The sequence below is a fragment of the Bartonella sp. AA97HXZ genome (assembly GCF_042196985.1).
Classification (GTDB): Bacteria; Pseudomonadota; Alphaproteobacteria; order Rhizobiales; family Rhizobiaceae; genus Bartonella.
This window is the reverse complement of sequence record NZ_JBHIRC010000004.1, coordinates 1-115343: the sequence shown is the minus strand read 5'-3', so window position 1 is coordinate 115343 and position 115343 is coordinate 1. Positions and strand designations below refer to the sequence as shown.

Below are 115343 nucleotides of genomic sequence, written 5' to 3'. Positions count from 1 at the left end.
ATTGATAAGTAAAGTAATAAAGTGTCCATAGCTAATGGTTGCTCCAGCTGCTTTGGCGGCACTCAATGTTGCTTGTTTTTCGCCAGCAAGTTGAATAAACATATTAGAAAAATCAATCCCACCTGTAATCAGCCCAATGATTGGCATAAAAATATCATTGACAATTGAGTTGACCAAGCTACCAAAAGCACCCCCTATAATCACACCGATAGCAAGATCAATCATATTACCTTTTAGGGCAAATTCTTTGAATTCTTTAAGCATTGCGTTTTCCCCTTTATATAAGCGATATACGGTAATTTACTTACCGCTTTTGATGAAAAAGGAAAGGGCAGATTTTATTTTTAGGATTATATTACGATATTAATATTATTTTCAAAGAACTTTATAAGGTTTAATAAAGAGCTTTAGGGCTCTATTTGAATGTACATAGAATATTTCCTAGAAAAAAGCTTTTTTGATAAAAACTATATCTGCTTTTTCAACAGAAAGTAGAAAACTGTAGCTTAATTTATATAATTTCCTCAAGATCTTTATGATAACATTAAAAAGAGAGATTTTTACACAATACTACAAAATGAGTAGTGTTGAAAGTTGAGCTATCAGAAAGCTTTTCAAATGAAGTGCATATATTAGCATAACATTTTGTCATAAAAAGAGAATTTAGGAATAAAAAATATATTTCAGCACTGATAGAAGAAATAGATAGATGAGACAGGAGTAAAACTTATAATTTAATTCCTCTTAATTTAGTAAGCGATAATAGCAATTAGGAGGGCATTATGGCTTATCTAAAAGCTATTTGTATTGGGTTACATGAGCTAAAATGGCGATAATTCGGATGGAAGAAACACATTTCATCTGCTGGAAGATTGTATCAGTTTATAAATAGCAGAGCTCTAGGGTTTGCAAGATCATTTTGGTTTGGAAGTCGTTGGTATAATGTTTGAGTTCAATAATCAACTGTCATTACTTAAAATATATGTTAGGCAGAGCACTTAATAGATGCAAAATTGTATTTAATACATCAGAAATGGTAAAGAAAACAACGCAGATTATCAATAGAGTACAAATTGATTGAACAATCTGTTGCTCATAAATAGTGCAACAATAGTATGAATTTAGATGATTTTATGAACCATGTATCCTATAAATGCTAGGAAAAAATAGCTTTATAGAACAAGCTTTGTTTCTATTGAAAACAATATTACACAAAGGAACTTTGGGAATAGAGATAATTTGCCTGCATTTTTAAGAAAATTATGAGCGTGCCTGCATAAGACGTCATAAAACCATGACTATGGTAAGGGCCATTGATGTTTCAATTCATGCTGAATTTTATAAGATTAGGATTCATATTTTAATCTTTAAAAAATGTCGAAAAAGAGAAACATTTTTTAAGAATAAAAAGTTCTTTACATAATATAACCAATATAAACATGTATAACTATTATGTGATGAGTTTTCTTCTAGAAGGGGAATATTATTTGGATAATATGCTTGCTTTGATTGGAAATCTTTTGTGTTAAAAGGTAGAGGTGAGGTGCGATGGATCATTTTTATGTTGTGGAGAAGAATTGATGAGTTTTTTTCGTTGTATTGGCCGTTCTGCCTTATTTATGTTGGATCCAGAGCAAGCACACGGTTTAGCGATTCTTGGGCTGAAAAGTGGATTAAATGGTTGTCAAAAGGTTATCGACAAACGTTTGTGTGTAACTGTTGCTGGTCTTGAGTTTGAAAATTTTATTGGTCTTGCAGCGGGGTTTGATAAAAATGCAGAGGTTGTAGATGGTATTTTTCGGTTAGGATTTGGTTTTACTGAAATTGGGACAGTGACACCAAAGCCTCAGATTGGAAATCCTAAACCACGGCTTTTTCGTTTAAAAGAAGATGAAGCGATTATTAATAGAATGGGCTTTAATAATGACGGACATCAAGTTGTTTACAATAGATTGCATGCGTGTAAAAAAACTGGTGTTATAGGAGTCAACATTGGAGCCAATAAGGATACGGTCGATAAGATTGATGATTATACAGTTGGTATTGCTCATTTTTATGATGTTGCTGATTATTTTACGGTTAATATTTCTTCTCCTAATACACCAGGTTTACGTGATTTACAGGCCCGTGACAGTTTGCATCTTTTGTTGAGTGCAATTTCGCAAGAGCGAAATGAGCAAGAGAACAAGCACGGATTCTCCATTCCCATTTTTTTAAAAATTGCTCCCGATTTATCAGAGAAAGAATTAGATGATGTTGCTGAAGAAATAAAACTTTCTGATTTTAATGGGCTGATTGTTTCTAACACAACTCTTTCACGCCAAGGTCTTAGTAATAGTCACTTCCGTAATGAAGAGGGTGGGCTTTCTGGACGTCCACTCTTTGAGCGTTCTACTATTATGCTTGCAAAAATGCGTCAAAAATTAGGGAAGGAGATTGCAATCATTGGCGTTGGCGGTGTAAAGGATGCACAGACTGCTTTGGAAAAAGTAAAAGCTGGTGCAGATTTGATTCAATTATACAGTGGGATGGTTTATGAAGGTCCAGATCTTGTCATAACTATTCTGCAAGAGATTTTGCAGATGATGCAACAAGATGGCGTTGATAACATAAAAGGCTATCGTGATCATAGTCTTGAGCATTGGGCAAAATTTCCTTTGTAAAAAACGCTTTTTTCTTCACAAAAAATTGCGAGATTTTTTTAAAGGGGCTTGCAAACTTTGTTGATTTTCCTTATGTCACATAAGCATAAGAATAAATGTTTACGAAATCGTGAACAGTTATGATACATTTTCTTTTTATGCGGTTGTAGCTCAGTTGGTTAGAGCGCTGGTTTGTGGCACCAGAGGTCGTAGGTTCAAATCCCACCAACCGTACCAAAAAATTTTATTGAAAATACTGAAAATGGATATACAAGACGAACAAACGGCTCACTGAGGATCTTTTATCAATGACTGTAGTTGCTTGGGGGCATAATATTGTACAAAAAAAACGCATGGCATAAAGTACAGAAAACCAATAAAGGCGCATTGCACTTCTCTTTTAAGAACTGGGCATCTCCTCTTACCTTAATGCGTTCTCATTATGCATCCTTTACACAAGACTTGCGATGGAAAGACTTTACGGAAAAAATCAATGTGTTTTGTTTAAAAGATCCGAGCTTAATATGCCCTTCAATATGGAAGGGTATTTCACAATGTTTGTTGTGATGAAGCAATTGCTCTCTCTTGGCATGCCTCTGGCTGTTGGGTTTATCTCTCAGATGATGATTTCCTTCACAGATGCAGCGCTTGTAGCGCATTTAGGCGTGCAAGCCTTGAGTGGTACAATGTTAGCTCTGAGTATATTTAGTTTTGTTATGTTGTTTGGGCTAGGTATTATTACCGCGGTTGCACCAAAACTTGCGGAAAGTTTTCGTAGACAAGATAGATATGCATTGAAGGCATGGTTTGATCAAGGAATATGGCTTTCCCTTTTGATTGGAATGATGAGTGCGATCATTTTACTCAACACGAGGAATATTTTGTGTTTTCTCGGCCAAGATGGGACAATTGCCAATATAGCGCAGGAATATAATAGTGGTGCTGCTATAGGGGTGGTGTTTTTTTATCTTTATGTGAATAGCCGGGGATTACTGTCAGCAATTGGTAATCCAAAGCCGTTAACCTGGGTTATGCTTGCGGCTATCCTTGTGAATTTTCTTATCTCTTGGCCGCTTATTTTTGGTATAGGTTCTATAAGCGGATTAGGTGTCTTTGGTGCAGGAATTGCGAGCAGTTTGATCCGTATTTTAATTGTTATTGCAGCAGCAATAATTTTGTCCCGCAATTCTGCTTTTCATTCTTTTCGCTTTAATTATTTGAGACAAAAGTTAGAGATTTCACGAATAATAAAATTGCTGCGAGTAGGGCTACCCATTGGTATACGTATTCTTATTGCGGAGGGCTTTCCTTCGTTCATTGCATTCATGATTACGGCTTATGGGGTCGAATCTTTGGCCGCACATACGATAGGGATGCGTCTCGATATGCTTATTTCTGTGGTGGCTTTGGGGATTTCCAGCGCAGCCGCAACAATAGCAGCGTGGTATAGAGCAGATAGGAATAATATGGCTCTAAAACAATTGCGTATGAATGTCACTGTTTTTGCTGTAACTTATGTCTTGTTTTTATCAGGGATTGTTTATCTCTCTTATGGATTCATCCTTACAACCATCTTTAATATTTCTTCAGAACGCGTTGTTGTTTTCTCTTGGAAATTGCTTCCGTTCATTTTATTGTCTTTTGCTTTTGGCACTTTAGGTGCTATGCTCAATGGCATACTTGTGGGCTTGCTTGATACGTTTTGGTCAACAATTGTTGTAGCAATAAGTTATTGGGGGTTAGGCCTATTTGGGGGAGCGCTAATGGCGCATTTTTTTGAATATGGCTTTATTGGCTATTGGTTTGGCATGATTGGTGCAAGCTTAATCGTTTCTATCTTTAATTATATGCGCGTGGGTTATTTAATAAAATGCAATCCTATGTTTGGGGCAGAGTGAGTGTTATAAAAGCGCTTGTAAAGCACTAGCTGTGAAGGCTTAGCTACTCATCGTCCATAGAGGCTGTTTTACTTCTATGGAGATAACAATATAGGTTACAAAACTTGCTTAATATTGAAAAGAAGTGTCTTTGATTGTAGTCTCAATATTATTTATTGAGTTTTTAAAATAATATAGGTTTATTAAAATCATTCGGCTACAATTTAAGAGTAAGTTCGGTAGATTGGAAGAGTTTAATACCTTAAAAAATGACGAGAAAAACGTGCTTATATTCATACGCCGTTGAGGAGTCATTTAAAAAAGTTATTGTTTTTATAAGTTATTACCATTGCGATGCTAAAGTGTATACATTTGTCAAAACAATCGCAGACGCTGACGATGTTATTCTTGCAAGCCCTGTTTATCACAGGTCTTATTCAGAGACTTTGAAGAACGCTTTTGATAATTTAGATTGTGATGCTTTTTGGGATAAAGTTGTTGGTCTTCTCTCTCATGGCAGTACAGCAAAAAATGCGCTACTGTCATGTAAATATTTGGTACCAGTTGTGCATACGCTTTATAGACAAGCTCTGCAATATCAAGTTGCTTCGGCTAAAGATGATTTTGTGTCTGAGAATGCAGTCCGTACATGGAGATTGAACAGTGAAGATGTACGGGCTCGCTGCGCACATCTTGTTGATGAAATGTATAAATTTTAAAATAATAAGGGTGGAGGATATGATCAAAAATGATAAGAAATACCGTTAGTTAGTCGTTGGTAGTACAGGAATATTGGCGCCCTTTTGCCGGTCATGAGGGCTGAACAACGTGATTATCGCAGCGCGTTTTTATTCTCATCAATCCAAAATTGAGCTATTTCAGACAAGGGCTAAATGTATATTTTGGAGATTATTATAAGCCATAGACACAATTTTTAAAAAGGGTACCACTATGGACGGGCTTGAAATATTGCATATTATGGAGGGCATTCGCCTGCACATGTATTTTTGTGTAGATTGAGATTGAGCGGTTGGCCTTCTTACCGAAGCCTCTGCGTATTGTTCATGTTTTTGGTTCTAATGCAGAGGATAAAATAATCTCTGGATGTGCGCATCATAATAAGATGGATTCTACATCTGTAAAATTAGGTCGGAAAAGGCGATCATAGAGCTGACGGTGGTCAATAAGAAAAGTGTTTATGATCATGAGATTTGTGAGAGCCGTATTGAGAAAGAGTTTGCGCAAAATCTCGATAATGACTCTGATGTAAGATTGTTTTTTTAACTGCCAAGAAGTTTTAAAATAGCCACTCCCATTGGTTCTTATACGCCTGATTGGATGTTTTTTTAGAGTGAGATGGCGCACAAAAGCTTTATTTTGTACTGGAAACAAAAGGAACGAATAGCGAGTTTGATTTGCGCCTTAAAGAAATGCTGAAGATTAAATGCGGCAAGGCGCATTTTACCGCTCTTGAGACTGGTGTGGTGTTTAACGAGGCACCGGTGATGAGTTGGCGCGATTCTAAGCGGGGATGGTGGTAGAGAGAGTGGGGCTGTGGTAAGAGTGGGCGGCACGAATGACGCTGTCTTTAGTTGCGTACCGCCAAGCTAATTTTGTGCTTTGCGAAATTCGCTAAGGCTTTTGGACGTACTGCGTTTACCGCGTAATAAAATCTTATGAATATCATGCAGAAGGCGCGCGCAGAAGGGGGTGATTACGTGACTAGCTTCCCAATGCCGTAATTAAGTACAGCCACATAATGAGATAGCTCTTCAATATCATTAGTCACACTGATACTTTTTCTTTATTTTCAAACAATAATAGGTCAGATGGTAACGGTTATGTCCTTTCTATCTGAGAAAAGAGTAGCACCGCTTGCGTATATGCACGAGTAAAAGTCAATCAACATTGGTCTGAGGTAAAACCGCCAATTATTTCTAATACACCTAAGGATTTCATAGCTTGCTCTAACGGTTTATATAAAGCCGCCCTTTTAAAAGGTGGATTGGGTGGAAAATTTATTGGGATATAGGCTTTATGAATCTCTCGAACTAAGCTTTCTACTATGCAGGCCCTAAGGCGTGATTGCATATATGGTCGCATCTGTTGCTGCGTTGTGTAGGCAAAGATCCTAAACTAGGAAAGGAGGGCTGCTCTTTTGATTACAAAGGAAGAATACGGCGCGTAAGTGCAGCAAAATGTATTTTGAGGAGCAGTAAAGGGGTGAGGCATTTGATGTCCAGCGGGTAACGGATTAACTGGAGTATAAGTGGGTATTGCTAGGGCGGAGTTTTTGGTTAAGAATTGCACTTCGTACGCTATAAGCTCTCTGCATCTTTCATATAGGCGTTGGATCATCGCCCAATGCAACGTAAAGGGGCTGTTTTGTCTTTAGCGCTTGTTTGGCTGCTTCTATAGTGCCGCTGGCTCTATCAGCCACTATGGTGATAATTTTCTCGTCCAAAGAACAGATCAATCGATTGCGTAATAGGGTATGTGTGCCTTTTTTGACCGTGTCTTTTTTAAAAAGCAGCTGTTACCTCGTGGCAGGATTGGGTGTGTTTATATGATCAGCCTGCCAAAGAAAAGGAAGCGTTATCGCGATAGCCACCAATAGGAGCCCAGCGATAAAGGTGGCAGCAAACTGCAATGATATAAAAGAACCAAGGACGCCGACCAAAAAGCTTCCGACCGGCGTTCCAGCATAGCCTATCACTCGAAAAGCAGAATTAGCTCGCCCGAGAAGTTGCTTTGGTGTGAGGCGCTGCCTGAAGGCGGTAACACCAATAAACCATAAGCTTGCTCCAACGCCAGCGATAAAGGTGACGCCCCATACGACGACAGCACTTTTTGAAAAGGCTGGAACCAGCAGTAAGACAACCGTTCCTAAACCGTCAGTGAGAACAGCTAGGCGCACCGGTGCATAACGTATACGCGGTGCAAATAGGGCACCTGCCATTGTTCCAAGCGCGTAGGCTGCAAACATCACGCCATATTGGCTGCTATGTAGGCCCAGATACCGACCGTCGGTAACGAAGAAGATGAACGAGGTTAGGAATGCTCCAAATACCACCGATAGAAAGAATGTGAGTAATGTAAGGGAGGTAAGATGCCGATTTGAAAAAATGAAATGAAAGCCGGCAATGATATAACGGAAAGTGATGTTTTCTTTATCAGGTGTTGGCGATGTCGGAACAGCATGGCGAGCGGTAAAAATCAATGCGATAAAAAGCACGATTAACAGGCCGAGAAATAGCAGTGTGCTATGCGCTAAAATGCTGCTTGTTATGACAGGGGCAAGAAAATAGGAGACCCCGAAATCTAAAAACAAGACAATTGAGTAGAAGGTCATCAATCGCTCTCCCTCCATGATAAGTGGTGGAATCGTCATTATATAAGCTTCGGCAGAAACGACGATGAATCCAGCAATGGTTGCATAGAAGAAAATTTGTTCGGCTGGAGTAATCTGTATCATGAGCAGTATGAACAGGACAATATGCAGTAGCATGAAGATGAAGAGAGCTGAGGTGGCAAGTTTTATTTTGTCGCAGCGATCAAGTAAAACGCCTGCAAGGATGCCGAAAATTGGCCACGCTAATGAGAAGAGACCTTGCGCCCAACTTACTCCAACTACGCCATATCCAGATTGTCTTGCTAATAGCGGGATGGCAGTGCGCAAAGCACCGCTGAGTAAGGCGAGCAGACTAACGGTGAGGCAAAAATAGCGTATGTTCTTGTTGGCAAAAAGCGTGAACATTCTGTTCTCCTTAAGATGCCACACAGATTTCCGCTGGTCCATCAAGTACGGCGGTTGTATTCAGCATGTTTGCGACATAGTCGTCCAAGATATTCCTGTCTTCCTGAGGGAGAAGAAAATACATAAGGTTGGAATACCATTGCCAACCACGCTGAGTCAGCTGGAGATCGTTATCACTTTCTGCGATGAGACCTGCACCTATAAGTTGCTGTAGGTTATTGTATACGAAAGAGGGGAGTGCGGTCCAGTCAATTCTTTCTTTTTTGGCGTAGCCGTTATAAGGTAGCCGCATACACAAAGCCTTGGAGGCTTGTTGCTCCGCTGATACCCAATTGTAGTACACTTTTGATTTGCCTTTAAGTTGTATGTCGGTAATATATTCGCTTCGACTGGGATTGGCGCGTGTGACGAGTGAGCCAAGAATCGACTGTGCTGACACCCCAAAGCCAACCACATAATCATCATGATAACCATGCAAATATTTGTGATAGCGGAAATAATTAGCTGAACTCGTTTTAGCGAGCGTTAGAGGAGTGTTATTGGAAATTTTGATATAGGAATGCCCATTACACGGCGCATAGCCGCAGCTGCGCATAACGATGTCGCTAAATAATCGAAGCATCTGTCGATGTTGTAGGCTGGACGGTTTCAGCCCTTTTTGTGCGTAAGACTTATGCAGTTGCGACGTGATAGCCAGATTGTTAATTGCATAGAGGTTGATGGTTTCAGGGTGAAGCTCGCTGGCTTGCTTCAAATCGTATAATAGTTCTTCGGCTTGCTGGCTGTGTATGCCATATAGTAGGTCGAAACCGACATGTCCAATTATCTCTTGTGACCAAGCCACGGTATTGTTGATTTGTTCACGTGTTGAGGTGAGGTTAAACAATGATCGGAAACGCTCAATGAAACTCTGTATACCGAAGCTGATCCGGTTAACGCCGATCTCACGGGCAGCATAAAGTTTATCACGTGTGACGCTCTTCGGTTCGCTTTCCAGTGTAAATTCGGCTAAGGAAGAGAGCTCAAATTCGGCATGCAATACTTTTCCGATGTGTCGGATATTATCTGCGGACAAAAGCGACGGTGTGCCACCCCCTATATAGATGCTGCGGATGGGACCTCTAAGCGAGCGAATGAAATTTCCTTTGTTTCTGATCTCTGTGGTAAGCGCTGAAATATAAGATTCGATTTGTTTAACGTGCTTGTAGGCCCCTTTCTGAAAGGGACAGAAGGAACAGATGGTTTCGCAAAAGGGAATATGCAAATAAAGAGAAATGGTACGCGCTTGTGGAATCTGCTTACTGTGCGCTAGTTTATTAAAGTCTAGGTAATCGTAAAATTCATTTGAAATAGTGCGAAATAACGGATATGTGAAGTTGTAAATCGGCTTGAGTTGATCGAACTTCACAAAAGGATGATCCACGAGTTGCATAGCTTACCTCCCCCAATTTCTTAACTCGCACTATATTATTGACGGGCGACTGGTGACCCAATCACCCGAGTGTATTACCAAAGATTTTCACGGAACATAATGAATCCTCCTTTTGTAGAAGTTATATGTATTATACATATAACTTCTTATATGAACAGGCCAGCTTGTTTAAGAGGCAATGTAAAGATAAAAATATAAAAAAACTTTCTCTTTCAGCCTTATGGTCTGATATTGTAATTGGTATCCTGTTTTACGTGGTCCGGCTATGAATGCCTAGAGCGAGAAAAAGCAGGGTATTTTAATGGATGTGCGGGGCATCATTGTTATGTTGTTAGGACTTGGAATTTGCGTCTGGTTATGAAATATCATTAGCGCAAAAAGATGGTTTTAAAGGTAGAGATACATTTTTTATATCCCTGTAAAACTTCGAGAAGAGATAGAATTATCCTATTAGAAAACATATAAATATCCAGTGTGATAATATTATCGAATTACATGACATCATCACTCTTGCACGCCATTTTGATATATTACCTAAAATCTCATTGAGATTGTGCCATGTACTGGCAAACGGGGATAGATCGTGTTTTGGTATGACTGCGGCGAAGTTACGTGCCGCATTATCTTTGCTAGAATCCAATAGGATTAGGCTTAATGGGGTGCCTTTGCATGTGGGCTCTAATTTGAATTCGACTGAGTTAATAGTATCCACCTTAACTAAGGCTGGAAAGGATATTTACGCATTGAAGGATCAAAAAAGTTTTATCAGTCTAGGCGGAGGATATCCGACTTCCACAGCGTTTTGCGATGCCGTGACGGTCAATGACGAATACCCTCGTAAAATTTATGAGGCATTATCACAATTGGGTTGTGATTTACATAAGCTTACGGTAATTATTGAACCTAGGCGTATTATATCTAAAGATTATGGTTATTTATTTTCAAATATTAGCTCTATAAAAGAGCAGAATGGTACGAACTTAATTATAATCTGGGCTCTGGGGATGTGTACTTAGTCTGCCCAGTATCACGAGATCATAAGTCAAAGTATGTGAAAGCAACTGATACAAAATAGATTTTACGATGGTGGAAGATCGACGATAAAGGACGTTAGTTAAAAGGAAATTGATATTATTGTGTTCTCATATCCTGATTTTTTGGCTTTTTAGATATAAATAACACACCTCCTAGTGGGCTGGAGACTATCAAATGTTGGATCACGCATGGCGCAATTAGCAAAAAATCCTATCTATTGGATTTGGTATGCTCTACTGGATTCTCAGCTCTAAATATTGTGTGCGAAGTGCAATGTCAAGCGGTGGGAATTGATATAAGTGCAGAGTCTGTACCATCCACTCAGAACAAGGTTGATAGCTCTGTTATGCAGACGATGGTTAAGTTTCATGTCGGAAATGCTGGGCGTATGACTTATCCTGAAAATACATTTACGCATATTATGGCGGGGTGAGTGTTTGTAAGCACTAGCTGTAAAGGTTACTCACCATCCTAGGGTGTTTACTTCTATGTGGATAACAATAGAGTTACAAAACTTGCTTCATATTAAAAGAAAAGTTTCTTTTCTTTTAATATGAAGCATTGCTACAACCAAAAGGAAATTAAATATCTCGCCTTTATTATTCTCGTCAATGTTTGCTTATATATGATTATTTGAATCGGAATTAGGTTACGTACAATATGGTATTTCTCGCTGTTTTATATAAGGAGAAGGTTCGCATCGATGTATCGGGTGCAATATCAATTTTTTCACTATGGTGATAGGATAGCTTTTTGAGCGTAAAGTTCTTTTACCTTGATAGATCTTATAGTATTCTTCAAAAATATCAGTTGATAAATTTTTTTCGTGTCGTTTATGCATGGGCTGATACAATAAGAATAGGACTTGATTGTTTTTAAAGTTGGTATGTTATGGCTGTAAAAAATGGTAAACAAACGAAAAGTAAGAATTTTAAACCTGTCTCTCGTTTTCTCAAAAGTTTACGTGGTGTGCGCAATTGGGAACAAGTTTCACAATGGCTTGCTTTTCGTAAGGTAGAGGATATTGAATGTATTACGCCTGATCAAGCAGGGGTACCACGGGGCAAGATGATGCTTTCTAAAAAATTTACATCGGAAACATCATTGGCATTGCCTTCAGCAGTTTTTATGGCAACAATTTCAGGGGATTATCCTGAAGATGGTCATGGTTTTGAATATCCTAAAGCAGATGGTGATTTACGCCTTGAGCCTGATCTTTCTACGTTAAGCATTGTGCCATGGGAAGATGCTCCTACGGCACAGGTGATTTGTGATCTTGTGTATCAAAATGGTCAGGTTGTGGATTATACACCACGCAATGTTTTACGAACGGTGGTTCATTTTTACACAAAAATGGGTTTAAGCCCTGTTGTGGCACCAGAAATTGAGTTTTATTTGGTACAAAAAAATCCCGATCCTGATTATCCGTTAGTTCCACCGGTTGGTCGTTCTGGGCGTTCAATTGGTGGTGGACAGGGGTATTCCATTGCTGGTGTTAATGAATTCGATGATTTGATTGATGATATTTATCAATTTTCAGAGGCACAAGGATTGGAAATTGATACCCTCATTCATGAAGAAGGAGCAGGACAGTTTGAAATCAATTTACGTCATGGTGATCCTATTGAATTAGCGGATCAAGTTTTTATGTTTAAACGAACAATTCGTGAAGCAGCACTAAAACATAATATGTATGCAACTTTTATGGCAAAACCCATTCAAGGGCAGCCGGGTTCTGCTATGCATATTCACCAATCGGTTGTTGATAAGAAAACCGGTATGAATATTTTTACACAGGAAAATGGTGAAGAAAGTATCTGTTTTCGCCATTTTATTGGTGGATTGCAAAAACATATGCCAGGCGTACTTGTGATGCTTGCGCCTTATGTGAATTCTTATCGACGTCTTGTCCCTGATAATTCGGCTCCTGTTAATTTGCGGTGGGGATATGATAATCGTACTACAGCTTTTCGAGTTCCCCGTTCTGCTCCTCAAGCGCGACGTGTTGAGAATAGGCTTCCTTCATCAGATGCGAATCCTTATTTAGCCCTTGCGGCTTCTTTAGCGTGTGGTCTTATTGGTTTGCAACAAAAAATTGAGCCGGATGAGCCAGCGATAAATAATGTAAACGCTGATAATATTGAGTTACCGCGTGGGCTCATTGAGGCAGTCAATTTGTTTGAACAAGATACAGTGATACGTGCTATTTTAGGGGATGTGTTTGTCAGTACTTATGCTGCAATCAAACGACAAGAGTTTGAAACTTTTATGGAAGTAATCAGTCCGTGGGAGCGTGAATATCTCCTGCTGAATGTTTAAATTTTATGACGATGATTGATTATAATTCAATTTCTCCAGGAATTTCTTGGTATGAAGATGCTTTAAGAGAACGTCCCTCTTATCCTTCTTTTTGTGAAAACAGACAGTGTGATGTGGTCATTATTGGAGGCGGATTTACGGGTCTTTCGGCTGCTTATCATTTAGCCAAGGCTGGAGTAGATGTTGTTTTATTTGAAGCATCACGTTTTGGTAATGGTGCTTCAGGGCGCAATGGTGGACAGCTGGGAACAGGGCAACGGCAATGGGTAGAAACATTAGAAAAAAAGTATGGTTTTGAGCGAAGTAAGGCTCTATTTGATTTAGCAGAAGAAGCTAAAAGAGATATTTTAGCTTTATGCGCAATGCCTAATTGTCCTTGTGATTTGATAGGAGGACAGCTTTCTGTAACTCATAAAAGGCGTGAGCTTCTCTCTTATCAACAGCATATTGAGGCGATGCAGCGTTATGGCTATCACGCGCTTACTTTTATGGATAAGGCTGAAACATTTGAGCGACTTGGATCAACTTTTTATTGTGGTGGTATTTATGATGCGGATACCGGTCATATAAATCCCTTAAAATTGATTATTGGGTTGGCAAAAAGAGCACAAGATGCTGGTGCTAAGCTTTATGAGAAGTCACAAGTAACGACCGTAAGGCGCAAGGGAGCACATTGGAAAGTAATAACAGAAAAAGGTAGTGTAACAGCAGAGCATGTTTTACTTGCAACAAATGGGTATAAACTTGGTCTGGAGCGTTTTATTGAAAAAAATATTGTTTCTATTCGCTCTTATATTGGAGCAACGGACCCATTACCAAAGCATAGTTCAATTCTTATAGGGGGGGAATCGGTTGATGATTCCCGTTTTATGGTTCGCTATTTTCGCAAAAGCATTGATAATCGTCTCTTATTTGGTGGTGTAGAAAGTTATGATAATAAGCATCCTCTAAATTTAGATGAACGTATAAAACGGCAAATTGTTGAAATTTATCCTCAATTACATTCTATCAATTTAAGCCATCGGTGGGGAGCAACGGTTGCCATCACAGTTGAACGCATGCCCTATGTTCGCCAAATTTTTTCAAGGATGACTTATTGTGGTGGTTATTCAGGGCATGGCGTTATGCTGGCTCCTTTCGTGGGAAAATTATACGCAGAATGGTTAACTGGAAAATATGAACGTTTTTCCTATTTCCAAGACTTAAAGATTTCATCTTTTCCGGGAGGAAGAGTTTTGCGTTATCCGCTTATATTTTTAGCAATGCGTTGGTTTTCTTTATTGGATCGCCTTTAATGGAAACATTGCTTGAAATGAAGAAAATTAATGGCTTATTTAGTATCTGTCTGCTTTAATGATGAAAGCTTTTATAAGTGATATGGGATTTCATAATCGAATAGAAAAATAAACAAGTTCATGGTGCGTAAAATTATTCCAGTTTCTTCCTTTGATTGTTTTGTTTTTGGTGGCAATGGTGATCTGGCGTTGCGCAAGCTTTTGCCGGCTTTGTATCATTGTCAGTGTGCTGGGCAATTCAGTGAGCCAACACGTATTATTGGGGTTTCGCGCACTTCTTTAAGTCGTGAAGAATATCAAAATTTTGTCCGCATTTCTTTAGAAAAACATATCCATCCAAAAGATCTCAATTCAACAGAACTCAATCGTTTTCTTGCACGTTTAACTTACGTTTCTGTTGATGTTACCTCAAATCGAGGGTGGGAGGATTTAGCCCTCCTTCTGTCACAAGATTCAGCGGATATTCGAGCTTTTTATTTGGCTGTTGGTTCGTCACTTTTTGCTGATATTGCGATGAAGTTGGAAAAAAATGATTTGGTGACACCACAAACACGGATTATCATTGAAAAACCAATTGGTTGCGATGTAAAAACAGCGGTTTCACTTAATGATGTATTTGCAAGTGCCTTTAATGAAGAGCAGATCTTTCGTATTGATCATTATCTTGGGAAGGAAACTGTTCAAAATTTAATGGCATTGCGGTTTGTTAATACACTTTATGAACCGCTATGGAACTCCAATTATATTGATCATGTTCAAATAACCGTTGCTGAATCTTTAGGGTTAGAGGGCCGTACAGAATATTATGAAAGCACTGGTGCTCTACGCGATATGGTTCAAAACCATATGCTACAATTACTTTGTTTGGTTGCGATGGAAATACCATTTACCAACAGTGCTAATGCTGTGCGCGATGAAAAACTTAAAGTTTTACATTCTTTAACACCGCTTGATGTCCATAATGTAGGGCAGCATACTGTACGTGGGCAGTATCTTTCTGGTCTATCAAATGGTATATCGGTAGAGTCTTATTTTGATGATCTGGGAAGAGTGAGTAAGAGTGAAACATTTGTAGCACTTAAGGTTAAGATTGATAACTGGCGTTGGGCTAATACGCCTTTTTATTTACGAACAGGTAAGCGCATGTTCACGCGAATGTCTGAAATTGTTGTGGTTTTTAAACCTATTCCTCATAATATTTTTAATGTGGATTTAGATGAAATTTTTTCTAATCGGCTTGTAATTCGTCTCCAACCTGATGAAGGTGTAAAACAATGGTTGATGATTAAGGATCCAAGTTATGGCGGTATGCGGTTTCGTCACATTCCATTAGACATGAGTTTTTCTTCCGCATTTTCTGAACGTAATCCTGATGCTTATGAACGTTTATTAATGGATGTTATTCGTGGAGATCAAACACTGTTTATGCGTCGTGATGAAGTTGAGGCTGCTTGGCGTTGGATTGATCCAATCATTGAGGGATGGGAAGAAATAAAACAGCCTGTTCACAGTTATAACGCTGGTTCATGGGGGCCGTCTGCTTCGATGAGCCTCATGGAACGTGATGGGCGTATATGGAACAATTTAGTTTAGAGCAATAAGTATGTATAGAATGAATATTGACCGTTTAGATTTTGAAACCCCTCAGACTTTAGCCTTGGCATTAGCAGATCGAGTAGCAGCAGAACTTAGTGTATCTGTTCTTGAGCGCAAGAGAGCTGTTTTAGCGGTGTCTGGTGGTAAAACACCAGAATTGTTTTTTCATTATTTGTCAAAAGCGGATATTGATTGGCAAAAGATTATTATCACGTTGGTCGATGAACGTTTTGTCCCTACACACGATGAACGTTCAAATGAACATATGGTACGGTGTCATTTGTTACAAAATTTTGCCGAAAAAGCACGTTTTGTAGGGCTTTATCATAAAGCAATTACTGCTGAACTTGCTGCTTTTTCAGCGGCGAGTCGTGTTAATACTTTGCCTAAACCCTTTGATGTTGTTGTTTTAGGAATGGGGGAGGATGGACATACGGCTTCTTTTTTTCCTGATGCTGATCGTTTAAAGCAAGCGCTTGATTTACGAACACAAGCACTTGTTTTACCCCTTCATGCTAAGAGTGCTGTTGAGCCAAGACTCTCACTAACTTTGCCAGTTATTATGCAATCTCGTTGTATTATTCTCCATTTTGAAGGTTTTCAGAAACGCGATTGTTTTGAAGAGGCTTGTCAAGACGGGTCTGAAATAGAAATGCCTATTCGGGCAATTTTGCGTAATTCCCCTCATCTCGTTCAGGTTTATTGGTCGCCTGCAGAAAATGAAATAAGTGAATCAAAATATGCGACACAAGGTGAATAAAAACGTAATCTCTCTCAATGAATGAGGGGCAGCAACAATGAAAGGGGGAGAGAAATATGGCACTTTCCAAGACAATTGCCACAGTTACACGAAGGATTTATGAACGGTCTCAATCAACACGAGAAATTTACTTAGATCGTATTGCAAAAGCACAAGTTCATCGCCCCAAACGGAGTTTTTTAGGATGTGCCAATCAGGCTCATGGCTTTGCTGCTTGTGGTGCAATAGATAAAGAGCGTTTGAAGGGAAATATCGTTGGGAATATTGGCATTATCACGGCATATAACGATATACTTTCAGCACATCAACCTTTTGAAAAATTTCCTCACTTAATTAAAGAGTCGGCCCGTATGGTTGGTGGTGTTGCACAGGTTGCAGGTGGTGTTCCCGCGATGTGCGATGGTGTTACGCAGGGAAATGCGGGGATGGAGCTTTCCCTTTTTTCGCGTGAAGTAATTGCAATGGCAACAGCTATAAGCTTATCACACGATGTCTTTGATGCAGCATTGTATCTTGGGGTGTGTGATAAAATTGTGCCAGGTTTATTGATTGGTGCCCTAACATTTGGTCATTTACCAGGAATTTTTATAGCAGCTGGTCCCATGACAAGTGGTCAAGGTAATGATGAAAAAGCGAAGATACGTCAACTTTACGCGGAAAATAAAATAGATCGCCAAACACTTTTAGCATCAGAAGCACGTTCTTATCATGGGCCAGGAACATGTACATTTTATGGAACAGCTAACTCTAATCAGGTGATACTGGAGATGATGGGGCTTCATATGCCTGGAGCTTCTTTTATTAATGCGAATACACCGTTGCGTGATGCTTTAACAAAAGAAGCTACGAAACGTGTACTTGAAATGACAGATCTTGGTGATCATTATAGTCCACTTGGTATGATCATTGATGAGCGTTCTTTTGTGAATGCCATTGTAGGATTAAATGCAACAGGAGGTTCTACCAATCATGCGATTCATTTGATTGCTATGGCTGCTGTTTGCGGTATTAAATTGACATGGCATGATATTGCAGAAATTTCATCCGTTGTGCCTCTTTTAGCGCGCATTTATCCTAACGGTTTAGCAGATATTAATCATTTTTACGCTGCGGGGGGAATGGGATTTATTATTCGCGAGCTTATCGAGGCAGGCTTGGTCCATGAAGATGTTTCTACGGTTTTTGGTAAAGATCTCAATGCTTATGCAATTGAAGCAAAGCTTTCTGCTGATGGTCATGTGGTGCGTGAAGCGGCTCTTAAGGAAAGTGGTGATCATAAGGTGTTAGCGGGGTGGAGAAAGCCATTTCAGCTTGATGGTGGTCTTCGTGTTTTATCAGGAGATTTGGGAACAGCTATTATAAAAGTTTCCTCTGTTAAACCAGAGTATTGGCAGATTAAAGCACCAGTCTTTGTTTTTAATGATCAAGAGGAACTACAAAAATCTTTTAAATCTGGAGTGTTGCATAATAAAGACTTTATCGCTGTCATTCGCTATCAAGGACCAAAAGCCAATGGTATGCCAGAGCTTCATAAATTAACGACCATTTTAGGCGTTTTACAAGATCGCGGTCAAAAGGTAGCATTGATAACCGATGGGCGTATGTCAGGAGCGTCAGGAAAAATTCCTGCTGCTCTCCATGTGACACCAGAAGCAGTGGATAATGGCCCCATTGCACGTTTGCAGGATGGTGATATTGTTTTTCTTGATGCTCATGAGGGTAAATTAACCCTTTTGGAGGATTTAGCAAAATTTAACGCGCGAAAAATCATATCTCCGGATCTTTCAAAAAACGAACATGGTGTTGGACGCGAACTTTTTCATGTTTTTCGTCAATCCGTTAATCGTGCAGATCAAGGGGCATCTGTTTTTATGACATGAAAAATGCAAAAATAAATAAGCTGAATCATATACAATTAAACCATATACAAGGAATTGTTACAATTTTTAGAATTTTGGTATAGGCAGATTGTATGATCGTGCGGCCGCTTTGAGTGTATTAACCATAAGCATGGCAATTGTCATTGGTCCAACGCCTCCTGGAACAGGGGTGATCGCAGCAGCTTTTTCTTTTACGTTTTCAAAATCGACATCACCAACAAGACGTGTTTTCCCTATACCTTTTTCTGGTGCAGCAACGCGGTTAATACCGACATCAATAACAATTGCACCATCTTTTATCCAGTCTTTTTTAATCATTTGTGGGCGGCCTACAGCTGCTACTAGAATATCAGCGCTTCGACACACATCATCAAGGTCACGGGTACGACTATGGGCAATTGTCACAGTGGCATTGGCTGCTGTTAAAAGGGCAGCCATAGGTTTTCCAACAATATTAGAGCGTCCAACAACGACAGCATCAAGTCCAGATAAATCTCGTCCACAGTGTTGTTCAATCATCATCATGGCACCAGCTGGAGTGCAGGGAATCATCGCATCTTCAAGTGCGTTTGCCGCGAGTTTTCCTACATTAATATAATGAAAACCATCAACATCTTTTTGGAAAGCAACGGCTTGTGTTATGCGATTTGTATTCATATGAGCAGGGAGAGGCAGCTGTACCAAAATACCATGAATTTTGGGATCAGAATTTAATGTTGTAATAAGTTGAAGGAGATCTTTTTCTTGCGTTTCTTTGGAAACGACATGTTTGATTGAAAGAAACCCACATTCTTCGGCTTTTTTATTTTTTGAGGTGACATATACTTGACTTGCAGGATCATCTCCAACGATAATAACAGCGATACTAGGTTGTATATTATAGTGATGGCGGAGCTTTGCTGTTTCGGCCTTAACTTTCACAATAATCTCTTCAGCAAGTTTTTTTCCGTCGATAATATTATTCATTCAGAGATCCTTTCGGTAAGGCTGTTTGTTTTTTTTGTAAAGCATTTTCTAATAATACGATAGAGTTTTATAGCAATATTCATATGAGAACAGTAAGAATGGTTTTATAATGTTGTGGATTTATAGTTTTGAAGACTTTTAAATAATTGCTTTATAAAGAAGCAGCAACATTGCTGTTTGAATAAATTTTGGATAAAGAACAAAAATAATGAAGATACAAAGTGGATATAGTGAATTATAGGATTATAAAAACTTTTTATGATCATTTAAGTTTGTTTTTAATCTGTTATAGGGGGATAAGTATAGAGGGATAATGTGCGCATCAGAATAATAAAATTTTTGAGCGGAGTTTTTATTACAATTATCTTTTTATTTGGAGTGGGGATTCTCGTTTTACCTTATCTTATTTCTACAGATGCGATTCGTATTCGTTTAGCGCAGGATTTAAGTGCATGGACGGGTTACAATGTGCAATTGCGTGATCCACCGCGGTTACATCTTTTTCCTTATCCTAAAGCATTTCTTTCTGGCGTTACTTTAACATCAAAAATGGATGATGTTGCGCCATTAATGGAAGCTGAATCAATAGAAGTTGATCTTTCTGTCGTCGATCTTCTTTGGGGACATATTTCTTTTTCAGAGACGCGGATTATGCGTCCTCAATTTGTTATGGAAAAGCCTGTTAAAACAATAGCAGATTTTTTTGATCGGTTTTCTCGCTCACAAGGTGCATTAGGGGTGGCTATACGTAATACGCGTGAAATATTAAAACATAATCCTGAGCATCCAGAGATAGAGCACCTTTTAAAACAACCTTTTGGACGGATTGTCATTAAAAATGGTGTTCTTGTGTATCACGATAGTTTTTCAGGAGTAGCAGAAAAAATAACAGGATTAAATGCAACTTTAGATTGGCCGGAATCAACTCAGGAAGTACGGTTACGTGCAGATGCGCGTTGGCGCGGAGAATTTACAAAATTATCACTTGATGCTTCTCAAGCATTGCTGCTTCTTGCAGGAGGCAAAAGTCATATTAGGGCAAGTCTCAATTCTGTACGTGGGGGAATAACTTTTACAGGAAAGGCTCGATTATCTGAATATTATATTTTTGACGGAAAAGTGTCGATGCGTTCTCCTGGATGGAATCAGACATTGTCTTGGGTTGGTGGAAATCAGTTTTGGGGACATAAATTAAAAATACCCATTGTATGGGAATCTCATTTTTTAGCGCAGCCAATGCATATCCAAATGAACAATGTTACATTTACGATGGGGAAAGCCAATGCGCGAGGAGCTTTAAAACTCGATTTTCAAGATTATGTACCAAATCTCATGGGCTCTTTAGCTTTTGATAACCTAGACCTTAGCCTCTTGGGTTCAATGTTTTTTTCAGGTAAAAAGAAAAATGCCTGCTTTGACATGAGAATTTTTGATCGTATTGGCGTGGATATACGACTTTCTGCGCCACAAGCTAAAATAGGAAATATTTCACTCACAAATTTAGCTGCTGCAATACAAATAAGAGATGGGCATGGTATTTTTGATCTTGGACATGCGAATATTTTTGGTGGATCCGTGCAAAGTAATATTGAAGTTACGTCAGCTGGACAGAAAGTGCGTATTGGAGGAAATATTTCAGGCGCTTCTATTGATATGCAGGAGACTTTAGAAATTTGGGGATTTATTCCATTTATACAAAGCAAAACGAATTTTACTGCAACGGTACGAACACTTGCTGATTCTTGGCCAGAAATTTTTACGAAAATGCAGGGTGAGTTAACACTGAAGATGTCTTCTGGTCGGCTATTAGGGTATGATCTGAATGAATTACAAACAAGACTTTCAAATAAACAACAATTTCTTTTAATGAATAATGATACTTTTTTAACAACATTTGATTACTGGGATATTCAGACAAGCTTTTCAGAAGGTATGATGAAGGTAACAGAGTCATTAATGCGTACAGCAGACTTGAGCTTATCCATTCAAGGAACCATTGCAACTGCTATTGCGCAAGGGAAGGAAAATGAACTGATATTACAGGCACAACTACGCAAAAACTATAGATCAGAAACTTTATGTAAAGATGTCCAATGTCTTGCTAATAGCCTTGCATGGCCTTTTACTTTTTCTCTAAGCTCTAAAGGACAAAATCATGGTGATTTTTGGGTTACAAAAGATATTGACGCAGATTGAGTATCGTTTTTCATCTGTATAATATTCTATCCTGTAATGGTAATTCGTCTTTTTGCAACTTAAAATTGTCTTTTAAATTTAAATCAGAGCTCCCATTATCGGAAGATTCTCTCATTTTAAATCCGTTCGTCGTGAAGCAGTAAAAACCATCCTCACCGTCATAATAAGTGAGGTTGGTATAGATAAATGACTGAAGAGAGGAATAAAAAACCTTCTTATGGAATCTTTCAAATACAAGAGATTCATAATATTGGTGCTAATCTTATAAAAATTGCTAAAAAACATTAAAATTTTAAGGAGGATGTTGGCCAGTGCTTATTGAATCGCAGAAGAAATACCATAGCCATCTTTGGTAATTGTATGCTTCCCGTCGGCTCCAACAGAACCAATTCCCACTGTAATCAAAATAAAGGCTAAGAGGGTTGTAATCGTAATAATTGTAGCTTTTTTAGCAGACATATTTTTCCTCCACGGATGCATCAATGACTGAATGCAAAGATGAATGGTGCATTATTTAAACTTTTATGAAAGCAGAATCACTTAAGGATCTATAAGTTCCTATTATTATCTCATAAAGCTAAAAAAACTCTATAATTCTTTAATATATTATAGTTCTATAGATATAATTTTTTCTTTTTGCTATATATTTTTCTTCATTTTCTTGATGACGATAGTGAGCATTGGCAAAATTTTTATGCGCATAAATTATAAACTTAAAAGATTATTTATCCGACAGACATTGGCTTTGAATGAAGAAATAAAGATAGAGGGGGCACAAGCTTCTTATCTTATGCATGTTTTGCGTATGAAAGAAGGAGCAGAAATTTTACTTTTTAATGGACAGGATGGTGAGTGGCTTGCTAAACTTATCACTGTTAAGAAAAAATTTGTTGTGGTTCAGCTTATCCATCAAGAAAGATTACAGACGACGCATTCCAATCTTATTTATTGCTTTGCTCCACTCAAAAATGCGCGGTTGGATTATATGGTGCAGAAAGCTGTTGAAATGGGGGTATCGATTTTGCAGCCTGTTATAACGCATCATACGCAGGTTACGCGTATCAATATGGCGCGTATGGAAGCCAATGTTATTGAAGCTTCTGAACAGTGTGGAATTTTATCTCTTCCTGAATGCGTATCGGCTCTATCATTAGCAGAACTTTTAGCACAGTGGGATGAGACACAGCCTTTATTCTTTTGTGATGAAGAGCATAAATCGCATAATCCATTACCTTTTTTTAAAAAGCGTGACGTTACAACACCTGGTATTCTTATTGGACCGGAAGGTGGCTTTAGTGAAGAAGAGCGGAGCTTTTTAAAAAAACATCCTTTTGTGGTTCCAATATCACTAGGTCCGCGTATTTTACGCGCTGATACTGCCGCTGTTGCTGCTTTGGCTCTTCTTAATGCTACCGTGGGGGATTGGGCAATGGATTGAGAAATCTGTAAAATCATTCTAAACAATTTATTTAAGATGATGATACCAATTATAGGATACGGTAAGTTATGGCGCTTGATATAACTGATGAAAGTGAAATTTATAACTTAGATTCTTTGGTTAGCTATTTCCAAGGGGGGTATAAAGCAGAAGATGATTGGCGCATTGGTACAGAACATGAAAAATTTCCGTTTTATAGAGATGGTTTTCACCCTGTTCCTTATGAAGGAGAGAGGGGAATCCGAGCGCTTTTAGAGAGGATGCAAAGCGCCTTAGGATGGAAACCTATTTTAGATGAAGAGAATATTATTGGGCTCGTAGGATCAGTTGATCAGGGAGCCATTTCTTTGGAACCTGGGGGACAATTTGAATTATCTGGTGCACCATTAAAATCAGTAAGCCATACATATTACGAGTTGATGGAGCATTTAACTCTTCTCAAAAAAATTGCAGAACCATTAGGTATAGGTTTTCTAGGTCTTGGAGCTAGTCCAAAGTGGACTTTAGCTGAAACGCCGCGAATGCCTAAATCACGTTATCAGATTATGACTGATTATATGCCTAAAGTGGGGTATAATGGTCTTAATATGATGTATCGCACATCAACAGTTCAGGTTAATCTTGATTTTTCATCTGAAAGTGATATGCGGCGAAAAATGCAAGTATCCATGAAGTTACAGTCCATTGCAACGGCATTATTTGCAAGTTCGCCTTTTACAGAAGGGCGCCCAAATGGCTTTTTATCGTGGCGTTCTGAAATTTGGCGTAATACGGATAATCAGAGGACAGGCGTTCTGCCCTTTGTATTTTCTGAGCGTTTTGGTTTTGCTGATTATGTTGAATGGGCCCTTGATGTTCCAATGTATTTTGTTGTGCGTGATGGTCGTTATTATGATTGTACACACATAACGTTTCGTCAGTTTATGAATGGAGCATTAAAAGGACAAGTTGCAAATTCAATTCCAAACATGGGAGATTGGATTAATCACTTATCAACGTTATTTCCTGAAGTCCGATTAAAAAGATTTTTAGAAATGAGGGGAGCTGATTGTGGTTCTTGGAAGCGCATTTGTGCGTTGTCAGCTTTTTGGGTTGGGCTTCTTTATGATAGGGAAGCACTTAATGAGGCAGAGGCTTTGACAAAAGATTGGTGTTTTGAAGAAGTTTTAGAGTTGCGCCAACGTGTTCCTAAAGAAGGGTTAAGAACTCCTTTTCGTCAAACTATTCTTTTAGAGTTAGCACGTCAAGCTCTTACTATTGCTCGCAAAGGCTTAAAAAATCGCAAACAGTATGATACGAATGGTTTTGATGAAACAAATTTTCTTAATCCTTTAGAAGAGGTTGTTGCAATGGGACAAACAGATGCTGAAAAATATTTGTCCCATTACTATTCTATTTGGAATGAGTCTGTAGAACCTTTATTTTTAGAATGTGCCTATTAAATTTGAAGCAAAGATACTTCCTATTTTTTTAAAAATACATATCACCGTGGTGGTTCATTCACTCATTTGCTCTAGAGAGCATACCCTATCTTGCTTTTAACATTTCTCATAACGGAAAGGATACAATACAAAAATTTCTTGGGGAGTGTGATTTTTATACCTAATAATATCACGATATTTCCGTAATCATAATGTTGTCCCTTTGTACAAAAGATAGTTCATAAGAGATAAAGCTTATTATCAAACATTTTTTATTCACTTGGCTAAGCCTACTTATGAATAGGTCTGAAAATAATATTTTTTACTTTTAAAAGGGATAAAAAAATATAATTTGCCGTTAATAGTCAATTATTATAATTCAATATACGATGCTTATATGAAAGAGTATTTTATTATACAAAAATTACGATATCAATCTTTCAGTGCGCTAAAAAGAAAGTAGAAAAAATACCGATAGATCGATGTATGTATAACTCAATTTTATTTTTATAAAAAAAGAAATATATTATGTAAATAGATAGAAATAAAGATTATTATATATATATAATGAATGTGTTAATTACATCATTAAATATTGATAAATAAAAAATATTATCTTCATAGAGTTATATGAAATTATAAGCTATTCATAGATAAGAAATAACTATTTGTATGCAAAGGGGTATTATATTAAAATACTATTATTCTTGATAAAGAGGCACGAGATAAAGAGATTGAATTTGCAACGAATGAGTGTTTGAATACGCACAAAAAGTCAAAAAAGCACAACATTTCTATAGCAGAATAATCTTTATCAGTATGAGCGCAACTTATTATAGGCAATTAATTATCCCCATACATTGTAAATCTACTGTAAGACTGCTTTTAATGCTTTAAACTGTATTATTCATAAAATTTATAATATTTTTAGGTTTAAAGCCTCCCATTTTAATCATATATCCTCAGTCTTTTCCATTGTTTTCATTATCTAGAAATTTGTAATCGTCTTTGTTATGCTCTCACTAGGATAAGCAGCTTTAAAATGTGCTCGTCCTTCATCCCTAATGGCATCACGCCTCTGTAAACCAGATGTTTTTCTTTCCTTTATTGAATTTGCAAACAAATGGGATTGTTTTTCATCATGAACAGTTACAGAGATTCAACGTTTTTATAAAGATACCGTGGAAAGCATTGACCTGTATCTATTGCATCTAGATTAGGCAAATTCTTAGCTATCAATACAGAAAAAACGCTTCGTGCTCCTATGCCTGTAATTTGTATCATCCTATTTTCAACTTTTTGTCCTATCAGGACTATACGAGGCATTTGGTAAATTCCATCGTTGAGATTCCGATTACAATAAAACCACTGTTGCGTAAAAGGATGATATGAACTCTGAGTGAGGCATGCCTCTTCAAATTCAAAAACCTTTCCTCTTATTAGTTCTTGCGTAAGATTATAACTCCAACTTATCTTTTTTATATCTAAAGTGGCAAAATTATCTATAGCATGTGCACGTGTTGTTCGATCAGCATATGAATAGGTATCGTTAAAACGTTTTACTGCGCTATTATAAAAAGCAATCATATTATTTATATTTGCTGCTCAAGCTCCGCCCTCCAATGTTGCGACAGCTCTTGCATTAAGATGTTTCATAAAAGGTCTTTTTACTCCTTTCTTATACATTTTTACCCATACGCCAGCCCTGCTTGTGACGTGCAAGCAAATGATTTTGATTGATTCAAGATAAACAGGTTTGAAATGAGAGAATCTTACGTTATTCGGGACTCTCATTTAATATGCAAATTTAATATGCAAAACAGTAAATTATGATTATAAATCAACATGTTGTATTTCAAAGCCTTTTTATGACTATAAAAAGAGTTTTGAAAAATAAAAAAGCTTTCATTGAGAGCAAAGAAAGAATGTATAAAAAGTATTTTCAATAAAATAATTATATTTGAAGTGCTGATCAAAGCTATTGAGAGTGCAGTCCATAAAATGAGCAGAAGTAGCTTGTTGGTGTATTTTCTAGAAAAATCATGAATGTTCAATTGTTAATTCATCCTTGCTTGGAAAGCCCGCTTCAGTTCAAATAGAAAAAGAGAGAGGTAAGGAGATTTATAGGATAAGATATGCTGTAATTATTCAGTATTAAGATGCAATGAATGTTGCTTATATTTCTCTTTTTTAAATATTTTATGAGAGTGAAAATTTAAAGAATAAGAAAATAATTTTATTTATTTTCTTTAAACAGTTATTAGTAGATAAAAAATTCTCTTTTAATCTATAAATTAAAAAAATAATGATTTTGTAAAAGCCTTGTAAGCTTTATAGGTTAATTTTAAATATCATGCATTGATTTTGAATTATGCAGATTATTTATGTCAACCATAATAATAGTGAGTATAGACAATGACATTTAATTTTTTCGTCAATTTATTTCTATTTGTTATTTTTTTATTATTGGTTTCTCAAAGTAAGAAAATGCAATGGAGTCTTTCACTACGTGTTATGCTATGGCTTATCCTTGGCTTGATTTTTGGAAGTGTTTTGCAGTTTATTTATGGAGAGGGTGAAAGCACTTTATTGAAATCCGTTGAATGGTTTAACATTGTCGGTGAGGGCTATATTTTATTGTTGCAAATGATTGTTATGCCATTGGTTTTTATCTCTATCGTTTCAGCAGTTGCTCATTTACATTCTGTTTATGCTGTTGGAAAGATGAGTATAATAACAATTTCAATATTGCTTTTTACAACGGCTCTTTCAGCATTGGTTGGTGTGCTTGTGGTTAATTTTTTTGGATTAACAACCGATGGTTTGGTGCATGAAGGGCAAAATGTTTCTGCTCTTCTTGAAGGTCATATTTCTAAACTTGGAGATATGAATATACCAAAGATGATTTTGTCTATGATTCCTAAAAATCCATTTGCTGAGTTGAGTGGAGCTAAACGTACGTCAATTATCAGTGTTGTTATTTTTGCGTCATTTTTAGGTGCATCGGTTCTTCTTTTAAAGAAAGATGAGCCAGAAAAAGGAGAAAAAGCGCTTTTATTTATTCAAGTGGCACAAGCTTGGATTATGCGGTTAGTCCGTATTGTGATTGCTTTGACGCCTTATGGTATTTTTGCACTTATGACGAAAGTAGGAGCAATATCGCGTATTACAGATATTTTAAATTTACTGGTTTTTATCATTGCCTCTTATGTCGGTATTATTTTAATTTTTGGAATTCATGGTGTATTGCTTGGTATTTCTGGGATTAATCCCTTTCGTTTTTTCAAAAAGGTTTTACCAGTTTTAACATTTGCTTTTAGCAGTCGTTCAAGTGCTGCAAGTATTCCTTTGAATATTGAAGCGCAAACACAGTGGATAGGTGTACCACAATCCATTGCGAGTTTTGCAGCTTCTTTTGGGGCAACAATTGGACAAAATGGTTGTGCTGGTCTTTATCCAGCAATGCTTGCGACCATGATTGCACCCTCTATGGGTATTAATCCTCTTGATCCCACTTGGATTGCTACGCTTGTTGGTGTTGTAACGTTGAGTTCTATTGGTGTTGCTGGTGTGGGGGGAGGTGCTATTTTCGCTGCATTGATTGTGTTACCAATTATGGGGCTTCCTGTTACTTTGGTTGCTGTACTTATCTCTATTGAACCGCTAATTGATATGGGACGTACTGCTCTAAACGTGAGCGATTCAATGATAGCTGGAACGGTCACTAGTCAAATATTACGGACAACAGATAAAAGTATTTTAAAAAAATAATTTTAGGTTATATTTTTTGGGGCTGTAAAACATCTGTAAGAGATATTTGCGCTGAACCAGGTTGTAGGGGTTTTTGTTGGTTGGGATGAGGAGCCCAACCAGAGAGCCAGATGAAAGAAAAATGTGCACGAATACGTCCATCAGGATCACTAAATTGTTGTGCATAGATTTCAGCTGCGCGGAGAAAAAAACGTTTGGATACAGGGCGTCGTGAACGATTGATGAGTGCATTTTGCATTCCCATAGCTTTAAGATCGTGCATAAGGTCAAACATTGTATTATAACGTATTGTGATATCTTCAACGTCTGCTACAGGCAGGGCAAAGCCAACACGCTGTAAAAGAGCGCCTGCATCACGAATGTTGGCAAAAGGGTAGATTCTAGGGCTTGCTCCACCATAAATTTCACTTTCAGCTTGCAGCAGGCTTTCCCGCAATTCTCTTAATGTACCAGCTCCTGCCATAACAGCAAGAAATAAGCCATCTGGTTTAAGAGTATTTTTTATCTGGCTTAGAACACCAGGGGTATCATTGGTCAATTGTAATGAAAGAAGTGAAACAATAAGGTCACAGTAACTTTGAGGTAAATCAAGAAATTCTCGATGACGTAAATGAAATTTTTTATCATGGCTTTGATAAAGCGTATCGGTCTCAATGCGTTCTATGGAACAAACTTTTCCAGATTTCATTAAAGCTTGCGCAGCAAGGTCTGTATGGCTGTGTAAATCGAGAGCTAATGTAAAGAGGCGATCAACAGTGCTAAGGCGTTTATAGAGATCTTCTGCCATGTGAGAGAGTAAAAAGTCACATCCTTTTTTTGCTTTTTGAAAGGCACGTTTTCGGAATTGTTCAATGCGGTTATGATCAAAAATTAAAGGATGCGACATATTGTAGAACACTTTCGATCTATGAAAGAATATATTTTAAAAAGGTTCATTATTTGTGCAAGCTCTGTCAAGTTTATAATATGAAAGAAAATAAATTTATAGAAGGTAAGAGTTTTTAAAGGAATTAAAATTATAAATTGAGGAAATACAAAGGAACTTTTGTTCTGAGGGAAACTTGTAAAAGCCTAAATTTATAATGTTGTATTTTCGAGAAGCGGCGTTAAATAGTGGGGATATACTAAGTAAGTTCGTTGAACGCTTGAAAACGATGCTTTATCCACCAATTTGTCCTGGATGTAAGCAAAATGTTTTTACTTATGGTACGATTTGCTCCGAATGTTGGAAAGATCTTCAATTTATCACAAAACCTTATTGTCCTGTTATGGGGACTCCTTTTGTTTGTGATATGGGGGATGGTTTTCTTAGTGGTGAAGCACTCCGTAATTCCCATCCTTTTTCACGTGTTCGCTCAGTCATTGTTCATAAAGGGCTTGCACGAACTTTAGTAACGCGCTTAAAATATGGTGATCATATAGAATTGGCATCATTTATGGCCAATTGGATGATGTTTGCTGGACGCGAGGTTATTGATGATTGTGATGTTATTATTCCCATTCCATTGCATTTTCGTCGTTTTTGGGAGAGGCGTTATAATCAATCTGCTGAGCTTGCACGTTACATTGCAGCATCACAAAAAAAGCTTTTAAAACCGAGTTGGCTTGTTCGTTGTCGGCATACCCGTCCGCAGGTTAGTCTTTCTTCGAGAGAGAGAAAACTTAACGTAAAAAATGCTTTTAAGGTTTCGCATAAAGTTAAAAAATATCTCAAAGGATGTTCTGTTTTGCTGATTGATGATGTATTTACAACGGGTGCAACAGTTACAGCAGCAGCTGCTGCATTAAAAGATGCAGGTGCACGACAGGTTGATGTGCTAACATTTTCGCGTGTTCTCAAAGAAGATTCTATTTTTCCCTCTTCTTAAGAGGAATTTAAAATGAATATTATTAAAAAATATTGGAGGATAATACTATGAAAGAGGTAATAATTTATACACGCCCTAACTGTCCTTATTGTACAAAAGCACGTGATTTGCTTAATAAAAAAGGCGTAAAGTATACAGATATTGATGCTTCCACATCCCTTCGCCAAGAAATGGTACAGCGTGCAAATGGACGTAATACATTTCCACAAATTTTCATAGGTGATTATCACGTTGGCGGTTGTGATGATCTTTATGCTTTAGAGGCTGAGGGAAAGCTCAATTCTTTATTACAAGGCATATAATATTTGTAAATTACATATTCTTAAGACCGTTTTGCAAGAAGGAGATAGTTAACGCCCATGTCTTTTGAGCGATTCCAGCTGTCGTTTAATGGGTTATAAGTAATACCTATCTCATCAACGACAGTCAGAGCGTTTTTTGATAAGAAATTTTTAAGTTCTAGAGGTTTTAGGAATTTTTTATAATCATGGGTTCCTTTAGGAAGCCAACGTAGAATATATTCAGCGCCTACAATAGCAAGCCCCCATGCTTTCCATGTGCGGTTGAGTGTTGAGACAAACATCACCCCTTGTGGTTTCAGCATTTTTGCTGTAGCTTCTATGAAGAGATTAACGTCAGCGACATGTTCAACAACTTCCATATTAAGGATGATATCAAATTTTTCTCCTTCATTGGCAAGTACTTCTGCTGTCGTCGTGCGGTAATCAATGGAAAGATCATTTTGGGCTGCATGGGTTTTTGCGACTTCAATATTTGTTTGTGCAGCATCAACGCCTACAACTATAGCACCAAGACGTGCCATTGGTTCAGATAACAAGCCTCCTCCACAGCCAATATCAAGAATTTTCAAATTGTGAAAGGGCGTAAGTGAAGAAGGGTCACGATTAAACTCTAAACAGATTTTTTCTCTGATGTAAGCAAGGCGCGTTGGGTTAAATTGGTGAAGAGGTCGAAATTTTCCTTGTGGATTCCACCATTCTGTAGCAATACGTGAAAAATGATCAATTTCACTTTGATCAATAGTTGTTTGTGTTTCATCGATCATGTTGCCTTCCTTTATTTTTAATGATCAGGTCAAGTAGATTTTATACAAAGTCAAGAGAAATTAATATAATCATAATGAAACTTGCACAAATGATAGATATTCGCTATGTCGAGAAAATGGTTAGTTGATACAGCATCTAATTCTCATTACTGTTTGAGATAAGAGATGTAAAGGTAAGAGTGTTATTAATGGCGCGCATTGTCATGAAATTTGGTGGAACGTCTGTAGCAAACATTGAATGTATTCATAATGTTGCAAGGCATGTCAAAAGAGAGGTTGATGCAGGCAATGAGGTTGCCGTTGTCGTATCTGCGATGGCTGGTAAAACAAATGAACTTGTTCAGTGGACAAGTGATGCTTCCTCTATGCATAGAGATGCTCGTGAATATGATGTTGTGGTTGCTTCTGGTGAACAGGTTACGTCAGGTTTGTTGGCTTTGACACTTCAAGAAATGGGGGTGAATGCACGTTCATGGCTTGGTTGGCAAATTCCTATTCATACAGACAATGCGCATGGCCGTGCACGTATTACTAATATTGATGGATCTTTTTTAATCGAGTGTTTTCAGGAAGGTCAGGTTGCCGTTATTGCTGGTTTTCAGGGGTTATCTCCGGATAACCGGATTTCTACCTTAGGGCGTGGGGGATCAGATACAAGTGCTGTTGCTATAGCCGCTGCTGTACAAGCTGATCGCTGTGATATTTATACGGATGTGGATGGTGTTTATACAACGGATCCACGTATAGAGCCGAAAGCGCGTCGTTTACCAAAAGTAGCTTTTGAAGAAATGCTAGAAATGGCTTCTCTTGGTGCAAAGGTTTTACAGGTTCGTTCTGTTGAATTGGCAATGGTTCATAAGGTTCGTACCTTTGTGCGTTCAAGTTTTGAGGATCCTGATGCGTTAGGCATGGAGGATCCAATGAGTTCTTCTGGAACACTTATTTGCGATGAGGATGAAATTGTGGAACAACAAAATGTTACTGGTATTGCTTTTGCTAAGGATGAAGCACAAATTTCCCTTCGTCGGCTTGCCGATCGTCCAGGGATTTCGGCAGCAATTTTTGGTCCCTTGGCTGAAGAAAGCATTAATGTTGATATGATTGTGCAAAATATTTCTGAAGATGGCTCAAAAACTGATATGACTTTTACTGTACCATCATCAGATGTAGAAAAAGCCGTTACACTTCTTGAAAAGAATCGCAAAGAAATTGGATTTGATGTTCTCCAGTTTGAAAGCGATCTCGCCAAGGTATCTGTGATTGGTATTGGAATGCGTAGCCATGCAGGTGTTGCCGCTACAGCATTTAAGGCTTTGGCTGAAAAGGGTATTAACATTCAAGCAATTACGACCTCAGAAATTAAAATTTCTATTTTGATTGATAGTGCTTACACTGAACTTGCGGTTAGAACATTACATGCTGTTTATGCACTTGATAAGGGATAAGTATTTTTTAGTTTCAACAGAGTTTCAATAACGTAAAGCTTTAATATATATTAATAATTTTTGTTAAGGATATTTATATTTTAACTTAAATGGAATATTTAATACAGCAGGACTCTCTCATTTTAAACTTGTTCATGATGAATTTAAAATGGTCACTTATACATTACAAGAGAAAGATGTTTGGGTAAAAAACGGTTTAAGAAGGGATATAAAATATGCCGTCTATAAACGTTTTAGAGCCTATAGAGTGAGATGGAGAAGACTTTACGATAAGCCTTAATAGAACTAAGGAACAATGCACTGCGTTTATTCAAAGAATGCATGTTACATGAGGGACAGCCTCGTGAATACAGATTTAATATTATAAATCTTAGAGAAATGGGAGCTCATTGGATTAGTGACGGAATTACCAAAATAGAATTGATGATGTATTTTCTAGAGATGTTTAGTTTGTCATCAAATGATTGTTTATGACTTTATGTATATCTTGAAAATTTAATTTTTTCCGTATTACGAGGCAATAAAAAATATATCTCTATAGATAATATTTATGTTGCACTATAAGTTATAAAATTACCATGTCTTATGCGTTTATAGCTTCTTCAGAAGTACTTTTCATAAAATCATGTAAATATAGATCAAAATTAATGATAATGTTACAGTGTGTTGCTTTTATGATTTTATTACTTAAATTTTTTTCATGTCTATTTCTCTTTTTTGAATTATGATTAAGATTTACAAAGTTTTTGATACCTCCATATGTTCTTTAGGTTAACTTTCTTCCCTTAACTACTCTATTATAAGTATTTTCTGTGTCATACTGCCAATCACACATGAAATACATTCTTTCGTTTTTGCAGTATATTGTGCTAGTTTCTTATCATGTTTACATATTTTGCAAATGGTGGTCTTTGTAAGTAAAGCTCTTCTTGTGAGAAATATAGCCATATTATTTTACTCTTCTTGTATTTTATGTGGCGTTGTATAAATTCGAAAGTCTCGGAAACATTGCTTTTTAAATTATCTATGAAGAGTATTTTATGGTATCAAGAAATATAGAGCGACCTCTTTAAACAAAAAGAAAATAAATATCAAATAAGAGCGGAAAAAGGGGAGAACAACGATATATATGCTCTATTTTTCCATCAATCATATGTTTTAGAATAGTCTAAATGACTAGGGGTTTCTTTTTTCCCGCGAGTTAATTACGTAAACTAGAGTGCTCCCTATGGAAGCATGCTTCAAGTTTAATTCTTTCATGGAGTGAGACAAGCGATGTGTCGATGATAAAAAACGGGAATATTTTTCCACTCCATTGTCAATTTAATAGTGATGTTATGACGTTGTTATTCCAAATAAATCTTTTGTTTTTTGTTACCTGTATCAATATCTAATGTCAGAGCAGATGCATATTTGATGGTATATTGAGACGGATAAGGGGCCTACGAGCAACTCCTGTTTTTGTATGCCAGATAGGAATAAGGATGTTGCGTATACCTGGTGGGGTAATTTCTGAAATGGAGATAAAACCTAATTGGGTGAGAATATGAAGCCATAAAAGTGAAAACCAACTTCCTTTTAATTCTGCTTTACAATTTTCAAAGGTATTGACAGCAATATCTTTTAAATAATGGATATTACACATTGGTTCACGTTTTTGTTTATTGCGTTATTTAAATCGTATATACCTTTCACGTAAAACAAAACGCTATTATAGTGCCAATTTACGCGCTTGTTTTGAAAAAATATCTCTCAAGCCCCCCAAGTCCATTTCACGGCACCGACCATGAATGGTATAACGGTAAAGCCATTGTGCGCCCCATCTCCTTCTTAGATCAAAGGTGTCAGTTGGCCGTCATCATTTAATTTTTAGTTTTCGTGTTGAACAACTCTTGTATGGATATGGTGAAGCAGTCTTCTTTCTTCAAATAATCCATATTTCTCCTCGGCTTGTGACGTGTAAGAGAATAGTCTTGATTGATTTATCATGTACAGATTTGAAATGAAGAAATCATACGATATTTGAACTCCATTCAAGATTTATAATGATAAATTAAATATTTTTTATCCAAAAATAATGTGCTTTTAAGCAGATAAAAATTAAAGTTATTTAGAATACCGCAATAAAATCAGTAACGAGGAGGGTGGTTTATTGGAAAAAAATAAACCATGGAATTACTTAACTGATTATTGAATTTTGCTTATTCTTATCTGTTTCGTATGATTAAACATAAGATATTGATTCATAATAATTAATTTTTTTATAGTGAATAATAGTCCTGACGAAAGGCAGCTTTTCTGAAACCACGAAGCCTTTTATATTGAAACAATTAAAATCATTTCTGTGCATATCATGAGTGGAGCTGGTGCATGAGTAAAAGAATATTGAAGAAAGAAATAAAAATATCTCTTATAAGTCTTCTTAAGAGTCAAAGGTGTTGTAACATTAGAGGCTCGTAAATAGTATGATGATGTTAGTTTTCTCCTTCATAAGTGTAAAGATGAGGCGAGACAACAGCTTTTACATTAAATATCGTCCGAACCCAACAAATGAGCGAAATCGTTTTTTAAAAGTTCTGCATAAAAATGTATTTTCAGTTAGTTTGTTAGGAACTATGAGAAATTCCTTTATTGCGCTTAATATAAATAAATCCATATCCCAGACCGATAAGGGCAGATAAACCTGAGCCACAAAGGACCCCAATTTTTGCCGCATCAAGCAGAATAATATCTTTAAAAGCGAGCATTGAAACAAAAATAGACATTGTAAAGCCAATTCCTGCTAAAAAACCAATGAGTAAAACGCCTGTCCAGGTCATATGAGGGGGTAGGCGGCATAGCCCTGATTTTACAGCTATATAACTGGCAGTGATAATACCAAGAGGCTTACCGATGAAAAGACCAATGACAACACCCAGAACAATCAAGAATGATTTGTCAGAAGAAAGATCAAAGTTTGCAAAACTTACTCCTGCATTTGCGAAGGCAAAAACTGGCATGATACCGTATGCAACCCATGGATGCAATGCTTTTTGAACACGTGTTACTGGGGCAATCATGGCCCGTTGTCCTTTGCGCATCTTTTTCAATGCTGTTGAAATATGATGCAGATCTGTTTTTGTATTTTTTTCTTGAAGAATTTGCATAGCGTTACTGAGCATGGTGAGTGGCGCTACAAGAGTACGGGTAGGAAGAACGGGAGTCATCATCCCTAAGATTACGCCAGCAAGCGATGGGTGAACACCTGTTACCATTAAACCCCACCAAATGATTGCACCAGGTAAAATGTAAAGCCATGCTGATGCAAGCCCGATCCACTGAAAAAATAGTACCAAAGCAATACCCGCTCCTGCAATCATTAAACCGCTAGGATCAATGTTTGTTGAGTAGAAAAAAGCAATAATAAGAACAGCGATAATATCGTCAATAATTGCTAATGATAGAAGAATAATATGAAGATTAGAAGGAATTTTTTTTCCTAGAAGAGCAAGAATACCTAGAGCAAAGGCAATATCTGTTGCTGTTGGCACAGCCCAACCGCGGATATGTCCCTCGTTAAAATTAAAGATAAAGTAAATAATTGCAGGAACACAAACGCCCCCTATTGCAGCAACAATTGGTAAGATTGCTTGTTTAAAATCGGCAAGAGCACCTTCATGAATTTCGCGTCGAATTTCCATTCCTGCGACGAGAAAGAAAATAGTCATAAGGGCATCATTAACCCAGAAATGTAAATCCCATGAAAGAGTGAAATGACCCAAATTAAAGCCAAGAGGTGTATGCCAAAAAGATTCATAGAAAGCAGCATATTTAGAATTGGCAAAAATAAGTGCAGCAGCAGCAGCTAATAAAAGAACAACACCACTAAGAGCTTCAATATGGAGAAAACGCTCGATAGCAGAAAGCGCTTGATTGGTGACACGAGAAGCGCGATTAGGCAGGCGATTTGAAGATAAATCAGACATGAACAACTCCAAGAATCGACAATTTTAGATTCTATATTCTCTGTATAAATGACTCTGTGTGATACCTTCTGTATCATATAAAAGAAAAAAGAGGAATAAAGTTCTTAATTTATAGGTAAGATCATCATGTTTAAAGCACAAAATGTTTAAGGTGATGTTTCATTTTTAATAGTGAGATGTACTTTGCTTAAAGCCTTGGATAGATCATTTTGTAGAGCAGATTCGAGATCAACTATTGCGAGACCTTTATTATCGTTTGCTTTAATTTTAACGATCAATGTTTGTGAATTTTTAGCAAATTCTCCTAAGGATTTTGAAATTTTTTCTGCTTCGTCATGATTTTTTATAAGAATTTTTGGGGTCTGCGTCATCATTAGATAGAAATCGTCATAAAGTTCCTTTTTTAGATCATGTTGGCTGTCATTAAGGTTTTGCGCAAGATAAGAAAAAAGCTTATCAATGAAACCTGCATCCGTATATTGTATATTAATTTCATTGATGCCAAGGTCTTGAGACGCAGCAATCATTATATTTTTCTGACCAGAAAAAAGCTTTTCATCAACATCAATAACCTTAGCAGATATGTTCCCAGATCCAACGTTTTTCATATTGAAAGACATTGTATCAAGAAAGAGCATACGTTTTTTTTCATCGTAAGAAATATCAATTTTTCCTGAAACATTAAAGCGCTCAAGATTGATTTTTTTAAGCAAATTTAAGTCTTTTTCATTCATTTTTTTAGGTAAAACGGAAAGGTTATTGAGAGAAAGAAAAAGCTTTTTAGGGATAGGCTGTTTCCACAAACTTGGTTTGAATTGGAATGATTCGAGCGTTGCTTTCAACTGCGGTATATCAACGGTGATATTATCAACTTTGGCATCCGCTGAGGTAATGGCGAGCAGTATGTTTAGAAGAAGACCATTTTGTGCTACTTTTTCAGCGATTTTATTATTCTCTTTTCTTGCATTAAGATAAGCTTTGATTAATTTTTCAGGAGTTTGTTCAAGCGGTTTCATCTTTAAACCAGATGTTTTAAACTGTCCAAGGAAGAAAGAGCTGTTTTTTTCTGCCTCTTCAAAAATATCGACACTTATATTATTCAAAGAAATGGGGCCAGTAACGGTTTTACCTTGATTGAGAGCATTGTTTTTTCCAAAAATGATAGAGTAGGCATAGTTGATATCGATATCATGGGCTTTTATTGTATCACTTTTAGCCATAAGTTGCATCTGTTTGGCACCATTTGCTACGACCGTTTTAAGATCCATATTTTTGATACTAACTGAATGGATATGGTTATTTCTAAAATCAGAAAGCTGGAAATTCTTGATTTCAACCGTTTCTGTTCGGTTATTTTTATTTTCTATAGAAAGTTGTATATTGGGAGCAATAATTGAGGAAAGCTCAATACGCATCATTGATTGTAAAAGACGTGATGTTATCGTTCTATCCTTTTCTTTTAAGGATACATTCCGAAGAGAAATTTGGGGAATTTGCACGTGAATATTATTATGCTTTAAATCAACATTATAAAATGTAAAAGTTCCGGGAATAAAGGAAAGAGGAGGACGGGCAGAAATGGCACCAATTTTAAGTGATGTACCAGCTGGAACAGGTAATGTCACATTCTTCAAATTGATTTTACCTAGAATGCTTACTTCAGATGTTTCGGCTTTTATGGAATGACGGGCTATTTCTTTTCTTACAAAACTGTCAAGATAGGGTTTTGCAATATAAAATCCACCAACAATTATAATTGCTAAGATAGCAACAAATCCAATAATGCAAGTGAGCCAATATCTGAGGTTACTTTGATACCCACTATTAAGATTGACCATTCTTTCTTCTTTCATTTTTACCACTCTTTGAATTGAGAGTGAAGATAAATTCTTTTAAGCAACGACAAAGGTTTAAATATAGCGTGTACCAGTTTCAACAATTATCTACTCTCTATATTAGAGTTATTCTCATCTTTTTTACAATATAGCTTTATCAACTTTTATCAATTTTCTTTGGGTTCAGCACTTTATAGAAAAGCACGCATAATAAGGAGAGGCAAGTTTATGCGCATCATAATTTTTTATCACTTTAAAATTATCCTAAAATATTTCGATGTCTGCTTTTATCTTGCTGCTGTTTATAGGAATATTTAAAACATAAAAAATATGTTCTTGTTCATTATAATTTAATGGGGAGAGGTAAGTGTTATGACAGAAAATCAAATAATGGCTTTTTCGATCATTGGTCTCATGATGGTTGTTTTTATTTGGGATCGATTTCGTTATGATCTTGTTGCTATTTGTACTTTATTAATAGCTTGTGCCCTTGGTCTTGTCAGTCCGAAGGAAGCTTTTAGCGGTTTTAGTAATGATATCGTTATTATCGTGGGGAGTGTGTTTGTTGTCAGTACTGCTGTATCTCGCTCTGGTATAATGGAATTTATTATCCAACGGATATGGCCAGACGTGAAATCGGTGCGTCTTCAATTAGCTTTTTTGGTTCTTTCTGTTGTCGTATTATCAATGTTTGTTAAAAACATTGGTGCTTTGGCGATTATGCTTCCGATAGCTTTTCAGTTTGCACGTCGTTCTCAGGTTTCTCCTTCTGTCTTTTTGATGCCCATGGCCTTTGGTTCTTTGTTGGGGGGGCTTATGACACAGATAGGAACATCTCCCAATGTTGTTATTTCAGCGATGCAAGAACGTTTAGCAGGAACACCTTTTACTATGTTTGATTTTACACCAGTTGGTGCGGTTGTTGCGACGGCTGGTGTTGTATATTTGGTTCTTTTTTATTGGCTTTTGCCTGTGCGTGTGCGTTCGGGTGTATCGTTTGATGATGCCATTGATATTCGTAATTATGTTGCAGAAGTACATATTCCAATAAATTCACCGATTGTGGGAAAAAATATTGTTGATTTGGTTAAGCCATCAAGTGGTGATGTTATGGTGATTCAAATCATCAGAAACAAAGTATCTATTTCACCATTACCAGATTTTGTTTTGTCTGAAAATGATATTATTTTGCTGGAAGGATCACATACAGGGTTAGATAGCGTGATGAACTCTGCTCGTTTAGAGTTTTCTAAGGGGCGAACTATTGTTGCAGGTGATAAGGACAGTGATATTGATATTATTGAAGCAGTCATTACCCATAATTCACCTCTTATCGGTATTAGTGCGAAAGAGTTTTCTTTATTTGATCGCTATAATGTAAATTTGCTTGCGTTAAGTCGTCAACATGAAAGGGTGCGGGGAAGACTTGATGATATTATTTTCCATCTTGGAGATGTGATTGTTTTGCAAGGACAGGATGCAGTTATTCCAAATTTATTAAGAGAATTGAAATGCTTGCCCCTAGCAAAACGAAATATTGTGTTTGGAAATTTACGACATGGTTTCATCTCTTTAGCTGTTTTATTTATAGCAATTATTTTTACAGCTTTTCATATTGTTCCAGTTGCTTTTTCTTTCTTTTCTGCTGCTGCTGCAATGGTGATCTTTCGTGTTTTGCCCGCGCGTGATCTGTATCAGGCATTAGATGGCCCAATATTAGTGCTATTAGCGGCTCTTATTCCAGTGAGTGAAGCGTTAGAGAAAACAGGATGTACTGATCTCATTGGTCAATGGCTGAGCCAATTGGCAATATTTTTCCCGCCATCCGGTGCTTTAGCGCTTATGTTGGTGACAGCTATGTTGGTCACGCCATTTTTGAATAATGCAGCAACAGTGATGATGGTAGCACCAATTGCGTCAAGTTTTGCTCATTCCCTTCATTATAAGCCTGAAGCTTTTTTGATGGCTGTTGCAATTGGTGCGGGCTGTGAGTTTCTTACACCTATTGGACATCAAAGTAATATGCTCGTGATGGCGCCAGGAGGATATCGTTTTAGTGATTATCCACGTTTGGGTGCTCCATTGGCGGTGTTGATCGTTATTATTGCTGTTCCAATGCTTATGTGGGTTTGGCCCTTACAATAGGATATTTTTAGAAACTTTAAGGATCAATTATAAAAGGTTGTTAATCGTATGAAGATAAGTTGAAGGGATATACTTTATATAAAGAGCTTTAACTGAAGATTTGGAATTATACCACACTGTAATCATGGCGCTTCGGTATTTTGGATACAGATAAAAATTTATCTATTTGGTTTTAGTAGATATTCATGGAAATTTACTGTTTATTCAAGTTTTTTCAAGAATTGGTTTTTCTATTATAAATTGTATAATCCAATACAACCAACGATTGCGGTTGAAGACTTTAAAAGATTATCCCTCTATATAATGGAGAGAAAGTTCGCTTGAGATGATAGGCAATCATGATAAATATTAAGGCAGTGAATTTTTCATAATATGTAAAAGCTGTAATGTGAACAAACAGGGTGCTTACATCATTTTCGATTAAGACTGTTGCAAAAATCTGATTGAATTGGCTACATGTTGATTTAAAATAAATAAACGAGTAATTTAAAGATTTTTAGTTAATTAGGGCTACCATCTTTATCCATTTATGCGTAAAAGCACAGGTGAAGTAACTTTTTTCAAGGTATGATATATGTCGTATGATAGTTTTATTGCTGAAGTGAATGCAGAATTTCGTCAGGAAAAGGCGCTTGCTTTTTGGAGACGGTATGGTTTTTCAATTATTGGAGCAGCTATTCTTTTTATATTCATGATAGTTGCTTATCAAGTTTATCATCATACACAAATAAAGAAAGCTAGTTATATTGGTGATGCATTTGTAAAGAGTCTTGATCTTGTGGATACACGTGATTTTGATAAAGCGATAAAGCAATTAGAAACTGTTAAAACCTCTCATTTTGGGGGATATCCTTTTCTTGCTCGTTTACGTGAGGCTTCTTTACTCATGGAGAAAGGTGATATTATTAAGTCAGTGGAGATCTTTGATTCTGTTGCAGCGGATGAGAAAGCACCGCAGATTTTGCAGAAAGTTGCAAAAATTCGGGCGGCTTATATTCTGGTTGATACAGGGACATTAGCTGATGTTGAAAAGCGCATTAAAGATATGGCAAGTGATACCGATCCTATGCGTATGTCTGCAAGAGAAGCTTTAGGCTTAGCTGCTTATAAGGCGGATAAAATGGATGAGGCGGTTTATTATTTTAAGAAAATTTCTGAAGAAGGTTCTTTGGGTTTAAAAATAACAGATCGGGCTCGAATGATGCTTGAGCTTATACAAGCTGAGGGCAAGACAAATAAGGAATAAATCGATGAGCCTTACCATTGCTATCGTTGGTCGTCCCAATGTTGGGAAGTCAACGCTATTTAATCGTTTGGTTGGGCAAAAATTGGCTTTGGTTGATGATAAGCCTGGTGTAACACGTGATCGGCGTATTCATGCGGCAAAACTTCAAGATCTACGTTTTGATGTGATTGATACGGCTGGGCTGGAAGAAGCAGGTGATCATACACTTGAGGGGCGTATGCGTTCTCATACAAAAGTTGCAATTGATGAAGCGGATCTTATTTTATTTGTATTTGATGCAAAGAGCGGAATAACACCAAGTGATTTAAATTTTTCTTCATTGGTTCGCAAATCAGGAAAGCCAATTGTGCTTGTTGCCAATAAGTCTGAGTCAAGAGCGGCAACAGGAGGAGAGTATGAGGCGTGGTCATTAGGTTTGGGGGAGCCATGCCCAATATCGGCTGAACATGGTTTGGGACTTAGTGATCTGCGTGATGCAATTATAGATGCTGTTGGGTCAGAGCATGTTTTTGGCAACAACAAAGAAGAAGATAGAATGATACAACCTACATCTGTTGGTGATGATGTAAAGGATTTGGACGAAGAGGAGCTTATTTACGATGAAAGTAAGCCCATTAGGATTGCAATTGCGGGGCGTCCCAATACAGGAAAATCCACTCTTATCAATAGTATGTTGAAACAAGAGCGATTGTTAACAGGACCAGAAGCAGGACTCACGCGTGATTCTATTTCTGTAGATTGGGAATGGCGTGGTCGTCATATTAAACTTTTTGATACTGCAGGTTTACGTCGAAAGTCGAGAATTCAAGAAAAATTAGAAAAACTATCTGTTGCAGATACTTTGCGTGCTATTCGTTTTGCAGAAGTGGTGGTCATTGTTTTTGATGCAACGATACCTTTTGAAAAGCAGGATTTACAAATTGCTGATCTTGTGATTCGTGAAGGGCGTGTTCCAGTTATTGCTTTCAATAAGTGGGACCTTATTGAAAGCAGTCAGACCACATTGATTGATTTGCATGAAAAATGTGCGCGATTTCTTCCTCAAGTTCGTGGTTTGAGAGCTGTTCCTTTATCAGGACAATATGGTCAAGGGATTGATAAACTGATGGAAAATATCATGATGATGCACCGTGTATGGAATCGTCGCATTTCGACGGCTAAATTGAACCAATGGCTTGGAACTGTTGTGGCACATCATCCACCTCCTGCGGTTTCTGGACGTCGACTTAAGGTTAAATACATCACACAGGTTAAGACACGTCCTCCTGGATTTATGATTTCTTGCTCGCGCCCCAAAAGTATGCCTCAGTCGTATTTGCGTTACCTTATCAATGGGTTACGTGAAACATTTGATATGTCTGGTATACCCATTCGCATATCATTACGAGCCTCTGATAATCCTTTTGCGACACGTTCTAAGAAGAAATGATAACTCTTTAATTTTTTAAGTGAATGAAATCTATACTTAAGAATCTTAAAAATAAGTTTTTTCAATGATCTTTCTTTTCATAAAATTAAAATTTTATTTGCTAAAGTTTTAATTTTATTGATAATCATTTATTTGCATGGCATGAGAAGAGTGTGATAGGGAGTATTTAAGAAAGAGTACATAATCCTCTTAATGGGTTATTTAAGTGCAAGAATAGATGCAATATGAGGGTAGGGGAATATAATTATGATGCTTGTTTGAAAACAGCATGAGATTATCGTTTCATAAAAATAAAGCTTATGAATAAGCGCTTTTGCTTACGATAGTTTGTCTGAATAAAAAGCAAAAATATTTGCTGAATCTACGGATATTCAATTGTAAAGAACGAAATTCATAAAAGTGGATTAAAATTTTATAAAGTAGTATGGTAATCGTGTTTAAATTTTATTGTGTTTTATTGGCTTAATCTATTTGAAATTTTGGATTTATTAATATTTTGTATTTAAAGGACCTTCTCTTAATACCCTCAAGCTCATTTCGTGATGTGGTCTGTAATGGCGGATGTAAAATACTTTGCGAATAGGATCATATAGAAACCATTGATTATTATCATTTCCATAAACTAAAAAGTGCAAGTTTATTCGAATGAAAGGGGAAAATTAACGCTCTCATACTGTTTTTAGCTTTCTATGTTCTCTTTCAAAACTAGGGCTGATATAACATTGGGAGTCGGAAAATAAGATGGTATTAGTTTACACCTTTTGTTAAGCGTAAAAATGGTTGTTCTATGAGTTTTATATTATTCACGTGAACTTTTCGTTATACATTCACGGGTGCTGTCGTGAAATCGGTTTAGGTGCTTGGAATATCTTTTTAAGAAAGCATGTAAATTGAAAAATACGTTATTTCTGCAATAAAATTTATACGATAACTTGTGATAGATTTCTTTTAGTATCTTGACGAATAAATTCGGGAACAATATGATGCACACGGTTTTATGAAATGTATTCTTATGTTGCTTTTTAATTAAGGAGCCAATGATGGCGATGGGCGAGAAACCCGTTATGAGCCGTAAGGAGGCTGAAGAGGAAAAGCAAGGAGAGTGTCTTCATTCAGAGGATTTGGAATGTCGTAGTAGGAACTTAAGCGTAGCTTTAGTGCGCAAGCAAGCATTAAAGAAGCGGGAGCATAGGAATAAGCGGGAAAAATCACAAGGAAGGATGGCAGGTGCAATTAAGCTTTCCAGTGAGTTTCTGGCAAGTATTATAGTTGGTATTGTTTTGGGGGTGGGGTTTGATAAGTTAGCAGGTTCATGGCCTTGGGGATTGGTATTTTTTCTCTTCTTTGGATTTGCTGCTGGTGTATTGAGTATTCTTCGGTCTGTGGGGTATGTTTCCTCCAGTCAATTAGGAAAAAAAGGCGTATTGCGCCAAGATAAACAAAATAAAGGGGCCAATGAGAGGTCCGATAAATGAGGTTGAAGTGACAGCGCACGCTCCAGATCCTATTCATCAGTTTGAGGTTTTAAGGCTGATTAAGATTTCCATAGGAAATATGGATTTATCGTTTACAAATGTATCATTGTTTACAGTCCTCACGGTTGTTGTAACTTCTATTTTTCTCTTTATTTCATCATCGAGTCGTGGATTGGTTCCAACACGGATGCAGTCTCTTTCGGAAATGGCATATGAATTTGTAGCATCGACTCTGCGGGAATCATCTGGTGTGCAGGGAATGCAGTTTTTTCCTTTAGTTTTTTCTCTGTTTACTTTTATTTTGGTTGCTAACTTTATTGGTCTCTTTCCTTATTTTTATACGGTTACGTCTCAAATCATGATCACGTTTTCGTTAGCAATGGTGGTAATTTTGACGGTGATTGGTTATGGCTTTTATAAGCATGGGGTCAGTTTTTTGAAATTGTTCGTTCCCAGTGGAGTTCCTGTTGTGGTTTTACCTCTGGTGACAATGATTGAGGTTATTTCTTTTCTCTCCCGTCCAATTAGTCTTTCTCTTCGTCTTTTTGCGAATATGCTTGCTGGTCATATTACGCTTAAAGTGTTTTCTGGATTTGTTGTTTCAATGATTGGGGTAGGACTCGTAGGTGTGGGTGGTTCGATTTTACCGCTTATTATGACTGTAGCAATTACTGCTCTTGAGTTTTTGGTCGCATTTCTTCAGGCTTACGTCTTTACGGTTTTAACTTGTATGTATCTTAATGATGCAATTCATCCAGGACATTAATAGAACTGGCGGTTTTCCGTCGAATAATGCAATTTCGCTTTAAAGGAGAATAACATGGAAATGGTGCTTGCAGCAAAATATATTGGCGCTGGTCTTGCTTGCTTTGGTATGGCTGGAACAGCTTTAGGACTTGGTAATATTTTTGGTAGCTATCTTTCTGGTGCATTACGAAATCCATCAGCAGCAGATAGTCAGTTTGGACGTCTCGTCTTTGGTTTTGCTGTAACAGAAGCTTTGGGAATTTTTTCATTGCTCATTGCTTTATTACTTCTTTTTGGGGTTTAATCATCATCAAAAGGGTATGTCTGTTCTTTCATGAGGAAAGATTTACCCTTTTAGCTCTTAACAAGAGAGATGCCAGAAAGGTGTTTGTCAGTTATCATCGGTTATAGAGTGCTTTAATAAGCTATTTAAAGGATGAAAGAAGATGTTTGTTTCAAGCGCTTATGCACAGAACACTGAAACGTCGATAGAACATATTAAAAAGGTGGCAGAGCATGCAAATCGTGTGTTTCCGCCTTTTGATTTTGTGCATTTTGGTTCGCATTTTTTCTGGTTGGCAATTTCTTTCGGACTTTTTTATCTTTTTATCTCCCGTGTAATTGTACCACGTATTGGCGGTGTTATTGAAACACGGCGAGATCGAATCGCATCTGATTTAGATCAGGCAATGCGCATGAAGCAAGAAGCAGACATTGTTGTTGGAACTTATGAGCGGAAATTAGCAGAAGCGCGTTTGAACGCGCAGGCTATAGCGCAGGTAGCTAGTGAAGAATTAAAAGAAAAGGCAGAGCTTAAACGGAAAGAAATTGAAGAGAGTCTAGAGAAAAAACTCGCAGATGCTGAAAAACAGATAACAAAAATTCGGGATAAAGCGATGCAAAATGTTGGTTCTATCGCTGAAGAAGTAGCTCTTGAAATTGTGAAAAAATTGATTGACGTTGATATCAGCAAAGAGGCTGTTCGTTCAGTTGTTAAAACTGCGGATTATTGAGGAAGACAAAGATGACTGATACTTTTTGGGCATTTGTTGGGTTAGTTCTTTTTTTGGCTCTTTTAGTCTATTTCCAAATTCCACAGAGGGCTATACGCCATCTTGATGCGCGTGCGAAACGTATCAAAGATGAACTGGATGAGGCTCTGCGTTTTCGTGAAGAGGCACAGGAAATATTGGCTGAATATCAACGCAAACATGCAGAAGCAGAAAAAGATGCGCAAGAAATTATTGCAGCAGCAAAGCATGAAGTTGAATCTGTTATTGCTGAGGCCCGTGCAAAAGCAGAAGAATATGTAAAAAACCGCAATAAATTGGCAGAACAAAAAATTGCCCAAGCAGAAGCGGATGCAATACGCATGGTTTCTTCATCAGCGATTGATTTGGCAATTTCTACAGCACGTACCCTTATTGCAAGGGAAATAGATTCTAATAAGGCAGATGAACTTATCAAAGAGTCTCTTGAGAAAGAATCATTTATCAAAATGAAAACATATCTTAATTAATGATATTTGAGAGATAAAGAACAGTCTCTTTGGTTGCATAATTTTCTCAATATTAATTAATAAAAGTCATAAAAAAGAAAAAACTATCTTCATTATTTTTATCAGTTAATAGGGTATTTTGATTTTAAATGACAAGTTTTGAGAAGTCTGCAACCGATTGTGTAACAATGTGAGTGCGTTTGAGAAGAGCAAGACGGTTAGCACGAACATCAGGTTTTTTATCATTCACCAATACTTTTTCAAAAAATATATCAATCAATTTTCCAAGTGGCGCTAGCACACTGAGTGCAAATGATAAATTTGTTGCATTGATGGGAGCAAGAACCTTTCTTTCTACTTCACAGATTGCATGATAGAGCTGCTTTTCTTCTTTCTCGACAAAGAGCTCAGGATTAATTACATTCGCTATTGTTGTGCTTTTTTGAAATTCATTTTCAAGAATATTGGCAGTACGTTTTACAGAGGCTACAAAGTTCATTCCATCATGGGTGTTGATAAAAGCGATAAGGGATTCGACACGACGTGCAACCAATAAAAAATCATCAGAATCTTTATTTAAAACGGCTTCAAGGGCATCGTAACGAGCGCCTTCCTCTTTTAGATAGATTTTCAGACGGTCATGAAAAAAGAATAACAGATCTGATAAAATATATTCTGTTTTTTCTGGAATCAGATTCTGCAATTGTGAATTTTCTCTTTGAGAGATTTCATATTTATTTTTTTGTTGTAAGAAAAGATTCGTTGCTAACTGGAACAGCGGCATAAGATTGATTTTCCAATCTCGCGAAAGTACAAGCCTAATAATTCCCAATGCTGCTCGTCTTAACGCATAGGGATCTTTTGAGCCCGTTGGTTTTTCATTAATGAGCCAAAAGCCAACGAGCATGTCAATTTTGTCGGAGAGCATAACGGTTATAGCAAGTGGTTCTTGTGGAAGACGATCTGTTGGTCCTTGAGGTCTATAATGGTCTTCGATTGCTACAGCTACGCGAGGATCTTCCCCTTGAAGAAGGGCGTATTTTTGCCCCATAACACCTTGTAGTTCAGGAAATTCTCCGACAATTTCTGTTTGCAAATCAGCTTTTGCAAGGATGGCTGCACGTTTTGCTAAAAGAGGATCTGTTTGTATCAAAGGGGCAATTTCTTGTGCGAGTGCAGCAATGCGTTCTACCCTTGCTCCTTGTGTACCTAATTTAGCATGAAAAGTTACATTCAAATGATCAAGTCGCGCCATTCTTTGATCGAGAGGTTTTTTTATATCAAGTTGAAATTTTTTTATAGAAGATTCCAATTGTTGAAGATCAGGCAAATCACGCTGATCGGTTTGCCAAAAATGAAGTGCATCAGAAAGACGGGCACGGACAACCTTACTATTTCCTTTCGAAATTTCTTTGCCTTCATCATTTGCAAGAATATTAGAAACGAGAATAAAATGATGAGAAAGTTTTACTTTTTCTCCTTGTTTACGGGTGACAAAACATTTTTGATTGGCTCTAATGGTCAAACGAATAATTTCTGGAGGAATATCAAGGAATGATTTGTCAAAATCACCCATCAGGATAACAGGCCATTCAACAAGACCAGCAACTTCTTCTAGGAGGGGATTATCTTGAACCAATTCTAAACCGTTTGCAAAGCAGAGATTTTGGGCATCAGCTAAAATAATATTCTTTCGTCTTTCGGCATCCAGAATGACTTTATGGGTTTCAAGTTGAGTAACATAGTCATCAAAGCGGCGCACTTGAAATGGCTCTCCATCACTTAAGAAACGATGACCATAAGTTAAATTATTGCTTTTAAGAGAACCAATTGTAAACGGAATAACATGTGTTTCACCAATTTCTGGTCCGAAGATGCAAAGAATGTTTTGTAAAGGTCTAATCCACTTCAAAGTACCACTTTGTGCTGAATCTTTTCCCCAACGCATAGATTTCGGCCATGGAAAGTTGCGGATAATATCCGGTAAAATATCGGCAATAATTTCTTCTGCAGCTCGACCTTTTTTAACAATTTTAGCAATATAAAAATGACCTTTTTTATCATCATGTCCAATATGCGCTTCAGAAACATCATTTAATCCTGTTGCACGTAGAAAACCATCAATTACATGCTGTGGTGATTTTATACTGGGACCTTTGCGTTCTTCATGGACATCTTTGGAGCGTGTGGAAAGTCCGCGTATGTCCAATGTTAGCCGACGAGGTGTCCAATATTCACGAGCAGCTTCATAGATCAATCCAGCATTCACAAGTTGATCTGTAACAGATTTCTTAAGATCAGCAGCAGCTTTTCGTTGCATACGTGCGGGGATTTCTTCACTGAAAAGTTCAAGAAGAAGATCAGACATTAGGCTTCTCCAGTATATATTTGTCCAGCTTCTGTGAGTAAGAAGGCTTCCCCACAACGGCGCGCAAGATTACGAACGCGAAGAATGTAATTTTGTCGTTCGGTTACAGAAATAACGCCACGTGCTTGCAAAAGATTAAAGATATGGCTCGCTTTAATACATTGATCATAGGCAGGAAAAACACAGCGATGGAATACATTTTCTTTATTTGGTTTTCCAGCATCAAGAAGTGCGCTGCATTCGCGTTCTGCATCGATAAAGTGCTGATGGAGCAGTTTTGTATCAGCAAATTCGAAGTTATAATATGAGTATTCCTGTTCTGCTTGTAAAAAAATATCTCTATAACTTATTTTGTTTTCTCCCTCCAAACCATTAAAGTTAAGGTCATAGACGTTATCAACCCCTTGGATATACATCGCTAGACGCTCAAGACCGTATGTGAGTTCCCCTGAAACAGGAGTGCATTCAATGCCGCACACTTGTTGAAAATAAGTAAATTGAGAGACTTCCATTCCATCGCACCAACATTCCCATCCAAGCCCCCAAGCACCAAGAGTGGGACTTTCCCAATCATCTTCAACAAAGCGAATATCATGCAGTTTTGTATCAAGCCCGATAGCTTGTAGCGACTTTATATAAAGTTCTTGTAGATTGAGCGGAGAGGGTTTGAGAAGCACTTGGAATTGATAATAGTGTTGTAAACGATTTGGATTCTTACCATATCGGCCATCTGTTGGACGTCGAGAGGGTTGGACATAAGCAACTTTCCAAGGGCGTGGTCCTAGAGAGCGTAATGTTGTTGCTGGATGAAAAGTCCCAGCTCCGACTTCCATATCGTAAGGTTGCAAAATTGCACACCCATAGTGTGCCCAATAATTTTGCAAAGTTAAGATTAGTCCCTGAAAAGAACGTTTGGGGTTAAGATGTTCAGGCAGTTTCACGCTTTATACTCTTTATATTGAACTAAACAAAAAACAAAGTAATTTTAGTTTCTCTATTTATTATTTCATGTGGTTTATGGTTAAGCATCGTTTATTGCAAACCAAATTTCAACTTTTCTTGAATTTGTTCAGAGTTTTCTGGTTTTCCGTCAATTGCGTGGTTCCATTGAAAGATTGCTTCACGTTTACGCCCAACTTTCCAATAGGCATCCCCTAAATGATCATTTAGTGTTGGGTCCTCAGGTTGTAATCTGACAGCATTTTCTAATATTTGCACTGCTTTATTATATTCTTTTAGTTTATAATAAGCCCACCCTAAAGAATCGAGAATATGACTGTTGTGAGCTTGTAAAGCAGAGGCTTTTTGTAGCATACGGAGCGATTCTTCAAGCTTCTCACCACGTTCCACAAGGGAATAGGCTAAATAATTAAGAACCTGCGGTTGATTTGGGAAAAATTCAAGTGATTTTCGCAAGTCAAGTTCTGCTTTTGGCCATTGCTTTAAACGTTCAAAAGCAATACCACGCTGATAAAAGAGTTTCCAATCGTCCTGCTGAAAGTTTTTTATCTTTGTAATAGCGTAGTCTAGAGTTTTAATGGCCTCAAGAAATTTATTATCCTGCATATAAAAAGCAACGAGCGTTATCAAAATATTACGATCATTGGGAAATTTTTTATTTAACAATGTGAGTAATTTTATTGCTTCTTTGTAATTGTTGTTATTGGCAAGAAGGAATGCAAGATGAAGTTGTCCATCTTTATAATAAGGAGATTTAGGGGATAAAGCGCGATAAAGTTTAATTGCTTGATGTGGATCGTTCAATTTAGCAGAAATGTGTGCGAGCTGAAACAGTGTTGCGTCATTTTGAGGGTATAATGCGAAAGATAATTGCTTAAAAATACGTGCAATTCGCCCTGAGTTTTTGTAGTTGAGGGCTGTTCCAAAATTATATAATACCTCGGCTGCTCCTTGTTGAGGTGTTTTAATAACTCTCTCTAAGAAAGAATTTTTTTCAATTTTTTCTTGAAAGTTTTTAAGGACTTCTCGACCTGACAACATTTGTTCGCCATGCTGGATTGTTTGAAGAGCTTGGTTGCGCATATTATGGCGCAATTGGAATGAGGCATAGGCTATGATAATACGCTCATAAGTATTAGGAGCGATAAGAGTTCCCTGTTTGTTACTCAGTGCTTTAATGAAATATTTTTTTGCATCCTTTGGCCGTTCTGCAAGGTCGCTCATAAGTGCTAGATGATAAGATATAAAAAGATCATACCAGACAGGACCTTTGAGTTTCTTAAGATCATCGATTGCCTGAGATTTTTGTCCAGATCCAAATGTAATCCAAGCGCCGATGAGTTCAGGTATTGGATTATTGGACGTAGGAAGTTCCTTTAATTTCAGAAGAGCCTTGGCAGTCTTATAATCTTTTTTGATGAGACTTTCTACTGACAAAGTTAAGGAAACAAAGGGAGTTATAACATCGTTCTCTTTGAGTTTTTGGGCTTGTTGGACAGCTTCTTTAAAGTTTCCGACCGAGAGCATAGCTTCAAGGAGCTCTTTTTGTGTTTCAATGTTATCAGGTTGATAAACCAGTGCTTGTTTAAAATAATTGATAGCAAGTTCTGTTTTATTTTCATGATTTGCAACCCTTCCAGCTAAATAAGCACCTGTAAATGAGCTTGTATGAGTTGCTGCACTTATTTTACTGTAGGTGAGGGATGGCATCAGCATGATACCCACGATAAAGAGGGCAAAAAGTCGAGATACCGTTGCAGAGCACATGGAGCTAATCCTTTTCAAGATAATCAATTGATGGTGTTGTTTATAGATCATATCTCATTACTGTGTTGAGAAATACTGCGATTCTTGCAAAGAATTCAGTTTACGCGCGCAATACAAAATTCAACAGTCTCAACGAGAGCATTATAAGCAAGATTTTCATTCATGGGAACAAGAGCATCAATTGCATATTTTCCATAGATGCGTGCTTGTTCTATTGTATCTGTGATACTATCATACTTTTCCATTAAGTGTTGCGCGTGTGCGAAGGATTCATCATTATTATTGCCATCTTCAAGCGCTTTTTTCCAGAAATCTTTTTCTACCATATTCCCACGCTCATATGCGAGAATAACAGGCATTGTGATTTTTCCTTCTCTAAAATCATCCCCTATATTTTTTCCTAAGTTTTGAGCACTACCGCTATAGTCAAGTGCATCATCAATTAATTGGAAAGCTAAACCTAAGGATGTTCCATATTCACGTAATGAAGAACGCTCTTTATTTCCATAGCCAGCAATAATGGGTCCTACTTCAGCGGCTGCTGAAAAAAGTGCTGCTGTTTTTGCATTGATGATTTTGAGATATTCTGAAGGGCTGGTTTTTATATTTTTTGCGGCAGAAAGTTGCATAACTTCTCCTTCAGCAATAATTGCAGCAGCGTTGGCTAGGACAGAGAGCGCTTCTATGGAACCGACATCGACCATCATTTTAAAGGCCTGGCCCAATAGGAAATCACCAACAAGTACACTTGCTTGATTCCCCCAAATCATCCGTGCTGTAGATTTTCCACGTCGTAAATTACTTTCATCAATCACATCATCGTGTAGTAATGTTGCTGTATGCATAAATTCAACAGCTGTTGCGAGTTTTATATGCCCGTCACTTTGATAACCGAACATATGAGCAGAAGCGAGCGTAATCATTGGGCGTAATCGCTTTCCACCTGATGAAATAAGATGGTTAGAAATTTCAGGAATCATCTCAACCTCTGATTTTGCCATAGAGAGAATAAATTGATTTACGCAATCCATATCTTTTTGAGTAAGATTGACAAGAGATTGAAGAGAAATTTGATTATTTCTTATTTGTTTTGGTTTGATAGCTGCACTCAATGTGTTTACTCCTAGAGTATTGCAATGGACATATATAAAATTTACTTTATTCATTAGCATAAAGGGGGTTTGGTTTTGACTCAAGCTTTTGATGTCGTTTAAAAGTGTTAGCTTGGAATGTTATTGGCAAGAAATGTTCTTTAGCGAGTGTAATCTTATTGTTATGAAATAATAAAAAATTTAAAATAGCAGCTGAATGGCAAAAATGCAGTTTATAAAGGTGAGCATTAGGCTTTTAAATGGATAAAGCAGCGAATCAGAGTGGTGAAACAATTGACAGTTTTCACCGCGGGAAATTTTATTTGGTTCAACCCCATAAATATGGTCATCGTTCTGGAATGGATGCGATGTTATTAGCTAGTTTGGTTCCAAGTGATTTAAAGGGCAAGGTTGTTGATTTAGGTGCAGGTGCTGGAGCTGCGGGTTTGGCTGTTGCTTCGCGTTGTCTGAAAGTTCATGTTACCTTAGTTGAACGTTCAGCTTTTATGGTATCTTACGCTCAAAAAACGCTTATGCTAAAACAAAATAAACAATTTGCTAGCCGAATTTGTTTGCTAGAAGCAGATGTTACCTTCAAAGGGAATGCCCGTATAAAAGCAGGTTTGATAGATAATAGCTTTGATTTTGCGATTATGAATCCACCTTTTAATAATCCCACCGATCGTAAGACACCTGATAAACAAAAATCTGAAGCACATGTTATGTCTGAAGCAATGTTTGATAACTGGTTGCGGAGTGCAGCAGCTATTGTTAAGCCAGGTGGATACTTAGGGCTCATTGCGCGTCCACAATCGCTGTCAGATATCTTGCGTGCTTTAGAAGGGCGTTTTGGTGGTATTTGTATAATTCCTGTGCATGCTCGTGCGAAAACAGCAGCAATTCGTCTTTTATTTTACGCAAAACGAGGAAGCCGAGCAGCTTTATCTATTTTACCGGCATTGGTTATACATGAAGGTAATGACCATACTTTTTCACCCCGAGTTGATGCAATTAATAATGGATATATAAGCTTGTGGGAACTTTTCTAATAGTATCTTGTGTTTTTTAGTTTATTATTTAAAGTCTACACTTTGTTGTTAGGGAGGTTTGACTTTGGGTGAAATTATATTTCTGCTTGTAATGTGGGGATTGATTGGCGCTTTTGGATGTTATCGCGTTCTTCCTTTTTGTTGTCCTTGCCTATTTAATTGTTCTTAATTTATAAGGAGATTTTGTTTTGATGGATTTTATTAAAAGTTTTATTCCACGCCGTTTTTCTTCCGATAAACTTGAAATTCCTGTGGTGCGCCTTCAAGGAGCAATTATGGATTCATCAGCATCTATATCTCGTACCCTTTCCCTCAGTAGGTGTGCAAATCTTTTAGAGAAGGCTTTCGCACACAAAAAGTCACCGGTTGTTGCACTTATTATTAATTCTCCTGGTGGTTCACCTGTACAATCGCGTTTTATCTTCAAGCGCATTCGTGACTTGGCAGAAGAAAAAAATAAAAAGGTTCTTGTGTTTATTGAAGATATTGCAGCATCTGGTGGTTATATGATTGCTTGTGCAGGGGATGAAATTTTTGCAGATCCTTCTTCAATTGTTGGTTCCATTGGAGTGGTTTCAGCTTCCTTTGGTTTTCCGGAACTTTTGAAGAAAATTGGTATCGAACGGCGTGTCTACACAGCAGGAAAGAACAAAGTTACATTAGATCCATTTCAGCCAGAAAAAAAGGCGGATATTGAGCATTTGAAATCTCTCCAACTTGAAGTGCATCAAACTTTTATCGATTTGGTTAAAGAACGGCGTGCTGAAAAATTATCAGATGATTCGAATCTCTTTACAGGAATGTTTTGGAGTGGAAAACAAAGCGTTGGGCTTGGTCTGGTTGATGGATTGAATGATGTACGTTCTGTTATTAAGGAGCGCTTTGGTAATGATGCAAAACTTCGACTTATTATGCCTCCAAAAAGTTTTTTAGGACCTAAAACGCCTTCAGGAGTGACGGCACATACGGTTTATACAGTCGTTGATAGTGCATTGATGGCAGCAGAAGAGCGAGCTCTTTGGCAGCGTTATGGTTTGTGATGGAAAGGATCATTCAAGCCAGAGAGATTTTATCTAAAAACAGATGCTAGAAGGAAAAAGGCTTGCAATGATACGAATGAGAACATGTCATTTATTTTGTATGAGAACTCTTTATATTTATTGTTTTTTTAGAAAACGATTAAGAATATTCCAAGCTGTTTATAGGGCTCGTGCTAAAAGTATGGGTAAAAGGGGGGAATTTTTAAAAGAACCCTATGTAAGTGAATATTAGGTCATATGATATCAAATGTACAAACTTCGTTCCAAAGACATTCCTATTTATTTACACCTATTAAATTGAATTTAGCTTTACATGTTGTGGGGCAACGTGCTGATGGGTATCATTTAATAGAAAGTTTGGTTTATTTTAGTCTTAGTGGTGATTGTCTACACTATGCACCTTGTGAAAATAATCAGTTTGTTTTGACGGGGTGGTTTGCAAAAGGACTTGTTTCCCATTTAGACAATTTGGTTATTCGCGCACGGGACTTTATGCATAAGACTTTTCCGGAATGTGCTCAACCTGCTTTTTTTCGGCTTGTAAAAACATTACCTGTTGCTTCAGGCATTGGTGGCGGCTCAGGTGATGCAGCTGGGGTTATCAGCATGTTGCGTCAACAGTGGAATCTTGATTGTCCTTACGAAGAATTAGCAAAAAAGAGCTTAGTTCTTGGTGCTGATGTTCCCATGTGCCTTTGTGCATTAGAATATCAGCAGCCGCTTTTGGTTAAAGGAATTGGTCAAGAGATGATACGACTAAAAGAAGCTTGTTCATTAGCAATGGTATTGGTTAATCATGGACAAGAGATTTCAACACAAGCTGTTTTTAAAGCGTTAGAGAAGCGTCATAATCCTTCTTTAAAAATTAATACAGAGGCTTTAAAAAATGTTGATTCATTGGTTGAAGCTTTACAAGAAACGCGTAATGATCTTTTTTCTCCTGCATTAAAAATAGCACCTCAGTTAGCTGAAGTGTTATCTATATTAGATGAATGTGGGGCTCTTTTTTCCCGTATGTCTGGAACGGGAGCAACTTGCTTTGGCATTTTTAAAAATAAACAAACGGCGCAACAAGCAGCTCTTTTTATCAAATCAATGCACCCAAATTGGTTTGTAAAACCTATCATGACTTTAGGAAATATTTGATAAATAAATATAAAAGCTTTTATTTCATCATGATTTTATTATACATAATGAAAGAGGGTAACCAAAGAAATGTGTTTTTTATTTTTTGTGCAAGAATTCGTGGAATGTTTGAAGAGCCATTTAAAACTGTAATGCTTGCAAAAAATGATCAGGCTACAGAAATAGATGTATGTTTGTTGTATTTGTGATGTATCAAAGATGTTTAATTTGCCGCTTCAACCAAATTTTTCGTGCGAATTGGATTTGCAAAAACAGGGTTTTTGTCATATAGCAGGTGTTGATGAAGTAGGACGGGGGCCTCTCGCTGGACCTGTGGTAACAGCAGCGGTTATCTTGGATAAAGATCGTATTCCTAATGGGTTAAATGATTCAAAAAAACTTTCTTTTCTCCAACGAAATAGACTTTATCATGAAATTTTGCAAAGTGCATTAGCGGTTTCAGTCGCCAGTCTTTGTGCTCGTACAATTGATCAATCCAATATTAGAAAAGCAACTTTAGAAGCAATGCGTCGCTGTATTATAGGATTAGTCATTCCAGTCCACTATGTCCTTGTTGATGGGCGTGATATTCCTTCTGAGTTGTCCTGTCCTGCAATGGCGTTGATTAAGGGCGATCAGCGTTCGGTTTCAATTGCAGCCGCATCCATTATTGCGAAAGTAACGCGTGACCGGATGATGGAATGTGCAGGACAAGTTTATAAAGGGTATGGTTTAGAGAAGCATGTAGGTTATGCAACGCTAGCGCATCGTACAGCTCTTGATAAATATGGACCAGTTATAGGATTACATCGTTATAGTTTTGCACCACTAAAAGAGTGTAAAAAAGGCAATTAAAATCAATAATTTATTACAAGAGTAAGGGATTTTATAATCATTGATTCTGTTATGTTTTTTTGGGTGTCTATCCCTAACCTTTTTGAAGCTTTTTTATCACTTATTCCCATCCATTTTTTCCAGATATAGAATTAGATATTTCTAACATGGGCTTGACTCTTATTGTTATTAACCGTATAGCAACGATATACGATAAGGGGCGGTAATGGCAATTGTTAGTTTTAAATATAAGGGCTTAAAATTATTTTATACAACAGGTTCCACAAAGGCTATTTGATCAGATCACTTAAAAAATTACGCGTTATCTTAACGGCTTTAACAAGTGCTACTACGCCTGAAATGTTGAGAGCGCCTGCCTTTAAAATCCACCCTCTTAAAGGTGCTCTTACAGGGTACTATTATATATGGATGAATGGAAATTGGCGTGTTACTTTTCGCTTTATAGGAACAGATGTGGAGCTTGTTGATTATCAAGATTACCATTGATGAGAGGAATGAAAAAAATGACGCATAACCCCGCACATCCCGGTGAAGTTCTGAAAGTAGCTTTCTTAGAAGAAATGGGGATAACAATACAAAAATTAGCTGATCATCTCCATATGACAAGAGCTTCTTTATCAAGAGTGATTAACGGACATGCTTCTATAAGTACCGAACTTGCAGTGAAATTAGAATTAGCTGGTTTTAGTAAAGCAAAATTTTGGTTGGATATGCAAACAAACTATAATTTATGGCAAACAAAGCAACAGGCACAACCACCTATTTCTCTTCTTGTTTCTGATACACCTCAAACGCCGCTTTGACTTCGTTAATAATTTTGATGGTGCTTTGGTTTGTTTTTTAGCTGCCGCTCATTGCTCTAGCTTTTTTGTAGCTTTTTGATTGCTTCTATTGCAAGTCGTTTTCTATCGGCTGTTTTGGTACAAAGGGATGCCATTTTATCTTCGGTCCAGCCAAAAAGCGCTTTCATTTGCGAAACTGTCGCACCAGCATTGGCTGCACGTGTTGCTGCTAATTTTCGCAATCCGTGCGCTGATTTTTTAATACCCGCCGCATTACATGCTTCACGAAAGAGGTTGCCAAAACTTTCTTTGACAAGCTTATTTCCACCTTTACCACAAATGAATGTTTCATCACCTATGGGACCAATTTTAAGGGTTTCCTCTAGTTTTGGTAAAATAGGAAGAAAAACATCTGTTTTAAATTGGCTCTTTTCTGTTTTGAGATAAATGATATTATCTTTGACGTCTTTCCAGCTGATACGAACGGTGTCATCACGGCGCGCGCACGCAAGCCTGTGAAAGAAGAACATCAATCCAGACGCGTTCATGTGTACCGTGTGACCAATGGTGATAATATTTGTCTATGTCCTCTTCTAGCTATGGCAGCAATCCCCCACTGTTTAAAGATTTTGGTGCTTTTATATTAAAGGCAGGATTTCTATTTAAAAGGGCATTATCAACCGTCCAATTAAAGAGATTGTTTAAAGAGGTCAAAAAATATTTTGCCGCTGCGAGAGTAGCTCGCCTTCTGTCTACGGCGTCAAGGATGTGGTGTTTTTCTATGCTTTTATGTGCACGATCAGCAATATTTTTAGAAACATTGTTCAGAATTCTATACTTAATTTTTTAGTAGTTTCTAATTGATTATGCCATTGCATGCTTTGTAAATACTGATGCAATAACCAATCGAAAGAGCCTTTTGTAAGTCTGTTTATTTTCTTGGAGATGCCATTTTGCGCTTGTTTAATAGCCAGCGTATATTTGCTCTGATGGAAATCAATGGACTGTCATAAATTTTAGCTTTTCCACTAATAAATGTACCACCGAAAACTTGTGCATCCCCAAAAACTTTGGCATAACCATAGACTTTTGCATCATCACTTATCCAGCAATTGCTATCGACTTAGATTGTCTTCTTTTTGTATAAAAGCGCCAAGATCACCTGCCTTTACATCTCCAAAGTCTCTCAAAGCACGGATGCAGTAAAGTGTAATGTATCCACCAACCTCAATTGTTTCATCAGTCAGTTCATATTTCTTTTCCTTGATTTGCGCAGAATTCACCCGTAGCGTGAATCATGCATCACTTAAAAGTTATTAGGAATGGGTAGGGGGCTGGGAGGCATATGGGCACTCCCATTTTTTAAAAATATGCAAATTTATTTTTTTAGATGTGCTTAATTTCATATTTCCAATCAGGCAATGGAATGAGAGCTAATGCGAGTTGTCCTCTATGACACATGCATACATTAGCTTCAAAACAGGTGATTGCAACGCGCTTTTTGTTTAAAAAAATTTGATATAATTTGTTTATTGCACAAGAATTATCCTTGAGAGTTGTATTTTGATAATCTTCAAAAAGGCGATCATAATCTTTTGTGTTTTCAAATTTCTTCGTTTTTCAGAGGCAATTCCAAGTTCAGGCATATGCCATATATTCAATATCAATGTTGTTTACAACTTTCTCTAATTGTCTTTTTGAAAATCCGTATTTTCTGCTTATTGGATTTTTACGAATATCATACAAAAGTTTAATATTATTTTTGATAAGTTGATTGAAATAGTCCTCAAAGGATTTTCTTTCATAGCCAATGGTAAAAAACAAAGCTCTCATCTTTAGCAGGCTGTATGATGATATGTTTGATGTTACACACGTTTAATTTCCTTAGTAAATAGGTGGGAGCTCTATGAGCGCCTCTTTCCAAAAGGGATAAATCCTCTAGCGATTATCATAGTGTTGTGGAGCAATCGGGCATCAAAGCGGGTGATGGCGGCTTTAATATCATTGTTAAAGACAAAACAACGCTGACCGGAGGCATCATTGCCAGCACCGCGCCGGCAGATAAAAACAGCCTGACCACTGGAAGCATTAGCACCAGTGATATCAGCAACGGTGCCCATGCTAAAGCCAGCAGCCATGGGTTTAGCCTTTCTGGGAATGACACGATAAAAAACATTGCCAAGAATGTTTTAAATCACGGCAAAGCCAAGGATGGAGCAGAAGGGGAAACCAAATCTGCTATCAGTGATGGGACTATCATTCTTACTGATACAACTGGACAGAGGGCGATGGGGCAAGATGCTGGACAAATCATTGGCTCTCTCAACCGCAACACCGCAGCAGCACACCAAGCAGTAGTGACAGTTAGATGTCGCACCGCTTGAGGGGGTAGTGCATAATCGCGTAGATATGATCAATAATTTATCGGATGAAGGATTGGGATACTGGGACAAAATACGCGATTCGCATATCTCAAAGAGCATCCTGAGGGTGAGGTTTTGCATGATGAAAATGGCAATGTCCTCTATGCAACAGATGAAAATGGAAAACCTATCAAAGACAGTCATGGAAGAAAAATACCTCTGTATCGTTATTTAACGCCTGAAGAAGAAAAACATTTACAAAAAGGTTCTGATGGCAAGGTTCATATGTTTTACAATGGTATTTTTACCTCACCAGATGATGCTGCGCGTTATACTGTCCAGTTTGCTGACAATGATCATGGTCCCCTTTATTTTACATACTTCCCAGAAGCTGAAGACTGGGAAGTGGAAGTAGGGATAGCGATTTTTCAGAAGTTTCTGGAAGGTAGATTTTTTTTTGGATTGACCAATTCAACCAAGAAATTCCAGGATACAATGTATCTTTATGGCAATACAGGATTGCATGATGATGCCCATAGTCGTGGTACCATAACAGCAGGAAATGGATCACATGATTTAGTAAAGCATGGTGTTCACGGTATAGCAAAGGAAACAACGGTTAATTTTTTTGGTCCAGCTTATAATACTCAAGACATGGCAGATACGTTATATATCTTAAAGGATGGCAAGCAAACCACTGTCGGCTTGGAAAACCATGCAGATGATTTTGTTGGTGTAGTATTTGGTGGAAATTCCGCTACTTTTTACCAAAGACCCTTTGGTAGTAACGCAGTTAAAGGGGCAAAGAAAGTACTATTTAGTTATCCCAGCCCTCATGTTTGTTATGCAAATGTGGATCGAGCATGTAGACATGATTATGGTTCATCTCACCGTATACAAATTGATTCAATTAATTCATGGAGCAAAAAATGAAACAAACCTTAAAATTATTAAGTGTGATAACTCTATTGAGTATAGCTGGGTGCCAGTTTAATAAAACTCCCACATCTTCTATAGGGGCATGGGAAAAACCAGGAGCAGATTTTACAGAGGTAGCAAAAGCATTATTAGAATGCGGTATGCCAACTCCTTATGATAAGGATCCAGAAAGCAGAAAGCTCAACTACAATGCAAATGCAACCATTGATGCTTGCATGCTCCAAGCGGGATTTCGCTATAAATATGATGTGGGGGGAGGCTGGTGTGGAAATCATAAAGCCGAAAACCTTCCCATTTGTCGTCCAGGTGCTGTTATACCACAGCGCAGTGTCAAGAAGCGTTTGAACAGCCCTTTTTGTAAAAAATATAAAAATAGTCGCAAATGCCAGCCTTAAGTTTTGCTGTTTGTGATGATTAACAATCCGCCATCCTTGCATTTGCTTGGAATGGCGGGATTGTTCCCTCAACCAATCATCTCAATATTGGTCACCGTTGTTTTAAGCAGCGATGACAGAAAATATCAACAAGCTTCCGAGCTTTTTTATTGTAAATAAATCCATTGAAAGAGGGGAAGAATGAAGAAAATCTTAAAACTGTTGAGTTGTATAGCTCTGTTAAGTATCACTGGATGTGTTAACTCAATTCCCTCACTTTCTCCAGCATTATGGAGAAATAAAATACTTTTAGAATGTGGAGTACCGGACCTTAATAAGGTTGTGGCGCTAGATTTGAATCAATTTGCCAGTATTGAAATGTGTATGGCGCAATCAGGTTTTCGCCCTAGCTTTACAATACAAGATTGGTGTGAGAACCATAAATCAGACAACCTTCCCATATGTCGTCCTGGTGCTGTCATGCCTCAGCGAAGTGTTGAGAGACGCTTAAATAGCCCTTATTGTAAAAAGCATTCAGAACAACTTGAATGCAAACCTTAGGTCTTGCTTCAGCAGAGAAAGCCTTGTCCGTCCTTACGAAAATTTCGCTTGTAACGTGCAAGCAAGTGATTTTAATTAATACAACATGGAACAGATTTTAAATGATAGAATCCTACAGAATTAGTTTTTTCATTCAACATGAAAACAATAAGTTATCTTTATAAATCAATGTGATGTAGCAGGATGAAGATGTTTGTGCAAAGAATCTAAAAGTTTTTTTGCGAGTGTTTGAATAATTTCTTTGTTTTTCTGAATTTTAGATACAAAATACTATTGCTAAAGTACTAAAAGTAGATCATGCTGGTAAATAGATGAAACTTTGATGGCGCTTGGTTTTAAAAAAGGCAATATTTGATTTCACTGTTTGCGCTGGTATTGATTTTGCAATAACAGATAATAGTTTATTGTATGCAGAATACTGTTATTTAGATTTTGGTAAAAGAAATTTATAAAGAATATTATTATTAACAGTTATGCGAAACTTTAATGAAAATGAATCCAACTTTAATACACATAATTTTAGTGTGATTTAGTTTACAAATTCTTATTGAATGCAAAATTAAAAGTTTAAGAAGCCTTATTTGCAAAAATTCTTTATTTTTTTGTGAGTGTGTCATTTTTGCTACAGATATTTCAGAAAAGATGCTCTATATGAATTTCATTTTGGATATTTGGAGAGATTTTATGAATACAAAACGTTTAATAACAGCGTCTATTTTTTCTTTAATTTCAGCGTCTACAGCACTAGCTGCTGATGTTATGATTCCTCATCAGCCAGCATCATCGACTGCTTCTACCATTGTTGCACCTACTTTTTCATGGACAGGTCTTTATTTAGGTGTCCAGGCTGGTGGTTTTTCGAGCAAAGCTGATATGGCTCTTGTTGGTCAAGAAAAGAGTTTACCACTAGATAAAGAGTTCTCTCCTAAACTTTCAGGTTTTGTAGGTGGTTTTTATGCAGGTTCTAATATTGATCTCGGTGATAACTTTATTTTTGGCATCGATACGGATTTAATGGTATCTGGAAAAAAACACACAAAGACCATTACCATAGGAGCGGCTGATAACACTACAGTAGAAAATGCAGTCGTAAGATCCCGCAGATCCGCAAAACCACAAACATCTCCAATCTCACAAGCAACAGCAGGAGTACAAACGCAAAAAGACACCTCAAGAGCACCTGCAGGTACAGGAACTACAACAGGAGGGACTCCAACAGCAGGATCCACGTCAGAACAATCTGTTGCAGCGCAATCCAGTCAAGCACTAACTAGATCAGTAAATACAGTTCAACAACCACAAACAGGAGCAACACAATCAAATAAAGCAGCAATAACTAGAAGTTCTGGCAATGTCAATTCAACAGCAGAAAAAACAGTGGTAGTGGGAAGGGGAAATTCAGGAGTTTCAACACCACCATTAAAAACGCCATCTGCATCGCCAATACCACAATCAGCATCCTCTAGACAGACGGTGAGTTCAGTGCAATCGCCATCGTCCTCATTGGAAAGATCAGGTACAGGACCGACATCGGTAAGCAGGGTAAATGGATTAAAATCACCTGCACCTAAATCAACATCCTCTACCACAGGAGCAAGCTCACCAGAGCAGTCAACGCTCCTATTGGCAAGATCAGACATAGGAGATCAACCATCAGTAGGAGGAACAAATGGAGTAACTGGGTCTGCAAAATCTGCAGAAACATCATCTGTATCAGCAGGGGCTGTACAAGTGCAAGCTACTCCAATAAAATCGGTTGCTGTAAAACCCGCGCCCTTTATCTCATCAACGGGAACAGAATCAAGTCAGCCAGCAGCAAAAGCACCTGCATCGGAACAATCATCATTAAAAGAAAGAACAGTACCGAGCGGAGGGACATTTGTCCTCGCGAGATCAGGATCATCTTCTGAAACAGCAAAAGCTTCCAATGGAACAAGCGGAGCCCAATACGGAGGTCATCATGGCACCCATGGTAGCGGAAATGCTAATCCACATGCTTCTCGTTCTCATGGTGGACAGAATATGGCTGGACACGGTGCACAAAGTACACAAGCGGTGGATAAGAACGCTTCCAGTGTATATGGTATAGAACAAATAAAAAAGATGGCTTCTGAACTTGGTCTTGATCAAGAGGATGCAGTTGAAACTTTAAGTCATACTTTCAAGCAAAATTGGGGTGGTGCTACACGGGTACGTATTGGTTTTGCTGCTGATCGCTTTATGCCTTATCTTGCTGGTGGTATTGCTTATGGGCAATTCCAAGACACTGTATCAATATCTGTTAAGGATGAGGATGGAAGAGTCGTTTCTTCTAAGAACTTAGCTGATGAAACAAAAACCATGATTGGTTACACACTTGGTGGTGGCGTTGATTTCTCGCTTTTGGATAATGTGATTGTACGTGCAGAATATCGTTACTCTGATTTTGGTAAAAAGAAATTTGCAAAGGAAAAACTTGAAGTTAACTACAAAACCAATGATTTCCGTGTTGGTGTAGCTTATAAATTCTAATTTTTAAAAGAGTAAATTTCTAAAAGGCTCCACTATTAGTGGAGCCTTTATTTTTTAAAAGATCAATTTTTGATTTCTTTTCTTGTGAATTTCATGATAAAGCCCATAGATTGTGATGATATATTTTCCTGATCGCTGCTTAATACGAATGATAAGCTCGGCTTTCCCTATAGATAAAAACCAGAGTTGCAGGGTTCAGGGAAGTTATGCAAAAATGAAATCGTAAAAGTGGACAGGAATATTTCACAATGACTGTGAAAAATGAAACAATAGATTATTCAAAAACTCTTTATCTCCCACAGACAAATTTTCCTATGCGTGCAGGGCTTCCGCAAAAAGAGCTTGAATTGATGGCGCGTTGGGAAGATATGGGGCTTTATGCGCAATTGCGCCAACAAGCAAAAGATCGTCCATTTTATATTCTTCATGATGGTCCGCCTTATGCAAATGGTCATATTCATATTGGGCATGCCTTAAACAAAGTTCTAAAGGATGTGGTTGTCCGTTCATTCCAAATGCGCGGTTTTAATGCAAATTATGTACCTGGTTGGGATTGCCATGGGCTTCCAATTGAATGGAAAATTGAAGAAAAATATCGAGCACAAGGAAAAAATAAGGATGAGGTACCTCTTAACGAGTTTCGTCAAGAATGCCGTGAATTTGCACAGCATTGGGTAACTATTCAAAGTGAAGAATTTAAACGCCTTGGTGTCGTGGGAGATTTTAACACGCCTTATACTACAATGGCTTTTCATGCAGAAGCACGCATTGCCAGTGAATTGATAAAATTTGCTATGTCAGATCAGATTTATCGTGGTTCCAAGCCAGTGATGTGGTCTGTTGTGGAACGTACGGCTTTGGCAGAGGCTGAGATTGAATATCATGATCATGAATCAGAGGTGCTTTGGGTTAAGTTTCCTGTTTTTGAAGCAAATTCTGATGATTTATATGGTGCTCATGTCGTCATTTGGACAACAACACCGTGGACAATTCCAAGCAATCGTGCAGTGAGTTATTCTTCGCAAATTTCTTATAGTATTTACGAAGTTGAAAGTGCTGAAAATGATTTTGGTCCTCAAGTGGGAGAAAAGCTTCTCTTTGCAGACCCTTTAGCGATGAGTTGTGGAGAAAAAGCCAAACTTGTTTTGAAGCGTTTGCGTGTTATTTCTTCTGAAGAGTTGAAAGCTCTTGTTCTTTCTCATCCACTCAAAGGTTTGGCTGGGGGGTATAACTTTAAAATTCCATTGCTTGATGGTTCGCACGTAACAGAGAGTGCTGGTACAGGTTTTGTCCATACAGCACCAAGCCATGGGCGTGAGGACTTTGAAATTTGGAATGATTATAAGTCCTTACTGGAACAAGCGGGGATTGATTCATCTATACCGTTTCCTGTTGATGATGCAGGGTTCTATACGAAAGATGTTCCAGGTTTAGGACCAGATCGTGAAGGAGGACCTGCACGTGTTATTGATGATAATGGAAAAATGGGTGATGCCAATAAAGAGGTCATTAACGCTTTAATTAAAGCAGATCGATTGTTTGCACGGGGGCGTTTAAAGCATTCCTATCCCCATAGTTGGCGTTCAAAAAAACCCGTTATTTTTCGCAATACACCACAATGGTTTATTTCAATGGATAAAGATTTTGGGGATGGTTCAACTTTACGTAGTCGGGCTTTGGAAGCTGTTTCAAAAACGCGTTTTGTGCCGCCTTCTGGACAAAACCGCCTAGCTTCTATGATAGAAGATCGTCCTGATTGGGTTCTTTCTCGTCAGCGTTCTTGGGGTGTTCCTATTTGTATTTTTGCGAATGAGGATGGTGTTATTCTAAAAGATGAAGGTGTGAACGAGCGTATTTTACGGGCTTTTGAAGCAGAAGGGGCAGATGCATGGTTTGCTGAAGGAGCACGTGAACGTTTTTTAGGTGAGCGTGCACATGAGCCTTGGGTACAGGTTTATGATATTTTGGATGTTTGGTTTGATTCTGGAGCAAGCCATAGCTTTGTGTTAGAAGATCGGGCTGATTTGAAATGGCCTGCTGATGTTTATTTTGAAGGTTCAGATCAACATCGCGGATGGTTCCAATCTTCTCTTTTGGAAAGCTGTGGTACGCGTGCTTGTTCTCCCTATAAGTCCGTGATCACACACGGTTTTACTTTGGATGAGAATGGTAAGAAAATGTCTAAATCTTTAGGCAATACGGTTGTTCCGCAAGAAATCATTAAAACATCTGGAGCTGATATTTTTCGTCTCTGGGTTATGACAACCGATTATTGGGAAGATCAGCGTTTAGGCAAAAAAATACTTCAAACAAATGTGGATTCATATCGTAAACTACGCAATGCAATTCGTTGGATGCTAGGAACTTTAGCACATGATGATGGAGAAGAAGTATCTTATGGTGCACTGCCGGATCTTGAAAAATTTATATTGCATAGACTTTTTGAACTTGATCAGTTGATTAATCGCGCTTACGATGAATTTGATTTTAAAAAGATTATGCGTGCATTATTGGATTTTTCAATCATTGAGTTATCGGCATTTTATTTTGATATCCGCAAGGATTCTCTTTATTGTGATGCACCTTCATCAAAAAAACGCAAGGCTTCCTTGCAGGTTGTCCGTGAGATTTTTGAGCGTATGGTAACATGGCTTGCTCCAATGTTACCTTTTACGATGGAGGAAGCTTGGTTAGAGCGTTATCCAGAAAGCCAATCAGTGCATTTCGAACAATTTCGCTCTGTACCAGCAGAATGGCAAAACCAATCTTTGGCTGAGCGTTGGAAAAAGATTCGGCAGGTCCGTAAAGTTGTAACAGGTGCTTTAGAGCTTGAACGTGCTAATAAGCGTATTGGATCCTCTTTGGAAGCTGCGCCTATTGTTTTTATTTCCAATCTGGTTTTACGAGAGGCATTAGAAAATGTGGATATGGCGGAGATCTGTATTACCAGTGCACTCACAATTACGCAGGACACGATACCTTCCGATGCTTTTACTTTGAATGATGTTGAAGGTGTTGGTGTATATCCAAAGAGGGCATTAGGAAAAAAATGTGCTCGATCATGGCGTTATACACAAGATGTTGGGAGTGATTTAGCTTATCCGGATGTATCTGCTCGTGATGCAGCTGCTTTGCGGGAACTACAGATTCTTGGTAAGATTTAAAATTTTAAATCAAAGGAAAGAAATGCAAGTATATTTCTCATATTGATGAATATAGTTTTTTGTGGTACAAAGTAAATTCCGTTATTTTGTCTGCAGGGGGGAAATTTGTGTATGGACCGTTCTCTCATAAATAACGGGAATATTAATCAGCCATATACTTAGGAAATGGAATAGGCAGTGAGAAAACGTGAAATAAAAATATTTCCAATAGGAATTTTAGGGATGTGCTTTGTTTTAACGGGATGCGATTTATCCGCTCCTACCTATGGTACCAATAAACCGGTTTCGATACAGTTTTTTGAAGATGTTGCTAATATTACTTCATTAACACCAAAAAATAATAGCAGCCAAATTGTTATGAAACCTCATCCAAAACTTGTAATACCAAGCCCTAGTTCACGCAGATTTTTGCCGGTACCACAACAAGATAGATCTGTCAATGAAATGGCAGCATCGAAGAATCACCAAGGAAATACTCCTTTTCCTCACAAAGGATCGTCAGTTAATGGCGCTGGTTCAGAAAATCCTTCACAGTTGAATGCGAAGCAACGACAGGAATATTTACGTCGTCAGAGAGCACAAGTTGGAAGTTCAAAATACCGTCGCTATCTCACTGAACCACCTTTAAGTTATCGCCAACCGGCAAAAACCGCACCTATTGGTCGATAGGGGAAAGACAAAATATTTAAAGTAAAGAATTTTTCTAATTACTTATGATACCAAGCTCTCCTTCGCGCGCAGTTATAATGCTGCTGTAGGAGGGGTGTTATTCTCATGAAATAGCAATATGACAACAGCATCGAGAGAGTCCTTATGCGTTTCCTAACACGAAACATTTCTCAAGCTCATTTTACAACATCGCTCATGTGGATAGTATAACGTAAAATCTATTGTGCTCCAATATCTTTATGCTTAGGAAGGAGGAAACTGATACTATCATTTTATTTTTCAAACTCCAATGTTGCGATAATTCTTGCATTTGAGAGCTTTCATAAGAGACATTTTTAGTCTTTTCTAAAATGTTCTTTATCCAGACGATAATTCCGCTTATGATGTGCAAGAAAGTGATTTTTACTGTTTCAATGTAATTTGAAATGAGAGTATGTCTACGATATTTTGGACTTTATATTTTATATACAAAATAATGAATTATTCTTTTGAATGAATGTATCATCTAATAGAAACAATATGCAGAATTAAAAGAGAGAAAAAATGCTTCGAAATAGCTTTTGCTATATATATGGCAAAAGAATTAACAGTCTTTTTTGAGAAGTAGGATAGTTTTAAAGAGTGAAAGTTATGGAAGAAGAATTGTTTTTAGTATCGCTTTTGTACAAAAAAATCTTTAAGTAATTGAGCAGCTTCTTTTTCTTTAAAACCAGAATAAATCTCAGGTTTGTGATGACAGGTTGGTTGCTGATAAAAACGTGGACCATTCTCTATAGCACCTCCTTTGGGATCATTTGTTGCGTAATAGAGACGTCGTATGCGTGCAAATGAAATGGCAGCGGCACACATAGCACAAGGCTCAAGTGTTACATAAAGATCGCAATCAGGAAGCCTTTCGCTTTGCAATGTTTTGCAAGCCATACGGATTGCGCGTATTTCTGCGTGTCCTGTAGGATCATATGCAGATTTTATAAAGTTACCAGCGCGTGCAATGATAGCTTTTCCACGTGTAATGACAGCACCTACGGGAACTTCATCTGTTTTTGCAGCCTCTTGTGCTTCTAAAAGGGCTATTTCCATGGGCGTCAAAGTCATAATATTCTTTCTACTGAAGGTATAGAAAATCTAAAGGTTATCTCGATAAGGAATGCTATGGAATGAATAATTTATTATGCTTTTATAATGAAAAGAAGACCTCTATTTTTTTAAGAGTTTAAAACAAACTTGCAAGTCGGCAGATATATTATTGTCGTTAAAGTATAGAAAATGATAAATGATTATGCTACTTCATTTTTCAGGATAAGCGGTATGGTGCATGTGAATAATTTTCTGAACATACTTGCAAAGATTGGTTTGAAACGCAAATGAATGAAAATAATGAGAGTGAACGAATTGCTAAAAGGTTAGCGCGTGCTGGTATTGCTTCGCGTCGAGATGCAGAAATGATGATTGTTGCAGGTCGTATTTCTGTGAATGGTAAAGTCGTGACAACGCCTGCTTTTAATGTTAGCCGCTCTGATGTTATTAAAGTTGATGGCAAACCTTTACCTCCTATAGAACGAACGCGTTTATGGCTTTACCATAAGCCAGCAGGTCTTGTCACCACGAACCGTGATCCTGAAGGCAGACCTACAGTATTTAGTAATTTACCAAAAGGAATGCCGCGTGTTCTTTCTGTTGGAAGGCTTGACATTAACACGGAAGGGCTTTTGCTTTTAACCAATGATGGTGGCTTAGCGCGTGTATTAGAGCTTCCTGTAACGGGGTGGGTCCGCAAATATCGTGTACGTGCTCATGGAAGAGTAAGGCAGAGCGCGTTGGATAACCTTAAAAATGGTATTGCGATTAATGGTATTTTTTATGGTTCGATTGAAGCATCAATTGAACGCGAACAAGGGTCGAATGTATGGCTTTCTGTCGCTTTGCGAGAAGGAAAAAATCGTGAAATAAAGAATGTTTTAGGGGCATTGGGATTATCAGTTAATCGATTAATACGTGTATCTTATGGTCCATTTCATCTCTCTGATTTAGAAGAAGGAGCCGTGCAAGAGTTAAAAGGGCGGATGTTACGAGATCAGTTGGGGGAGCGTTTGATTATGCAAGCCAATGCAGATTTTGATGCTCCTATTCTTAAGCCATTTTCAAATTCTGCAGTTGTTGCAGAAAAGCAAAGCCAGAAAGATCTTTCTATTGCAAATGATGGTTGGGTTTTCTCAAGTGAAAGGGCAATACGACGCCGACCAAGAGATGGTTCTGTTGAACATAGTCGCGCACGATTAAGTACAAAGTCTCATGAGAATGTAAAGAAGGAGAAAAGTGAAGAAGGAAAAGTAGAGCGTTTTCTACCGCGTTCTCGCCGTGCTAATGTTTGGATGGCTCCTGGTGCACGTCCGCAAAGTGCACGTAGAAAGCCTTCCTATAGTGAGGAGAAATCGCATGGTTATAAGAGCGATTTGGATGGTAGAAAGTCCTTTCATCGAGGCAAGGAAAAACTAAAAGAAAGTTCGTCACACAAAGAGAAGAGGGAAAGTTTTGTTCAAAAACGTGGCAAAATATCTTATGACGAGACGCATCCCTTTGGTAAGAAAGATCGCTTTTTAAAGGATAAAGAGAAAATGATAAAAGGTGGTCATGATGAGCATTCTTTTGAGAGAAAGAAAAAGGTAAAACCGTTTGGTGGTGCTATGAAAAAATCTAAACCACATAGGGACGGTGCAAAAACTTCGAAGCGATTTGGAGGTCCACGTGCGGATCATAGGCGGTAAATTTGCTGGGCGTATTTTGTTTTCGCCTATTAATCAGTCGATTCGCCCAACGAGTGATCGTACACGTGAAAGCCTTTTTAATATTCTTTCTAGCCGTGAAGAACAATTTTGGACCAATAAACGCATTCTTGATCTTTTTGCTGGGACTGGTGCTTTAGGCATTGAAGCACTTTCACGTGGAGCAAAGGCTGCTGTTTTTGTTGAAAACTCGGTTGAGGGGCGTGGGGTAATTCAAAAAAATATAGAAGCCTTTGAATTACAGTCGATAGGACGGATTTTGCGTCGTGATGCAACCAAACTTGGCAATATTGGAACAATGCTTCCATTTGATGTTATCTGCGCTGATCCTCCCTATAGCCGTTGTTTAGGTGAACGTGCTTTTGTAGAAGCTTTGCGAGGAGGGTGGGCAAAAGCTGATACACTCTTCATACTTGAAGAAAAGAAAGATACAATGATTTATTTACCTAACGTCTTTTATCTAGACGATGAGCGTTTTTATGGTGAGACAGCAATACGTCTCTATAAATTACGATCGCTTACATCTTGAGAAAGTTTTTGTTTTTATCCGATAGGATAAAAAAATGTTTTTTCACAGTTTTCTTCATTTTATATGGTTTTTAAAAGGTCAAGCAGAAAGTAAATAAAAGATTCTAATGTTAAAGGAATTGATGAATTTTTATTAGCTTTACTACAGAAGGATGTTTTTTCTCCAATAGGATATATATATCCTCGATAATAGTTATGATCTTTTTTGTCTAATTTCTTTCTGCTATACCTTAATCATTACATTTCATCAGCAGTTGAAAGCTTTAAGCTGTGCAGTTTGCATTTATATCTTATATGATGCGTAACTTCTATTTTTGTTATTGTATAAATTTAAAAAAGATATTTTGTTTAGTATTGAAAATATTGTTCATTTATCCTGAGTATTTGTCTGTTTAGTTTAGTAGTATCCCTTGTTGATTTAATCATTACATATTAAGTAAATCTGAGAGTATTAAGTATTTTATCGTTGTGCAGCTTTAAGGGTACTTTTTTATAATACTCTTTATCACTAAAGATAAGTAATTTGTAAAAAAGGGGAGATTATCGTGTTTAATTGGATATATAGTGAAGAGATTAGTACAGAAGCAAGTGCTGAGCAAATTTGGGCTATATGGGAAGATGTGGCATCATGGCCTTGCTGGGATAGTGAACTTGAGTGGGTAGAACTTTCTGGTCCTTTCAAAGAAGGCGCTATAGGACGCATGAAACCTAAAAAGGGACCTACAGTAACTTTTACGCTTGATAAAGTTATAAAAAATGTTTGTTTTTCTGATTATGCTAAACTTCCTTTTACACGTATGAGTTTTAATCATGAATATATTTGTTCAACAAAAACTGGTTCTTCAAATAACAAAATTCGTCATACTGTAATCATGTCTGGTTTACTTGCTCCTTTATTTGGAATGATTATTGGATCAAAAATTAAGTTACATCTTCGGGATGCAATGATTGAAATGAGTAGACGTGCTCTTACTGAAAACAAAAGCATTTTGTAAGGGGGTACATTTATAAAGAAGTTAATACCTTTAAAAGGTGCAGAACTCTTAGCCTTGTTAGAATGAAATCAGTTATGAGTATATAGCAAATTGATGAGCTATGATTTGGTTTTAGTTAGCTGTTGAAATCGTGTCAAAGCATCTTACGGGATTAATTTTGCGCTAAAAATCTTATGAAATTCATTGAATTTTTTATATATAAAAGCTTATAAGATGCTCTCTTCGTTGAAAATGAGAAAGTTTCAGAAGCTCATTGCTTCTCTTATGATGTAGGTCCATATTGTCATGATATTTGCTGGTTTCTAATGTTGCGATAGCTTTTGCATTTAAAACCTTCATAAGAGATATTTTGATTTCTTCTTAAATGGTTTTCATTCATACGCTCCTTACTTATGATTTGCTCGCAAATAGTTGTGATTGACTCAACATGAATAGGTTCGAAACAGAGAGAATTTTATGATATTAGGCTTTTTTATACAAATTACAAAACAATAAATTATAAGTATAAATCAAACTGTTAATTTTATTGAAAGATTACAAGATAATTTCTTGATTACTTTTAAATATAAAAATGAGTTCTTTATGATATTACGTCCATTAGGGTAAAGAAGTTTATGACTGCTCATTTTGTTGAAACCATAATGGAAGGAAATATTTTTTACTCTGTTTAAGTTTTGTTTCATTTACAAGAGTGCCGTCTCATTATGAGAGAGTTTATAGAAGCAAAGAAGTGTATACAAATATAAGGCATTTTCTTGATTCTTGCTTGGAAATAAAAGAATGCTATAGGAAAGATATGAGGTAAGTTTTTTACTACCCAGAGGAAGGAAGACCTGTGATTTAGATCATTTTATGCTTTTCGAATTTTTGAGGATTTTGGCTTAAATTCAAGTGTTATAGCTAAGACTTTTGTTAATTGCCAATTGTTCTGTTGATTTGATTGTCAGTGGAGATTTGGCTCCTAAAATGATAAGGGCCCATGAGAAATCTTGAAACTAAAGAGATTTTACGGCATATTACGTTTTTTCATAAAGAAGCTAAAAGGGAAATGATTTAATGCATTAAAAAAAAAGAATGCATGAATGTGCATAATCTTATGAATCAATACACAAGAGTTATATTCTGATTTATATAAATTTGTCAGAATGCTTATCAATGTAAATAATAAAATATTTTAGGGAGTCTATAATGACTGACAAAAACCAGATTGAGAAAGCTGTTTTGCTGGTTGAAGCAGCAAAGCGTTCTGGGGCAGATGCTGCTGATGCTGTTATTGTTCATGCTCATTCTACCAGTGTATCAGTTCGTTTTGGGAAAGTCGAATCGACAGAAGCAGCAGAGAGCAATGATTTTACTCTAAGGGTTTTTGTTGGAAAAAAAGTAGCAAGTGTTTCTGCTAATTTAGGATCTTATCCGCAAGAACTTGCGGAACGTGCTGTTGCGATGGCTAAAGCTTCTCCCGATAGTTTATTTGAAGGTTTGGCAGATAAAGAGTGTTTGGTTAAGTATCCTAAAGATCTTGATCTTTTTGATGATTTTGTACCCAGCAGTCATTTTTTAACAGAAGATGCTTTAAAAACGGAGGCAGCAGCTCTTGATGTTAAAGGTGTAAGCAATTCTGGTGGCGCTGCAACAGCTTATGGCCGTAGTGGGTTTATTCTTGTGACCAGCGATGGTTTTTGTGGAGCCTATCGCTCAAGTTGTTTTTCACGTTCTTGTAGTGCTCTTGCAGGTGAAGGAACACAGATGGAGCGGGATTATGATTATACAACAGCCTTACATTTTTCTGATTTAGAGGCAGCAGAAACTGTGGGAAAGAATGCAGGGCTTGGTGCTGTTCGACGTTTGGGTGCAGTTCGTGCGGCGACTGGGAGCGTTGATGTTATTTTTAATCCGCGTACGGCTCGTGGAATTGCAGGGCATATCGCATCTATGGTCAATGGAGCCTCTGTGGTTCGAAAAACGAGTCTTTTACAGAATTTCCTAGGCAAGGAAGTGATGAAGCCTAATGTTAATGTAACCGATCAACCTTTGCGATTACGTGGAAATGCTTCTCATCCTTTTGATGGAGAAGGGGTAGAGGGGCAAACACTCAATATTATTGAAAATGGTATTTTAAAAAATTGGCTTCTTTCATCATCTACAGCACGTGAATTGGGACTTAAAACAAATGGACACGGTATGCGTTCGGCATCATTAGTGCAGCCGACCAGTACAAATTTTGCTATTGAACCGGGTCTAGTATCGCCTTGCGGTATGATAAAAGATTTGCGAAATGGATTTTATGTGACCGAATTATTCGGTCATGGCATTGATTTTATTACTGGTCAGTATAGTCGTGGGGCTTCCGGTTTTTGGATTGAAAATGGTGAAATTGCTTATCCGGTAAGTGAAGTAACGCTAGGTTCTGATTTGCTTCATATGTTAGCACATTTAACACCTGCCAATGATATTGATCGGCGTTATAGTACAGCTGCTCCAACATTGTTAATTGAAGGGATGACACTTGCAGGAAAATAACACGCATCATTCTTCTGATTTAAATCTTTTGCGTGATGTTTGTCGAGAGGCAGGAGATTTAGCAATGCGGTATTTTGGATGCACGTTGGATGTCTGGATTAAAGAAGGTAATTCCCCAGTTAGTGAAGCAGATTTTGCTGTTGATCATTTCTTGAAAGAGAGGCTTCTTGGAGCTCGTCCAAATTATGGATGGATTTCAGAAGAAACAAAAGATAATCGAGAAAAACAAGATTATTATGAGCGCTCTTTTGTTGTTGATCCTATTGATGGAACGCGTGGTTTTCTTTCTGGCAATCCTTATTGGTGTATTTCGGTTGCCATTATTGAGAATGGGCGTCCTATTGTGGGCGTTCTACAATGTCCGGCTCAAGGAGATGTTTATACAGCTGTAAAAGGTGGAGGGGCAACATTAAATGGGATAAAACTTCCTCGTTTAGCCTTTGAGGTTCATCGAAAATATAAAATTTCACTTGATAAATCGCTCGCACAAAAATTACCAGATGATTTTCTCAATCAAGTCAGTCTTTACCATTATCTTCCTTCTCTTGCTTATCGTATTGTTCTTGTTGCTCAAGATGAAATTGATATCGTATTAGTTCGTCCAAATTGTCATGAATGGGATATTGCCGCTGCTGATCTTATTTTGCAGGAGTGTGGAGGGTGTTTTTTATCGCTTGATGCCCCTTTACTATCTTATGGAATTGAACCTTACCAGTATGGACTTTTAATTGCTGGTAAAAATAATTGCTGTCAAGATATGATAGATGTTGTTCGTCAAACAAAGTTAGTTTAATCACGTAAAAGCGCGCTAAGATAATCTAAATGATATGGAGGCACATATGACTGAAACCAAAGAAAAAAAACAATATTTACATCTTGTATTTGGTGGGGAATTAAAAAATCTTAACAGTAATCAATTTAAGAATCCTGATGATTTAGATGTGGTTGGTATTTTCTCAGATTATCAATCCGCTCAAGAAGCATGGCAGGCAAAAGCACAAAGCAGTGTAGATAATGCATTACAACGTTATTACATTGTAGATTTGCATCAGTTTCTTGATGCTGAGTTAGGCGATGCAGAATAAAGCTTGAATATTTGGTCATTATAACCTGTAGATTGCTTCATGCTTTTGTTTAGTCGTCCTTTTCATAGGTACGTTCTTCGGGTAAAATAGAATGCCGTAAAAAAGAATATGCTTGTTGTTTAAAATTCATATGTTTTTTAAGAAACATCTCCCAAAGCACCCAAGCCCATTTCATAATAGTGTCCGTGCAAGGTATAAAATCCATTATTGCACCACCATCTTTACGCTTAATAAAAATGCAAGACAGTTTCTATCAACCTATTTACAACAGCAATATTATCATGACAGCTATCACTCGAAGTTTATGATTATATTGTGAATAGTCACTCTGCTTTTGAATGGGGTATGAGACACTAATGCGTTAAGATTAATAAAAAGAGTAGCATTATTAATGATAGCAATTACTACTCTGTTGAGATTATTAGCACTCGTTACTTATCTATTGGAATTTTTTAAACGAGTTATTACTATAAGCTTAGAAACCATGAAAGTCGTTAGAAACTTTACCAAAATTAGAAACTTAGAGAAACTGAATAGATTTATGAAGTTAACTTACCTCATAAGGATTTCTTGAGTACTCATTTAAAACTACAATCTATAAGTTAATCATTTTGTGTTGATTATATACAATCTTAAAAGGAATAATATATCATTGCGACCTCCTGAAAAGAGAGGATTTAAAATTTTGAAAACTCTTATTTAAATTGCTTTAAGACTTTTAAGAAATTCTCTATTAAACGAGATTAGATTTTTCTAGATTACCTTTAAGAGATTATATCACAATTTAAAATGAAAACTCTATACTATTCAAAAGTTTTTTAAGATTAGTTTGACATATTCATTTTATTGAAATGAAATAATAGAGATTGAGCTTCCTTTTAAACACATTTTATTTGTTGTATTTATATTAGGTTGTAATGTCTATATGGGCTATTTTTTGAAAAATTGACAATACCTAACATATGTAAAAATAAGCTTTTTCTCTAAAATACCAACGTGCAAAATTCAAAGTCTCACTAAAATCATAAGAAGTATTTATTCAGTGAGTTGAAAAAATTGATACAATCTATGTCATAGGTTTATCATTTATATTTTCAAAATTATAATCAACTGAATTGTAGTTTTGTTATTTTTGAGTAAATTTTTTATAGGGTGCAAATTGAAATGATAAATCGATATAAGTTACAAAATTTAATTAAAAGAGATTTAAATAATGTGTATATGTATTGAATTTTCTCATGGATTAAGCTTTTTTTATTTAAGATATGGATGATATTAAAAAATATGGATGCAACCAATAGCGTTGATGATTTTTTTAACAAAATAAGTATATAGATATCTTAAAATAGCTGGATGAGGTGATTTTAAATGGTAGAATTAAAGGCACATGCGGCTCTTTTAACCTATCGAATAATTGGTTTTTGCTTATGTCCTGTTGTTCCTTTTTATTTATTTTTTCGTTCTATCTGTGGAAAAGAAGAGTGGTGTCGCAAAAAAGAGCGTTTAGGCAAAAGTTCTCATGCCCGTCCCCAAGGTTCGTTAGTTTGGTTACATGCAGCAAGTGTTGGAGAAACACTTGCGCTTGTTCCACTTATTGATTATATTTTATCATTAAAAATCAATGTGTTATTAACAACTGGGACTGTGACATCTTCCACTCTTGTAAAAAAACATTTTGGTCATCGGTTGATTCATCAATATGCTCCCTTGGATTTAGATTTTGCAGTGCGGCGTTTTATTAGTCATTGGAAGCCTGATCTCGTCTTGATTTGTGAATCAGAAATTTGGCCTCTCCGTATTAAAGAACTTGCAAAAATGCGTATTCCGCAGATTTTGGTTAATGCCCATATGTCTGAACGTTCTTTTAAAGCTTGGCAAAAACGACGCGTTCTTGCCAAACATATTTTTAAGGATATTGATTTGGCGATTGGTCAAAATGAAAGAGATGTAGCTTATTACCATACACTTGGCGTAAAATCTGTTACGTTTTCTGGTAATCTCAAGGCTGATGTTTTTCTGGTTGAAAATCAAGAATTGCTTGCACGTTATCGTAATGCTATCGGCAATCGCCCAGTTTGGGCTGCTGTTTCAACGCATGAAGGGGAAGAGGAGATTGCTTTTGAGGTCCATAAAATTGTTAAAAATTATTTGCCAGATTTATTAACAATTATTGTGCCTCGTCATCCTGAACGTTCAGAAGATCTTATCAGAAAATGCGATAATAAGGGGTTAAGTTTTATTCGTAGGAGTAGAGATGCTGTTCCAAACATGAATACCGATATTTTATGGGGAGATACCATTGGAGAAATGGGACTTTTTCTTCGCTTATCGAAAGTTTCTTTCGTTGGTAAATCCTTATGTGGAAATGGTGGACACAATCCATTGGAATTGGCTTTGCTTGGTTCCGCTATTTTGACAGGACCCCATGTTTCAAATTTTCAAGAGATGTTCAAACAATTTCTAACACATGATGCAGCATATATGGTTCAAGATACAAAACAGCTTGCTATTCAGGTGTATAAGCTTTTAACAAATGAAACATTGCGGCAAGAAATGATTGATAAGGCTCATGAAGTGGCGACAGGTATGGCAGGTGCATTTGAGCGCACATTAAAGATTTTAGATCCATTTTTACAACCCCTTGTAATACAAACAGGTTTACGTCAGCGTCAGGGTAGATATGCATATTAGCGCCCCTCGTTTTTGGTGGAAAAATAAAAGCTTTTTGCGTTTTGTGTTAGCTCCAGTTTCATGGGGGTATGGTTATTTTTCAAGTCGTTTTATGACAAGACAGCCTCCCGTGATTGATCTGCCAGTTTTGTGTATTGGAAATTTTACATGTGGTGGTGCGGGTAAAACGCCGGTTGTTATTGCTTTTACAAAAGTGGCTAAAGAACTTGGTTTCGTACCTGGTATTATATCTCGTGGTTATGGTGGATCAGTTAAAGGGGTACATCTTGTAAATGAAAAATATGATACTCCATATAGTGTTGGAGATGAGGCACTTTTACTTGCACGGCATGCTTTTGTAGCTGTATCACCTAATCGTTATGCAGCGGCACAACGGCTTAAACAAGAGGGATGTAATCTTATTTTAATGGATGACGGATTTCAAAGTCGCCGTCTTTATATGGATTATGCGTTACTCGTTGTTGATGCGATGCGCGGTTTTGGTAATGGAGCTGTCTTTCCAGCAGGACCTTTGCGCGTACCATTAAAAACGCAGTTTTCTTTTATGGATAGTGTTTTATTGATTGGTCATTCCGATGCGCCTGATAATGTCGCTTTTCTTGTTTCGCGTACTGGAAAGCCTTTATATCGTGCTCATCTTAAAGCCAGTGCCTCTGATGAGGTTTCAGGAAAATCATTTTTGGCATTTGCTGGTATTGGCAATCCAGATAAATTTTTTAAATCTATTAAAGAATTGTCCGGTCATGTGGTGCAAACTTACATATATCCAGACCACTATTTTTTCACAGATAAAAATTTAAAAAGCCTTATACAAAAGGCTAAAATGCACAATTTATGGCTAGCAACAACAGCTAAAGATTATACCCGTATACAGACAATTCACACGCAAAAAGGTTTGAAAAATCTTATTGTCTTTGATGTGAATGTCGATTTTGTTCAAAAAGACTTCTGTCGTATGGTCCTTGAAGAGGTCATGACCCGCTTTAGAAAACGTTCCCTTGAATTTTCTTGTCTAAAAGGCAAAGGCTAAATTTGTAGCTTTCGAGGGGTTATTTTTCTTTTGTTTTTAATAATTGCTTGAGATATGGGTTGCACTCAAGTTCACGCTGATAGGATATTTCACAACTAGCATATGCTTCTTGGCGGTGATGATTCCAATATTTTAAATCATCTATAGGGATTTTTTGCCCGCTAACAGCACAAATGGTATAGGTACCATATTCTATAATGTCATATCCGTTATTAGAATAATGAATTTTTGCTTCGCGTTCACCATTGGGAAACATTATAACTCCTTTTTACTTGATACAAGAGATTCAAGAAAAGTGCCATAAAATATATTATAAAGTCGAGAGTTAATTTTAAAATATTTTTCTTGTAAAAATGATGAAGAGCTTATTTTCTGCCAAAAAGCCGTTCTATATCTGCCAATTTGAGTTCAATATAAGTAGGGCGCCCATGATTACATGTACTTGTATTAGGTATTGCCTCCATTTGTCGTAATAGTGTGTTCATTTCTTCGGGGCGTAAAAGGCGCCCTGACCGTATTGAACCGTGACAGGCCATCGTTGCTGCAACATAATCAAGCATTGCTTTTAAATTGTTTGTTGTATCATACTCAGCGGCTTCATCTGCAAGATCTTTAATAAGAGCTTGGACGTTGATCTCTCCTAACATGGAAGGGGTTTCACGCACAACAATTGCTCCTGGTCCAAATGATTCTATTCCTAATCCAAATTTTTGCAAAGCATCTTTATGCGTTAAAAGGCATGTTGCATCCTCTTCAGAGAGTTCTACAATTTCAGGAATAAGTAATAACTGTGAAGGAAGCGGTTTGGAATAAAGTGCATTTTTGAGTGCTTCATAAACTAATCGTTCATGAGCTGCATGCTGATCGACAATGATCAAACTATCTTGTGTTTGGGCGATAATATAGTTTTTATGAATTTGTGCTCTGGCCGCTCCTAGTGGATAAGATAACTCTTCTGATGAAGGTATAGTGCTTGGAATGTATGCATCTCCACTTGGTATATTTAAGCCCTCCATAATAGGAGTAGCATCTTCTTTTAAATCAAAAGAGCTAGTAATATCTAGGGGTTTGTGAACCATTGAAGCGCTGGTAAAATGATGAGGCTGTGGGTTATAAGAAGAGAACTGGTGCGTGTTCTTAAAATTGCCTAATGGTTGTTGTGCCAATGGTTGTTGTGTTTGAAATGCAGTAAGCATTGCTTCAGAACGGGTTGAAGTCGGACGAATACCAGATTGCTGCAATGCTTCACGAATAGCTCCAACAATTAAACCACGAATTAATCCTGGATCACGGAATCGTACATCAGCTTTAGCTGGGTGAACATTAACATCTACTTCAGCAGGTGGGAGATCAATAAAAAGAATAGCGACAGGATAACGATCACGGGGCATAACATCAGCATAAGCACCTCGGAGTGCACTCCATAGAAATTTATCACGCACGGGACGCCCATTAACATAAGCAAATTGATGTAGGCTGTTATTTCGGTTAAAAGATGGCAAACAGGCAAAACCTGTTAAGCGCACCGCTTCGCGTTCAGCATTCAGCGCAATGCTATTAGGGGCGAATTCTTTTCCCATAATCTGCGTAATACGTTGTAATTGTCCTTGAATATTATTTTCTGTAGCAGACAATTCCATAGATGTTCTGTCTAGTCCTGAAAGAGAAAAGCGGATATGTGGAAATGCGATAGCAATTCGCTTAATCATATCGCTAATAGCATTTGTTTCAGCCCGATCAGTTTTCATAAATTTTAATCGTGCCGGCGTGACAAAGAAAAGATCACGAACTTCAACAATTGTTCCAAGATTCGCAGCAGCTGGTTTGGGTCCTACAATTTTTCCTGCAGTAACGGAAATTTCAGCAGCGCTCTCAGCATCTTTTGTTCGTGAAATGAGTTTAAGTTTAGCAACAGAACCAATAGAAGGGAGGGCTTCTCCTCTAAATCCAAGGAAGCAGATATTGTGTACGTCATCGGTAATCTTTGAGGTACAATGGCGAGAAACTGCTAAAGTTAATTGATCTGCAGGAATTCCATAACCATTATCACTCACCTTTATAAAATTTTTTCCACCATTTGCTGTAATAATTTCAATGCGTGTTGCACCAGCATCAATAGCGTTTTCAACAAGTTCTTTGACAACATTTGCTGGTCGTTCAATAACTTCACCGGCGGCGATTTGATTAATAATATTTTCGCTAAGATGGCGTATAATCATAATAAATTCTAACAGGAATCTTAAGGGTTCTATAGAAAATTATGATAACATCATTTGCGAGACATTCAAGAATAAGAGAACATGAGAGGTATTATTTTTACAATACCTCCTATTTTATTTTATGTTAACAAGTCGGTTGGAAAAAACATAAAAATAGTTTTTATCACTTTAAAATAGCTTGCACCAGTTTATCATCTAGGTCAAAAAAGAAACAATGTAAAAGGGAAGGCAATATATATGGCGCGTATAAGCGGTATTTTAGCAGATAGTGATATACAAGCTTTGATTGAGAATAACTTTCTCAAGGCTCAGTATCCATTTGATAGATCTCAAATACAACCAGCAAGCCTTGATCTTCGTTTAGGGGAGAAAGCTTATCGTATACGTGCTTCTTTTATGCCGGGACCTGATACAAAAGTTTTGGATAAGCTTGAACGGTTAAAGTTGCATGAGTTTGATTTACGAGGTGGAGCCGTTTTGGAAACGGGGTGTGTTTATATTGTTCCTCTTTTGGAAAGTTTAGCTTTACCAGAATTTTTATCTGCTGTTGCTAATCCCAAAAGTTCTACAGGCCGATTAGATATTTTTACACGTGTCATTACGGATAATGCTCAAGAGTTTGATAAAGTTTGTGCTGGTTATCATGGTCCACTTTATTTGGAAATTAGTCCACGCACATTTCCAATTTTGGTGCATACAGGCTCACATTTATCACAGCTTCGGTTTAGAAAAGGGCAAAGTTATTTAAATGAAATAGAGTTGCACACTTTGCAAAGGCAAGAAACACTGATATCGGATGATTTTCCTAATATTAGTGTTGGTGGTATTGGTCTTTCCATTAATTTAAAGGGAGACGAAAACGGGCTTATAGGTTATCGTGGTAAACATCATACAAGTGTTATTGATATTGATAAACGTGCCGTTGCCCACGTTTTAGATTTTTGGGAACCTCTTTTTGATCGTGGTCAAAGGGAGTTGGTTCTTGATCCTGATGAATTTTACATTTTAGTTTCACGAGAGTCTGTTCATGTGCCTCCGCTTTATGCCGCAGAAATGACACCTTTTGATCCTTTAGTGGGCGAGTTTAGGGTGCATTATGCAGGCTTTTTTGATCCAGGATTTGGGCATAAGGAGGCGGGTGGAAAAGGAGCAAGAGCGGTTTTAGAAGTGCGGAGCCATGAAGTTCCTTTTATCTTAGAGCATGGTCAAATTATTGGCCGTTTGGTCTATGAGCATATGCTTAATCGACCATCAACCCTTTATGGACATGATGTTGGATCACATTATCAAGCACAGGGTTTAAAGTTGTCCAAGCATTTTAAATGAGTTGGGAACCACGAATTTTGATAACATGTATGCAGAAAACGTATTTTAGATAAAAGAAAATTTTGTGCTTTGCAAAACCGGCGTCATGCATTCTATTTTTAATTTCCAAGGTTATCTCATCTCTTGCATTTGAGAGGGTATGAGAGGCATTTTTACTTCTTTTTTCAAGAGGTTCTATCTATACGAACTCCATTTATGATGTGCAAAAGAATAGTTTTGATTATTTCATCATGACAAAATTTACAATAAAAGAATTTTACTATATTCAATATGTTGTTCATATTTATGATAATAAATCAATAGGTTAATAAAATTCAATATAACAGTAGCTACTCACTTTTCAAAGTAAATATGCGAGATTGGATGCTGCAATTGGCTCAATTTTTCTAGAGTGTAATAACCAGTATATTTTATTCCGCATAAAAATTATCCTTAAGCGTTAATAGATAAGTTTTCACTCCAGTTTAGTAACAATTATTTTCAATAAACATTGTTCTAATTTTAGTAACTCATTTATAGCCTCAAGATATAATATTGCTAGAAAATTATTCAATTAAATATGAAGGTTTCTATTGGTATGAACATTAAAAGTTTTTATGCTTTATATGAATTAGGCACTATATATTTTTATAAACTTTCATGAATAAGTAACAGATCTCAGTTTTGAATATTGATATAAGAAGATTTCTGCATGTATGCGACAGCTTTATTTCCAGTATTAATAAAGGATTTTTTCATCTTTTGGGGGAGATTATGATTTATACTTAATGACACTCTATATTCTTAATAACTGATAATGTAAGGATCTTTGGAGGGAGAAGCGACTTTAAATTATAACTAATTAAGCTACGGAGCAATCGCTTTCGAAAAGGGATTGCTTTAAAGAGAGTATAACATTTTAATTGCACATGAAGAATATATGAGTAGATACGTTATTAATGATACTTCATACTGTGAGATTTTAAATTTGGATAAGAGCAATAAAGACGTTGTTTTTATCAATTAGTTTTTTTAGAAAGTTGCAGTCTCTGTTGCTTCTATCTATTCAATAGAGTGCTTTGGGAGAATAGCGAATAGGTAGGTACATGGATTCGCTTTTATGCGTTTTAGGATGTTTTCTCTTTTCATTTAGAAACAATGGTGCCATCAATGATTATTTCTTCAACACTTGATTATCGTAAGGCAGCAAAGCGTCGTCTTCCTCCCTTTCTTTTTCACTATATTGATGGTGGGGCTTATGCTGAAGAAACGATGCGACGTAATTGTACAGATCTTCAAGCACTTGCATTGCGTCAAAGGATTCTAAGGCAAGTTGGTGCAGTTGATCTTTCAATCAAGCTTTTTGATCAGACACTTGATTTACCGATTGTACTTGCGCCTGTTGGGCTAACGGGCATGTATGCACGTCGTGGAGAGGTAAAAGCAGCGCGTGCCGCAGCGGCAAAAGGGATTCCTTTTACTCTATCCTCTGTTTCAGTTTGTCCTATTGCGGAAGTGCAAGAAGCGGTTGGAGGTGCATTTTGGTTTCAACTTTATGTTCTCAAAGATCGCGGTTTCATGCGTGATGCACTAGAACGGGCTTGGTTGGCTGGTGTACGCACGTTGGTTTTTACAGTTGATATGCCAATTCCTGGTGCACGTTATCGTGATGCGCATTCGGGAATGTCTGGTCCTTATGCTGGTTTACGTCGTTTTTTACAAGCTTTGACTCATCCATATTGGGCTTGGAACGTTGGTGTTATGGGGCGCCCTCATGATCTTGGAAATGTCTCTGCTTATCTCAAAAAGAAAATTGCATTGGATGATTACGTTGGTTGGCTTGGTGCAAATTTTGATCCATCAATTGGTTGGCATGATCTACAATGGATTCGCGATTTTTGGAAAGGAAAAATGATTTTGAAAGGTATTCTTGATCCAGAAGATGCTCGAGAAGCCGTAAAATTTGGTGCGGATGGTATTGTTGTTTCTAATCACGGCGGACGTCAGCTTGATGGTGTATTATCAACAACACGAGCATTACCTGCAATTGCGGATGCTGTAAAGGATTATTTGACTATTTTAGTGGACTCAGGTGTTCGTTCTGGTCTTGATGTTATACGCATGATAGCACAAGGCGCGGATGCTGTTATGATTGGCCGTGCTTTTGTTTATGCGCTTGCAGCAGCAGGTAAGAAAGGTGTTATGCATCTCCTTGATCTTTTTGCCAATGAAATGCGGGTAGCTATGACACTGACTGGTACTCAGATAATCAAAGATATTACACGCAAGAGTTTAGTAAATATAGATGTTTTTAAGCAATGAAAGCAATATGTTATACTTCGTTCAGAAAAAGAAAGTCTTTTTATAGAGGAGCATAATTATATATTTTAAAAATATGTTGACAGTTAAAGTTAAATAGAAAAGATCAATAAGCTCCTCTATAAAATCACAGAAAATACTCAGTAACTACAATAATATTAAATATTATTGATAATAATGAACACGAAAAAAAACAATAATAACATTGCATACATATTTTATTTACTTTATTAAAAGCTCATTCTACGGATAAAAAGGAACAAGCGCTGATATTAAAGGTAAAACAACTGTTGATATAGAAAAAATAGATATAAATAATGCTGTGAGCATTTTTCCCTCCTATATATAAAAAACATTAAAATATAATATGTTAATTACTTCTTTTCCATATTGGCATAAAACGTAAATTTATAAAATCCATTTAGTTTTATTTTAATATAAAATAATATTAGTTATAATATATAAATAAAATTATTAAAAATGTCAATATGTATTTATTTTAATCTATAATTATAATAAAAAATGTATCTAATAAATAATATTTCTATAATCTATATATTATTTATATTAAGTTCATTGGATAATATATTATATGGATGTGATATTGTTTTTATGGAGTACATTTTTAAGCAATGAAAAAATATCCGTACTATCTTTAAAAATCTCGTTTACTGAGAGCAAAACTGCGTGAATTAATGTGCTTTTCTTTCTTGTTTTCTCAATGATTTATGATGTTTTTGAACTGGCGAGCATATTAGGAAGCAGTTGAATATTTTTTGTATAGTATGTCATTTCTAACACTATTTATGCGTTCTCGATTGATTTTATAACTTGTTAAAATATCCAGTTCATTTTTATTGCAGATGGGGATGGTGGGGGGGCTAATGATACAAATTGGCATAGAATGTTTTGTTCCATAAGCGATTTAACAATTGCATCTCCAAGCTTCTCCTTTGATACTATGCTCTTCATAAACAACAACAGATTGGTGAGATTGGCATAACTCTAGCACTGATCTATTATCTCAAAGTTGAATTGTTGGCACACTTGTAAGCGTTGGGATAACTTCATGTTTTTTGAATCTCTTTAGCAACATCAAGACAAATCTGAACAGTTTCTTCAGTAGCAAGTAAGAGAACATCTTTTCCTTTTTTAAACAGAGGTTTTGCTGATATCAATTTTTGAAGCATTTTTATGAATATTCATAACAGCACGCTTTCCTAAACCTATATAAATAGGTACAAGATTACTCAGAGTAGAAAGAATTACAGTTTCCATTTGATCGAATTTCTACTCGTAAGTAATTGGATAATATTTACTTTATCGCTGAATAAAAAAGAAAAGTTTTTCTCTCTTTAAATAGAGGATGGATTGTCATCTAGCCAATAGGGATAGTTTGCGAGAAATTTGTTCGATGCAAAACGACTTAACATTGCAGTTACTTTTTATCATTTGAAGCTGTGAAAAGAAGGCTAAGATAGATGAAAGAATGTAAAAAATGATGGATACATTTTAAGATAAAAAATTATCATTCTGTTAATTCCACACCAGTTGCTGCTGATATTGGTAACAAAAGAAATTTGATCAAAAAAATATCAAAATTATTTGAGGACATTCCTCATGGCATGTAAACTAAACCTTTTTGTTGATATGAGTGATATTTTCTTTGAACAGAAATTGATTCTATCTCCTGAAATCAGCAATAATCTCTCAGGTTATGTCGTAAACTTTTTAGGGATGTTACAACGCCACTATCGTCCTTTTATGAAAAATTTAGCATTTCAGATGAGCAGTTGTGAGGAATTTCAACGTTTAATACAGCAAGATCCAGAAACTCTCACGGATTTAGAACGGGCTTCAAGATTTTTATATTTACAGCGATTAAGTTTTAGAGGGAATGTAAATCGTACGATGAGAGTAGAAAACCATCGTAGCGCGCGGGGGGCTTAAGCCCTTCCAATTTGAATGCGTGCTAAAACTTATTTTCCACTGTTTAGCAGGTGTTAGCATTGAACATTTAGACTGGTCTGATTTTATTGTGCGTTATGATCGCCTAAAAATCTTGTTTTATCTTTCACCACTTTAATTGTGGTTTTGAAGGTTATTAAAGAAAGGATTTTTATAAGCGGGAGGATTATCAGCCGATGTCTAAGCTGCTTGCATAATAAGAGGGAGTTTTTTGTCTTTAAACAATATGCTAGAAATTCAAAAAACTTTAGTTAACTTTATACACCATCTTATACAGACTGCTCTGCAAATAACACAATTGCTGGTAAGGAATGGGGCATCACCAATTTTGATTTCTAAAAAAGAAACAATACGTATTAAATAGTCTTTAACTTTACAGACTTTTTGAGAATCCTTTCAGAATCTTTTGAAAAAAGTGAACTGATAGAAGATATTTCTATCAAAATATAGCAACTTTTCTAACAAGTTAGGAATAAATCTAAAAATATACATTAAATATAAAAACAGTACGATATGTAGGCAATCTGGGCTTTAGAAACAAGAATCAGAGCGTATAAAGATGCATAGAGGTGAGATTGAGACATATCATTTTTATGATTCAATAAAAAATAAAAATTAAAGAAAAAATTTTATATCAAAAATTTAAGGTGGTTTAAAAGGTGGACAGGCAATGCATGGAAGGATGAGCGAGAAGGTGAATTAGGGGAGAGCGATTTATAGATTATCAGTATCTTTGTAAAAGTATCTTCTCAAGATAAATATTGTGATGAAATAAGATTGTAGTTGAATGTTCGAAAAGATAATACGCACTCTTAATTTTTCCGTTATACACATCACAATAAAAGCCGTGAAAGGCACGGTCTTATTACAAACTTTCTCTAAAAGCAGTACATGAGTTTGCAAGATATTACCGTAATATTTTAAAAGAAGGATTTTATTTCAGGAAAAAATTATCTTAAAATAGTAAAGCAATATTTTTCAAGAAATTGCTAGGCGACTTTTGAAAGTAAAAAAGCTAAGTTAAAAAATAAAAGCAAAAATGGTTGTTGGTTTTCTCAATTGGAGTTGCATGTCATTTTCTATATAGGGAATTTACCTATAGAAAAATTAACAGCCAAGATTATTCACAATGTTTTCCCGCCACTTTAGCATGAAAAAGCAGATACAGTGCGAAAGTATTTGCCTTATCGTCAACATCATTATTATAATTAGGAAGCTGAAGCAACGTCATTTACAAATCACATAAAAGCCTTACCATTATTCATTATATAGCTCCGTAGATTTCTTTTCTTCAAGCATGCCAGCTCCTAGATGTTATTTTTGTTGAAAACAGAGCCTTTGTGTATGATCAGTTCTTTGAACGACGATAGTAGTGCAATCCATAAAATCTTTTCTCATCTTCTTTTGATAGGATAACAAAGATGCCCATAGAATACATCAATAGACTCAATCATTTTACACAAACATAATCTGTTGAATCCTTTCGCTTCAACTCAGACATCTCCGTTACTCTAATTAAAACTAATCGACCACCAGAGTGTTTTAATCCTTTAAGTGCTTTTACTTTTAATCTGAATGTATCCACCTCTTTCAAATCTTTTCATTGATTGATGTTTCAGAGGAATTATATTTTTATCACTTTATTTTCCGTTTATCTCTCCAACCACATAAACGTTCACCTTGTTCGTTATGTTTTAAAATATCTCTCGCCAAATTTGGACTAATGACATTGATATCTTGTCGATTCAAATAAATTGGCAGCCATCCAATACAAGAAGTTCGTTCATTCGTTGCGCAACCAGCTAGAAAGCTTAGTGCGCACATCAGCATCACTTTTCTTATTAATTTCATTTTCTACCTCAAGCCGTGTTGTCGCTATCTTGAAATCTTCTTTTGTTTGCTTTTGCTTCTCAACTTTTTTCCCAAGAAAAAAGGCTTTGACTAAAGCTATAAGAAAAGCTGCTATGAGCGCTGACGTCATTGTCAGATATTTTTTTATCCATAAAATCATAGGCGGTGTTCCTGAAAACGTTTAGCAATGTATATCATAGCCGTACAAGCGGCTAAAACCATAATGCCTGCTAGAACCCATTGAACAGGACCATTTCCTGCAAAAAGACCTCCAAGCCCTGAAAAAGAACCTATGATTGGTGCAAGAGCTTCTACTTTGCAAATACCTGTTACGCCTTCTGGTTCTACTACATGATAATTGGGGGCAACATGAGCTCCTTTTGCCCACAATCCTGCTTCGGTTGCTCGGCGATTGACAAGACCTTGGATACGTTTTCCTCCCACTCTTGTCCATTTTTGCAATTCGGTTGGTATCGCTTCATATTCACCTTTATTAAGCTTTTTTAAAAGTGTAGAACTGCGAAATGCTGTGATTCCTACATTATAGCAAAATGATACTAATGCCGCGAATTGTTCATCGTTTAAAGGAACGGTAACGGCTTTTTCAACAACAGCTTCATACTCCCTCAAGTCCTGACAAAGGATTTTTTCAGCTTCTTTTTCCGTAATTTGCATATCTTTGTGAACGCTTGGGGCACCAGCAGCACTTGTATGTCCATAACCAATTGTCCATACACCACCAGAATCTTCATAAGCCGATAAACGCAAGCCTTCCAATTGCTTAATCAATACAAGCCCTTCTTTTGATATTTTTCGCATTATTTTTACCTATAAAAAACTACACAAAGCAGGATATGAATTAAAAACTTACATCTACTCATTTTTAAGAACAGAACAGCGAAAGGGCATAATAAATTCAAAACATCCATAGTAGATTATTTTAAGACCTATATCATTTTTTTGAATAAAGATTATGCTAAATACTATTCATTTTGCAGCAATTGATCTCCATCTAAAGACAATAACTTTATAATAATTCCATTTATAATCAGATAGATTTCACTCATAAATTCTTACAGTTGATCCAGAATGATTTAGAAGAACTTTACTTGAAAAAACTTCAATAATTCCAATGACAAAAAGCATTTTTAACAAAAAATAAGAGACATAATAATTAATGAAATAATTAGGTGTTGATTTTTAAGTAATTTCAAAAGTCATAAATTGCACCACAGAATTTTTTTATAAAAACAAAAAAACATTATAATTTAACATTATATATCTAAAACTTATCTTAGAATCAATAAAACATATACATAACGTGTTATACATATTTAATAAAAAAATCTATAGTTAATTTAATTATTCTTTGTTTTTTTCCCTAATTGCTTAATTTCATTAAAAAATACCTTTATGAAGGATTTTAAATAAACTGTTACATAAAAAACATAATGGATGTTTCTCCTCTCTTACAGTCTGTTTCCAACTGAAACAATATATTAGTGGAGCATATTCAATATATAGACCAATGATATTTGATAGTTTTTTTAAGAATATTGTACTGTAATAAATTTGAACAATTAGTTCGGTTTCATATATTTTCTTTTTCATATGAAGCATTTGGTAGGGCGTTCGGGTCCAATGGTATCATCTTTGTCTGGTGTTGTATTGGCTACGTTTCCAGCAGCCTCTTAAACAAATCAATCAAGCTATTGAAATCTTTTTAGAGGCAATAGCACAAGAGACACAAAAGATTTTGACAAAAAGCTGCTTGACAATATAGGAAGCTCTCTCCTCCTAGCATCCCAGCCCATTCACATAACATAAAAAATAAAAAGGCAATGAGATGATATTTGATGATGGCAATAGATATGTAACAATACGTGAGTGTGCACAGCTTTTTAGTATATCCACAACAACGATTCGCAATTGGGTGCTTCAGGGGTTGTTTCCGGAGCCATATAAGCTAGGGAGAGCAGTGAGATGGAGAAAAAAAGAGATCTTAGCCTTCACTCCAAAGAAAAATAAGGAGCAAATAAGAACAAATTAGGTAAAATTATATAAACTGTAGAAGGTGGTCTAAAAGGTGGTCTGAAAATGGCTGTTTAAAGAAAAAATCTATATATTTCAATACGCTAAATACAAAAAGTGGTGCCGCATGCCGGATTCGAACCAGCGACCCCATCATTACGAATGATGTGCTCTACCAACTGAGCTAATGCGGCATAGGTTTGTAAGTCAATGAGACAAAACTAATTTGAGGGTAATAGCTAAAAGTACGTATAAAAGCAAGAATGCATTTTTTCAATAATTTATACATATGATAATAATTTGAAGGAGAATTATGTAAAAGTCAGAGGAAAGTATTCTTTGACCTTAATGCTATAAAATGCGTTTCAATTTACGATAGCACTTAAAATTAAGAAGCTGGGAATGTAGATCTTTAGGATGAAAAATGGTGTCAAGATAACTTAGTAAAGATAAAAACATTTTCTGATTCTTAAGAAAGAAATTTGTTACATAGAGTGATTGGGAAAATAAAGATCATCATAAACCTTTTATAATGTGCAAATAGATGAGTAGAATTAGTTGAGAAGTTACTTCTCATTTTTATGGGAAGAAAAAGGGAGGAGGATTAATAAAATTAATCACGTTTTTTATTTAAGAGGGAGTACAAATCATGTCGGATGAAGATCGGCTGATAGAACTAGAAATGAAGCTAGCTTACCAAGAAAAATTCATTGAGGAACTTTCTCGAGAGGTAACTAATCAATGGAAAAGTTTGGATGAGATATCTAAAAAAGTTGATATTTTAGCGAGACGATTTTCAGATTTAAAAGAACTAGAGTGTTACTGAAGCTGTTATCTTACCATTTTCTCAATAGGGAGAAGGTGCGAAATATTTTTTATCACAATTGCAATTATTTACAGATGAGTCTTTATTTCACGCATTTTGTTAGACTTGTAGAATAATTTTTATAAGCTTCTTCATTAATTTTAATAAGTTCCAATCTTATAAGGAGAGCTGATATTAGAAGACGTTTTTTTATATGGGGTTTCTAGTACGAAAATTAAGAAAAGTTTTTGTAGAGTATTAAAGAAGCAGCTATAGAAAAATATATGAACTGCGATATTTTAAGTTTTTTCTGTACAGAGTTTTCTTATAGATGGGAGGTAGATTTATTCGCTAATTTTTTTAAATTGATACAAATAAAGTGATGTTATCGTTATCTATAGAAATCATAGTGAGCGCCTATATTTATAATGAAGTGTTTTAATTTTTTCTGATGATCAAGTGATCTTCAGTTGTTTTAATAGAGTGGGGGGTTTTAAGCGACATCGATTATGTTATAGTACAGAGAGCTCTAGAAGTTTTTTTCAAGATCAAATGTACTCTTCGTTATATGTATATGATATTTTGTGAAAAGGCTTTTGTTTTTCGTAATTTAAGATACAAAATACTATTGCTAAAGCACCAAAGATAGACCATGCGGGTAAATAAGTGAGAGTAATGCAAATTGAGGACAGAAAATCAGGCATTACCTTGCATAGAGATTGATTAAGGTGATAGATATCTGTTTGCAGAAGGCTTGTTAAAATTTTATTAAAGGGGGTTGTTGTCCAATGTGATGTGATTACAGAGTGTGCGTTATCAATGACCAATACTATAATGGTTAGTGTAACGAAAATGAAGGACATTAATTTAAATAAAGGGTGGAGCATATTTTTTCTTAAAACTTCAACCGGACATACGTATAATGCACAAAAAAATAAGGAGTTGCATTATGATAAGAAAATAAGTTTACGTTTGTTTTGTGTTTTTTAAAAGAGGTGCCTAATTTTTCAATAAAAGTTGAGGTTAAGTTCAACAAAAGTAGTGAGGCATGATGTCTGAAAAAAAGCACGAGGAATTGAAGCGTAGCCTTCAAAATCGCCATATTCAAATGATTGCTTTGGGTGGCGTTATTGGGACAGGACTTTTTTATGGGTCAACCGAGGCAATTCAATTAGCTGGTCCCTCAGTTATTTTATCTTATCTTGTCGGCGGGCTTATTATGTATTTCATTATGCGAATGCTTGGTGAAATGTCAGTAGAAGAACCGTCTTCAGGAGCATTTAGTTTTTTTGCTTATAAATATTGGGGGAGATTAGCTGGTTTCATAACAGGTTGGAATTATTGGTTTCTTTATATTCTTGTGAGCATGGCTGAACTTACAGTGATAGGGTTTTACCTTGATCATTGGATTTTGATTGATCATTGGAAGACATCTTTCATTGTTCTTTTATTTGTTACATTTGTTAATTTGTTTAATGTTCGTTTTTATGGAGAATTTGAATTTGCTTGCGCTTTGATCAAAGTGGCTGCTGTTATTGGTATGATTATTTTTGGAATTTTTCTCATTGTCACTGGACTAGGGGAAAATCAAGCGAATATTCATTATCTTTGGGACCATGGCGGGTTTTTCCCTTATGGAGCAGTAGGGGTTGTTTTAGCAACTTCTGTAGTAATGTTTTCTTTTGGAGGAACGGAGCTTATTGGTATTGCTGCTGGAGAGGCATCTAATCCACAAAAAACAATTCCAGCGGCTATTCGTCAAGTTATGTGGAGGATTATAATTTTTTATATTGGTTCTATCAGCATTATTATGATAATCAGCCCTTGGAATATGATTGGAAAAAATGGTAGTCCTTTTGTCACAATTTTCGAGACTATAGGAATTCCTGCTGCTGGTCATATTTTGAATTTTGTGGTGATTATGGCTGCTATTTCTGTTTACAATAGTGGCATTTATTCTAATGGCCGTATGCTTTATAGTTTAGCTGTACAAAAAAATGCACCACATATTTTTAGTAAACTGAGTGCTGCTCGTGTTCCTTATATTGCTATCCTTTTTTCATCATTATGTACGGCGTTGATTGTCGTTGTTAATGCTCTTATTCCTGATAATAGTTTCATGCGGATCATGGCTCTTGCAACTGCAGCAGCAGTGATTACTTGGGCTATTATTGTTATTGTTCATTTGAAATTTCGCAATGCCCATAAGAACAGAAAGGGCGATTTTATTTATGCGTTTGGTTTATATCCTTACGCTAACTATCTTTGCCTCTGCTTTCTTGCTTTATTATTTGGCATTATGTTTGTCAGTGGTTTTGGGAAAAATGGATTGATGACTCGACTTTTTGATATGATAGGAATAAGCGTGCCTTTCCTTGAAGCATATATTCCTGTACAGATGCCTGATATGAGTTTGGCAGTCATTATTATTCCTCTATGGTGCTTGTTATTACTTTTAGGTTATAAACTGAAGCGATAGAGAAAGAAGAGCTAATAAAAGGGATTGATTGGAATAAGCCTTGGGGATTATAAAATTTGATGAGGTAACACAAGTTTTTGGTGATTTGTGTGTTTTAAGAAATATTAGTGTACAGCTTACCGAAAGACGAGTTGCTATTATAGGTGCGAATGGTTCTGGAAAAAGTACATTTGTTCGCCTTATTAATGGGCTCCAATTACCATCTCATGGTTTTGTAAGCGTTGATGGGCTTGATACCAAACGCGATGCAAAAGCAGTAAAGCGTAAAGTTGGATTTGTTTTTCAAAATCCCGATAATCAGATTGTTTTACCATTAGTTGAAGAGGACTTATCCTTTGGTCTCAAAAATTTAAAGCTTAATAAAGATGAAATTAAGGAGCGTGTAGATGAAATTTTACAGCGCTATGAACTTCAAAATTTCAGAAATCACGCTGTCCATTTATTAAGTGGTGGGCAAAAACAACTTGTTGCTATTTCTAGTGTAGTTGCAATGAAACCAGACTACATTATTTTTGATGAGCCGACGACATTACTTGATTTGCGAAATAAGCATCGCGTTACGCAAGTGATAGAAGAATTACCGCAAACGGCAATAGTTGTATCGCATGATTTAGAGTTTTTGAAAAAGTTTGATAGAGTGCTGGTTTTTGATAAGGGGGAGATAGCAATTGATGATGTACCTTTTGTTGCTATAAAGGAGTATATAAGAAGAATGTCATGATCGGTTTATATATTCCGAGGGATACATTTATTCATAGGTTAAGTCCTGGAGTTAAGTTATTATTTCTTACGGCCTGTGGAACTTTTATAATAATGGTTTCTTCCATAGCGCTTCTTGGTTTATTTTTGTTGTTTGTCATCTTATTCTATAGAGTCGCCAAGATCCCTTTCAAAACTGTGATAAAGCAATTTAAATCGATGGGATTGCTTTTAGTTCTTCTATTTGTATTTCAAACTATTTTTAGCGGTTGGCTTACGGGGGTTGAGGTCATATTACGTCTTGTTATCCTCTTTTCTTTATCATCAGTTATTTCATTCACAACAAAAGTATCAGATATGGTGGATGCAATTGAAGCAGGCCTCCAGCCTTTTCGTTGTTTTGGTATAAATCCATCAAAAGTGAGTATGGTTATCTCTATGGCGATCAGGTTTATTCCTCTTTTGAGTGAAAAGTTTAATGAGGTACATGAAGCACAGCAAGCACGAGGACTTAATACTAACATTGTCGCTCTTGCGATACCTTTAATTATACGGACTATAAGAATGGCGTCAGAAGTGGCTGAAGCATTGGAAGCGCGTTCTTATGATGCTGATACTATTGATACAGCATCTCGTAATAATCAGAGTTTTTATAGTAAAAAAAGAAGAATTAAATGAATACAAAAGATTTAGTTTATATTGCTTTATTCGCCGCTATTTATACTATTTTGGGCCTTTTTCCTTCTATTTATCTTCCTTTTCTTCTAGGGGTACCTATTACAGCTCAATCGATGGGACCGATGCTAGCAGGGTCTATTCTTGGGGCAAAAAGGGGTGCTTTAGCGTCACTCCTTTTTCTTGTTCTTGTTGCGATTGGATTACCTCTGTTGCCTAGTGGTCGTGGTGGAATCAGTGTCTTTTCAGGAATTGCAAGTGGTTATTTAATAGGTTTTCCATTTGCCGCATTTTTTATTGGTTTAATGGTAGAGTTGTTTTGGCAGCGGTTAAATTTTATAACATTATTTATAATAAATACTTTTGGTGGCATTGGGATAGTTTATTCTTTTGGTGTTCCATGGACAGCGTATATGACCAAAGTTTCTTTACTGAAGGTTTTAATGGCTTCATCAGTTTTTTTGATAGGCGATTGTTTAAAAGTGTTGATTGCATCCTTTATTGCACTCGCGATTAAAAGATCTGTTCCTCTCATTCATTCAAAGCATAATAACTAAAATAAATGTATTATTTTGTTATATTGTTATTATATAATATTCATATATCACTATTATCGAATTTAAATATAGTAATTTATGATGTAATTAAACATTGTAGAATCTAATATGATTCATATAAGTGATGTTATTAAAATAAATTATTATAGTATTTTTCTCTATATCTAAGGCATTTAAAGTGTACTTTTATAAATCTGATACTTTTTATTAATTATACAACAATAACGAAAGCTTTTCCCTAGTGAAGGAATAATTCAGTGAATACAAAAGATTTAGTTTATATTGCTTTATTTGCCGCTATTTACGCTGTTTTGAGTCTTTTTCCTCCTATTTATCTTCCTTTTTTGCTGGGTGTCCCTATTACAGCTCAGTCTATGGCTCCGATGTTAGCAGGCTCTATACTTGGAGCGAAAAGGGGAGCTTTAGCATCACTTCTTTTCCTTGTTCTTATTGCGATTGGGTTACCTCTATTGCCTAGTGGTCGTGGTGGAATTAGTGTTTTTTCAGGAGTTACGAGTGGTTATCTGATTAGTTTTCCATTTGCTGCATTTTTTATTGGCTTTATGGTAGAATTATTTTGGCACCGGTTAAATTTTATAATATTATTTGTGATAAATACCGTGGGTGGCATTGGGATAGTCTATTCTTTTGGAATACCATGGGTGGCTTATATGACACAGGTCCCTTTGCTGACAGTTTTAATAAGTTCATTAGGTTTTTTTGTTAGTGGTTTCTTGAAAGTGCTGATTACATCCTTTGTAGCGTTGACCATTAAAAAAACCGTTCCTCTCATTCATTCGGAAAAAGGGGCAGTTTTGTACTGAAGAACAAGTTTTTCCAAATGTATGTAGATTAAAAAGCACTACGGAATATCATTCTGTTTTGTCTACTTTTTTATTGGTATTTTTATCTGCATAGCTCTCAGAGGTAGCCATACGAAAATTGAATGTTGCGGCACCAAAATTCTTTTTTCTTTCAGGAGCAGCTCTCAAATAGCCAATTAATATCATTTTATTCAACATGCTTGTAAGTTTTATTCGATTTGCATATTATATGCATAAAGCCTTAGAATAATTTATTATTTTTTTAATATTTTTAGTTAATTAATCACTAATTTTTAAATTATTAAATTATATTAATTGTACAAAAACATGGATAATTAAGTGTTCATCTAAAACTCTTGATGTATATAATACCCTTATAAATGTATTAATATAAGGTATAAAAATGAGATTTGAATGGAATGAAGCTAAAACAAAAAGTAATCTTAGAAAGCACCGTGTAAAGTTTTGAAATAGCTGCATATGTTTTTTCTGATCTATTCTCCATGGCTAAACAAGACCGTGTTGAAAATGGAGAGTACGGTTAGCAAGCTTTAGTGCTTGTGGAGTTTTTTTATTACTATTCGTAGTGCATACTGTCCATGACGATAAAGATGGCATAGAGGTAATCCGTATTATTTCAGCACAGAGAGCCAACTCGAAAGAAAAGAAACGTTATAAAGAAGAAAGTTCGTTATAAAATCGAGGTAGGTAACTTATCGGCTTTGACAGATGAACAGAGAGTTGAAATTGATAAATTGGCTGTAATGTCGGATAGTGCAATTGATCATAGAGATATTCTGTCACTCAATGATGAGTTCTGGAAAGACGCCGTTTTCAATCCATTCTGTAAACCCATGAAAACTGTCACAACTGTGCGTGTGGATTCAGACGTACTAGCGTGACTTTAAAAGTCAAGGGAAAGGATATCAAACGCGGATTAACGCCATTTTACGTGATGCTATGCTTCGTTCAATGCACTGATTTCTCCTCCACTTAAAAGCAGGGAAGGGGGAGCCCATATTTTAAAAATCTAAGTAGCTCTCACTGCAGAGTTCTCTAAAGTTCGTATTGCTTTTGCAATTAAAATTTTATAGCCTCAATTTTCAGCCAAACGATTCTAAACGACGCAGTATATTTGGGATACACTACACTCCCATAGTCACTAAGATAACTTAGGCAACATCTACCACCCGATAAGACATAGACATTGTAATTATGTTAACTTTATGAATACCATTAACTTCCTTTCTTATAAATATAAAATAGATCCAGCCTCAGAACTAGTTAATATCAATGATGCTGATAAATTTTTAGAGGAAGGAAGATACGATTTTAACTGTGATAATCAATGTGCCACCTTAATAATCGAAAAGTTTTCTGTGAACTCGAAGATCTGCTATTGGATTTATGTTTTAACGGGAGAAAATAGTCCTTATAACCCAGAAGTGATTGATTCTGAAAATGACTTTCAGAATATTCCTAACCCACGTCCTAGAAAATATGTTGAACAGAATAAGCAATATTTTGGAATTTTAATTCCTATAGAGTTTACTCTTTTTTCTTCAAATAAAGAGTTAAACAAATTCTTGCATCTACACTACAAAAAATCTTTTCCCCCGAAAACGATTGATATCTCACCTGATATTTTTGGTAAGGAAGAGTTCGAAAAAAAATTGCTTTTAATTAAAGAAATAAAACTGAAATATACCCAACCAAAACAATTAGATTTTTTTGCAATGCAATCAGAAGACAACTTGCTAAAGATGGCTAAAATTTTGTTGGGTGAATTTCCCACGGATGATTATTCTGAAATGGAACTTGACTTGGGTATCAAATTTAAAGAAAAAAATAATTTAAAGAATTATTTTTTGAATCTTTTTAAAAAATATAAATTAAATCCAGCATTTAAAAACATAAGTTTTGTTGGAAAGACACATAATAATTTTGATATAATCTTTAATACTGAAACTTTTCAACATAAATTTGCTATTAAAACAAGTAAAAATGATAATGGTATGTATAATGAAGGTCATATAAAAGAAAAATTAAAGCATGAAATCGTAAGTTTTACTGTATCTCTTTAATAGAGCACTGTAGCGTGTAAATAGATATATTTATTAAACTGCGTGTACGCAACATAAGAAAGAACACACAGACTAAAAAAAAGTACCAAATTATAATATTTGAATATCCAAGAGCAATATCTAAGTACCAAAGTATGGTATCCAATGAAAAAGAAAACTTGTGTTCCACGTACTTAGAAATGACAGGCAAAGAAACAGTTTCTTTATAACTACTTGGGAAAATTAAAACGACAAGCGCTAAAATTATTAACTTTAGGAGACTGTGCATATACTGATGTAATTCACATGTTAATCTCTTCCAACCTGTTGTATTGCCGCATTTATATTGTGGGTTGTTTTGCAACTCAGAAGGGATATTAGAATTGCATAAAATTGCAAAAACAGTTGTTACGATCACCAAAGAAATAGACGCGAATGTCAAAATACCCTGAATAAAGTCAAGATTTTTTCTTATTCCTAAAAAACATACAAATATAAAAATTATAACGCCAAACAAGGCTTTTCTCTTCTTATCTGTAAACATATTTATTTCCTGTGAAAAAATTATGATCTCAATTTCTTAAATTATTTTCTGATATAAAAACACAAACTACCTTTTAGTCTTTTTAGCATTTGCTTTTCTTTTAATAGCAATGTCTTCTATTGCATCCAGTTGCTTTTAATATTTTAGTTAACCTCGTCTATGATTTATCTATAGTTGATGATAGCTTTAAACACAGAGCTCCATAATCCCAAACTCTTGCTTGCATTTTGATACCCAAATCCACCTTTCAACAAAGCCCATCGCACTGGCAACCCTTTCATAAAGATTAAAGAAAAGCTCTGTTATTTCAAAAGTACACGAAAGGGAATCATACCTGCCGCAACATTTTTTGCGCTGATGCTGGCTACTCATGTTTTAAAAAACAAATATTTTGAAATTCGCGTATCCTAAAATCCTTAATTTGTATTAATGGATTTATTTACTTTATAAATTTGATACTATAGAGCTATTTTAGCTTCTAGAAATATATTGTACATTAAAAAAACTTTTTAATCACTCTTTAAATGCATATCCAATCCAAAAATGATCTGCACTTTTCACTATTTTGCTACTTTTTAGAAATCTATTTTAAACTCTCCTATCATTAGTTCATGAAGAGTTTTGGTGCGTGAAAGAAGGTCTTTTTCAATCTCTTCACAATACTTAGAAAAATCTGTTGCTCTTGGAATGATTTTTTTAGACATGCTTTCTACGTTGCTCTGCAAAATGCGTTTTAAGGACTCTTTCAAAATCAATAAGGAAATACCTTTGAGTTCAGTTTGATCAGCTTGAGAAGAGGTATTATAGTCCATATATTTTTGCATGTGGAAGCTACCACAAGAGAACAAGCGAAAAGTATTAGAGATATCATCATTTGAAGCTTTTACAGCAATAAACCTGTGAAGCCATATGCAAGTCTCAAGTGCATTTTCTTCATTCGGTTTTTGTTTTTAATTTTCCATACGACACACTGCTTATTACTTTGGGTTGATTAAGATTTGTAAGGAAAGTTGATTGGCAAGCAGTTAAGGCTGAATTTAAAGACTGGGATTATAAAGCCCAAGGGCTGACAGAAGCCGGTGCAGCTCTTGTGGCCTTGGCTGTCACGGCGGTTACGGGTGGAGCAGCCTCGGGCGCTGCCAGTGCCATTACCGGTGCTTTGGGGCTTGGCTCGAGCACCGCCATGAATGCGGCGATACAGGCTGGTGTCCAAGCGCTGATTAACAAAAGCGCTGTGGCTCTTGTCAATAATCGCGGCAATATTGCCGGTGCCTTGCATGAGCTTGGCTCTTCAAAGAATGTTCTCAGCATTGTCTCGTCGATGTTGACAGCAGGCTTAACCAGCCAACTAACCGAAATGGCTGGTGTTGGGCAATCCTTGCCCAAAACGGCTCCTCTGGTTGATCGCATCACCCGTGAAGCGGAAAAGAACTTGATCAAAGCCGCCATTGGCACAGGCGTGCAAACGGCTCTTGAGGGTGGCTCTTTTGACAAGAACTTTTTTAACAATCTGCGCATCGCCCTGTCTGATACGGTTGGCAAATCGTTGGCGGAAGAAATCGGTACCGCCAAGGCTGAAGGCAAAATAGACACGGTCACACAGATCGTTGCCCACGCCGGTCTTGGCTGCTTAAAAGGCGCTGTTGCGAGCGGTGCTTGCTCTGCCGGTGCTGTGGGGGGTGCTGTGGGCGAAGCCACTGCTATGCTCCAGTTTAAACTGTCGACCAAAAATTTTATACAAAAAGAAATAGCAGCATTGGATGGTCGTGTTCCAACGGCAGAAGAACAAGCGCGTATCAATGCAAAGATTGAAGCACAGTTTTCTGATTTTAATGATCATGCCATTGATATCGCGCGCATAGCGGGGGGCTTTGCTGCTGCCCTTGCTGGTGGTGATGTCAATACTGGCGCTGATGCCGCAGGTAATGCTGCCGAAAATAATTTTCTTCCTGCGGTAGCAGCTGCTGTAGCGTTCATTGTGTCGCTTACGCCACAAGAGTTGGCAGCTCTGTCTCTTTTTATGGCTGGTGGAGCAACTATTGTTCAATCTCCTAACAATAGAACCGCTATAGCTGATTTCCTTACCTATTGGTTTGCATCGAAAAATTCTGCAGAAGATAGCGAAAAAACAAATCAAAACTCACAAGAAGAAAAAAATAAAGATTCTCAGAAGGAAAGTAAAAATAAGAAAAAAAACGGAAACAATAAAGAACCACAAAACAATAATGATGGAAAGGGTAACATACTTGAACAAGTCAGGAAGCATCATGATAAAAAACGCGATGAGAAAAAACAAGAATTAAATGATGAAGGATGTAGAACATGCAAAACAGAAATAGTATTCAAAACTAAGACGGATAAGGGGGTAGTAAGATCTCGTGCGGATATTGTTTATATAGAGAATGGTAAAATAAAAATTGGCGAGGTAAAAACGGGGAAGAATTCTAAATTAAGTGAACAACAAAAGATTTTAAAAGAGGCATATAAAGAAGGAAATGCAGAGCCCACAAAAGGCAAGTTTACGGAATTTCTTAAAGAAAACAAAGAGTTCTTAGAAAAATATCAAAAAGATTTCAAAGATTTTAAAGGAAGTAAGAAAGAATTGGAAAATGAGAATAGAAAATGGATTAAAGAACAATTGAATAATAAGTTAGACAAAACTGACGTTAACGTTTTTCATTATCCAGGACTTTTTGAATGAAAGTGAATAGCGATGCGAACTAAAGACGTGACAGAGATTTTAAAAACGCTTGGCTGGGAACCTTATCGTGCTGAAGATGGTAGTATGTTTGCGCATTATCATCTTCCCGATCGCATTGTAGGCATTAGTTATGATGTTGTAGATTATGGAGAGGATGGGGGAAAGTTTCGGCTATCGGCTGATCTTACCACTGCTGCTTATTGCCTTGCTTGGGAATATGCTAGTGGTGAAGTATCACAGGATAAGTATGAAGATACGCTGTTTTCTGCGAAAGAGGATTTCGATGTTACAGCTTCAGATCTCTCAGAAAGCCATGTTAAGGAATCTTTAAATAGGGTTATCGCTTGGGCGAAAGCACAAGATATTGAACAAAAATTACGTGAAAAAGCAGCCAATCATTCTGCTGTTGCAGAAGCATTACTTGGTGATATTGAGGCTTTAAAAAGTTCTAAGTTTACACCCCAATTACATGTACCAGAATTTTCAGATTACAAAACAATAGGGTGGATTGAGCGCCTCATTCTTTTTGCGCAAGCTTATAAAAACGGGGAGTTAGATGACATTTTAGCGCGTAAAAAACCTAAACAGTGGTCGATGAGTCTTACAGCAGCAACTCGCATTTTTAAAATTCAAGGGTGGTTTGCCACAGAGCTTGGTAAAATGTGGTTGGTTTTGCCGGATCGTTTTATTAAGTTAGATTTTGGCTTTGTACATCTCTATGATCAGTACAATATTCATCTCGAAGCTGAAATATCTAATGAAGAAATTTCTTTGGCTTGCTTGTATATTCATTTTTGTAGACAACGTAATCTTGTACGACCTACGGATATTTATCGATCTTTTAATACGATTGGAGGAGAGAATTTTCGTGGGGTTGATAAAGGCATTGATATTTGTGTAGAGACATTAGATGAGCAAGAGTTGACAAAAATCTCTGAGCGGGTGATACAGTGGGCACGTGCCCAAGATTTACAAGCGTCAATAGAAAGCAAAACACGTGTTCAAAAGTATAGCTACAATATACGTATAGTCTGGCATTTGGCTTGTTTAGCGTTGACAGGTCGAATTGATATCCTGAAATCTTATCAAAAATTTTTAGAAGTAGGTACGATTTCTGAACATTTGGATGATAATGAAGTAAAAAAATATGTTAACCATGCCGTTGAATTTTCTGAAAAACATCTGAAAATCCTTAATGAGCGAGAAGCAGCAGAAGCACACCTTGGTCCGAAAGCTTTGATTACTTTCAATAAGGTTGCTGAGCAATTAAAAGAAATGGGTTGGACAGTTTATCGTGATAAAAACTATGATCGTAATACCTATTTTATCAGTAAAGACCGTATCATCAATATAATGTACAGTCTTCAAAGTGATGAAGAAGAGCCAATTGTTGCATTTAAGGCTTCCCTTTCAACACTTGGTTTTTCCACTGCTCATAGAGAAATTTTCTATAATATGCCTCAATATATAGCCATCAAAGAAGCAGAAGAAGTTTATACAGTTTCTAGTACTGAATTGGATGAAGGCAAGCTGAAACAGATCAGTGCGGATATTCTTGAATGGGCTGATCGGCAAAATGTGAATCAAATCATCTATGATTATGCGGCTTTGCCAACAAACAGTGAACTTGATCTTGTAGCGCGTCACCTTATTGCGCTTGTTTTGATTGGGGATGTTGAAAAGCTCAAATCTTATAAGGAGAATTTTAGAAAGGGAAATCCTTTAGGTTTTGTGGAAGAAATCTCAAAATATAGAATTGATAATCTCCTCACTCTTGCGCGGGGTTATCGAGCAGGTTTTCCGAAAAATGCACCGATTTTGAGCTTGGATCCGCAAATAGCATCTGTTGCTTCTAAAACAACTTCTGTTGAAGTGGCAGAGGAAGTGGATGAAGTGGATGACAATGATGATCGTCTCACCATGGAAAGTGCTCATGCACTTTTAAAAAGCTTAGGCTGGTCAACCGAGAAAATCAATGAGAATGACCATATGGCAAGCTATCAATTGGCTGATCGTGAAGTAGATATTCTTTATAACGACGAAATTGCCAAAGATTGTCCGCAATTTGATAGCGCCTTTATGATTAGCACGGGCATTCTTTCCACCGCTTGTAAATTCATTGATCCTACCTACACGGAAGATATTCCAGATATACAGCTTAATTTTGAAGCCAAGGGATTAGAAATCTTTGAACCAGAAGTCACTACGGATCGTTTAACACAGGCGCTTGATGATGCTTTAGAATGGGCGGTAACAGACATTGACCTTTCTAAAAGACTTCGCTCTGATTATGGTACTGCTCCTTGGGAAAAAGGCGCCACGTCTAAAGCAAACGATACGGATTATGCTTTACTTCATCTTGGCGCTCTTGCTTTATTGGGTGATGTTGAGACCTTACAATCTTATCAGAAAAGCTTTACGGCAGGTGATCACCTAGGCTTTGACGAGAGCATCAACAAAACCCACCTTGAACGTGCATTAGCTTTAGCCAAAGAAGTAGCAAAGGTGAAGCAAGTGAGCTACGCTTTGATTGAACGGGTAGCAAAAGATTTTGATGATCACTCAGAGCTTTCTAGCGAGGAATAACCTCGCTCTTGGAAGGAGAGTTTATTAAGTCTATTTAGAACAAAGAATAAATTGATTATTTTGAAAAAATCGAGGGGATTATGAATCATGAAATGGATAAAGAAAAAAAGTATGGGGGCAGCTGAGCCGGTGGAATTTAAAAGTCAAAAAGTTTATCAGGAAGATGAACTGTTTGAGCCCGAAACAGTTTCTTCTTGGAAAGAAGAAGGACAGATAGTAACGGGTACAAATGTGGAAAGAATGGTATCAGGAAGAGCACCTATTGGAGTCGATTTTAGACCTATTATGTTACATCCTGTGACACAAGAACAAGATAGTCCTCTCGTTGAGGTTCTCTACTCATTTTATCAAGGCAGGAGTTTGGTTGCTCCTATGAATCCAAAGACAAATTTTATCAGAAAAGTTATTTGTTGGATTTCAAAAAAAATTCCTAAGTAGGAAAAAAGAAAGAGTAATTATTGCAAATATTGAAATAATATCCCTAAAAGGCGCTCTCTAAACTTTAATGATCACCTCCTTTAATTCCATCATATATTGTAAATGCGAGATGATTGTACAGAGACAGATGAGAAAAGAGCTCCGTCAAGAACATATCTCTTATGATTTTATCAATCTCATCTCAATTCCATTGGCTATAGTAGAAAAAGATTGATCATTAGGAGCACTCATTATGAGTAAAAACACGCTGTGACTTATGGAGAAAAATTTATGAAAAGTTATACTTTATCAGATGTTGCACAATATGTTGATATGCATAGTCATGTTATTAATTTTGGTACTCAAGATAATGCCCCTGATGATGTACGGATTAAAACAGCTGAGAACACTCTTGGTTTACAATTTACCTCTTCCTATAAGAATTTTTTAAAAAATTATGGAGGAGGAGAAATTGGAGGTGAAGAAATATTCAGTATTTATGAAATATGTGCAGGTATTCCTGCTGGTGATATTGTTTACCGAAATTTGCTCGATAGAAGAGATGGCTTTACGGACCCCAAACAACTTGTTATCTGCACAACTGATTTTGGTGAAACCTTTTATTTTGATTATACGCAGTTTCGGGATGGTGAATGCCCACTCTATCTCAAGTATACATCTGAAGATTCTGAATATTACGCAAGTAATTTTTATGAATTTCTCTGCAAAAGAATTAAAGAGTATGCAGGGGAAGATTCATGAAAACTTATACCTTAGATGATGTTATACAACTAGTTGATAAATAGGATAATTGTAATTTATAGACTGTTATGAAAACATCTCAATAGAAACTGATCATTATAAAGATTAGCAAAGTCCCTTTTAATAGACCATGTCAGTGTTGTCAGTTCTTTTTAGAGCCTATATTATTTTTTTAATGAGAGAAAATTAAAATCAATATATTTCAATAGGTTAAGATTTTACAGATCTTAAAAAAACAATCTATATTGATAATACAACCTATAAATTCAACTAATAATATACGTTTTGAGGGGGGGGGGTGACGGTTTTTACACCTTCAAAACCTATAAGTAATATAAGAAAATGAATATACATAACTCTCTTTAAACAAAGCTTTTGAAAAGCATAAAGCACTCATTTTAGATTACGATATAATCTTTTAAAGGCAATTCAAAAGGAGCCTATTCACTTTAAGATGGGATTTCTTTTTAGAATAACGCATATAAACACTCCTTTTAAGATGGTAGGTAATCAACTTAACAAGAGAGGTATAGATTAATCGCTATGTTCTATACCCCTTATGAGTTTATCATACCCATTATGTGAGCATGCTTTATAAGTTATTCAGTTTCTTTAATTTCTAATTTTGGTAGTTTTTTTACGATTTTCATTGTTTCTAAACTTACGGTAATAACCCTTTGAAACAATTCTAGAGGGTAGGCAGGGTTGCCAACGGTTTCAACAGCATAGCGATTGGCATCATTAACAATGCCACTCTTTTTATCAGTCTTTACACATTGACGCCCCATAACCCATTCAAGAGCGGGTTTACCATTAACGATATACGCATAAGCGTCAAGAGGGATATCTGTTATTGTGATATTGTTATTATAAATAACAGTTGATTTATCTTTCTCTTTACCTGCTTTTGCGAATTTCATTTCAGTCACATAATAGAATTTTTCGGGATTAGAGATCTCTGTAACTTTTGGATTACCTTTTTTAAAGGTCACTGGATACGGCTCTACAGTTTCATAGTTTACGTGCAAATGACCCAGTTCACGCCCAGCTGTTACAAACTTCCAAAAATCATCAGCACTCTTTACACACGGGATACGAGGCAACTCTTTACATAAATTATGAGCATAACGGGCACGATAATCTTCTGAATGAAGTAAACCGTAAACATAATAGAACAAATCATCTTTAGTGATAGTTTCATTAGGATAAGCAGCTTTAAAATATGTTAGCCCTTCATCCGTAATGGCATCACGCTTTTGTAAATCAGCTGTTACGCTTGCTTCTGTAGAATTTGCAAATAAATGGGATTGTTTTTCACTTTTACTTTTTGAAACCGTAGTATCTTCGTAAATATAACGTGGAAAACATTGGTTACCACCATCCATCATATTAAGATTAGGCAAATCTTTAGCCATAAGTACAGAAAAACCACTCCTTGCTCCTATAGCAGCCACTTATATCACTCTATTTTCAACAGTTTTTCCCATAGGGAATATCCGCGGCATTTGTAAAACCATTTCATTGAAACTTTGGTTATAATAAAGCCATTGCTTCGTAAAAGGACGATATAAACTTTGCATAAGGCATGTAGCTTCAAATTTAAAAATCTTTCCTTTTGCCAAATCTTGTTTAAGAGCACGGCTCCAACTGATTTTTCTTGCATCCGTATTGACGAAATTGTCGATAGCATTTTTACGTATTTTGCGATCAGCATGCGGATAGACATCATTAAAACGTTCCACTTCGCTGTTATAGAAGGCAATCATATGACTCATGTTCTTCTTTAAAGTTTCACGACTTGAGTTATATGCCCACGCATCACGATTGGTTACGATCCCAAGAGAAAACATTTCAAAGAACTTTTTACCATGCCCTTTTTTGTCACCTATAGCCAAAAATGTTTTAAAACTCTCATCACGTTTACCAAGCCAATCCCCATGTTTGTCTGGTGTAATTATTTTCCAACCGTCTTCACGTGTAATACCACCAATACTACCAAAGTATTCGAGAGCTGTAAGTTTTTCTTTTATCGTGCGATTATTACCAATGTCATGATAGTAAATTTTACAAGGTCCAATAGTACTGGGATTTTTGAGAAATAGCGTTACCGCAATACCAGTCATACTACCACTACCAAAAACATTCTCTCCTTCTTGAGTTGCTCCATTGCTTAACATATTTTTACGTATATCCCCCCGTAAATTAAGCACATAAATGCTCGTGAATTCTTTGGCTAAAGATTTTCGTAAACCGTCCATTATCGATTTTTCTATGTAACCAGAACCAGAAACAAATCCGATTACCCCAGCATCAGCAATACGGTCACTAGCCCAGCGAATAGCACGAATATAACTATCATAAAGCTTTCGTATATTAGTAGCTTTAGATTGAGCAGCATAAGTTTCACGGATACGGTCATCTAATATGGGATAGGGAGTGTTCTTTGCATTGTCATTAGCGCTTTTTTGTCCTACCGAGTAAGGCGGGTTACCAAAGATAACTTCAATATTTAGATTTTTCTGATGCTCTAAATATTCACTGTTTTCTTTAAATAATTCCTGTAGAAGATTCTTCTCTTCAAGCATCCGAAACGTATCGGTTAAGCCAATATGTTTGAAAGGGATATATTCGCCTTTCATAAGACTATGATAAGTCGATTCAATGTTAATCGCTGCTATGTAATAGGCAAGCAAAATAATCTCATTGGCATGGATATCATGACGGAATTTATATTCCATATCCTCTGATTTTATGAGATTGGATTGTAAAAGCCGTGTGATAAAGGTTCCAGTTCCCGTAAAAGGGTCGAGAATGGAGACACCCCGTGACCCCAAGCTTTTTCCAAACTCATTCCGCAACACATCATCAACAGAATGAATGATAAAATCAACAACCTCAACGGGCGTATAAACAATCCCAAGCCTATCCGTGGTTTTCTTAAATGCCTTGGAAAAGAAATCCTCGTAGAGTTTGATAATAAGGTTTTGTCTTGCTTGGGGTTCGGTTATCCCAGAGGCGCGGAATTTTACACTGTTATAAAACCCTTGGAGTTCTAAAGACTCTTGCTTGATATCGGTTTTATCCAACTCAGCTAAAATTCTTTCCATCGCTTGTGAGATGCTATTGTTCTGGACAAATTCATTGCCCTCAAACAAAGCTTCAAACACGGGACGCGTCACAAGATGTTGTCCTAACATCTCAAGCGCTTCCTCTTGCGTAATACTGTCGTTTAAATTGCTCTTTAATTCCTTATGAAACGCATCAAAAGCACACCGCGCTTTGCCTTTCTCATCAGAAAGAATATCTTTAAGATGATTGATATGGTTTTGTGCAATCTCAGCAACATTGTTCGCCCATATGCCCCAATAATCAGAGAAGGTTGATCTTTTAATCAAAACCGTTTTAAGAGCATTAGGAAATGCCGCCACAAAATTGAAGCTTGTTTGTCCATGATGCGTGGAAAGCGATTTACGAATTGGAGAGACATTGCTTGCGCTCGTATGCTCTGGTTTTGCTTGAAGAGGGATATCGTCAACAACCGTGGTGACATTCTCTAAATCCATATTTTGAGAAACCGTTATAATCTCTAAAATAGGGCTTACATCTTGTCCTAAATTCATCTGATTAAGCGTTTTACTAAAATTCTCATCATGAGAAAGCAGGGCATCGAGAACTTGCCAAACAACACTGTATTTTGGATTGTTCTTTAAAGCTTTTTCGGGGTCAATCCCAGCCGGCACCCCAACGGGTAAAATGATATAGCCTCTTTTCTTGCCTGGAGCGCGCCGCATCACACGTCCTACCGCCTGTATCACATCGACTTGGCTTTTACGCGGGTGTAAAAACATCACCGCATCCAAGGTAGGCACATCCACCCCCTCAGACAAACATCTTACATTGGTAAGTACACGGCAATGATTTTCCCCCACATTTTCTTCCAACCAATCCAGTTTTCTTGTCCGTTCCTTGGCGCCATCCTTCCCATCAATATGATCAACTTCACAGATCAGACGGGGCGTATCGGGGTGGTTTTGATAAAGTCTATTGAAAATCCGCTTAACCCCTTTTCCTTGGAAGGTATCACGGATATTTTTAGAGGTCTTGATATCTTTACAAAAAGCCAAAGCCCGACGCATGGGGCTCGTATCATCTCCAAGATCAGCTTTTAGATCCAGTTTGGTTAAAGCTTGATAACAGCCAACAATTTTTGTTCTATAATCTAAAGTAAGTTCATAATCTTTACTTGTGGTAGGCATCTCCATGGTTTTGCTGATTTCCCCCTCATCAACACCCAAAACAATAATCTTATAAGGGGTTAACAGTTCATTCTTGACCGCATCGGTGAAACTGTAGGTATAAAGCACTTTTCCATAAATGGCTTCATTATCCATAGAGGCTAAAACAGCATCAACCTCATCAGCACGCCTTTTGGCATGGTCACTAAAGATACGAGGCGTTGCTGTCATATAGAGACGTTTCTTGCCTCGAATAAGACTGTTATCATGAACCTTGATAAAATCAGATTCATTGTCGTCAGTTCCTAATGAAGCCCCCGTTGTTCTATGCGCCTCATCACAAATAATCAAATCAAAGGCTGCTAAACCATGATCCTTTTGCGCATCAACAATGACTTGTATTGATTGATAGGTAGCAAAAATAACACTCATCGCATGGGGAGAAGAGTTGCCTACTTTCTCGACAAGCCTAGAGGCATCTGTGGTAGCAGGGAGGGCTAAATCCGATGCCGATAATTCCCCATCATCTTCTTGGTTTTTACGACGCTTGCCAATTTGCTTATCCGAACACACCGCAAAGCAACGCAAGGGCACTTGTGCATCGGCTGTCCATTCACGAATGCTTTGTGACATCAAGGCAAGAGAGGGGACCAAAAATAAGACATGCTTGCCTTGACCTGCTATGGTTTCTGCTATCTTCAAACTGGTGAAAGTCTTGCCCGTTCCACATGCCATAATGAGCTTGCCACGGTCTGCTTCTTTCAAACCTTCACAAACTGCTTTCAGCGCTTCTTTCTGATGATCTAAAAGCTTTTTCTTTGTTTGCTCGTAAAGAACAATGTTGCCTGTCTTATCAAAAATACCCCAATCGATTTGACTATTTTCCATATCAAACAGATTAATTCGATAAACCGGAACCGCTTGCCCTTCAATCATGGTATGGGCATTTTCGCTTAAGTCTTTTTCCGTACTATCAATGAGCAGACGGTATTTAAATCTCTTTTTACCAGAAATGGCGATAAAGCTTTCAATATCATCTTGGGTAATCTGATGATTGGTCTCATAAAATTGACAACGAATAGCAACGTAATCGTCTTGATCACGAATTTTAGCTACCAAATCAATATCAGTGTCTCTATCGCTTCCTTTCCACCCCTTTTCGTCAGCAACCTCTCTATAAGTTTGAACCTTTTCGTATTCTTGGCATTGAAGCGGGTCTTGCGTCAAATAAGCTATGACAAACTTTTCAAAAGAGGCTTGCTTTTCTTGCTCTGATATCGCTTGATCACGATAGGCTTGTAAGAGAGAGCGTAAAGAAACGTGTTTATTATCAGAATAAAGAGAGTGAGACATAAAGAACAGACTCCATGACAATATATTCTACTGATTGATTCTCTTCAAAAGAATCAAAATGAAGCCAATTAAATCCATTTAGGATAAATAGCGAGTGTCAGATGAGGTGAAATTCTTGCAAAACCAGAATTTTTTTTTCAAAAGGGGTTTTTAAAGGCTGCTTATCCACAGCCCATGACATGGAATAAGATCAGCAAAATAGTGAAATTTGCTGTTCGTTTCACGGATTAATCAAGACAAATGTACTAGGTGCTTTAATATATCAGAATAAGTATTTTGATAGGTTTTATGAGACATTTTATAGATAGGTTTTGTCTGTTTTTAAAACCCCCAAAACACCTACAAAACCCTCTTAGATATATATTAAAAATTGTATTTATGTGTTATGTTTAATATAGGTTGTTTATTTGAAAGATTAACTTATTGAAATATAATAACTTTTATTTTGGATTAAAAAATATATATAAAGGGGGGGTAAAAAGACCCCCAAAACCCCCATACCCCCCAAAACTAATGATGGGGAGTGCTTTAAAGGTTCACTGTTATATTGTTTAATGTTTTATAAGATTTCCAAATTGCCTCAGTGTGATGTCTTATGACTTTTCACTAAAGGGTGCCATTCATAACGTATGGTAGGTCGACCGCCTTGGGAGTTATTCTCTCCAGAGATTTCACGAATATAGTTACAACGGCATAAAAGCTCTAAAGCTTGCTTAACGGTTTGATTGTCTGTTAAATATTTCCAATCACGTTTATAAACATCCCTTGCTGTAAAAACATCAGATAAATGATCACAACGCTCGACAATTAATTTTGCACGCTCTGCTGTTAATGTATCATGCGCCGCATAAAGTCTTTTGACATGACTTAACAGATATTTTTCCCAACGCAAGGCTGTTGTAATGGCATAGAGACCAATTTCTAAACGACCAGTGTCAAGAAGTTCAAAAATCAACGCAAGACTTGCTATGGTTTTTGGCATTTTTAAAAGATGCGATTGTAAGCTTTCTGAGTGAGTACCTCCTTTTGCCTCTTTATGAAGATGCTCGAACCATTCATAAAACTTCACTTGTGCTTTAGGAGAAAAACGCATAATCAGTGGTTGTTCGGGAGACCCTAAGCGTTTATCATGAAAAGAGCGAAAAACTCCTTCATACTTTTGCCACCCCTCTTGATTGGGCGGTTTATCAACCAATTGCCACTCTTTATTGTCATCGGGCCAGACAATCATTTGAAAGCGTTGCAATAAACCGTCATCGTTTATTCCACGGTGGATTGCTTGAATGATGGGAATAATGCGTGAAGGTTGAATGCCTCCAATTATTGATAATGTTACATGGGGGATAAAAATGGTTCCCCGCTCGATACGGTCATGGGTAAATTGATCATCTCCATTAAAAGCTGTTAAATAAAAGGCACGGTCTGTTTGATATTCTCTTCGTTCCAGATTGGCTAAAAAACCAGATAATTCATCACGCACCATTAAGAGACCACGGGGGTTTTCTTTTAAGAGTTCCCCAAGCTTTTCAACAGTCACATCATTGACAATAAAGCGTCGTTTGACAAAAGTGTCATCTTCATTTTTACGAGTAGAAACTAAGCGGTGTGCAAAGTGCATTATGCAATCATATTCGCAATATTAGAAAAATAATAATTTATCATTATTTACTGATACGGAGCGCAGTATTGTAGAAAATAATTTGCTTCAATTACCAAATAAATAAAAATACAGTTGATTAAGGAAATTTTTGCTTTGTATGAAGCACACGTAAAATACGCACAACGCCATTTGAAATATCATAAATCATGATATAATTTGAATGTACAATAAGTTCACGTGTATTTACAATTCGTCCTAAACGACCAAGAGTAGGAAATTTAACAAGTTTTTCTACTTTTTCAGATAAAAGTTGATCAAACTTTAAGGCAGCAGAAGGATTATCTTGTGATATGTATTCACGTATCTTTTTGCGGTCAACGTGTGCTACTTGTGTCCAAATTAGCTCCATAAAGTTGATCTATCGAGTTTACTTTGTGTTTTTAAGCGCCATTCCTTTGCTTCTGCTTCGATTTCTTCAGAAGATATTATATCACCTGCATTAGCAGAGTTTATCCCTAATTGAACTTGTTCCCGAAACCATAAATCGTATGCACTTTTTTCTTTTTGTTCTTTTACGATATCGCGCATATAATCCCGCAATAATTGTGCACCAGATCTATCACACGCCTTTGCTGCTTTGGAAAATTCATTTTTTAATACATCATCAACGCGAAAGGTAAATGTTGTCTCAGCCATTTTACAACCACTTAATGTGTTACAAAGTAGTTCTAATGTAATGTATTTTTACTGTTTCTTCAATAGCTACTGTTAAAATAGATATTTTATATCTATTTTGCATTTTCATAGGGTTGAAAGGGACGCCCATAAATCAACGGGCTCAGATAACAACCCAGACAGCAGAGCCAGACCGGTTTCAATGCCCTCACAAATGACCAGATGTTTTGGATTGGCTTGGCTAAAATGCACCCCACCACCTGTTACAGAACCCAACATGGCTTTTTCTGGTTTTTGGTCTGTTTTGCAACCATTGGCTTG

The 115343-nt window shown here is 36.7% G+C and carries 88 protein-coding genes, 2 tRNA genes and 9 pseudogenes (1 of these 99 running past the window's edge); 66 read left to right on the top strand and 33 right to left on the bottom strand.

The annotated features are described in order from the left end of the window. On the bottom strand, nt 1-264 hold the 5' portion of the coding sequence (mscL, locus tag ACFINE_RS03935; protein WP_026500234.1) for a large conductance mechanosensitive channel protein MscL. It extends 144 nt beyond the left edge of the window; the window shows 264 of its 408 coding nt (coding positions 1-264); it begins with the start codon at nt 262-264; the stop codon falls past the left edge of the window. 1316 nt (nt 265-1580) lie between these two features. On the opposite strand from mscL, the gene ACFINE_RS03930 reads away from it, so the two are divergent. From ACFINE_RS03930 to ACFINE_RS03905, 6 genes are all read left to right on the top strand, one after another. After that, the gene (locus ACFINE_RS03930) at nt 1581-2663 is read left to right on the top strand and encodes a quinone-dependent dihydroorotate dehydrogenase (RefSeq protein ID WP_375621117.1); all 1083 of its coding nucleotides are present in this window, start codon (nt 1581-1583) and stop codon (nt 2661-2663) included. A 139-nt stretch (nt 2664-2802) separates the two neighbouring features. After that, nucleotides 2803-2879, top strand: a tRNA-His gene (locus tag ACFINE_RS03925). 317 nt (nt 2880-3196) lie between these two features. Continuing rightward, nucleotides 3197-4540, top strand: a complete 1344-nt coding sequence (locus ACFINE_RS03920; RefSeq protein WP_375621116.1) for an MATE family efflux transporter — start codon at nt 3197-3199, stop codon at nt 4538-4540. A 341-nt stretch (nt 4541-4881) separates the two neighbouring features. Further along, entirely contained in the window at nt 4882-5238 is a 357-nt protein-coding gene (locus ACFINE_RS03915) for an NADPH-dependent FMN reductase (protein WP_375621115.1), read from the top strand. A 457-nt stretch (nt 5239-5695) separates the two neighbouring features. Then, entirely contained in the window at nt 5696-5803 is a 108-nt protein-coding gene (locus ACFINE_RS03910; RefSeq protein ID WP_375621114.1) for a hypothetical protein, read from the top strand. A gap of 131 nt (nt 5804-5934) precedes the next feature. Continuing rightward, on the top strand, nt 5935-6060 hold the full coding sequence (locus tag ACFINE_RS03905; protein ID WP_375621113.1) for a hypothetical protein: 126 nt from the start codon (nt 5935-5937) through the stop codon (nt 6058-6060). A 995-nt stretch (nt 6061-7055) separates the two neighbouring features. Here the strand turns inward: ACFINE_RS03905 and ACFINE_RS03900 are convergent. Next, nucleotides 7056-8276, bottom strand: coding sequence for an MFS transporter (locus ACFINE_RS03900; protein ID WP_375621112.1), 1221 nt, complete (start codon nt 8274-8276; stop codon nt 7056-7058). A 10-nt stretch (nt 8277-8286) separates the two neighbouring features. Continuing rightward, on the bottom strand, nt 8287-9708 hold the full coding sequence (locus ACFINE_RS03895; protein ID WP_375621111.1) for a coproporphyrinogen-III oxidase family protein: 1422 nt from the start codon (nt 9706-9708) through the stop codon (nt 8287-8289). A gap of 449 nt (nt 9709-10157) precedes the next feature. Here ACFINE_RS03895 and ACFINE_RS03890 point away from each other — a divergent pair, with 449 nt between their 5' ends. The 7 genes from ACFINE_RS03890 to edd all read left to right on the top strand — a co-directional run bounded on the left by ACFINE_RS03890 (nt 10158) and on the right by edd (nt 18593). After that, nucleotides 10158-10724, top strand: a complete 567-nt coding sequence (locus tag ACFINE_RS03890) for a hypothetical protein (protein WP_375621149.1) — start codon at nt 10158-10160, stop codon at nt 10722-10724. Nucleotides 10725-10879: 155 nt separating this feature from the next. Further along, nucleotides 10880-11176 carry a class I SAM-dependent methyltransferase gene (locus tag ACFINE_RS03885; RefSeq protein ID WP_375621148.1) on the top strand — a complete coding sequence of 99 codons (297 nt, stop codon included), beginning with the start codon at nt 10880-10882 and terminating at the stop codon, nt 11174-11176. A gap of 458 nt (nt 11177-11634) precedes the next feature. Next, nucleotides 11635-13062, top strand: coding sequence for a glutamine synthetase family protein (locus ACFINE_RS03880; protein WP_375618430.1), 1428 nt, complete (start codon nt 11635-11637; stop codon nt 13060-13062). An 11-nt stretch (nt 13063-13073) separates the two neighbouring features. Next, nucleotides 13074-14357 (top strand): NAD(P)/FAD-dependent oxidoreductase, encoded by a 1284-nt coding sequence (locus ACFINE_RS03875; protein ID WP_375621147.1) that lies wholly within the window; start codon nt 13074-13076, stop codon nt 14355-14357. Nucleotides 14358-14477: 120 nt separating this feature from the next. Beyond that, entirely contained in the window at nt 14478-15950 is a 1473-nt protein-coding gene (gene zwf, locus ACFINE_RS03870) for a glucose-6-phosphate dehydrogenase (protein WP_375621110.1), read from the top strand. Nucleotides 15951-15960: 10 nt separating this feature from the next. Next, a complete protein-coding gene (gene pgl / locus ACFINE_RS03865) occupies nt 15961-16713 on the top strand; it encodes a 6-phosphogluconolactonase (RefSeq protein WP_375621109.1) in 753 nt (250 codons plus the stop codon). 56 nt (nt 16714-16769) lie between these two features. Next, nucleotides 16770-18593, top strand: a complete 1824-nt coding sequence (edd, locus tag ACFINE_RS03860; RefSeq protein ID WP_375621108.1) for a phosphogluconate dehydratase — start codon at nt 16770-16772, stop codon at nt 18591-18593. A gap of 66 nt (nt 18594-18659) precedes the next feature. On the opposite strand, the gene folD is transcribed toward edd, so the two are convergent. Continuing rightward, a complete protein-coding gene (gene folD / locus ACFINE_RS03855) occupies nt 18660-19559 on the bottom strand; it encodes a bifunctional methylenetetrahydrofolate dehydrogenase/methenyltetrahydrofolate cyclohydrolase FolD (protein ID WP_375621107.1) in 900 nt (299 codons plus the stop codon). A 315-nt stretch (nt 19560-19874) separates the two neighbouring features. On the opposite strand from folD, the gene ACFINE_RS03850 reads away from it, so the two are divergent. Beyond that, a complete protein-coding gene (locus tag ACFINE_RS03850; protein ID WP_375621106.1) occupies nt 19875-21755 on the top strand; it encodes an AsmA family protein in 1881 nt (626 codons plus the stop codon). 315 nt (nt 21756-22070) lie between these two features. Here ACFINE_RS03850 and ACFINE_RS03845 read toward each other — a convergent pair whose 3' ends face one another. Continuing rightward, a complete protein-coding gene (locus ACFINE_RS03845; RefSeq protein WP_273790383.1) occupies nt 22071-22214 on the bottom strand; it encodes a hypothetical protein in 144 nt (47 codons plus the stop codon). A 235-nt stretch (nt 22215-22449) separates the two neighbouring features. Here ACFINE_RS03845 and ACFINE_RS03840 point away from each other — a divergent pair, with 235 nt between their 5' ends. Together ACFINE_RS03840 and ACFINE_RS03835 are read left to right on the top strand one after the other, a co-directional pair. Beyond that, nucleotides 22450-23193, top strand: coding sequence for a 16S rRNA (uracil(1498)-N(3))-methyltransferase (locus ACFINE_RS03840; RefSeq protein WP_375621105.1), 744 nt, complete (start codon nt 22450-22452; stop codon nt 23191-23193). Between the two features lie 68 nt (nt 23194-23261). Then, a complete protein-coding gene (locus tag ACFINE_RS03835; RefSeq protein WP_375621104.1) occupies nt 23262-24635 on the top strand; it encodes a glutamate--cysteine ligase in 1374 nt (457 codons plus the stop codon). A 1128-nt stretch (nt 24636-25763) separates the two neighbouring features. Here the strand turns inward: ACFINE_RS03835 and ACFINE_RS03830 are convergent. Further along, entirely contained in the window at nt 25764-26201 is a 438-nt protein-coding gene (locus ACFINE_RS03830; protein WP_375621103.1) for a type ISP restriction/modification enzyme, read from the bottom strand. An 828-nt stretch (nt 26202-27029) separates the two neighbouring features. Between ACFINE_RS03830 and ACFINE_RS03825 the strand changes: the two genes are divergently transcribed. Next, complete coding sequence (locus ACFINE_RS03825) at nt 27030-28385, top strand: L-cystine transporter (RefSeq protein ID WP_375621102.1); 1356 nt, start codon at nt 27030-27032, stop codon at nt 28383-28385. Nucleotides 28386-28392: 7 nt separating this feature from the next. Here ACFINE_RS03825 and ACFINE_RS03820 read toward each other — a convergent pair whose 3' ends face one another. Then, the gene (locus tag ACFINE_RS03820; RefSeq protein WP_375621101.1) at nt 28393-29271 is read right to left on the bottom strand and encodes a methyltransferase; all 879 of its coding nucleotides are present in this window, start codon (nt 29269-29271) and stop codon (nt 28393-28395) included. A gap of 196 nt (nt 29272-29467) precedes the next feature. Here ACFINE_RS03820 and ACFINE_RS03815 point away from each other — a divergent pair, with 196 nt between their 5' ends. Both ACFINE_RS03815 and grxC read left to right on the top strand, forming a co-directional pair. After that, on the top strand, nt 29468-30253 hold the full coding sequence (locus ACFINE_RS03815; RefSeq protein WP_375621100.1) for a ComF family protein: 786 nt from the start codon (nt 29468-29470) through the stop codon (nt 30251-30253). Between the two features lie 47 nt (nt 30254-30300). After that, nucleotides 30301-30555, top strand: coding sequence for a glutaredoxin 3 (grxC, locus tag ACFINE_RS03810; protein WP_375612081.1), 255 nt, complete (start codon nt 30301-30303; stop codon nt 30553-30555). 20 nt (nt 30556-30575) lie between these two features. On the opposite strand, the gene ubiG is transcribed toward grxC, so the two are convergent. Beyond that, the gene (ubiG, locus tag ACFINE_RS03805) at nt 30576-31319 is read right to left on the bottom strand and encodes a bifunctional 2-polyprenyl-6-hydroxyphenol methylase/3-demethylubiquinol 3-O-methyltransferase UbiG (protein ID WP_375621099.1); all 744 of its coding nucleotides are present in this window, start codon (nt 31317-31319) and stop codon (nt 30576-30578) included. A gap of 188 nt (nt 31320-31507) precedes the next feature. On the opposite strand from ubiG, the gene ACFINE_RS03800 reads away from it, so the two are divergent. Next, entirely contained in the window at nt 31508-32764 is a 1257-nt protein-coding gene (locus tag ACFINE_RS03800) for an aspartate kinase (RefSeq protein WP_375612083.1), read from the top strand. Between the two features lie 1396 nt (nt 32765-34160). Here ACFINE_RS03800 and ACFINE_RS03795 read toward each other — a convergent pair. The 3 genes from ACFINE_RS03795 to ACFINE_RS03785 all read right to left on the bottom strand — a co-directional run bounded on the left by ACFINE_RS03795 (nt 34161) and on the right by ACFINE_RS03785 (nt 38582). Further along, on the bottom strand, nt 34161-34409 hold the full coding sequence (locus tag ACFINE_RS03795) for a hypothetical protein (protein ID WP_375621098.1): 249 nt from the start codon (nt 34407-34409) through the stop codon (nt 34161-34163). 961 nt (nt 34410-35370) lie between these two features. After that, nucleotides 35371-36729, bottom strand: coding sequence for a Na+/H+ antiporter NhaA (gene nhaA, locus ACFINE_RS03790; protein ID WP_375613536.1), 1359 nt, complete (start codon nt 36727-36729; stop codon nt 35371-35373). A gap of 146 nt (nt 36730-36875) precedes the next feature. Then, a complete protein-coding gene (locus ACFINE_RS03785; RefSeq protein WP_375621097.1) occupies nt 36876-38582 on the bottom strand; it encodes a hypothetical protein in 1707 nt (568 codons plus the stop codon). Nucleotides 38583-38936: 354 nt separating this feature from the next. Here ACFINE_RS03785 and ACFINE_RS03780 point away from each other — a divergent pair, with 354 nt between their 5' ends. From ACFINE_RS03780 to ACFINE_RS03745, 8 genes are all read left to right on the top strand, one after another. Beyond that, nucleotides 38937-40709: an SLC13 family permease gene (locus ACFINE_RS03780; protein ID WP_375621096.1), complete on the top strand. Its 1773-nt coding sequence runs from the start codon at nt 38937-38939 to the stop codon at nt 40707-40709. A 574-nt stretch (nt 40710-41283) separates the two neighbouring features. Then, a complete protein-coding gene (locus ACFINE_RS03775; RefSeq protein ID WP_375621095.1) occupies nt 41284-41955 on the top strand; it encodes a tetratricopeptide repeat protein in 672 nt (223 codons plus the stop codon). A 4-nt stretch (nt 41956-41959) separates the two neighbouring features. Next, nucleotides 41960-43384 (top strand): ribosome biogenesis GTPase Der, encoded by a 1425-nt coding sequence (gene der / locus ACFINE_RS03770; RefSeq protein ID WP_375621094.1) that lies wholly within the window; start codon nt 41960-41962, stop codon nt 43382-43384. Nucleotides 43385-44424: 1040 nt separating this feature from the next. After that, nucleotides 44425-44859, top strand: a complete 435-nt coding sequence (locus ACFINE_RS03765) for an AtpZ/AtpI family protein (RefSeq protein ID WP_375621145.1) — start codon at nt 44425-44427, stop codon at nt 44857-44859. Between the two features lie 7 nt (nt 44860-44866). After that, nucleotides 44867-45625, top strand: coding sequence for a F0F1 ATP synthase subunit A (locus ACFINE_RS03760; RefSeq protein WP_375606478.1), 759 nt, complete (start codon nt 44867-44869; stop codon nt 45623-45625). A 54-nt stretch (nt 45626-45679) separates the two neighbouring features. Then, nucleotides 45680-45910, top strand: a complete 231-nt coding sequence (locus tag ACFINE_RS03755) for a F0F1 ATP synthase subunit C (RefSeq protein ID WP_005773968.1) — start codon at nt 45680-45682, stop codon at nt 45908-45910. Between the two features lie 142 nt (nt 45911-46052). Further along, nucleotides 46053-46619, top strand: a complete 567-nt coding sequence (locus tag ACFINE_RS03750; protein WP_375621093.1) for a F0F1 ATP synthase subunit B — start codon at nt 46053-46055, stop codon at nt 46617-46619. A gap of 11 nt (nt 46620-46630) precedes the next feature. Continuing rightward, nucleotides 46631-47125 (top strand): F0F1 ATP synthase subunit B, encoded by a 495-nt coding sequence (locus ACFINE_RS03745; RefSeq protein ID WP_375621092.1) that lies wholly within the window; start codon nt 46631-46633, stop codon nt 47123-47125. A gap of 124 nt (nt 47126-47249) precedes the next feature. Here ACFINE_RS03745 and glyS read toward each other — a convergent pair whose 3' ends face one another. The 4 genes from glyS to ACFINE_RS03725 all read right to left on the bottom strand — a co-directional run bounded on the left by glyS (nt 47250) and on the right by ACFINE_RS03725 (nt 53371). Beyond that, complete coding sequence (gene glyS, locus ACFINE_RS03740; RefSeq protein WP_375621091.1) at nt 47250-49472, bottom strand: glycine--tRNA ligase subunit beta; 2223 nt, start codon at nt 49470-49472, stop codon at nt 47250-47252. Further along, nucleotides 49472-50413 carry a glycine--tRNA ligase subunit alpha gene (locus ACFINE_RS03735; protein ID WP_375621090.1) on the bottom strand — a complete coding sequence of 314 codons (942 nt, stop codon included), beginning with the start codon at nt 50411-50413 and terminating at the stop codon, nt 49472-49474. The genes glyS and ACFINE_RS03735 overlap by 1 nt, the downstream gene beginning before the upstream one ends. Nucleotides 50414-50504: 91 nt before the next feature. After that, nucleotides 50505-52199: a tetratricopeptide repeat protein gene (locus ACFINE_RS03730; protein ID WP_375621089.1), complete on the bottom strand. Its 1695-nt coding sequence runs from the start codon at nt 52197-52199 to the stop codon at nt 50505-50507. Nucleotides 52200-52294: 95 nt separating this feature from the next. After that, nucleotides 52295-53371 carry a polyprenyl synthetase family protein gene (locus ACFINE_RS03725; protein WP_375621088.1) on the bottom strand — a complete coding sequence of 359 codons (1077 nt, stop codon included), beginning with the start codon at nt 53369-53371 and terminating at the stop codon, nt 52295-52297. A gap of 179 nt (nt 53372-53550) precedes the next feature. Here ACFINE_RS03725 and ACFINE_RS03720 point away from each other — a divergent pair, with 179 nt between their 5' ends. From ACFINE_RS03720 to ACFINE_RS03695, 6 genes and pseudogenes are all read left to right on the top strand, one after another. Next, on the top strand, nt 53551-54339 hold the full coding sequence (locus tag ACFINE_RS03720; RefSeq protein WP_375621087.1) for a tRNA1(Val) (adenine(37)-N6)-methyltransferase: 789 nt from the start codon (nt 53551-53553) through the stop codon (nt 54337-54339). A gap of 191 nt (nt 54340-54530) precedes the next feature. Then, a complete protein-coding gene (locus ACFINE_RS03715) occupies nt 54531-55379 on the top strand; it encodes a S49 family peptidase (protein ID WP_375612095.1) in 849 nt (282 codons plus the stop codon). 237 nt (nt 55380-55616) lie between these two features. Then, a complete protein-coding gene (locus tag ACFINE_RS03710; protein ID WP_375621086.1) occupies nt 55617-56525 on the top strand; it encodes a 4-(cytidine 5'-diphospho)-2-C-methyl-D-erythritol kinase in 909 nt (302 codons plus the stop codon). 198 nt (nt 56526-56723) lie between these two features. Continuing rightward, nucleotides 56724-57359, top strand: coding sequence for a ribonuclease HII (locus ACFINE_RS03705; protein ID WP_375621085.1), 636 nt, complete (start codon nt 56724-56726; stop codon nt 57357-57359). A 205-nt stretch (nt 57360-57564) separates the two neighbouring features. Beyond that, a pseudogene (locus ACFINE_RS03700) lies at nt 57565-57845 on the top strand (type II toxin-antitoxin system RelE/ParE family toxin). A 17-nt stretch (nt 57846-57862) separates the two neighbouring features. After that, the gene (locus ACFINE_RS03695; protein WP_375621084.1) at nt 57863-58162 is read left to right on the top strand and encodes a HigA family addiction module antitoxin; all 300 of its coding nucleotides are present in this window, start codon (nt 57863-57865) and stop codon (nt 58160-58162) included. A 56-nt stretch (nt 58163-58218) separates the two neighbouring features. On the opposite strand, the pseudogene ACFINE_RS03690 reads toward ACFINE_RS03695, so the two are convergent. The 3 genes and pseudogenes from ACFINE_RS03690 to ACFINE_RS03680 form a co-directional block, all read right to left on the bottom strand. Beyond that, a pseudogene (locus ACFINE_RS03690) lies at nt 58219-59121 on the bottom strand (tyrosine-type recombinase/integrase); the annotation flags it as partial. 135 nt (nt 59122-59256) lie between these two features. After that, entirely contained in the window at nt 59257-59424 is a 168-nt protein-coding gene (locus ACFINE_RS03685; RefSeq protein ID WP_375621083.1) for a hypothetical protein, read from the bottom strand. 103 nt (nt 59425-59527) lie between these two features. Then, nucleotides 59528-59974 (bottom strand): annotated as a pseudogene (locus ACFINE_RS03680) (DUF488 family protein). Between the two features lie 125 nt (nt 59975-60099). Here ACFINE_RS03680 and ACFINE_RS03675 point away from each other — a divergent pair. The 7 genes from ACFINE_RS03675 (at nt 60100) to ACFINE_RS03645 (ending at nt 68722) form a co-directional block, all read left to right on the top strand. Next, nucleotides 60100-60525, top strand: coding sequence for a hypothetical protein (locus ACFINE_RS03675; RefSeq protein WP_375621082.1), 426 nt, complete (start codon nt 60100-60102; stop codon nt 60523-60525). A 114-nt stretch (nt 60526-60639) separates the two neighbouring features. Then, complete coding sequence (locus ACFINE_RS03670) at nt 60640-61437, top strand: hypothetical protein (protein ID WP_375621081.1); 798 nt, start codon at nt 60640-60642, stop codon at nt 61435-61437. Beyond that, a complete protein-coding gene (locus ACFINE_RS03665) occupies nt 61434-61838 on the top strand; it encodes a hypothetical protein (RefSeq protein WP_375621080.1) in 405 nt (134 codons plus the stop codon). Before ACFINE_RS03670 ends, ACFINE_RS03665 begins: the two co-directional genes overlap by 4 nt. Nucleotides 61839-62018: 180 nt before the next feature. Continuing rightward, nucleotides 62019-62378: a hypothetical protein gene (locus ACFINE_RS03660; protein ID WP_375608402.1), complete on the top strand. Its 360-nt coding sequence runs from the start codon at nt 62019-62021 to the stop codon at nt 62376-62378. Between the two features lie 684 nt (nt 62379-63062). Further along, on the top strand, nt 63063-64889 hold the full coding sequence (locus tag ACFINE_RS03655) for an outer membrane beta-barrel protein (protein ID WP_375621079.1): 1827 nt from the start codon (nt 63063-63065) through the stop codon (nt 64887-64889). Nucleotides 64890-65137: 248 nt separating this feature from the next. Beyond that, nucleotides 65138-68053 (top strand): isoleucine--tRNA ligase, encoded by a 2916-nt coding sequence (gene ileS / locus ACFINE_RS03650; RefSeq protein WP_375621078.1) that lies wholly within the window; start codon nt 65138-65140, stop codon nt 68051-68053. Nucleotides 68054-68230: 177 nt separating this feature from the next. Next, nucleotides 68231-68722: a hypothetical protein gene (locus tag ACFINE_RS03645; RefSeq protein WP_375621077.1), complete on the top strand. Its 492-nt coding sequence runs from the start codon at nt 68231-68233 to the stop codon at nt 68720-68722. A 648-nt stretch (nt 68723-69370) separates the two neighbouring features. On the opposite strand, the gene ACFINE_RS03640 is transcribed toward ACFINE_RS03645, so the two are convergent. After that, complete coding sequence (locus ACFINE_RS03640) at nt 69371-69817, bottom strand: nucleoside deaminase (RefSeq protein ID WP_375621076.1); 447 nt, start codon at nt 69815-69817, stop codon at nt 69371-69373. Nucleotides 69818-70086: 269 nt separating this feature from the next. On the opposite strand from ACFINE_RS03640, the gene ACFINE_RS03635 reads away from it, so the two are divergent. From ACFINE_RS03635 to lpxK, 8 genes are all read left to right on the top strand, one after another. Then, complete coding sequence (locus ACFINE_RS03635; RefSeq protein ID WP_375621075.1) at nt 70087-71487, top strand: pseudouridine synthase; 1401 nt, start codon at nt 70087-70089, stop codon at nt 71485-71487. Next, nucleotides 71468-72034, top strand: coding sequence for a 16S rRNA (guanine(966)-N(2))-methyltransferase RsmD (gene rsmD / locus ACFINE_RS03630; RefSeq protein WP_375621074.1), 567 nt, complete (start codon nt 71468-71470; stop codon nt 72032-72034). The genes ACFINE_RS03635 and rsmD overlap by 20 nt, the downstream gene beginning before the upstream one ends. A gap of 544 nt (nt 72035-72578) precedes the next feature. Next, complete coding sequence (locus ACFINE_RS03625; RefSeq protein WP_375621073.1) at nt 72579-73028, top strand: hypothetical protein; 450 nt, start codon at nt 72579-72581, stop codon at nt 73026-73028. Between the two features lie 1188 nt (nt 73029-74216). Continuing rightward, nucleotides 74217-75548 (top strand): TldD/PmbA family protein, encoded by a 1332-nt coding sequence (locus ACFINE_RS03620; protein WP_375621072.1) that lies wholly within the window; start codon nt 74217-74219, stop codon nt 75546-75548. Further along, complete coding sequence (locus tag ACFINE_RS03615; protein WP_375621071.1) at nt 75535-76341, top strand: 3'(2'),5'-bisphosphate nucleotidase CysQ; 807 nt, start codon at nt 75535-75537, stop codon at nt 76339-76341. Before ACFINE_RS03620 ends, ACFINE_RS03615 begins: the two co-directional genes overlap by 14 nt. 46 nt (nt 76342-76387) lie before the next feature. Next, a complete protein-coding gene (locus ACFINE_RS03610; protein ID WP_375621070.1) occupies nt 76388-76633 on the top strand; it encodes a DUF4170 domain-containing protein in 246 nt (81 codons plus the stop codon). Nucleotides 76634-78001: 1368 nt separating this feature from the next. Beyond that, complete coding sequence (gene waaA, locus ACFINE_RS03605) at nt 78002-79324, top strand: lipid IV(A) 3-deoxy-D-manno-octulosonic acid transferase (RefSeq protein ID WP_375621069.1); 1323 nt, start codon at nt 78002-78004, stop codon at nt 79322-79324. Next, the gene (gene lpxK, locus ACFINE_RS03600; protein ID WP_375621068.1) at nt 79314-80354 is read left to right on the top strand and encodes a tetraacyldisaccharide 4'-kinase; all 1041 of its coding nucleotides are present in this window, start codon (nt 79314-79316) and stop codon (nt 80352-80354) included. The genes waaA and lpxK overlap by 11 nt, the downstream gene beginning before the upstream one ends. 19 nt (nt 80355-80373) lie before the next feature. Here lpxK and ACFINE_RS03595 read toward each other — a convergent pair whose 3' ends face one another. Both ACFINE_RS03595 and mutL read right to left on the bottom strand, forming a co-directional pair. After that, on the bottom strand, nt 80374-80610 hold the full coding sequence (locus tag ACFINE_RS03595) for a DUF2093 domain-containing protein (RefSeq protein ID WP_375608064.1): 237 nt from the start codon (nt 80608-80610) through the stop codon (nt 80374-80376). 109 nt (nt 80611-80719) lie between these two features. Then, nucleotides 80720-82573 carry a DNA mismatch repair endonuclease MutL gene (mutL, locus tag ACFINE_RS03590; protein WP_375621067.1) on the bottom strand — a complete coding sequence of 618 codons (1854 nt, stop codon included), beginning with the start codon at nt 82571-82573 and terminating at the stop codon, nt 80720-80722. Nucleotides 82574-82810: 237 nt separating this feature from the next. On the opposite strand from mutL, the gene ACFINE_RS03585 reads away from it, so the two are divergent. Together ACFINE_RS03585 and lldD are read left to right on the top strand one after the other, a co-directional pair. Continuing rightward, entirely contained in the window at nt 82811-83899 is a 1089-nt protein-coding gene (locus tag ACFINE_RS03585) for a 2'-deoxycytidine 5'-triphosphate deaminase (protein ID WP_375621066.1), read from the top strand. Between the two features lie 1149 nt (nt 83900-85048). Further along, nucleotides 85049-86200 carry an FMN-dependent L-lactate dehydrogenase LldD gene (lldD, locus tag ACFINE_RS03580; RefSeq protein ID WP_375621065.1) on the top strand — a complete coding sequence of 384 codons (1152 nt, stop codon included), beginning with the start codon at nt 85049-85051 and terminating at the stop codon, nt 86198-86200. A 1149-nt stretch (nt 86201-87349) separates the two neighbouring features. On the opposite strand, the gene ACFINE_RS03575 is transcribed toward lldD, so the two are convergent. Then, complete coding sequence (locus ACFINE_RS03575; protein ID WP_375612384.1) at nt 87350-87475, bottom strand: hypothetical protein; 126 nt, start codon at nt 87473-87475, stop codon at nt 87350-87352. A 342-nt stretch (nt 87476-87817) separates the two neighbouring features. On the opposite strand from ACFINE_RS03575, the gene ACFINE_RS03570 reads away from it, so the two are divergent. Beyond that, nucleotides 87818-88147 (top strand): hypothetical protein, encoded by a 330-nt coding sequence (locus ACFINE_RS03570; protein ID WP_375621064.1) that lies wholly within the window; start codon nt 87818-87820, stop codon nt 88145-88147. 730 nt (nt 88148-88877) lie between these two features. Next, nucleotides 88878-89311 (top strand): annotated as a pseudogene (locus tag ACFINE_RS03565) (integrase); the annotation flags it as partial. A 637-nt stretch (nt 89312-89948) separates the two neighbouring features. On the opposite strand, the gene ACFINE_RS03560 reads toward ACFINE_RS03565, so the two are convergent. Together ACFINE_RS03560 and ACFINE_RS03555 are read right to left on the bottom strand one after the other, a co-directional pair. Then, entirely contained in the window at nt 89949-90176 is a 228-nt protein-coding gene (locus ACFINE_RS03560) for a hypothetical protein (protein WP_375621063.1), read from the bottom strand. Next, entirely contained in the window at nt 90173-90835 is a 663-nt protein-coding gene (locus ACFINE_RS03555) for a lysozyme (protein WP_375612387.1), read from the bottom strand. Before ACFINE_RS03555 ends, ACFINE_RS03560 begins: the two co-directional genes overlap by 4 nt. 1027 nt (nt 90836-91862) lie before the next feature. On the opposite strand from ACFINE_RS03555, the gene ACFINE_RS03550 reads away from it, so the two are divergent. Then, a complete protein-coding gene (locus ACFINE_RS03550) occupies nt 91863-92066 on the top strand; it encodes a helix-turn-helix transcriptional regulator (protein WP_375621062.1) in 204 nt (67 codons plus the stop codon). A gap of 99 nt (nt 92067-92165) precedes the next feature. Here the strand turns inward: ACFINE_RS03550 and ACFINE_RS03545 are convergent. Continuing rightward, nucleotides 92166-92241: transfer RNA gene (locus ACFINE_RS03545), tRNA-Thr, on the bottom strand. A gap of 455 nt (nt 92242-92696) precedes the next feature. Here ACFINE_RS03545 and ACFINE_RS03540 point away from each other — a divergent pair. The 6 genes from ACFINE_RS03540 to ACFINE_RS03515 all read left to right on the top strand — a co-directional run bounded on the left by ACFINE_RS03540 (nt 92697) and on the right by ACFINE_RS03515 (nt 98086). Beyond that, nucleotides 92697-92873, top strand: coding sequence for a SlyX family protein (locus ACFINE_RS03540; RefSeq protein ID WP_375612388.1), 177 nt, complete (start codon nt 92697-92699; stop codon nt 92871-92873). A gap of 1030 nt (nt 92874-93903) precedes the next feature. Then, entirely contained in the window at nt 93904-95331 is a 1428-nt protein-coding gene (locus tag ACFINE_RS03535) for an amino acid permease (RefSeq protein WP_375621144.1), read from the top strand. Between the two features lie 40 nt (nt 95332-95371). Next, nucleotides 95372-96052 (top strand): energy-coupling factor ABC transporter ATP-binding protein, encoded by a 681-nt coding sequence (locus ACFINE_RS03530; protein ID WP_375621061.1) that lies wholly within the window; start codon nt 95372-95374, stop codon nt 96050-96052. After that, on the top strand, nt 96049-96708 hold the full coding sequence (locus tag ACFINE_RS03525; protein ID WP_375621060.1) for an energy-coupling factor transporter transmembrane component T family protein: 660 nt from the start codon (nt 96049-96051) through the stop codon (nt 96706-96708). Before ACFINE_RS03530 ends, ACFINE_RS03525 begins: the two co-directional genes overlap by 4 nt. Next, nucleotides 96705-97262 (top strand): biotin transporter BioY, encoded by a 558-nt coding sequence (locus ACFINE_RS03520; protein WP_375621059.1) that lies wholly within the window; start codon nt 96705-96707, stop codon nt 97260-97262. Before ACFINE_RS03525 ends, ACFINE_RS03520 begins: the two co-directional genes overlap by 4 nt. A gap of 257 nt (nt 97263-97519) precedes the next feature. Next, nucleotides 97520-98086, top strand: a complete 567-nt coding sequence (locus ACFINE_RS03515) for a biotin transporter BioY (protein ID WP_375612392.1) — start codon at nt 97520-97522, stop codon at nt 98084-98086. Nucleotides 98087-98137: 51 nt separating this feature from the next. On the opposite strand, the pseudogene ACFINE_RS03510 reads toward ACFINE_RS03515, so the two are convergent. Beyond that, a pseudogene (locus ACFINE_RS03510) lies at nt 98138-98284 on the bottom strand (single-stranded DNA-binding protein); the annotation flags it as partial. Between the two features lie 732 nt (nt 98285-99016). Here ACFINE_RS03510 and ACFINE_RS03505 point away from each other — a divergent pair. Then, nucleotides 99017-99067 (top strand): annotated as a pseudogene (locus tag ACFINE_RS03505) (hypothetical protein); the annotation flags it as partial. 245 nt (nt 99068-99312) lie between these two features. After that, nucleotides 99313-100170, top strand: coding sequence for a hypothetical protein (locus ACFINE_RS03500; RefSeq protein ID WP_375621058.1), 858 nt, complete (start codon nt 99313-99315; stop codon nt 100168-100170). On the opposite strand, the gene ACFINE_RS03495 is transcribed toward ACFINE_RS03500, so the two are convergent. Further along, nucleotides 100154-100693 carry a hypothetical protein gene (locus tag ACFINE_RS03495; protein WP_375621057.1) on the bottom strand — a complete coding sequence of 180 codons (540 nt, stop codon included), beginning with the start codon at nt 100691-100693 and terminating at the stop codon, nt 100154-100156. The two genes, ACFINE_RS03500 and ACFINE_RS03495, sit on opposite strands and share 17 nt — an antisense overlap. A gap of 575 nt (nt 100694-101268) precedes the next feature. Then, complete coding sequence (locus tag ACFINE_RS03490) at nt 101269-101517, bottom strand: hypothetical protein (protein ID WP_375621056.1); 249 nt, start codon at nt 101515-101517, stop codon at nt 101269-101271. A 266-nt stretch (nt 101518-101783) separates the two neighbouring features. Between ACFINE_RS03490 and ACFINE_RS03485 the strand changes: the two genes are divergently transcribed. The 4 genes from ACFINE_RS03485 (at nt 101784) to ACFINE_RS03470 (ending at nt 107159) form a co-directional block, all read left to right on the top strand. Continuing rightward, a complete protein-coding gene (locus ACFINE_RS03485; RefSeq protein ID WP_375621055.1) occupies nt 101784-103394 on the top strand; it encodes a DUF637 domain-containing protein in 1611 nt (536 codons plus the stop codon). Between the two features lie 12 nt (nt 103395-103406). Beyond that, entirely contained in the window at nt 103407-105980 is a 2574-nt protein-coding gene (locus ACFINE_RS03480; RefSeq protein ID WP_375621054.1) for a DUF6990 domain-containing protein, read from the top strand. 87 nt (nt 105981-106067) lie between these two features. Further along, nucleotides 106068-106418 carry an HNH/ENDO VII family nuclease gene (locus tag ACFINE_RS03475; protein ID WP_375618707.1) on the top strand — a complete coding sequence of 117 codons (351 nt, stop codon included), beginning with the start codon at nt 106068-106070 and terminating at the stop codon, nt 106416-106418. Nucleotides 106419-106688: 270 nt separating this feature from the next. Beyond that, entirely contained in the window at nt 106689-107159 is a 471-nt protein-coding gene (locus tag ACFINE_RS03470; RefSeq protein WP_375621053.1) for an SMI1/KNR4 family protein, read from the top strand. Between the two features lie 599 nt (nt 107160-107758). On the opposite strand, the pseudogene ACFINE_RS03465 reads toward ACFINE_RS03470, so the two are convergent. The 5 genes and pseudogenes from ACFINE_RS03465 to ACFINE_RS03445 all read right to left on the bottom strand — a co-directional run. After that, a pseudogene (locus ACFINE_RS03465) lies at nt 107759-112747 on the bottom strand (DEAD/DEAH box helicase). Nucleotides 112748-113327: 580 nt separating this feature from the next. Then, nucleotides 113328-114305 (bottom strand): annotated as a pseudogene (locus ACFINE_RS03460) (DUF3987 domain-containing protein); the annotation flags it as partial. A gap of 178 nt (nt 114306-114483) precedes the next feature. Further along, the gene (locus ACFINE_RS03455) at nt 114484-114756 is read right to left on the bottom strand and encodes a type II toxin-antitoxin system RelE/ParE family toxin (RefSeq protein ID WP_273791673.1); all 273 of its coding nucleotides are present in this window, start codon (nt 114754-114756) and stop codon (nt 114484-114486) included. Then, nucleotides 114747-115043 carry a CopG family ribbon-helix-helix protein gene (locus tag ACFINE_RS03450; RefSeq protein ID WP_273791674.1) on the bottom strand — a complete coding sequence of 99 codons (297 nt, stop codon included), beginning with the start codon at nt 115041-115043 and terminating at the stop codon, nt 114747-114749. The genes ACFINE_RS03455 and ACFINE_RS03450 overlap by 10 nt, the downstream gene beginning before the upstream one ends. Before the next feature lie 105 nt (nt 115044-115148). Next, nucleotides 115149-115343, bottom strand: a pseudogene (locus tag ACFINE_RS03445) (virulence-associated protein E); the annotation flags it as partial.

What these genes read in the sequence shown, in the direction of transcription:
- ACFINE_RS03450 (WP_273791674.1), bottom strand. Translation starts at nt 115,043, where the DNA reads ATGGCTGAGACAACATTTACCTTTCGCGTTGATGATGTATTAAAAAAT.
- ACFINE_RS03745 (WP_375621092.1), top strand. Translation starts at nt 46,631, where the DNA reads ATGACTGATACTTTTTGGGCATTTGTTGGGTTAGTTCTTTTTTTGGCT.
- ACFINE_RS03765 (WP_375621145.1), top strand. Translation starts at nt 44,425, where the DNA reads ATGGCGATGGGCGAGAAACCCGTTATGAGCCGTAAGGAGGCTGAAGAG.
- ACFINE_RS03830 (WP_375621103.1), bottom strand. Translation starts at nt 26,201, where the DNA reads ATGATTGCTTTTTATAATAGCGCAGTAAAACGTTTTAACGATACCTAT.
- ACFINE_RS03780 (WP_375621096.1), top strand. Translation starts at nt 38,937, where the DNA reads ATGACAGAAAATCAAATAATGGCTTTTTCGATCATTGGTCTCATGATG.
- ACFINE_RS03930 (WP_375621117.1), top strand. Translation starts at nt 1,581, where the DNA reads ATGAGTTTTTTTCGTTGTATTGGCCGTTCTGCCTTATTTATGTTGGAT.
- ACFINE_RS03800 (WP_375612083.1), top strand. Translation starts at nt 31,508, where the DNA reads ATGGCGCGCATTGTCATGAAATTTGGTGGAACGTCTGTAGCAAACATT.
- ACFINE_RS03705 (WP_375621085.1), top strand. Translation starts at nt 56,724, where the DNA reads ATGTTTAATTTGCCGCTTCAACCAAATTTTTCGTGCGAATTGGATTTG.
- ACFINE_RS03520 (WP_375621059.1), top strand. Translation starts at nt 96,705, where the DNA reads ATGAATACAAAAGATTTAGTTTATATTGCTTTATTCGCCGCTATTTAT.
- ACFINE_RS03595 (WP_375608064.1), bottom strand. Translation starts at nt 80,610, where the DNA reads ATGTTTCCCAATGGTGAACGCGAAGCAAAAATTCATTATTCTAATAAC.
- waaA (WP_375621069.1), top strand. Translation starts at nt 78,002, where the DNA reads ATGGTAGAATTAAAGGCACATGCGGCTCTTTTAACCTATCGAATAATT.
- ACFINE_RS03570 (WP_375621064.1), top strand. Translation starts at nt 87,818, where the DNA reads ATGGCATGTAAACTAAACCTTTTTGTTGATATGAGTGATATTTTCTTT.
- mutL (WP_375621067.1), bottom strand. Translation starts at nt 82,573, where the DNA reads ATGATTATACGCCATCTTAGCGAAAATATTATTAATCAAATCGCCGCC.
- zwf (WP_375621110.1), top strand. Translation starts at nt 14,478, where the DNA reads ATGGTGCGTAAAATTATTCCAGTTTCTTCCTTTGATTGTTTTGTTTTT.
- ACFINE_RS03900 (WP_375621112.1), bottom strand. Translation starts at nt 8,276, where the DNA reads ATGTTCACGCTTTTTGCCAACAAGAACATACGCTATTTTTGCCTCACC.
- ACFINE_RS03620 (WP_375621072.1), top strand. Translation starts at nt 74,217, where the DNA reads ATGACTGACAAAAACCAGATTGAGAAAGCTGTTTTGCTGGTTGAAGCA.
- ACFINE_RS03480 (WP_375621054.1), top strand. Translation starts at nt 103,407, where the DNA reads ATGCGAACTAAAGACGTGACAGAGATTTTAAAAACGCTTGGCTGGGAA.
- ACFINE_RS03635 (WP_375621075.1), top strand. Translation starts at nt 70,087, where the DNA reads ATGAATGAAAATAATGAGAGTGAACGAATTGCTAAAAGGTTAGCGCGT.
- ACFINE_RS03610 (WP_375621070.1), top strand. Translation starts at nt 76,388, where the DNA reads ATGACTGAAACCAAAGAAAAAAAACAATATTTACATCTTGTATTTGGT.
- ACFINE_RS03660 (WP_375608402.1), top strand. Translation starts at nt 62,019, where the DNA reads ATGAAGAAAATCTTAAAACTGTTGAGTTGTATAGCTCTGTTAAGTATC.
- ACFINE_RS03750 (WP_375621093.1), top strand. Translation starts at nt 46,053, where the DNA reads ATGTTTGTTTCAAGCGCTTATGCACAGAACACTGAAACGTCGATAGAA.
- edd (WP_375621108.1), top strand. Translation starts at nt 16,770, where the DNA reads ATGGCACTTTCCAAGACAATTGCCACAGTTACACGAAGGATTTATGAA.
- ileS (WP_375621078.1), top strand. Translation starts at nt 65,138, where the DNA reads ATGACTGTGAAAAATGAAACAATAGATTATTCAAAAACTCTTTATCTC.
- ACFINE_RS03895 (WP_375621111.1), bottom strand. Translation starts at nt 9,708, where the DNA reads ATGCAACTCGTGGATCATCCTTTTGTGAAGTTCGATCAACTCAAGCCG.
- ACFINE_RS03475 (WP_375618707.1), top strand. Translation starts at nt 106,068, where the DNA reads ATGAAATGGATAAAGAAAAAAAGTATGGGGGCAGCTGAGCCGGTGGAA.
- ACFINE_RS03815 (WP_375621100.1), top strand. Translation starts at nt 29,468, where the DNA reads ATGTTGTATTTTCGAGAAGCGGCGTTAAATAGTGGGGATATACTAAGT.
- folD (WP_375621107.1), bottom strand. Translation starts at nt 19,559, where the DNA reads ATGAATAATATTATCGACGGAAAAAAACTTGCTGAAGAGATTATTGTG.
- der (WP_375621094.1), top strand. Translation starts at nt 41,960, where the DNA reads ATGAGCCTTACCATTGCTATCGTTGGTCGTCCCAATGTTGGGAAGTCA.
- nhaA (WP_375613536.1), bottom strand. Translation starts at nt 36,729, where the DNA reads ATGTCTGATTTATCTTCAAATCGCCTGCCTAATCGCGCTTCTCGTGTC.
- ACFINE_RS03785 (WP_375621097.1), bottom strand. Translation starts at nt 38,582, where the DNA reads ATGAAAGAAGAAAGAATGGTCAATCTTAATAGTGGGTATCAAAGTAAC.
- pgl (WP_375621109.1), top strand. Translation starts at nt 15,961, where the DNA reads ATGTATAGAATGAATATTGACCGTTTAGATTTTGAAACCCCTCAGACT.
- ACFINE_RS03540 (WP_375612388.1), top strand. Translation starts at nt 92,697, where the DNA reads ATGTCGGATGAAGATCGGCTGATAGAACTAGAAATGAAGCTAGCTTAC.
- ACFINE_RS03775 (WP_375621095.1), top strand. Translation starts at nt 41,284, where the DNA reads ATGTCGTATGATAGTTTTATTGCTGAAGTGAATGCAGAATTTCGTCAG.
- grxC (WP_375612081.1), top strand. Translation starts at nt 30,301, where the DNA reads ATGAAAGAGGTAATAATTTATACACGCCCTAACTGTCCTTATTGTACA.
- ACFINE_RS03495 (WP_375621057.1), bottom strand. Translation starts at nt 100,693, where the DNA reads ATGTTTACAGATAAGAAGAGAAAAGCCTTGTTTGGCGTTATAATTTTT.
- ACFINE_RS03795 (WP_375621098.1), bottom strand. Translation starts at nt 34,409, where the DNA reads ATGTGTAATATCCATTATTTAAAAGATATTGCTGTCAATACCTTTGAA.
- lpxK (WP_375621068.1), top strand. Translation starts at nt 79,314, where the DNA reads ATGCATATTAGCGCCCCTCGTTTTTGGTGGAAAAATAAAAGCTTTTTG.
- ACFINE_RS03560 (WP_375621063.1), bottom strand. Translation starts at nt 90,176, where the DNA reads ATGATTTTATGGATAAAAAAATATCTGACAATGACGTCAGCGCTCATA.
- ACFINE_RS03455 (WP_273791673.1), bottom strand. Translation starts at nt 114,756, where the DNA reads ATGGAGCTAATTTGGACACAAGTAGCACACGTTGACCGCAAAAAGATA.
- ACFINE_RS03640 (WP_375621076.1), bottom strand. Translation starts at nt 69,817, where the DNA reads ATGACTTTGACGCCCATGGAAATAGCCCTTTTAGAAGCACAAGAGGCT.
- lldD (WP_375621065.1), top strand. Translation starts at nt 85,049, where the DNA reads ATGATTATTTCTTCAACACTTGATTATCGTAAGGCAGCAAAGCGTCGT.
- ACFINE_RS03825 (WP_375621102.1), top strand. Translation starts at nt 27,030, where the DNA reads ATGACATTTAATTTTTTCGTCAATTTATTTCTATTTGTTATTTTTTTA.
- ACFINE_RS03575 (WP_375612384.1), bottom strand. Translation starts at nt 87,475, where the DNA reads ATGGAAACTGTAATTCTTTCTACTCTGAGTAATCTTGTACCTATTTAT.
- ubiG (WP_375621099.1), bottom strand. Translation starts at nt 31,319, where the DNA reads ATGATCGATGAAACACAAACAACTATTGATCAAAGTGAAATTGATCAT.
- ACFINE_RS03585 (WP_375621066.1), top strand. Translation starts at nt 82,811, where the DNA reads ATGGCGCGTATAAGCGGTATTTTAGCAGATAGTGATATACAAGCTTTG.
- ACFINE_RS03845 (WP_273790383.1), bottom strand. Translation starts at nt 22,214, where the DNA reads ATGTCTGCTAAAAAAGCTACAATTATTACGATTACAACCCTCTTAGCC.
- ACFINE_RS03875 (WP_375621147.1), top strand. Translation starts at nt 13,074, where the DNA reads ATGATTGATTATAATTCAATTTCTCCAGGAATTTCTTGGTATGAAGAT.
- ACFINE_RS03555 (WP_375612387.1), bottom strand. Translation starts at nt 90,835, where the DNA reads ATGCGAAAAATATCAAAAGAAGGGCTTGTATTGATTAAGCAATTGGAA.
- ACFINE_RS03470 (WP_375621053.1), top strand. Translation starts at nt 106,689, where the DNA reads ATGAAAAGTTATACTTTATCAGATGTTGCACAATATGTTGATATGCAT.
- ACFINE_RS03730 (WP_375621089.1), bottom strand. Translation starts at nt 52,199, where the DNA reads ATGTGCTCTGCAACGGTATCTCGACTTTTTGCCCTCTTTATCGTGGGT.
- ACFINE_RS03550 (WP_375621062.1), top strand. Translation starts at nt 91,863, where the DNA reads ATGATATTTGATGATGGCAATAGATATGTAACAATACGTGAGTGTGCA.
- ACFINE_RS03655 (WP_375621079.1), top strand. Translation starts at nt 63,063, where the DNA reads ATGAATACAAAACGTTTAATAACAGCGTCTATTTTTTCTTTAATTTCA.
- ACFINE_RS03820 (WP_375621101.1), bottom strand. Translation starts at nt 29,271, where the DNA reads ATGTCGCATCCTTTAATTTTTGATCATAACCGCATTGAACAATTCCGA.
- ACFINE_RS03490 (WP_375621056.1), bottom strand. Translation starts at nt 101,517, where the DNA reads ATGCAAAAATATATGGACTATAATACCTCTTCTCAAGCTGATCAAACT.
- ACFINE_RS03525 (WP_375621060.1), top strand. Translation starts at nt 96,049, where the DNA reads ATGATCGGTTTATATATTCCGAGGGATACATTTATTCATAGGTTAAGT.
- ACFINE_RS03720 (WP_375621087.1), top strand. Translation starts at nt 53,551, where the DNA reads ATGGATAAAGCAGCGAATCAGAGTGGTGAAACAATTGACAGTTTTCAC.
- ACFINE_RS03715 (WP_375612095.1), top strand. Translation starts at nt 54,531, where the DNA reads ATGGATTTTATTAAAAGTTTTATTCCACGCCGTTTTTCTTCCGATAAA.
- ACFINE_RS03840 (WP_375621105.1), top strand. Translation starts at nt 22,450, where the DNA reads ATGCGCATAAATTATAAACTTAAAAGATTATTTATCCGACAGACATTG.
- ACFINE_RS03725 (WP_375621088.1), bottom strand. Translation starts at nt 53,371, where the DNA reads ATGCTAATGAATAAAGTAAATTTTATATATGTCCATTGCAATACTCTA.
- ACFINE_RS03710 (WP_375621086.1), top strand. Translation starts at nt 55,617, where the DNA reads ATGATATCAAATGTACAAACTTCGTTCCAAAGACATTCCTATTTATTT.
- ACFINE_RS03500 (WP_375621058.1), top strand. Translation starts at nt 99,313, where the DNA reads ATGAATACCATTAACTTCCTTTCTTATAAATATAAAATAGATCCAGCC.
- glyS (WP_375621091.1), bottom strand. Translation starts at nt 49,472, where the DNA reads ATGTCTGATCTTCTTCTTGAACTTTTCAGTGAAGAAATCCCCGCACGT.
- ACFINE_RS03755 (WP_005773968.1), top strand. Translation starts at nt 45,680, where the DNA reads ATGGAAATGGTGCTTGCAGCAAAATATATTGGCGCTGGTCTTGCTTGC.
- ACFINE_RS03535 (WP_375621144.1), top strand. Translation starts at nt 93,904, where the DNA reads ATGTCTGAAAAAAAGCACGAGGAATTGAAGCGTAGCCTTCAAAATCGC.
- ACFINE_RS03835 (WP_375621104.1), top strand. Translation starts at nt 23,262, where the DNA reads ATGGCGCTTGATATAACTGATGAAAGTGAAATTTATAACTTAGATTCT.
- ACFINE_RS03880 (WP_375618430.1), top strand. Translation starts at nt 11,635, where the DNA reads ATGGCTGTAAAAAATGGTAAACAAACGAAAAGTAAGAATTTTAAACCT.
- ACFINE_RS03920 (WP_375621116.1), top strand. Translation starts at nt 3,197, where the DNA reads ATGTTTGTTGTGATGAAGCAATTGCTCTCTCTTGGCATGCCTCTGGCT.
- ACFINE_RS03695 (WP_375621084.1), top strand. Translation starts at nt 57,863, where the DNA reads ATGACGCATAACCCCGCACATCCCGGTGAAGTTCTGAAAGTAGCTTTC.
- ACFINE_RS03665 (WP_375621080.1), top strand. Translation starts at nt 61,434, where the DNA reads ATGAAACAAACCTTAAAATTATTAAGTGTGATAACTCTATTGAGTATA.